The organism is Segatella salivae F0493 (genome assembly GCF_000477535.1).
Taxonomy (GTDB): domain Bacteria; phylum Bacteroidota; class Bacteroidia; order Bacteroidales; family Bacteroidaceae; genus Prevotella; species Prevotella salivae.
The window spans coordinates 115,344-230,686 of sequence record NZ_AWGW01000006.1 but is presented as its reverse complement, the minus strand read 5'-3'; the positions used below and the strand labels follow the sequence as shown (position 1 = coordinate 230,686).

The following is a 115,343-nucleotide window of genomic DNA, read 5'->3' as shown; positions in this document are numbered from 1 at the left end:
AAAGAATATGCCCAACGGAATGATTACTGCCGACAAAATATTAAGCCATTTACGCTCGAAAGGCCGGGTATGTGCCTTAACCGATAATACTGGATAGTTATTTAACTCATTCAAGAGATAAGCATCTCGTGTATTTGACAAATCAGTTATTACGCTTTCAAGTTCACTACTGATTCGTTCTATCTCGTGATCGGGTCTGTATTTGAAGAACACTTTCACCGGATCAGGCATTCGTTTTAAGTTATGTAGCGTTGAATAGGTCTCAATATCCTGACTAATCACAGCCAATTTCGCCACATCTTCCGCATAACATGGTTCATCAATTATCACTTCTTTACCCGTGATATTCCGCTTAATCTTAAGTCCCAACACTCTACGCATCATCTCCCGATATTGATCTAAGTTGAACACGGCAGAGTCGTTAGAAGCTTTATACGTTACAAAAATAGCCAAAGGTGTTAGTACACCCGGCGCAAGTCCTTTGCCAAACCACACCGTCCACATACCACTTCGAGCCATTCTATAGCCAGAATTGTCAAGGATATAATAGATAATAAACACTAATACAGAAACGATTACGGGGATACCCAAGCCTCCTTTGCGGATAATAGCTCCCAAAGGAGCACCAATAAAGAAGAAAATCAAACACGATAGCGCCACTGTAAACTTGCTCACGGCTTCGATTTCATGCTGTCGAATGATACGATCTCCATCATCGGTAAACATACTTTTGAAGTCCAAATCGCTCACCGCACCCTGCACTTTACTCATTGCTTCGCTTACGGCTTGTTGCTTTTGTGGCAATGACAGGCGATTAAAAATGGTGTCTATATTTAGTTTATTCCCAGCCTTTACAGCCAAAAGTGAATCTCTCTGATTCACATGTGGCATATAATAAAGTCCTCGTTGTGCATCGGCATAATACTGCCTGCCCACACTATCATAGCTTAACTTCAACGAATCTTCATCTCTAAATATCTGCGCTAAACTCTTTCCGCGTGCATTATTCGTTAAAACAGAGGCATCGGTCATATTGAATCCTGCATCAAAATCAAGGACAATACGCTTTGTTATGAATGATTCTCTACGATAAGGAACCGCTGCACTATTTCCAAAAGCATCGGTTTGCATGTTCTCAAACCATTCCCCACTCCACAAAGTCAACACCAAGTGTTTCTTCTCTGCAGTCGATTGCAACATTCCCGAGTCTGCAAGAATGATGGCTTGGTCCTCATAACTGCCCGTCATTCGATAGATCATGACGCCATAAAGCTTACCCGTCTTCAGGTCTTTATGCTGTACATAGAGATTACTATTAGGGATTCCATCATAGAAAACGCCTTCAGGAATCTCAAGTTCTGGGCTCTTTTGCTGCATTGATATCATCAATTGAGCAATCTTGTTATTGGCTTCTGGTCCAATGTTATTTTGGAAAACAAACGACAATCCACTAATAAATATCGTGATAACTATCAGCGAACGAAAAGATTGCATCAAAGAGATTCCAGCGGCCTTAATAGCTGTAAGCTCACTACTTTCACCCAAATTACCGAATGTAATCAATGAAGATAGCAAAATAGCCAACGGCAAAGCTTGTGGCACAAGCATTAACCCCATATACCAAAAGAACTTTGCCATGACTTCCATGGAAAGCCCTTTACCAATCAATTCATCGATATATCGCCATAAGAATTGCATCATCAGCACAAACTGGCAGATGAAAAACGTGCCCACAAAGAGCATCCCAAACTGTTTGGCAATAAATATATCGAGTTTCTTTATCCTTATCATCAGAGTCTTGTTTCATGTGTCTTGCACACACACTCCATATATTTGCAAAAGTAGTATAAATTTATCAGATTTCCTTTCTTTTTCCCGTTTTTTATCAACTTTCATCTGATTATTCCAGCTCCTCTGCCTTTCAACGACAGGCAGGCTGTCTACTTAGCTCTTCAAAACTTACACAAAATCGCACGCTTAAAACGATAACACAGCACAAAATAAATGCCTTACAGAGAAAATATCAGGGATTTTTTAAGCTAAAATTTTGCAGTTTAAAAACTTTATACTACCTTTGCACCCGCATTCCACAAACAAATGGTCTGTGATGGCGGGATAGCTCAGCTGGTTAGAGCGTCGGATTCATAATCCGGAGGTCGTGGGTTCGGGTCCCACCCCCGCTACAATCAAAGCCTCGTAAATCGTTGATTTGCGATGCTTTTTTATTGAATAATCAGCAAGCTTCTATTACATTATCCTTTCGAATATAGCAGAGTATACACATAAAGAAAGCTAAGAGCGATGTAACATCCCATGCTACGAAAAGTAAATACAAAATGGCTATTTCGTAAAATAGCAAGAATGGATTTGCAACATGTCCTATTTTACCGCATGAAATGATACAAATCATTGTATGAAATGATGCAAATTGTATGGTTATTCGACACATTTTGTAATGTATTTGTTGTTCAACGCTGTAGGCGTTGCGCTTTTGCTAGCCCAGAGTTGGCGTCAGCCTACCCTGGGTTATGTATATAGTTGGAAAATTAACGCCGTAGGTGTTGTGCTTTTTCTGCGTGGAATGCCGTGATAAAACACCAAAGAATAAAAGGTACAACGCCTACAGCGTTGTTAACACTAATGACAACTAACCCAGGGTAGACTACGCTTTCGCTTGTCAACCCTGGGCTATCAAAGGTACAACGCCTACAGCGTTGCCACTTCAATAAATAAAAGGTTTATGCCTATTACGTGGAAAGAACACATTCTATGTTATGTTTTTCCTCATAAATTACCATTAAATCACGCCATAGAATGAAGCAAATCATCATGTGATTGTAACATTTTCTTTTATAATCTTCCTTATTTTGCACACAAGTTTAAGGCAGATTACCGACTGAAATGCACGAAATCATTTTTACGTTTCTAATAGATTAAAAGCTCTCCTAAATCACTATTCTCATTCATCACATTTCATTTACTTTACCTAACGACCGACTCTTCACACACATCCTCTTTTCTTTATGCTACATTAGAAGATATTTCTCAAAACGAAATGAAATGCACAATACCCAAACAGCAAGAGAATGAGCTACTTATAACCCTCCATTCCTCTTAGGTTCACATGCATTTCATACTTAAAAACTACAAACAACAAGCGAATTATACGCCTCCATTGCAGTCTCCTAACTTGTTTTCTATATCGTAATTTCATTGTACAAAGAATATTTAAAGAGTGTTTTCTTACATCATCTTTTTTTCATTTATTTGGAAATCAGCCCAATTTAGAATAACGTTGTAGCCGAGAAAATAGAGAGAGGTTAATTGTTTCTCAACAAGAAGGATTATCAATACAAAAACTTTCTAAAACAAAAGTAGGACTTATTTATTACGTATTCAAGATAAAATCCCGTCAAACCGCTCAAACAAGTAAGGCAGAACATGTCTTAACTATTACTGAATAAGCATCATTTTTGAGTTAGGTTTCATGATAGATACATGGTAAAGAAACAAACAAAAGATTATGATTTACTCATCTATACGCCTGAGTCTGGTGCGTCAATGGCCGAGAACACCGATTACTTTGTAGTGCTTCCGGCAGTTAAAATCACTAAAGGGATAACGCTGGCCTTTATCTTAGACAATGGGAAAGCAGTTCAAGTGAAGTTCTCTAACACTATTGACATCAAGCGTGCACAATCATATTCTTTGGGAGATATTGCGATAAATCCTGCCAAAGCAAAATTAGACGTGATAACAGATAAAGGATTAATTGATGCCATTAAAAAAGTTAGCTCTGATGTAGAGCTTGAAAATGACAGCTCACTGAACATTTATCAAGGATATAACCTTGACAGAATACTTAAACTGAAAGGTGAACTTGATTTGAGTAATAATGATAAACTTACTTCGTTAAACGGCTTACAATACTTCCAAAATATTACAAGCATAAAATTATTCGGTAATCAAAATCTTACTGGTAATATCGATTTAACGAAGTGTACATACAGAGTTGTCCATCAGTGTAAAGCATAAATGTTACTGGACTTGATATAAAACAGCTTACAGCACGAAGCCTAAATGGCTTGGAACAAGTTACTATCAATGGGAATAACAAGCTTTCTTCTGTCACTTTAAATAATAATGGGGAATTAAAGTCAGTTGATGTAAGCAATTTACCAGTATTAGAAAAGCTGGAAACCTATTATAGTGGAAAAGTAACAACCATCAACACATCAAATTCTCAGAATCTAAAAGAAATCAATGCATCTTCAAATAATGGTTTCCTTGCTAACATAGAGGTGACTATGACGGCTGCACAAAAGACAACACTCAACCAGGTTAAGCCATTCAAAGAAGGCGAAAATGATAATAACGCCAATGTTGAAGATACCAATAGTTGGGTAAAAGCTATTGTTAGATAATTGAATTTAGAAATACAATAAAGTCTAAGTTCATAAATAAAAGACCCTAAGCATTTCTATTTTTGCTTAGGGTCTTTTCGCATTATGACAGCATACAATGCTATAAATCATAGACATTGTATTACACCCTATTATATATAGTGTGCTGAATAGGTCTATTTATTCGCATAATAATTGCGTTCAGACTTCACCACTCCACTCTTATGAAGCGTCAATGTAACTTGTTGGAGCGATTTATTTGCATGATCAAAGAGTACAGCTGGATTGAGACGGTGGCCTTGAAAGAATACTTCGAAGTGAAGATGTTCGGTTGTTGCGCGGCCCGTTCGTCCTGTTAGACCTATCACCTGCCCAGCTTTTACCCTATCTCCTACCTTCACAAGATTCTTTGATTGATGGCTATAAAGCGTCTCAAAACCATAGCGATGCTTGATACGTATACAGTTTCCATAACCTGCAAAAGGGCTACTTCTAACAACAACTCCATCAAATGCCGCAAGAATCTGGTCGTTAGGCTTCGTCTTTATGTCTACACCCGGATGATGACGTGCCCCACCAAATGGACTGATGACATGACTTCCGGGTAATGGATAGGCCCAACGTTCTTTCTCAAAATCAGCAAGATTCAGCTTAAAAGAATTGGTATTCTCAAACGGATTCTCGGGATCAACATCATCGTTCTTGCTCTTCTTTTTCTCGTTTACATCATTTCCACCTTTCAATGCCACATCAACATAACGACCATTCTTTGTGCAAAGCAAGGTCTTCTTACGCAGTTTGTGGCTCCGAAGCTCCACAATCATCTCAGGATTAAAACGTCCTCCGTTCACCATAATAGAGAACTTACAGAAGGTTCGACTTCCTTCACCACCTACAATGGCTATAGACTGGCCGGCATTCACCTTTTGTCCCACCTTAACTAAGTTCTGGGCGTTGTTCCCATAGACGGTTTCTAAGCCATTATCATGGCGAATTACTACAACGTTTCCAAAGCCGTTGACGTTGCGCGAAAGTCGAACTACACCGGCAAACATAGCCTTTATGACGTCACCTTCTTTAGTTTTAATCTCTAAAGCCTGACTATTGTCTGTGAGTTCTGCCTTTCCAACAGGCAAGGGAAAAACGTAATCACCTGCTTTCAAGGTGCTCAAATCAATACTAAATGTATTTGAACGCGAGAAAAGTCCAGGTGTTGTAATACTAATTTGCTGTTGTTCTGCAGCCGTAAATGTATCTTTTGCTGGAGTGAAAGCACTTATCACAAAAGTAAAAGTGATAATCGGCGCAATGTACTTAAAATTGAGTTTCTTTGTCATAATCTATGTGTTATTCATCGTTATTACTATATTTAAGCCTTAATCTCAGGCTCTTTTTTATTCTTTCAACATAATTCCAGAGAATATTCTACCAGAGTTAATGCCAAGACGACGCGCAGAAAAGAAGTCATTTACATGTGTAAAGGTGCACACATTAGACATTAATATATGTTCGCTTTGCAAGCCGACATGCAATAATTGCAGTCGATTACAAGCACTTAAGTCTATATGCCACTTCTCATCATGTCGTGAAATGGCCGACATATCGAAGCCTTCCTCACTGAAACGTGCATAGACTTCGTCGCCTACCTCAAAGGCATCAAGAGAGATTCCAGGGCCAATAACTGCACGAAGTTTATCTGAACACGAACCAAACACCTCTTGCATACGTTGCACTGTCTTTTCAGTTATACGCTGCACTGTACCCCGCCACCCCGCATGTACAGCCGCAATAGCTCGATGTTCAGGGTCATAAAGAAGTACAGGAATGCAGTCTGCCGTCGAAACGCCTATACAAACATTTGGTAATTTTGTAAGAATAGCATCATAACCCTCGGCAGCTTGTCGTCGTTTTTCAGCTGAACACTGAAACCAAGCCTCATCAACAAGCAAGCAACGAGTATCGTGCACTTGATGAACCATCACGATATTATCGGGTGTAATGCCTAATTCGGTAGCAAGAAGTCTTCGATTTTCAACAACATTATCGAAGTTATCACCGCAAAACTCATTGATATTAAAGGCACAAAAAGAACCTGTGCTTACTCCGCCACGACGCATAGAGCTGAATGCGCGAACGTCTTTCGCAAGATGATATTCATATAATTCAGGCACAATCATAATGTGGTGTCGCCGTCATATTCAAAATCTTCGAGGTCTTCTACATTGCCATCATCTATAAATTCTATGTCATCTTCGTCTGCACCTTCAGCCAAAAGTTCTTCTGCAAAGACGCGCATATCCTTATCACGATGTACAAGTGTGTCCTCGGCGGTTATCTCTTGGAGCTTATTACTCTCGCTATTCAGTTCCTTCCAAAGCACATCTTTCAACTCACTTAGTCCCATTCCTGTTACCGAAGAGATAAAAACAACGGGCAAATCTTGCGGTAAAGTATCCTTTAAAAGGTCTATAAGCTCATCGTCAAGCAAGTCACTTTTCGTTACAGCCAGCACGCGATGCTTATCTAACATCTCGGGATTGAACTGACGAAGTTCGTTGAGTAACACTTCATATTCCTTCTTAATATCATCTGTATCGCCAGGAACCATGAACAACAACAAAGAGTTGCGTTCAATATGACGTAGGAAACGTAGCCCAAGACCTTTGCCCTCACTGGCTCCTTCAATGATTCCCGGAATGTCAGCCATTACAAATGACTTATGATCACGATAGCCCACAATGCCTAATGAGGGTTCAAGCGTCGTGAAAGGATAGTTAGCTATCTTCGGACGTGCACTCGAAAGTGCAGACAACAACGTTGATTTTCCGGCATTAGGAAAGCCTACAAGGCCAACATCTGCAAGGAGTTTTAACTCCAAAATAACCGTCATCTCCTCCATAGGTTCACCTGGTTGAGCGTATCGAGGGGCCTGATTTGTGGCCGAACGGAACTGAAAGTTCCCCAAACCTCCACGTCCTCCTTTCAACAAAAGCACTTCCTGTCCATCATAAGTAACGTCACAAACATACTTTCCTGTATCGGCATTATAGACTACAGTGCCACAAGGCACGTCGATATAAGTATCTTTTCCGTTAGTACCATGACACTTATCACGCCCTCCATTGCCGCCATGTTCTGCATAGATATGACGCTGATACTTTAGATGAAGAAGTGTCCAGTAGTTGTGATTTCCCCTAAGATAGATGCTACCTCCATGTCCTCCATCACCTCCATCGGGTCCACCATTAGGCTGATATTTTACATGTCGCAAGTGCATAGAACCTCTTCCACCCTTTCCTGAGCGGCAATATATCTTTACGTAGTCAACGAAATTGGAATCCATAACTCTAATATGAAGTAATAAATAAGGACTGAAAAATAGCGCCTTAATAGGCTTCTCTACCATAAAATTAAAGTTTGAACCTTGATTTTAGAAGAAGAACATATTCTAAAATTAAAGTTCAAACCTTAACAAACAAAGCTTAAAGCGAATCGATAACCTCGCTAATACGAGCAAAGATGTCATCAACAGAGCCCAAACCCACTACATGATGGTGTGTGCCATCATTCTTATACCAGTCTATTAATGGTGCAGTCTGCGTGTGATAAACATTGAGACGCTTCTTAATAGTCTCTTCATTGTCATCACTTCTACCGCTTTCTTTTCCACGATTGATAAGGCGTGCCATGAGCTCCTCTTCGGGAACAGACAACTCTATCATTGCAGCTATCTTGTGACCACGCTCATTCAACATCTTCTTTAGCGCCTCAGCTTGCGGTGTAGTGCGTGGAAATCCATCGAAAATCACACCTTTATGGTCCTTACCAAAGCCATCATAAACGTGTGCAAGAATGTCAATCATCAGTGCATCAGGTATCAATTGACCATTATCAATGTAGCTCTTTGCGGTCTTACCAAGCTCGGTTCCATTCTTAATTTCATTACGTAACACGTCGCCGGTAGATATATGTCCGAAGCCATACTTAGCTATCATCTTGTCACTTTGCGTTCCCTTTCCTGCGCCGGGAGCACCGAAAATTACAATATTCTTCATTATTTCTTCTTTTATAAAATGATAAATTACTTTGTGATTTATTTCTCTTCTACTATCGTATAGATATCTCTTAGCTGACGACCTTGCTGATCATAGTCGAGACCATAACCCACTATGAAGTCATTCGGGATTTCCATTGCGACGTATTCTATATTTAATGGCACCTTAAGTTTATCGGGTTTAACCAGTAAAGAGCATATATGTATCGACTCAGGATTACGCGTTCCAAGACTCTCTATCATTTGTTTCATCGTCAAACCTGTATCGACAATATCCTCTACAATGACTACTGTTCGCCCCGCAAGGTCCTCGTTCAGTCCGATAACTTCTTTGATTTTACCTGTCGAAGTGGTGCCTTGATAAGAGGCAAGCTTTACAAATGAAATCTCACAAGGAATCGTTATGTTGCGCATTAAGTCGGCAGCAAAGATAAAAGAACCATTCAACACGGCCAAGAAAAGGGGATTTTTATCAGCCAAGTCCTTATTGATTTTCTCGGCTACAGCCTTTACACGCTGTTGAATTTCAGCCTCGGGGATAAACGTTTTGAACGTCAGATCCTTGATTTTAACAATACTCATAAGTGCGAAATAAAATAATTTGTAGCAAAATTACTAAAAATATGGGAAACAACATCCACCGATTAGCATTAATTTTGTATTTTTGCAACACTATACAATAAGTCATGAAGATATTCAACAGCGCTCAAATTCGAGAGTTAGATAAATATACTATAGAGCACGAACCTATTGCTTCACTTGATTTAATGGAGCGTGCTGCAAAGGCAATTGCCCAAACCATCATGCAGAGATGGACCAAATCATCTCCCTTTGTGGTCTTTGCGGGACCAGGAAATAATGGAGGTGACGCGCTGGCTGTAGCGAGATTATTGGCTGAAGACGGCTATACTGTCAGCGTTTATTTGTTCAACATTCACAACCACCTTTCTAATGATTGTGCGAAGAACAAACAACGGCTCATTGATTGCAAGCGCATTAAGGATTTTAATGAGGTGATTGTCAACTTCGAACCACCCCGTTTGGACAACAACACCGTTGTCATTGACGGACTTTTCGGTAGCGGTCTCAACAAACCGCTGGCAGGTGGTTTCGCTTCTTTGGTCAAATATATCAACCAATGCAAATGTAAAGTTGTGAGTATTGACTTGCCTTCTGGCCTAATGACCGAAGATAATACATACAACATCCGCCAAAACATTGTTCGAGCTGACCTCACTCTAACGATACAACAACTCAAACTTAGTATGCTGATGGCTGATTGTCAACAGTATTTAGGTGAAGTTCGCGTGCTCGACATACGCCTATCACCCGATTGTATCGCTGCTACTGAGACGCCATATACCATTCTCGAAGAGAATGATATACGCTGCCGACTACGCCACCGCAATGCTTTTGCACATAAAGGCAATATGGGTACGGCCTTAGTTATTGCCGGTTCGTATGGCATGGCAGGTGCTGCTGTTCTGACAACCAAGGCTTGTTTGCGCGCAGGTGTAGGCAAAGTCATCGTTCATACGCCTAAACGCAACTGCAATATCCTACAAACAAGCATCCCAGAGGCTGTGCTTCAGATTGACAAAGAGGAAACAATCTTCTCCGAACCTGTTGATACTGAGGACTACGAAGCTGTTGCAATGGGACCCGGTTTGGGGCAGAACGAAACCTCGGCCATAGCATTAATTGCCCAAATCCGACGCACACAATGTCCCATGGTGATTGATGCTGACGCACTAAATATATTAGGTGTGCACCGCGCTTGGATGCAACAACTGCCCGAAGGCATTGTCATGACACCCCATGTTGCGGAATTTGACAGACTCGATGGAGCGATGGCGAATGGTTGTTACGACCGATTGACCAAGGCAATTGCCCTTGCTGAGAGCCTTCATGGCTACATTTTACTCAAAGGACACTACTCTGTTTTATGCACGCCCGACGGCAAAGCATACTTCAATCCCACAGGAAATGCAGGCATGGCTACTGCCGGAAGTGGAGACGTATTGACTGGAATCATCACAGGACTATTGGCACAAGGCTACAACCAAAAAGACGCTTCACTCGTCGGAATGTATCTACATGGCCTCGCAGGTGACCTTGCTGCCCGTGACTTGGGACAGGAATGTCTCATTGCCAGCGACCTGATTAAATACCTTCCAAAGGCATTTGCACGAATCAAAGATTAGAAATCAACATCGAATATGAAAAAAATTATAACCCTGTTCTTAGGACTTTTCGCATTAACAGCACATGCACAGCAACCCACAGAAGGCTGTACTTATTTCCTACCGAAAACGATAATACAGTTTCATATCCTTGTTGAAAAGACGGTTTTCAAGCCAGGTGAGCTTGCAGCATATAGCGGAAAATACTTAAAAATGCCTGATGTGCCGACCGAACCGGCTACATCCTACCGCCTCATTAGCACCGAAATGAAGTCTGTTGGCATCCCCGACACGGCACAACAACATGTTGCTGTGATGGATAAAAAACATAGTATACTAAGCCTTAGCCGTGATGATAATGGCATTTTACTGGCTGTTAACGCAGAAGGTACTAAGGCTGAACCGGCACATCCGTTTGTAGCGGCGCCAAAAACTGCACCACTTAACCCACACGACTACATGAATGCCGACATTCTTGCAGCGGGTTCGCTTCCCAAAATGGCTGAACTTATTGCGTCAGAGATTTATGAAATACGCGACAGTCGTAATCAATTGACCCGCGGAGAGGCTGATAATATGCCAAAGGATGGTGAGCAATTGCGCATCATGATGGCTAATCTTGACAAGCAAGAACGTGCGCTCATGCAGATGTTTACAGGCACAACCGAACGTGACACGACTGAAACCACGCTCACTTTCATACCAACAAAGGAGGTAAATAAACAGGTGTTGTTCCGCTTTTCAAAGCGATTGGGCCTTGTTGACAACGATGATTTAGCAGGTCGCCCGTTCTACATCAGCGTGCAAGATCTACACTATGTGCCCACACTTAACCTCCCCGATGATGGTAAAAAGAGTAAGGATAAAAGTGGAATCTGCGTGAATCTGCCCGGAAAAATTAGGCTCTCACTTTATGACGGCTTACAACTCTGCGCCAAAACCGAATGTTATGCAACCCAGTTTGGACGCACAGAAGAGCTTAGTGGCGAGCTGTTTGGTAAGAAAATGACCACAAGAATCGTCCTCGATCCTGTCACAGGAAACGCTCGAAAACTTGAAGTTGTGCCGATTCAATAGGCACATGAGAGTATCATTTGGAAGAAATTATCACCGCATGCAAGTCGATTGTATGCGGTTTTTTATGCAAATCTCATCCCTAATCACATCAAATTGACCATGAATATAGAATAAGGTATTGGCTTAAACGACAACATTTATACAACAAAGGCTTTTCGCTTGCACAACGAATATGTGAAAACCAATGAATATGTTAAATCTAAGCAGAAAAATATACAATAGGGATAAAATACTGAGAGAAAACAAAATGGCGCTGCATTTGAGGCTAAAAATCACCTACTTTCACACGATTCACAAATCATTGAGCTTCAAATCATTACGAAATAAGTTTCAAATTGCGAACTGATTTTTCATCAAAAGATGTTGCAATCTAAGTCAAACGAGTGTGCGAAAAGCAGCAAATTATACGATGAATTGAGGCAAACAGCGATGTAATATGCGTCAAATCATGAAATAATTCACCATGTATAACAACACAAAAGAATAAAAAACAGAAAACATCCCCCATCTTTCTATACGTTTATTCACGAAAGATAGAAAAACAAAATGTTAAAAACAAGATAAAGATTTGACAAAAAGCATAACACCCTTTATAGGTAAAAGGGTTGGGAAAATACATCGTTCATCGTTTGCGTGAATGACGATTGGCTCGCTGTTCACGATATCTGGCCTTCTGACGCGCACTCCCTGAGTCGTGTGCTCCAGTGATATACTTTTTCTTTTTGGCTTTCGTTTTCACCTTATCTTCTTCCTTTTTCGGACCAGAAGAACCTTTGAAACTGATGCCATTCTCTAAGATGCTTTGGAAATCATCCATAGGTTATGGGGTTAAATGATTGAAATTTAAACGTGATTAACCTTGAAGTTTGAATATTGAACCTTGATTTTACAATCTCTTTTCATTAATTTCTGCCCACAAAGAACGTTCAACATTCAAACCTCAACGTTCAAAATATGATTTAATGGTGGAATAGTCTCACGCCAGTGAAAGCCATTGCAATACCATATTTGTCACAAGTTTCGATGACATTATCGTCACGTATTGAGCCGCCGGCTTGGGCAATGTATTGCACTCCGCTCTTATGTGCGCGCTCAATATTGTCTCCAAATGGGAAAAAAGCATCGCTTCCAAGAGCCACGTTGTTATTTTTTGCAATCCATTCTCTTTTCTCTTCTCTCGTCAGTACAGCCGGTCTTTCCGTAAAGAACTGCTGCCATACGCCCTCACATAATATGTCGTCATGCTCTTCACTGACATAAACATCTATGGTATTATCACGGTCGGCACGACGTATTCCGGGCTTAAACGGGAGATTCATCACCTTTGGGCACTGGCGCAACCACCATGTATCAGCTTTACTTCCGGCTAAACGTGTACAGTGAATGCGGCTTTGTTGTCCAGCACCTATACCGATAGCTTGGCCATCTTTGACATAGCAAACAGAATTACTCTGCGTATATTTCAACGTGATTAAAGCGATAATCAAGTCGCGTTTGGCCTCATCTGGGAATATTTTATTCTTTGTTGGGATGTTATCGAATAGCGAAGGATCGTCTAATTTTACCTCATTTCGACCTTGTTCAAACGTGATTCCAAACACTTGTTTGTGCTCAATGGGAGCAGGAGTATAGTCAGGATCTATCTGAATTACATTGTAAGTACCCTTTCGTTTGTCTTTCAAAATCTCAATAGCCTCGTCAGTATAGCCAGGCGCAATCACTCCATCACTGACCTCTCTCTTTAATAATGTGGCGGTAACTGCGTCACAAACGTCGCTAAGTGCAACGAAATCGCCATACGAGCACATACGATCAGCACCACGAGCACGGGCATAAGCACACGCAAGTGGAGACAAAGGAAGCTTTACATCATCAACAAAATAGATCTTCTTTAATGTGTCACTAAGGGGTAAACCGATAGCCGCGCCAGCAGGAGAAACGTGCTTAAAGCTCGCCGCTGCAGGCATTCTAGTGGCTGCCTTGAGTTCTTTGACGAGCTGCCAACTATTGAGTGCGTCAAGAAAATTAATGTAACCAGGGCGTCCGTTGATGACTTTTAGGGGGAGTTCTCCGTCTTCCATATAAATTCTGGAAGGCTTTTGGTTGGGATTACAACCATACTTTAAAGCTAAATCTTTCATCTTTGGGGGAATTTTATCTATTTGCAAAGATAATAAAAAAATAATGATTAACTTTGCAGCATAGGTATTTTATTTCTAAGTATGTTATGAAACAGAAATTGGTTGCCTTGCTAAAAGAGGCCGAAAAGAAGTTGATTAGGATGACGAAAACAGGAAACGATTTCGAAAAGTTATCCAAATTCTTTTCTCTTCACCATGTAAACCTGACACCAGACTCATTGAAGAAGCTCAAAAACTACTTCACTGGAGCTGAGAAACCCTCACGACAAACACTCGACCGGCTGGCACTTTTCGCTGGGTTTCAAGACTGGGAGAGTTTGAAAAAGACTTTCATGGAGGAAGGAAAACACGCAAATCGTGATGTTTGAAGCTTGACTTGCGGACATCAGACAATAGAAAGCGGTAGAACTTTTGATAAACTTTTGCTTTCAAAGTAGTTCTATGCAGTCCGTAAACTCTTCACCATCATGCCAAAGAAAAAGAGGTTATGCACCATAAGGAGCATAACCTCTTTTATTTCTTTACGAAGAAACGGCAGCTTATTCAGCTGTTGTTGTGTTGCTTCTCTTCTCTGCAATACGGGCTTTCTTACCTGTAAGAGCACGAAGATAGTACAATTTTGCACGACGAACTTTACCGCGTTTGTTCACTTCGATAGAGTCGATGTTCGGTGACTCAATAGGGAAGATACGCTCAACACCTACAGTTCCCGACATCTTTCGAACCGTAAAACGCTTCTTTTCACCGTGACCTGAGATCTTGATTACTACTCCACGATAGAGCTGAATACGCTCTTTTGTACCCTCAATAATCTTGTAAGCTACAGTAACTGTATCGCCTGCATTGAATGAAGGAAACTGTTTTCCGGTTGCAAATGCTTCTTCAGCAACTTTAATTAAATCCATTTTTTGTTTGAAATTAAATTTTGTTTGTGCCCAACGCAACATGACCAAGCAACTCTTCTGCTGCCAGCGGTTACGCCGAAAAGCTGTGCAAAGGTACAAAAAAAATGCAAATCACGACCTCATTAATATTGGTTTTCTTTGGTTTTTAACACAAATTCTTCTTTTTTCCATGTAAAACAACTACCTTTGTAACAACTAATTACAAATGTATGGATAAGAAAACCATCTCTTTTTGGGCTGCAACAGCCTTACTTTCTTTGGCTTCCTGCAAGTCGCATTATGAGCTTTCTTCTGTCAGTCGCAGTCGAATCTTGATTGATAATAAGTATGATGCTAACCCCGATAAAGACGCAGAAGCCTTCCTTTTGCCTTATAAGCATCAGGTAGATAGCTTGATGAGCCCCGTCGTTGGTGAGGTTTCTGAATACATGTCGGCTCGAAAGCCCGAGAGTACACTATCAAATCTGCTCGCAGATATTTTGCTTTGGGGAGGTAAGAACTATCAAGAGAGCCCCGACTTTGCCGTATATAACATGGGTGGAATACGTGCCGCCTTCGCCCAAGGAGACGTTACTTATGGTGATGTTTTAGACGTTGCACCCTTCGAAAACAAGATATGTTTCCTCACGCTTTCAGGCAAAAAGGTGCACGAACTCTTTGAACAAATAGCCTCAACTGGTGGAGAAGGTGTCAGCCATGGCGTCAACTTGGTTATCAGTAAGGACCATAAGTTGTTGGATTGTAAGTTGAATGGCAAAGAAATCGACGACAATAAGGCTTACAGAGTGGCTACACTCGACTACCTTGCACAAGGCAACGACAAACTCGAAGCATTCAAATCAGCAACTAATCTCGTATCACCTCAGACACCAGAGAATAATGTTCGCTTCATCATCATGGACTATTTCCGTGAACAAAAGGCTGAGAACAAACCCGTAAGTCGCAAGATTGAGGGGCGAATCATCATAAAATAATCTCCTATTAAACCCAAGAATATGAAAAGAAATCTATATCATCATCGCCAAAAGGCTTTGAAACGTGCACTCTGTTGCTTGCTGTTTGCATGTGCAACACTAACAACTTATGCGCAAAAACAACTCACTATACTCCACACAAGTGACACCCACAGCTGCATTCTTCCACTCAATAAGAATCTTGCCGACACGCTCTTTGCAGGACGTGCAGGCTTTATTCGCCGCATCAATATGCTGAAAGAAGAGCGCAAGAAGGACCCAAACTTGCTGTTATTTGATAGCGGTGACTTCTCACAAGGCTCACCTTATTATACATTATTTAAGGGAGATGTTGAGATTGGGCTTATGAACAGGATGCATTATGACGCAGGTACCATCGGAAACCATGAGTTTGACTTTGGTATTGACAATATGGTTCGCCTCTTCAAAAAGGCAAACTTCCCCATCATTTGCTCTAACTATGACTTCCGAGGCACTCCACTTGAGGGACTTGTAAAGCCTTATATTGTGCTGAAACGCAAGGGAATCCGCATCGGAGTCTTTGCTCTCGACCCTCAACTTGAAGGACTTGTTGCCACAGCCAACTATGGACCAATCAAATATCTCAATCCCGTTACCGTGGCAAATGATATGGTAAAGATTCTACGTGGAAAGGAAAAGTGCGACCTTGTCATTTGTATCTCTCACTTAGGATGGGAAGATAAAGGTATGGGAGACCAGATGATGATTGCTGGTTCGCGTGGAATCGACGTCGTACTTGGCGGTCATTCTCACAGCTTCTTTAAGGAATTGCGTTATGTAAAAGACTTAGACGGACGCGAAGTTCCTGTAGATCACGAGGGAAAGAATGCCATTTTCGTGGGTAAACTGATGCTCAATCTTACTCAAAATAAAAAGTAAGAACTACCATTTTAGAGCGAGTATCACGCACAGATCGGGCGTATGGAAGCATGATTTTATTCTCCATACGCTCGATATGCTTTTGATCGAGGCTGTTAACCAAGCTATACATGAACTTCAACTCAGGCCGAATCTTGAAAAACGGCAGGTAAAAGTCACAGCCAAGTCCTACTTCTGCAAACGTATCATAACGCTTAAGCTTTACATAATCGTTATCTTTTCCACTTAGATTCAAGGCTGGAGTCATGCCCACCATCATGTAAGGACGATGATTATTGAATCGAGGTGCAGCAAAAATCAAGTCTACTGGAAGGGCCATATACACCGATTTCATGTTCTGCCGATAGGATATTGGCTCATGATTTGGGCCTGCCACACTATGATTTAGCAACACAATATGGCGTGAACCGAAATACATTGTCGGCGCAACTCGTAGTTGTAAGTGCTCCGAAAGACGCATTTCACCAAGTACTCCCACGTTAAAACCCATGTCAAAACGATCCTGATCAGTGGATATTATCTGTTGTGTTGATGTACCATTTTCAGCCACAACAGTCTGTTCTCCGCTATTAACAAACTCCAAATCTTGTACATGTGAGCCGACGGAAATCCCGAAATGAAAGGGTCGAAGATCTGTATACGGGCGATTTTGAACTGTCCGTTGTTGCGCCATAGCAGCCATTCCAAAGGCTAAACCCATAGCAATCAAACTCCATTTTCTTATCTTCATGCTACTGATAAAACGCACTTCACGTGATGATATTGCATCATGTAGGAAAAGAAGTAGTATAAAAAAAACAAAAAAATAATACCTAAAAGTAGGTATTTTGAAATTTATTATATACCTTTGCATCGTGATTCATGAGCTGAAAGGCTTGGAATTGGTACAAAAACATTATGAAATTATAAATTAAAGTTTATGGCTTACGTAATTGGAAACGACTGCATTGCATGCGGTACATGTATTGATGAGTGCCCAGTTGGCGCTATTTCTGAAGGTGATATCTATGCTATCAACCCTGATGCTTGCACAGAATGCGGCACATGTGCTGATGTTTGTCCTAATGAAGCAATCAGTCTTCCTGAATAAGGAGAGAGAAATACAGCATAGAAAAACGGCATATTGCAACCTCGCAATATGCCGTTTTCTTTTGGTTTTAGGTTAAAAATCAGCATGATTTTAATGTAAACATAAGCAAAAGTATAAGCATTTTCATCATTCTTCCTGAGTATCCATACCTACAAACGAGTATTTTTTGTGGCAAAAGTCCCCTTTTTCATGTACCAACAACAATTCAACAACAAACAATTTCATCACAAACCACAAGACGTTTAATCTCTAACCATGACATTATCTTCATGCCCTAACCTCACAACATCATTTGTTCCGCCAGCTTATTCCCCCAAAACAAAAACTTCATTTGTTATTCAGCGGGAAATAGGTTAATGCAAACGAAATAATCTTACAACTGCTTTCAAAATACGATGAAATTCAAAACGCAACAACATTTCAGTCTAAATACGCGCGTTTTTCAATGCATTCATAATCCACTATGCACCAGACAGTTACGCATTCACACGCTTTTCCTTTCGCTAAACAAGGGCGAAAAAGCAATGCTTTCCTTCATTTTCTGACTCCATTTGCTTCAAATTGCAAGACAAACTCCCTCATCTCACCTCGCAAAATCATAGGGTTTGCACAACAAACTAACTGAAATTACACCAATAACTACTTCATTTGAATCCATAATTCCTATAAAATGCCTCTATGAAGAGAGGTTTTTGACGATTTATTTTCTATTTGAAGCCTCCATGAAGTGTTAAAATTCGCACAATAAACTTTACAGCATTACACGATAAATCCGCACAACAAACAAGCTATCATGCCAATAAATATGCCGCAAAACCTAAGGCTTTATTCCCTAAACTCGTAAACGTTTACGTAGAATTTCATTGAGGTTTATACCTATTCATATAGTATATATAAGAATAAACCAGTACATTTGTATACAAAAACTATCTATTTTACCTTACGAACAATGAAACATCAACATTCTCGTAGACTGATTTTACTCGGTCTCTTCATGATGATTGCGTTACAATCTCTTTTCGCTCAAGCCCCAGCTTTCCCTGGAGCAGAAGGTCATGGACGCTATGTCACGGGCGGAAGAGGCGGAGAAGTTATCCACGTTACCAATCTTGATGACAGCGGAACAGGTTCTTTTCGCGCAGCAGTACAAGGGAATCGGAAGAAGATGATTGTCTTTGATGTCGGTGGAGTCATAGCTTTGGCTTCTGAACTAACCATCGGTCAGAACACAACCATACTCGGACAAACAGCCCCCTACCCTGGAATCACCATTAGATATTACACGGTTAAGCCGTCATCTAATAACATTATACGCTTCATTCGCTTTCGACGTGGCCAGGAACGCGACGTCAATGATGGCGCAGATGCTATCTGGAATGCCCACCAAACGAGTATCATCATCGACCATTGCTCAATGAGTTGGAGTATTGATGAATTGGCCTCGTTTTATGATAACAATAATTTCACGATGCAATGGTGCATGCTTGGTGAGGCATTGACTAACGCAGGACATGATAAAGGAGCGCATGGTTATGGCGGAATATGGGGCGGAAAGTTAGCTTCTTTCCATCATAACTACGTGGGAAGTGTCGATAATCGAGCACCTCGTTTCAATGGTTCTCGCTACCAATGGGACGGATATCGCAACAATATTCAATTCAATTCGTATCATTGGAACAATACCGTTACGGCAGAAAATGTGGACTTTCGCAACTGTGTTCTCTACAATTGGGGAGATGGAAACGGCTGTTATGGTGGACCAGGTGGTGGACAAATCAACATCATTAATAACTATTATAAGGCTGGACCGGCAACAAGAAACACACAAAGGGTTACAGAAGTCAGTGTAGGAAATAGTGGAAACAGCACCCAAGGTGACATGATTGGCATGACAAGTCGATACTATATCCAAGGCAACTACGTTGCAGCCGCTGGGAAAAATGCAGCCAATTATGACTGGAAAGGGGTCACCTTTGATAATGGAGTGCAGCAAATCGACGCACAACCTTATACGCTTGATGGTGCAAACTACTATGAAAATGTGGCGCACAAAACGCTAAATGGCAAGTCTTATGCCCCTATCAAGCTCACCACTCCTGCGCCAACAGGAGACATTACGACACATTCGGCACAACAAGCCTATGAGAATGTGCTCGACTATGCAGGCGCTTCGCTCTTCCGTGACAATGTAGATGTGCGCTATGCACATGAAACTCGCACAGGAACGACTACGTATGAAGGAAGCAAAACGCATCGACCGGGCATTATAGATATCGTGAAAGATGTCGATGGTTACACGGAAAACAACTTCCCAAAAGGGCAGAGATCACAAGATTATGACAGTGACTTTGATGGATTACCTGACGCATGGGAGAAGGCAAACGGACTCAATCCAAACGATGCCAGCGATGCTTCTAAGTACTCACTCGATTCAAAAGGCTACTACACAAACCTCGAAGTGTTTGCTAATAGCTTGGTAGAACCCTTAGTAAAGAAACAGCAACAACAAGCTGAAACAGCTGTAAACGAATATTATCCTGAATGTAAGAATGCAACAGGATTAGACTATTATAGTGGTAAAACGGTTGAACTCGTTTCACCAATCACGCCAGAAAACCCGACAGTGGGTGTTGAAAAACCTCTTTATAGTACAAAGTTCACAGACTGGGAAGATGCGAAAGCTTCGGCAACAGCAGTCACAAAAGAGGCTCAAACGCTATATAGTCATGAGTCATTGCAGTTTTCTCTGACAGAGACGGAAGTGTGTTCGACAAACAAAAACAAGGCAAAATTTCCGCAATGGCAGGGAGGTTATCTCATGGCTTCAAAGACTTCGGCTGCCCAAGTGACTACTTCTGTATTAAAAAACATCACGAAAGTACACTTTAAACACGGTGCAACGGGGAGCAAACGAGGCTGGAAACTCGAGGCAAAAGGCACCGGAGATGCCGATTGGGTAACGTTAAGTAACAGTGTGGCGGACCCCACTTCGGGAGCTGATGTGGATGTAGAGGTGAACAAAACAAACTGCCGTTTGCGCTTCACAAACCTCACTTCAAATCAAAACGCCTATCTCTTTGAGCTGTCAATCTATGGCAAAGTAGACCAGAGTTCAAAGCCTTTACTAAGCTCATTCAAGGCAAATGGCAAGACCTATTCAGCCGAAACATGCTGTAAAGAGCAGGCAGACGGCACGTTGAAAGCAACGATTGAACTGCCGAAAAGCCAAGAAATGATTTCTAAAGACAATCCTTTGACCGACCTTATTGCCGAGAATGGCACGATAGAAGACGTCAAATATACGGCTACAAGCGAGGGTACTTGTGCCACGATTAAAGTCGCTTTGGCAGGAAAAAGCACAGACTACGTAATCTATTTTGTACGGAAAGCCGACCTCACCCTTACCTATTATAATACAGATGGGACGGTGATTGGAACGCAAAAGGTAGAAAAAGATGCGCCAATTACAGCCTTTGCCTTCAATGCTTCAAAGGTTATCGTGGGCGAAGGAAAGGTCTTTCGCGGATGGTTTGCAGCTGCTTCAGGTCCTCACAACCGCAAGTTTGTGACCTCAGATAACATCACTTCAAATCGCAATCTCTATGCAGTTGCAACCGAAAAAGAAATAAAGAGCGCCACGAAACGTTACACTTTTGAACTCACTGACAGTTGTTTCTACGACCAAGATCATGAAGCTTTCAACAGCAAAGGCCCTGCTCGGTTCCATGATCCACAACATGGCTGGCTGTTTGGCAAGTCAGATGACGTTGAACTTCTTGTCGGAGGAAATGCTTATCTGCTACTAAAAGGTTGCACATATTCGTCAGGAAACATCATCATTAAGGATAGTAAAGGTCGCCAATTGGCTTCGCTTCCGGCAAAAGCCAATACAGATGGTGCCATCATCAGCTATGAATATAAAGGTAATCCCGATGTTCTTCACCTCTGTTTTGACCAGAATGCCTATCTGCATGAAGTCATTATAGCGAATATGCAGGCTGATCCTATCGTGCAAAATGAGGCTGGATACTATGTTGTTAAGCCTGGAGATGCGACTCATTTACTAAATACTTTGCTCATTGCAAACGTCAAATCAGGAGACCAACTGACAAAGATCTTTATTCCAAATGGTGTATATGATTTGGGCGAAACAGTGCTTACACCCATCAATGGCAATAATATCTCACTCATTGGAGCCTCTGCTGAGCACACCATCATACGCAATCATCCGCATGAAAGCAATGAAGGCATTGCCACAACTGCAACACTTCTCATCACAGGAGATAACACTTATCTGCAAGATTTGACGTTAGAAAACGCGCTCGATTACTACAAATGTGGAGCTGCCGGACGTGCCGTTGCCTTGCAAGATAAAGGTAATCACACCATTTGTAAACGTGTAAACTTGCGCTCATTCCAAGATACTTACTACAGCAATGGACTGGGACAATACTACTTTGAGGATGGAAACATCCACGGAACTGTGGACTATCTCTGCGGAAGTGGAGACGTTTTCTTCCATAAAGTGAATTTCGTGAACGAACTACGAAGCTTGAACAATGGCGGAATGGATGTCATTGCAGCTCCTTATCCGACTGAAAACAACCGCTTTGGTTACGTGATGAAAGACTGTAAAATCACTAATCTTAACCCGGGAGGTTACTCACTTGGTCGCAGCTGGGGAGGCAAATCAAAGCTTGCTTGGATTGAAACAACGATGTCAGAGCCACCTGTTGAAGACGGAAAGAGCGTCAAACGATTCACTGTTGGAGGTATGAACGTCGCAGCATATCAGTTTAAGGAGTATGGCTCGAAAGACAAAGATGGCAACCTTTTGACGCCAACAACAAACATTGTTACGTTTACGCATGCCACAGGGAACTACACTTACAACACCACAATGCGTGAAGATTCAGTCAGTTTGTTCTCACTTGACAACGTATTTCCCAACTGGCGACCAGCTGAGTTGGCTGCACAAGCAACCTCACCAAACGTGAAACTCAATGGAAACATCCTCTCTTGGACTGACAATTCGCCTGTACAACCGGGACAATGTTATGCAGTTTTCAAAAATGATGAACTGATAACAATCACCCAAGCGCATCAAATCACACTGAACAATGTCGTAAGTAATGCTATATACAGCGTGCGTTCAGCCAATGTAAAGGGAGGATTCAGCGAACCATCTGCTACATCTTCTGTTGCAGGAATACACAAATTGCAAACTTCTGACAAAGCAATCATTCGCACAAAGTACTTTCGTCCCGACGGAACGGCATGCCAACAAGACACAAAAGGCCTTGTGCTCACCATGCAAACCTTTTCAGACGGCACAACAAAAACAATGAAAAGAATCGTCAAATAGTATAGATTTATTTTAGTTAACAAAGCACCTACGCTGCAGAAAAAGCCCAGATGAATTAGTCTCATCAAAGCATCTGCAGCGTAATTTTATATTCCTTATTTGATGACCATAAGGCTTTTTAACAATAAATGCTTATATTTATCGAACAAAAATTCTTAATTTTGCATCATAAGATGTTATTGATGACATCACAACTTTTAAGAGAATTCACTATTATTTCAAATAAAAAGAGTTATAAAAATGAAAAAACTAATTCTAAAAATGTTTGTAGTCGTGTTGGCACTTGCTGCTTTCAACACACTGATGAGTTGCAGTAGTAAAGACGACGAGGATTCAATTGCCGGCACATGGGGCATTAGTAGCGACGCCGTTATGAATGGTTCAAACTGGGGAAGAGCTCGAAGCTACGAAGGTTTTGAGCCAGAGTATTTCATTTATCAATTCAATGAGAACGGTACAGTGGACTATATCACCTTCACAGGAATAGAAAAAATCTCCGCTTTTAAAATGGGAAAGGATCTTCAAAAGATAGCAACGGGCCACTATCACCTATCAAAAGGCAAGCTATATATGCGTATAGGCAAGCAAGATTATGAAGGTCCTTACACCTTAAACAAAAAGGAGTTAGCACTTGAAATCAAAGGAAACGACGGAAACCTCCATCGTTATGTGTTCAAATTGCTTAACGATAGATACTAATTTTCCTATAATATCATAAGATAAAATCATGATAAAGAAACTATTATTCACCCTCATGTGCTTGATGACGAGTGTTGGAGCATTCGCTCAAGCAAAGACTTTTGAGCTTGGAATAAAGTTGAATTGTGCCACAGAAGACCCTCATTTGGGATTTGGTGCAGTCGCACGATATAACATTGACGGTCATTTCAGACCCGAATTTGAAGCCAACTACTATCCCGAAGGCGACAATAATATCAGAGCTTGGGATGTAAACATGAACTTACAATACTTGTTTCCTATCACTCATCGCTTCAAAGTATATCCTACTGGCGGTTTAACCATCGTGGGAGCTGACTTTGATGGTATAGGAATTAGCACCAGTGAAAGTCGTGTTGGCTTGAATCTTGGCGGCGGAGTTCAGTTTAACATCACACCAAAACTACATCTTCATGCCGAAACAGTCTATAAGATTGTCTCTGACATTGACCGAGGTGTACTGAGTGTTGGACTCTCTTATGCTTTCTAACCCCTGCTTTTTGAAAGTCAAAACAAAGTTATATGCAAGCCGCATAAACTCAAACGGCAAGCAAGGTTGACGCAAAACAAAGCATAATAACATAAAAGGAAGACCCGAAAATGGCCTTCCTTTTTTCATATCCTCAAATGAATGATAAAATGATATGACGCGAATCGTTGCGTAATTAGAGGCAAATTACACGATGAAATGAGGCAAATGATGCGGTAAAATGACGCAAATCACGGGCTGTGTTGTATGGTTTTATTTTATATTCTTTATCAAAATGAGAAAAGGAAAAGTAGTGATGGGCTGCAATAATCTTGCAAAACCAACGTTTAATTAAGTGATACTAACATACAATTTAAGGGGTGAGGTCGCCGAATATGTGCCTACAAGGAAGAGAAATAGGCGGAAAAGTGCGCATTTACCATGCCCGATGATAGTGCAAAGCCGCATAAGATATAGTATCTTGAAGGCTGAAATGGTAGAAGAAATCATTTGAAAACGATAATATTTATTAGCTAATGAGCGGCTGTGCAGATGCAAACAGCACAGCGAGTTCAGCAACATCATGAAAAGAAACAATCTTACAAACCGGCAGTTTTTAATGCCTTTTATCATCGTAACCTCACTCTTTTTCTTGTGGGGCTTTGCAAGAGCTATCCTCGATGTACTCAATAAGCATTTTCAAAACGCTTTAGATATCAGCATAACCCAGTCATCTTTGATTCAGGTGACTACCTATTTAGGTTATTTTTTGACGGCAATTCCTGCGGGATGGTTTATTAATCGTCATGGCTATCGACTTGGTGTAGTGCTTGGTTTGTTGCTTTTTGGCATAGGTTCTCTGTTATTTATCCCCTGTGCAGCAGTCGGAACGTTTTATGCTTTCCTTGGAGCGCTGTTTATTATAGGCTGTGGTTTAGTGTTTCTTGAAACCTCAGCAAATCCTTATGTGACCGAACTTGGCGAGAAAGAGACGGCAACAAGTCGGCTAAACTTTTCGCAATCGTTTAATGGTTTGGGTTGTCTCTTCGCAACATTTGTTGTTGGTCAGTTCTTTTTTAGCGGTCATTTTGAAGACAATCACGTGGCTGTTCCCTATACGATTTTAGGCATATTGGTGTTGGTTATCGCTTTAATCTTCTCACGAATTAACTTGCCTGAGATCAAACATGCAGAGACTGAAGAAGACAAAATCAAAGGAACTCGCATCATGAAACTATTCCGTCATCACCCGATGTTTGTCTTTGGACTCTTTGCTTTGTTAGCTTATGAGGTGGCAGAGATATCAATCAACAGCTACTTTATTAACTTTGTTACGGGTCAAGGATGGTTAGATGACAACACAGCAAGCATCGTTTTGACCGTCGCTTTGGGCTTCTTTATGGTGGGAAGATTTGTGGGTAGCTGGCTCATGCGACGCATTCGAGCAGAAATAATGCTGTTTGTTTGTGCAGTAGCGAGCGTCATAAGTATGGTTGTTGTGCTATTAAACATTGGGCGATTCTCTATGGTTGCCATCATCATAAACTATCTTTTTGAGGCTATTATGTTTCCAACCATCTTCTCATTGGGCCTTAATGGTCTGGGAAATCTAAAGAAAAGTGCAGCTTCTTTGCTAATGATGACACCGATTGGAGGCTGTGGTTTCTTGCTCATGGGCATCATTGCAGACAATGCAAACCTTGTAATTCCTTTCTTGATTCCTTTCTTTGGCTTCTTCGTTGTATTGCTCTATGCTTCTGAATTGATGCGAAAGAGATTGTAATCCAACAGAAGATAGGAGGTAACATTGCTATATCCATGTTGCAACTGACGCCTTATCGCTTAATTTAACGCAAAATTAAACTTTTTAACCTGCTTCGAATTGAAAAAAGAGAACCAACATTTTGCGTCATCAAAAGATTATGTTAAATTTGCAATCAGAAATAGATGAAGAGATAACATTCATTTAGTGATCTATTTATAAACATAATATTACAGATTATGGCAGTTAGTTTTAAAGAATTAGGTCTCGTTAATACACGCGAGATGTTTAAGAGAGCAGTGAATGGCGGCTATGCAATTCCTGCATTTAACTTCAACAATTTAGAGCAGCTTCAGGCTATTATTACGGCGTCATCTGAATTGAAATCACCGGTAATCTTACAGGTTTCAAAGGGTGCCCGCAATTATGCTAACCCGACATTACTACGTTATATGGCAGAAGGAGCAGTAGCTTTTGCAAAGGAACTTGGCTGTGCTCATCCTGAGATTGCACTTCACTTGGACCACGGAGACAGCTTCGAGCTCGTGAAAGATTGCGTAGATATGGGCTTCTCTTCAGTCATGATAGATGCTTCTTCAAAACCTTTTGAAGAGAATATTGAGTTGACTAAGAAGTGCGTTGATTACGCTCATCAGTTCGATGTGACTGTAGAAGCTGAGTTAGGTGTACTTGCTGGTGTAGAAGATGAAGTTGCTTCAGAGGAATCTCACTACACTCGACCAGAAGAAGTGATTGAGTTCTCACAGCGTTCAGGCTGCGATAGTCTCGCCATTTCAATCGGTACATCTCATGGTGCATATAAGTTTAAGCCAGAACAGTGTACTCGTGACCCGAAGACTGGCCGCTTAGTACCTCCTCCTTTGGCTTTCGATGTTCTCGCAGAGATAGAGAAGAAGCTTCCAGGATTCCCTATTGTACTTCATGGTTCGTCTTCAGTTCCACAGAAATATGTTGATATTATCAACCAGTATGGAGGCAAATTACCTGATGCAGTGGGTATACCTGAGGAACAATTACGTAGGGCTGCTAAGAGTGCTGTATGTAAGATTAACATCGATTCTGACTCTCGTTTGGCTTACACTGCAGGCGTAAGAGAGACTCTTGCAAACCATCCTGACTACTTTGATCCACGTCAATATGGTAAGGTTGCACGCAATTATATGATCGAAATGTATAAAGAGAAGATCACAGACGTGCTTGGTTCTGAGAACAAACTTGCTCAATTGTAAGCAAACTACGACTAAAAGGTCGAATAAAATAATAAAGGTGAGCACTTCATAGTGCCCACCTTTTTTCGTATATCAATATCTTTTGGGGTGTATATCAATACTTTTGAGGGTATATATCGATATATTTGAAGGTATATATCTATTTATTTGGCTGCGCAAACAGAAAGGGCTCTCTAATTCATTAGCCTACTATTGAGAGCCGATTTGCATCATTTTGCTGAACAACCATATTATAGTTGTTTGCCAAAATGCCACACAAGACCGAAATTAAAAATACCTTGCAGGCCGTAACCAATTTCAGAAGTGAATCTCAAATGATTCGAACCAATCTCTATTCCCACAGGAGAAAGCTGATAAGCCACCCTCATTTTATTTTCTTTAATGTTAGGGAAACTGCTGCTATTTGACGACAGATGATAAGCACTTAGCCCCAAACCTCCTCTTGAATAAAGTGCAAAGTGCCCGTTGTCTAACCAAGAATAGCGCACTGAAGGCATGAAAGTAAAGGCCTTACTCGATAATTTCAATTCATCATTTGGGATGATTGAATAGATGAGTCCAAGGTAAACGAAGCTAAAAGGGTCATTATTCACTTGCTTTTCTAATGGCACATGTGCTCCTTGTGCCACTGCTTCTGTATAACTAAGTCCTGCACCTACTGCCCATTTCTCATTCAAATGATAGAAATATTCCATATTTAATGAACAGTTAATGTTGCTGAGTGTCGAGAACAAAGAAGCGTCGTCTTCAAGCTTAAACAATCTAATATAGTCATTTCTCACGCTCTTTAAGTGCGGTTCATCACCGAATCCGATACTCCATCTCAATTCATGTTTGAAATGTTGTGCCTGTATTGTCAATGCAAAACAAGTCAGAAGTAAAGTTAGAAGTCCTTTTTTCATGTTATCGTTTCTATTTAATTAGTTTGCCCCAAAGATAAAGAAAAAATCCAGAATCAAGCATATTTTCTTATCTTTTTTTTCATTTTGTTGAATCAAGTCTGTCTCATGAGAAGTCATCAAGATAGTAAACGAAAGATGAGTTAAACGTCTTGAAAGTAATTTACAACTGAAACAACAAAACCTTACAATATGAAAGCATTTAGCACAACTATCCAACAGCATGCTATTTTCTTGCATTTTACAAACTCCTTACAATCAATCAATTACGAAAAAGGCCTTAAAATTTATGATGATATCACATAAAAACAACGTGTAATCTCTATGGAATCATGCCCTCATCTCTACCATTTCATCGCATGAAATGAAGCATTTGTGTGCGCCGTTTGTGCCGAATTAGAGAATCGAATGGCGCAAAACACCCCATCTTCTTATAGCCTTCGTTGATTAAACCCTATTTTTCTATGATTTACGCTCTATTTCATCACCCCACGAAGTGTTAAAAAACTATCATTAATCTTTACGATATAAGTCTCTACTTCTTGACTAAAATGAAGACAAGAACAAGAGTTTCAGCTAAAACTTTATATCATTTCGCTTTGTTTATTCCAGCATATTATCATCCCGAAGGCCAAATATTTTGTCGTTTTCCAACATTTGTTGAACTCAAAGAGAAAGGCACTTTGCTCATGAAAACAAAGTGCCTTAGTCTTGATATGTTATAAACAGCGTTTACTTTATAGGGAAAAGACCATAGAGTTCGGCATCAATCTGGTCGGTAATCCTTTGAAAATCCTGAGGATTATTCTCGAAATCAGTGTGATCTCCATCAACAATGATGAGATGACCTTTATAGTCTTTAATCCAGTTTTCATAGCGATCGTTCAGTCCAGAGAGGTAATCGATGCGGATACTCTTTTCAAATTCGCGCCCACGTTTACCGATATGGTTAACCAAAGTCGGTATACTTGAACGGATATATATCATGAGATCGGGTAACTTTACGAGTGAAATCATGAGCTCAAACAAGTCAGAATAGTTCGTAAAGTCACGATCACTCATCATGCCCATACTATGTAAATTCGGCGCAAAGATACACGCATCTTCAAATATAGTGCGGTCTTGTATGATGGTATCTGCACTCTTTGATATCTCAACTACCTCCTTAAAACGTTTATTTAAGAAATAGATTTGGAGATTAAATGACCATCTTGCCATGTCAGCATAAAAGTCATCGAGATACGGATTGTTATCAACGGGTTCGAAACGAGGCGTCCAATGAAATCTCTTGGCAAGCATTTTGGTGAGGGTAGTCTTGCCACTTCCGATGTTTCCTGCAATTGCTATATGCATAATCTGAATATAATTCTGGGGTTAGAAAAGTCCAAACAGGTTGGCATCTATCTTATCTATGATGCTCGAAAAGTCCTTTTTACTGTGTAAATAGTCGATATTATTCACATCAACAACAAGCACTTTACCTTTATATTTGTTATAGATGAAGTCGTCATATAGTTCATTCAAGCTCTCAAGATAAGCCAAAGGCATTTGCTGTTCGTAGTCACGCGCGCGGCTTTGGATATTCTTTACCAAGTGTGAAACGCCTGATTTTAAGTAGATCATCAAGTCAGGATAGTGCAGGATATGCGTCATTGAGTCAAAGAGTTCCATGTAAGTATGGAAGTCTCTTTCAGTCATATTGCCCATCTTGTAGTTGTTTTTTGTGAAGACATATACGCCTTCATAGATGGTGCGATCTTGCACTATGGTTTGTTGTTTGCTACAACGCGTGAGCTGAAGCAAGTCTTTGAAGCGTTCTTTTAAGAAGAAAACCTCCATGTTAAATGACCATCTTGGGATGTCTTTATAATAGTCTTCGAGATACGGATTGTAGTCTACTGCCTCGTATTTAGGCTCCCATCCATAGTGTTTGGCAAGCATTTCGGTGAGTGTAGTCTTTCCGCTTCCAATGTTTCCAGCGATAGCTATATGCACGATTATTATTGTTTTGGCTGCAAAATTACTGTTTTTTATCCGTTAAAACGAATAAAGCTGTATCAAAAGTAGGGTCATCCGGTTTTTGTTTGTACATTTGCATAGAAAGTAATTTGTTAAGTTTCACAATATGATATATACCCTATCAGGTCCTCAACATATTGATACGACGATTCAACTCCCACCAAGTAAGAGCATCAGTAATCGTGCCCTGATTATCCAAGCACTGGCAAATGGCAACCTTGTTCCACGCCATCTTAGTGACTGTGATGATACAAATGTCATTGTCGAAGCCCTCAAAACAAAGAGCGAAACCATAGATATCAAGGCAGCAGGAACGGCAATGCGCTTTCTGACGGCCTATCTTTCAGTGCGCGAAGGCGAGCATGTGCTCACGGGAACTGACCGCATGAAGCAGCGTCCGATAGGCGTTTTAGTAGATGCTTTGCGCTATCTTGGCGCCGACATTCAGTATGAAGGCGAGGCGGGTTACCCTCCTTTGCGTATTAAAGGACATCCACTGGCAGGAGGATTCATTGAGATTCCGGGTAATGTTAGCTCGCAGTTTATCTCGGCATTACTATTGATTGGTCCGATGCTTGAAAAGGGATTAGAACTCAAACTGACTGATGAAATTATCTCCCGGCCTTATATTGACCTCACGTTATGCATGATGAGAGACTTCGGAGCAATAGCCGATTGGACGGATGTTGACACTATCCGTGTCGCTGCCAAAGCCTATTCAGCACGCGATTATTATATTGAAAGCGATTGGACAGCCAGCAGTTATTGGTATGAAATCATGGCATTAGCGGATGATTCAGAGGCCGTTGTGAGATTGGAAGGCCTGATGGATGGTTCGAAACAGGGCGATTCAGTCGTTAAATACATCTTTTCGCTCTTGGGAATAAAGACAAGTTTTGAGACCACTGCACCCGGTGTGCCCAATATCGTGACGCTACATCGGCACAAATGTCTATTGCCTCGTTTAGAATATGACTTCACTGGGTCGCCTGATTTGGCACAAACTGTGGTGGTAACTTGTGTGAATATGAACATAAAGTTCCACTTTAAAGGCCTCTCTACCCTACGAATTAAGGAAACAGATCGCATAGAAGCCTTGAAAACGGAGTTGAGAAAGTTGGGCTTTGTGCTTCAAAGTGTGGGCGATGATGAACTACTTTGGGATGGCGAACGATGCCAACCATCCGATGAACCCATTGAAACCTATGAGGATCATCGCATGGCTTTGGCCTTCGCTCCAGTGGCTTTGAAACGCCAAGGCTTGCAGATTAACAACCCAGAAGTAGTGAGTAAGTCGTATCCCGATTACTGGAAAGATCTTCAAACAGCAGGTTTCACGTTATGATATATTTGGTTTTTGCACTTGTTTTCTTAGGCCTCATCACGGCATTAGGTTCATTTTTGGGTCGAAAGAAGGGCGAAGAAGATGCTCCTCTCATCTTAAACGACTCGTGTTCTACGTGTACAGGTGAGAACGATCAGTGCGAACAAGAGTGTATGATGGAGGCCGCCACCAAGGAAATTGAATATTATGACGATGAAGAACTTGACCGTTTCCGAGGTCGTTTGTCGGAAGATTACACTGACGAAGAGGTCGAAGCGTTTGCAGAAGTGATGCTAACGATGCGCCCAGATGAGGTAAAGGGCTGGAACAGAAGCCTCATTTTACGTGGCATAAACATGCCAAATCAGATTAAAGATGACTTTATTGCATTAGTAAATGATTGACATTTTACATTATAGTTTCTTTCAAAATGCGTTGCTTGGCGCCTTACTTGCCAGTGTTGTTTGTGGCATAGTAGGCACTTATATCGTAACCCGTCGCTTGGTATTCATTAGTGGTGGCATCACACATGCATCGTTTGGAGGCATTGGTTTGGGTGTACTGATGGGCATTAATCCCATCCTTTCGGCCATGATTTTTGCCGTATTGAGTGCCTTTGGGGTTGAATGGATGTCACGAAAAGGTGCTGTTCGCGAGGACTCCGCTATTGCAATGTTCTGGACTTTCGGTATGAGTGTGGGCATCATTTGTTGCTTTTTATCTCCTGGTTTCATGCCCGATTTGCCGTCGTTCCTGTTTGGAAGCATCCTGACAATAGGCACATTAGACCTTTATTTGCTTGGTGTGCTCTCGGTAATTGTTATCCTTTGCATGATCTTCTTCTACAGAGAAGTGCTCAGTGTGGCTTTCGATCGCACGTTTGCAGAGTCACAAGGGCTGCCCGTTCGATGGATAGAATACGGCATGATGGCATTAATTGCGTTGACGATAGTATCTACTTTGCGCATGGTGGGTATCGTCTTAGCCCTCAGTTTGCTTACAATTCCACAGATGACTGCCAATCTTTTCACGCTGAACTATAAGCGAATGATGTTCCTTTCGATTGTTATTGGGTGGGCAGATTGTTTATTTGGTCTTGCCATGAGCTATTGGTTGAATGTTCCTTCGGGTGCATCCATCATCTTTTTCAGTATCATTGTCTACGCCATTGCAAAGTTGTTGTTGAGAAAGTGAAGCATTTCGCACCATATTCCATTATCCTTTGTCTCGTTGTTACGATGCTTTGTTGTTGTTCAACGCCGCAAAACACGGCGCGAACCAGGTGGTGGCAGGCTTTCAATACACGCTATAATGTTTATTATAACGGTTCAATGGCTTACATAGATGGGGCATTAGAGCGTGAGAAAAGCAACAAAGATAACTTCACAGAGATGCTTCCTTTGTACACAATTGGCAACAAAACAAGTCGTGGTTTGGGGCAAGCTGGCTTTGAAAAAGCAATAGAAAAGTGTGAGAAAGCAATCAAACTGCACAGCATTAGACGTCATCCCGTGTGGGATAAAGACCGAAAGAAGACTGCCGAAGATATTGAATGGCTCAACCGAAAGGAGTATAATCCGTTCATGTGGAAGGTCTGGTTGCTCATGGGTAGAGCCCAATTCCATGAAGGAAAGTTTGAAGATGCAATATCAACCTTTGCATATATGAGCCGACTTTACGCCACTCAACCTGCTATTTACCAACGAGCGCAGGCATGGTTAGCTAAGAGTTACATCGAAGCGGGATGGCAATATGAAGCTGAAGACGTGCTACGTAACATGCAACGAGATTCTATTTATTGGACGGCTAAAAAGGAATGGGACTATACTTACGCTGATTATTTTATTCATATCGGGGACTATCATAAGGCAATTCCCTATCTTCAACGCGTCATTAGCCATGAGATGAGACGCATACAAAAGGCACGTGAGTGGTTTCTTTTAGGACAATTGTTCAACGAAACAGGTCAAAAGGCAGAAGCTTATAAGGCATTTCAGCATGTGGTTAGACTCAATCCACCTTATGATTTGGCTTTTAATGCACGCATAGCTATGACAGAAGTGGTCGACGGAAAGCCCAAACAATTGATTGCTAAGCTTCGACACATGGCGTCATCTGACAATAACAAGGAATATTTAGACCAGGTTTATTACGCCATTGGCAATCTCTTCTTGTCACAAAATGACACACTTCATGCCATTGGAGCCTATGAAAAAGGCAGTGAACTCAGTACACGTAACGGCATAGAAAAAGGTGTTTTACTGCTTAAACTCGGTGACCTCTACTGGCAACGGAATAAGTTTGGCGATGCAAAACGATGTTATGATGTGGCCATAGGACTATTGGATAAGGACCGGAAAGACTATCAACAATTGGCCGAAAGACAACAAGTGCTCGAACAACTTGTACCTTATACCGATGCCGTTGAACTGCAAGACTCTCTTCAACTGCTTGCCAAGATGTCGGAATATGACCGAAATGTAGCCATTGACCGCGTGATTTTAGCCCTTAAACACAAGGAGAAAAAGGCACAAAATGACGTTTCATCTATCGCTAATGCAGGTGAGATGACGGCACAAAATCCTACAAATGCAACTTTCAACACGCCGACTTCGGCAGATAACAACAATCAACAAGCCACGTGGTATTTCTATAATCCCATGACCGTTGCACGTGGAAAGGAGATGTTTCAAAGGCGTTGGGGCAAGCGAGATAACATTGATAATTGGCAAAGAATCAATAAAACGGTCGTCGCGTTACCAACAAATGATACTGCGGATAGCCTCGAACAGCGAAATGAAACGCCACAAAAAGTGAACGACCCAGCGTCAGATCCTCACCAAAGAGAATACTATCTGCGCCAGATTCCGTTGACTTCTGCTCAGTTAGCTGCCAGTAACAAGGTGCTCGCTGATGGGCTTTTTCACAGTGGAATCATCTTTAAGGATCAGTTAGATAACCTTAATCTCAGTGAGAAAGCATTGCTTCGACTCATCCAACACTATCCAAACTTTGCGCACATTGACGAGGCTTTCTATCATCTTTACTTGCTTTATGCAAGGCGAAATGACTTTACACATGCCGAAGAATACCTCACTCGCCTGCGCCGAGAATGTCCAAAAAGCCAATGGACAGCCTTGCTTAACGACCCCTATTATCAGGAAAATGCGCGTTTTGGAAAGCATATCGAAGACTCACTCTATGCAGCTTCCTACACCGCTTTTAACGAATCACGCTACCATGAGGTATTAGCCAACGCCCAATTGTCGGCAAAACGTTTCCCCAAGGGAGCCAATCGCGATAAATTTTTGTTCCTTTCGGCGCTGAGCAAGCTTAATGATGGCGATGCAAAAGGATGCTTGCAAGACCTCAATACGCTACTATCCACGCATCCAGAAAGCCGACTTGGCGAGATGGCGGGCATGATAATCAATGGTGTAAAGGCTGGAAAGACCTTGCATGGGGCTAAGTTTGACATGACAAATGTATGGAAACGACGCAGTGAAGTGCTCAACGATAGCGACTCGATTCAGTCGGTTAAGTTCAACACTGAACGCAATGTGGGCTTTGTTTACATGTTGGTTTACCATCCCGATTCCGTCAATGAACATCAACTTCTCTTTGCTTTGGCAAAGTATAACTTTACGAGTTACCTTGTCAGAAACTTCGATATACAGATTGAAGACGCACAGGGCATGCACAGAATAATGGTGAAAGGGTTCCAAAACTATGATGAAGCATTGCAATATGCACGTCAGTTACATCGCCAACAAAGCATCATGCAGCTCACGAAAAGGGCGCGACCATTTATCATTAGCGAACAAAACATGGAACTCTTGGGCCGACAATACAGCTACGATGACTATAGTTTGTTCTATCAAAAGCATTTCGCGCCACTGCGAATCAGTACGCTTCAGCTGCTAACGGAGCCTGTTCCATCGACAATAAAGGCGCCCGAAAAGCCGCAAACTGCCGAGGAAATAGACCGCGAACTCGATCGAATCATTCAGCAGGACAAGGATGTTTATCCCATTGACACGGTGATAACGCCTGCTGTAAAGGGGCAAAATGCTGGACAAGGTCAGCCTCAAAAGCAGCCCACCAAGCCCGAAAAGCCACATAAACCAACACCGGTGAAGAAGCCGGCGACACCAGTTAAGCCGGTTAAACCGCTTGACTTAGACGATGAATATTATGATTTAGATGGATTCTAACTATGAGTAATGGAAAATTATTGTGGGTAGATGACGAGATAGATCTATTGAAAGGTCACATCATCTTTCTCGAAAAGAAAGGTTATCACGTAGTAACGATGAGCAATGGTGTTGATGCTATTGAGCTTTGTCGTAAGGAATCGTTTGACCTTATCTTGCTCGATGAGATGATGCCAGGCCTTACTGGCATCGAAACGCTACAGAGAATAAAAGACATTCTGCCTGAAACGCCTGTGGTAATGGTAACAAAGAGCGAGGAAGAAGATATCATGAATCAAGCTATTGGGCGTAAGATTGCCGACTATTTAATAAAGCCTGTAAACCCTAATCAGATTCTAATTGCGCTGAAAAAGAATATTCATCATCGCGACATTATTAACGAAGTGACGCAAAGCGGCTATCAACAGGACTTTCAAAAGATTACACTTCAAATTGCAGATTGCAAGAATTGGAGCGATTGGATGGCCGTTTATCGGAGATTAGTGAAGTGGGAATTAGAGCTAAGTACAGCCGAAAACCACATGACAGAGGTGCTACAGACACAAAAGGCTGACGCTAACCATGGCTTTGCCAAGTACATTAAACAGCATTACTTAGCTTGGATGAGTGGAGAAGAAGACCGTCCTTTGATGAGCAAGGAGGTCTTTAAGCGTGTGGTTTTCCCGCTCTTGGATAAGCAAGAAAAGGTATTTTTGCTTGTGATTGATAACTTTCGGTATGACCAATGGCGTGTATTGGCTGCCGAACTTGCCGAGAGTTACAACATCGAAGAACAGCTTTACATGAGTATTTTGCCTACCGTTACCCAATATGCGCGCAACAGTTTATTCAGCGGCTTGATGCCCGACGAGATTCAACGGCTTTTCCCTGACCTTTGGGTAGATGAGGAAGAGGCCGATGGAAAGAATCTACATGAAGAGGCATTGATAGCGGGTTTGCTTGCGCGTTACCGCAGAAAACATCGCTTTAGCTATCATAAGATTAGCGAATCTCAGTCGATTGATCAGCTGTTGAGCCACTTTTCAGAACTTCAACACAATGATTTCAACGTGTTAGTCGTTAACTTTATTGACATGCTTTCACATGCGCGCACCGAGTCACGCATGGTGCGTGAGTTGGCAAACAATGAGTGCGCATACCGCAGTATCACACAAAGTTGGTTGCGATATTCGGGAATTGCCGAGCTGTTTCGCCTGCTCAGCCGCACCAATTGCCGTGTGATTGTCACCACAGACCATGGGAGTATTCGCGCCAATCGGCCGATAAAGATTGTTGGAGACCGCAATACGAACACGAATTTACGCTATAAGTTGGGCAAGAATCTTAACTATGAATCGCGTCAGGTGTTTGAAATCAGCAGACCACACGAGGCACATCTGCCTGCGCCCAACCTCTCAACATCGTATGTTTTCGCCCTTGGCGATACGTTCTTTGCCTATCCCAACAACTACAACTATTATGTGTCATACTATAAAGACACGTTCCAACATGGTGGCGTTTCAATGGAAGAGATGCTTATTCCGATAGGCGTGATGCGGGGAAAGGCAACAGAAAATATTTAGAAATCAAATTCATGAGAATCTTCTCTGCATGCCTTGGCATGACAAAAGGAGATTAAAAAGTAAACAATATGGAAATAAAAATCAAATCATTAGACAACATCCGTGAGGCCGCTAAAGCCTTTTTGGATGGTATGGGAACGGGTAAAGTCTTCGCGTTCTATGGCAAGATGGGCGCAGGAAAGACTACTTTCATCAAAGCAATCTGCGAAGAATTGGGAGTAACCGATGTGATTACATCGCCTACTTTCGCTCTTGTCAACGAGTATACTGCGGCAGATGGCAGTCCCATTTATCATTTCGACTTCTACCGAATCAAGAAACTTGACGAGGTGTATGACATGGGATATGAAGATTATTTCTATGGAGGTAGCCTCTGTTTCCTTGAATGGCCCGAGCTTATTGAAGAGATATTGCCCGAAGATGTGACTAAAGTCACGATTACAGAAGAGGCTGATGGCAGCCGAAAGGTAGTGTGGTGAGGCACTATTATCGCGTGTCAAACGCCATGATATGAGTGGACATGGGATGCAAATCTTTCTTGTTTGCATCCCGTGTCCTCTCGTCTTATAACACAAGCTACGGCATTTTTAACTTAGAAATACAGGCTATGGAATCCTGTTCTTGTAAAGTTTATTCGCCATTTTTTAACATTTCAGGATACGACCAAATAGAAATTTGAACGCCCTTTGAACGCTTGTTTTTCATGTTTTTAAGATGATTGTTGCATGAAAACCAAGAGATTGCAATGTAATCTCATGCAGATTACACGATAAAGTCAGGCTTTTCGTCTTATGAAATGAAGCATATTATGGCCTTATTTCATACAGATTACACGATATTTTTATGCTATTTCACAACATATTTCGGTACTAAGCGCGTAAGGTTTTGATAGTCAATGATTTTCAAACTGCCCAAAAACTGCGCATTATTGCTATCAGTTTGAACTTCGTTTCAAATAAGCTCGTTTTTAGAAAGCATTTGTAATGATAATTCGTTACATTCAAAGCATAAAAAGAAGTGTGATTCATCTTGAGCATTTAGGATGCAAAAAGTTAGACTTTTCCTTATTAAAACCATTTGCAAACACCTTATTTATGCATCTTTTCCACTAAGAAACATCTTCTGAAAGCAAAGGGGTTGTGCCACAAATACCATGCCTTAAGAAGTTGGATTCTTAAGGATGATAAGCCACTTTACTTTCATTAATAATGGCAAAGCTGTGTTGTTACGATAAAAATAATATCAGTTGCCCGGTATGTCTCACGGCTTTTGTCTGCCGAAAACATTGACATAGCAATGAAAGGCATGTCATGCGAAAGTGTCTTTTTAGGATAACGGAGCGTGCTGGGCAGCTGAATTGTGTGTGATGTTGCGCGAATTTATCACGCAACATCATTCGTTATTCAATGGTCCACGTGTCGTTTGTTTCGAGTAACTCCGTGAAATTATGATATTTCTTTCGGCCTTTTACCTCATCAATCTGGCTGTAAATGCACGACTCATAGGTAGGCGCTTCGACATCACGGATAACACCCAAGGCTACGGGAAAGCCGTGTTCATTGTCCATCATGGCAAGTTTCAGCTGCAAAGTATTGTCTTCACAATGGGCATCATGAATGAGAATATCTTCTTCTTTGACGCCATTTTCACCGATTTTCACTACTTTCAATCCGAAGCCTTCTTGCATAAGACCAAACTCTTTGTCTTTACCGAAGCGCATAGGTTTGCCATGTTCCAAATAGATGGCATGCTCACTACGACCTTCACGCGTATAGATGGGGGCGTAAGCGCCGTTGTTAAAGATCATACAATTCTGCAAAACTTCGCACACCGAGGCCCCTTTATGGCGCTGAGTTGCCTTGAGCATTTCGACAGTATGTGTGCCATCGTTGGCTACTGTGCGTGCAAAGAAGCGACCACGAGCACCAAAAGACAGTTCAGCTGGACGGAAAGGGTCTTCTACAGTGCCGTAGGGACTCGACTTAGAAACAAAGCCTCGCGGTGAGGTTGGAGAGTACTGACCTTTTGTTAAGCCATAGATTCGGTTGTTAAGTAATACGATATTGATGTCAATATTACGTCTTAGCGCGTGTATAAAGTGGTTACCGCCGATGGCAAGTCCGTCACCATCGCCCGAGATTTGCCACACTGTGAGTTGCGGATTGGCTACTTTCACGCCCGTAGCTATGGCAGCTGCCCGCCCATGTATTGTCTGCATAGCGTATGTATTGACGTAGTAAGAGAGACGACCACTACAACCTATGCCCGAGATAACAGCGGTTTCATGGGGTGGTATGCCCAATTCGACCATTGCTTTATGCATTGAAGCCAAGAAGAAATGGTCTCCGCAACCAGGACACCAACGTGGCTTTCCTTTCTTAAAATCATTTATTTTGTATTCCATGGGATTCATTTATTCGTCTATAATCTGTTGAAAAGCTTTGGAAAGTGTGTCAACCATGAAAGGTTGTCCTTTCACTTCATTGTATTGTCTTGGGCAGAAGTTGTCGATTTTCATGCGTAAATAGCCTGCAAACTGACCTGCATTTTGTTCTGCAACAACCACTTTTGGATAGGCTTTAAGTACAGTTGCCGTGTTCTTGGGTAGCGGATTGATGTATCGGAAGTGGGCAAGTGCGACCTTCTTTCCTTTCTTTCGCAGCTCCTCCATAGCCGTATAGAGATGTCCAAACGTACCCCCGAAGCCCACAATCAATAGGTCTGCATCGTCTTTATCACCCAAAACCTTGAGTTCAGGCACAGGGATGCGCGCCACTTTCTCGGCTCTTAACTTCGTCATGAGATGGTGGTTTTCGGCTTTATTCGATATAACTCCGGTGTCACTATCCTTTTCCAATCCGCCAATAACATGCTCATAGCCTTCCATTCCGGGTGTAGCCCAATAGCGAACAAGCGTTTTTGGGTCGCGCAAATAAGGGGTATAGGCCTCTGAAGTGTCTGGTTTGACAAGGTGAGGATGTATCTCTGGCAAGTCGTTTACATTCGGAAGACGCCACGCTCCCGAACCATTTGCGATGTAAGCATCACTTAACACGACGACAGGTGTCATGTGTTCGACAGCCATCTGACAGGCATTATAAGCTGATTGGAAGCAATCGGTGGGCGAAATTGGGGCTATCACGGGCATGGGACTATCCCCGTTGCGACCAAACAACACTTGAAGCAGGTCACTTTGTTCGGTCTTTGTCGGCAAGCCTGTAGACGGTCCACCGCGTGTAACATCAATAACAACGAGCGGAAGTTCGTCCATTACCGCCAAGTTCATAGCCTCTGATTTAAGACAAATGCCTGGACCTGAGGTGGAAGTAACGCTTAGTGAGCCTGCAAAAGAAGCTCCTATAGCCGTCGAGCAGGCTGCTAACTCATCCTCACACTGCATGGTTACGATGCCAAGTGACTTGTGTTTGGACAATTCAATAAGGATATCTGTGGCGGGAGTAATGGGATAACTGCCAAGAAAGAGTTGCATTTTAGCTTTCTCTGCGGCTGCAATGAGCCCATAAGCCATGGCTTTATTGCCCGTGATATCCATGTATCGGCCGGGCTTTTTGTGGATAGACTCAATGCGATATGTGGCAGGAACCGACGCATGTGTATTGTGTCCGTAGTCGTATCCAGCATGAAGTACACGGATGTTACACTCTGCAATATGTGGCTTATCTTTGAATTTATGCGCAATATACTCTACAACTTTCGTGCGACTTCGGTTGAATAACCAGCAAACGATGCCCAAAGCAAACATATTTCTGCATTTCAACACCGTCTTGGGATCAACATTTTCGCCCTTCAAACAAGCCTTTACCATCGATGTTATGGGGCAAGCTACGACGTGATCAGGGTTAATACCGAGTTCCTTTAGATAGTTATTCGTTTGGAATTCGGCTTTACGTAGGTCGTCTTCTCTAAACGAATCAATGTTCAAAATGATAGTAGCTGAGGGCGAAGCATACTGGATTTGCGTCTTCAAAGCAGCCGCATTCATAGCCACTAATACGTCACATTGGTCGCCAGGAGTAAGCACTTCATCGTCTCCAACCCTTACTTGATACCCACTAACTCCAGTCAAAGAGCCTTGTGGAGCGCGTATATCTGCAGGATAATCTTGAAGAGTTGAGATACTGTTTCCAGCCGTAGCTGACACTAAGGAGAATATGTTTCCGGCAAGTTGCATGCCATCTCCCGAGTCACCTGAAAAGCGAATGACTACTTGTTTGAGTTCTTTTATTTCGAGTCCTTTCATGGGTTAATAGATAATGTCGCATCAAATATATGGTAATTAAATTAGAAAAGCAAGAAAAAATGCAAGAAAATGGAAAATATTTTCTTTGCGTTCATCTTGCCTTTTATAGAAGTATTGCATCTTATAGGATGCAAAGTGCAGGATGGAATGCCTTTAATCGTCAAGTTATATGATTTCCATAGTCATGCTAATGTCGTTGATTGGTCGATCACTTCGATTAGTTTTAGCTTGTTGGATACGTTCAACAACGTCTAAACCCTCAACAACTTCTCCGAAAACGGTATATTGATTGTCGAGAAAAGGAGTGCCCCCTATTGTGGAATATGTTTTGATTTGTTGGGCCGAAAACGTCAAAGGGTGTTGTTTACAATAACTTTTTGCTTCGTTAATGAGCTGTTCATGCAGTTCAAGTAGACGCTCACGATCTCGGTTTCTGCGTAGTTCCATGGTCTCATCTCTATGAGATTTGAGCAACGATTGAAACACTTTCTGTTATAATTTGAAGTCTCTGGTCTCCACCTTATTTATATATGGTGTGCTGACGACTGACATTCCATGTTATGATTCGACTGAAATAGCCTCATGTTTGAATGCAAAATTATACCTTTTTCTCGTTTATCGGTGAGATGTATTGATATTTTTTGCATGATAAAATGAGGCATCTCTCGTTGTTTTAACAATCATTAATGTGTTCAAAGTAACAATTGTTACCAAGCCATTGCAAACAGTTGATATACCTTTGCGCCAGAATTTAGGATATAAACAAATACAAACATTATGACAGAAAACAAGATGTTTTGTTTCCAATGCCAGGAAACAGCAAAAGGAACTGGGTGTACTATTCAAGGTGTTTGCGGCAAAACAGCCGATACAAGCATGTGGCAGGATCTGCTGTTAAGCGTAGTTCGCGGTATAGGAACAGTCGATCATTGTCTCAAAAAGGCTGGAAAAGAGAGCTTACCTGCTGTAGAAGGCTTTATCACGGATGCTCTTTTCACGACCATTACGAATGCAAACTTCGACGATGATGCTATCCTTCGTAAGGTAACGGATGGCATTGTATTGAAGAAACAGCTAATAGATAAGGCCAAAGAAGACGGAGTTTCTCTCCCCAACTGGCCTGAAGTGACATGGGGAGGCAATGAAAATGATTATGAATCTGAAGGAAAACGTGAAGGCATTCTACGCATAGAGAACGCTGATGTGCGTTCTTTGAAAGAACTTACGATATTGGGTTTAAAGGGAATGGCAGCCTATTATGAGCATGCTTCACATCTTGGCGAGCATAGTTCTGCTATCATTGACTTCATGAGTGAAGCGCTTTATACGGTTACTGACCCTGATTCGAGCATGGAAACACTGCTCAATTGTGTGCTCGCAACAGGCAAATTCGGAGTTGATGTCATGGCATTGCTTGACAAAGCCAATACAAAAGTCTACGGAAACCCAGAGCTTACAAAGGTCAATATCGGTGTAGGCAAGAACCCAGGTATCTTGATTAGCGGTCACGATCTTAAGGATATAGAAGACCTTTTGAAGCAAACTGAGGGCACAGGTATTGATGTTTATACCCACGGTGAAATGCTTCCAGCTCACTACTACCCACAGTTGAAGAAGTATAAGCACTTGGTTGGTAACTATGGTAATGCCTGGTGGAAGCAAAAAGAGGAGTTCGATACCTTCAATGGACCAATTGTTTTCACTACGAACTGTATTGTTCCTCCCTCTCCAAAGGCTTCTTACAAGGATCGAGTATTTACTACTAACGCTGCAGGATACCCTGGATGGAAACATGTAGAGGCTGGACCTGACGGACACAAAGACTTTTCTGAGGTTATCGCTATGGCCAAAACGTGCCAAGCTCCAACTGAGATTGAACACGGAGAGATTATTGGTGGCTTTGCACATGCACAGGTTTTTGCACTTGCCGACAAAGTAGTTGAGGCAGTAAAGAGTGGAGCTATCCGCAAGTTTGTAGTCATGAGTGGCTGTGATGGGCGTATGAAGAGCCGCAATTATTATGAAGAATTCGCCATGAAGTTACCGAAAGACGTCGTTATTTTGACAAGCGGTTGCGCGAAATTCAAGTATAACAAGCTCTCTCTTGGCGACATAAATGGCATCCCTCGCGTATTAGATGCAGGACAATGTAACGACTCTTACTCATGGGCTGTAGTCGCTTTGAAGCTTAAAGAGATATTCGGAGCGAACGATATCAACGACCTTCCTATCGTGTTTAACATCGCATGGTATGAGCAGAAGGCTGTAATCGTGTTGCTTGCACTCTTGTCTTTGGGCGTAAAGAATATCCACATAGGTCCAACTCTGCCTGCTTTCGTTTCAGAAGGGGTATTAAAAGTACTTGTTGAGAACTTCGGTTTAGGTGGTATAACGACCGTAGATGAAGACATGAAGCGCATGATTGGCTAAGTTTTGTCACACATTATATAAGAAAAACCGCATCGAGTTAGCTGCCCGATGCGGTTTCTTTTTGTAGTAAAACAGAATCATTTATGTTCTTTTCTCTTTCACTTTCCGTTCTTTTATGCCTCTTTATGCACCATGAAACAAGTACTCTTTCTGCGTGTCTAACGTCATTTGAGTGAACAAATCGTTGAGTAATTGGTCGGCAACATCAAGTGCACGATGCAACAAATGGTCAGAGAATTGCTGCAACATTGTGTTTGCTCGTTGTGGATTATCTTTGTAAATAACGAGATATTGCGTTTCAAAGTCATGCTGCAATCGGTCATTTTCAATCTCCAACTGCGCGTAACGGTCTTTGATTATCGGTGCATACGCATTGTAATTCACCATACCCAACGTCATCACCTTACGGAATTTCCAGTATGCCGACTCATGATCTGCTGTGTTACGACCACGAGTATAGGCTTCAGGTACATGCTTAACACCTTGATAAAGCGGTAAGAATACACCGAGATCTGCCATGCCAAGAGCGACATAAGTGATATGACCTATCGCCTGAGGGAGGTTAGGTCGCACTTGAATTATATGCGTTTGAGTCGTTCGGAAGATAGAAACTGGGCGATAAGGTTCCTTGCCATTGTTGTGCAAATAAGGGTCATGTGCAGTACCATCATAATGGAATCTAAACGCATTTCGCAACGTTTGAAGACTTATTTCCTTGTCTGCTTTAGCGAAGACGGGGAAGGTATTACGGGCTACATCGTTTTTAATCGAGGGCGAAAGTAGCTTTTGTATGCCCCAAACACGTGGGTAGTTATAAGTAAAATCATCACGATCGGCATCCTTACAATCATGAGAATAGGCCTCATGGAAATCGAATTTACCTTGCTTTGGGTCGTAAAGTCCGTTCTTTTCTGCAAAAGAAATCAACCCTTCCGAAGCCAAATAGTTCTCTTTATCATTAGGATCATAGTCGCGAAGTCGGCTTTGATTGCCCGTAACAAAATACTTATCACGTGGCATTTTGCATGCTAACCAGTGATGACCACACGCGTTTTCAAGGTACCAAGTCTCTTTATCATCGATGAAACCGATACCGAAACCTTCGGCCGAACCATACTCTTCTATGAGTTTTCCCAGTCGTTCTACACCCTCACGTGCCGTGCGAACATAAGGCAATACGATATTATACGTGCAGTTTTCTGCCAGTCCATTCTTCACATAAGGGTCGAATTCAAGCGCTTTATTGCTACTAAATATAGTCTCAGTTGAACTCATTCCCACGCCAACGCTATTGAAACCAGCACTTCCCCACTCACCAGGAAACTGATAATCTGGCAGTGCTGTGTAGCCCAAAGCCGTCTTAGGAAGCGGACATCTAAATTCACTATCCTTGGCAACAAACTCAGATGGGCCATCGGTTGTATCTTCATGAAACTCATAATTGATAGCCATCATGGCATCAAAATCACTTGATCGGCAAAGAAAATGCGAGCTGTCATTGCTCATTTGGTCACCAACGATGATGGTTGTACACTCAGAAGGCAGTGTAGAAGCTCTCTTCATATTATTTTTTTTCATCTTTTCTATGTTATGTTTTTATTTATTTTGTCAGACACATTAACTGTTCTGGCAGTTGAAATTGCTCACAATTGAGGTGTTGCAACAGCTGTTTCCCTTCATCAGTGATATTGAATCGCATGCAACGCTTATCTTCTTTGCAGGTCTGCCGACGGATAAGATGCAGACTTTCCATTGAGGCAATAACCTTAGATGCATTAGAAGGTGTGAGATTTAGCTCGTCGGCAAGTTCTCCCGAGCTAATGTTCTCGTGCTCAGCTACGATACATAGCAGCACAGCTTCATTCATGTTCAAATGCAACTGCTTTTGAAGCGTAGCCTCAAAAGCAGTGATATTTCGGTAAATGTCTCTGATTTTACAAATACATTCCCTATTCATTGTCGTGTGATTATTGTTTAAGCAATGTTTTCTTGATAGCATCTTCCAACTGCTGTCGATTCATTGCACCTACTTGCATGCTTGGTTTTCCCTCCTGAGGAATAAAGAGTAAGGTTGGAATACTACGTATTCCGAAGAACGAAGCAAGTTCTTCTTGTGCATCAACATCAACCTTATAGAAGTCTACTTTGCCTGCATATGCCTCGGCAAGTGCCTCTACTACGGGCGCCGTTGCCTTGCAAGGACCACACCAAGTAGCGTAAAAATCAATCACAGCGGGACGCTTTCCTTCGAATAACCACTCGTTAGGATGCTTATCAAAATCCATCACTTCTTTCTTGAATGCGGCTGTAGTTAGCTCTGTTACTTTCATTTTTTTCTCCTTTACTTGTTTGTTATTGTTTTGCTTTGTCTCTGTAGTAGCCTTATTGTTCTTTTGAGAAGAACAAGCACTTAGCCCTACCAAAGCCGTTAAAGCCATTAAAAATATCGTTTTTTTCATACGCTTTTGTTATCGTTGAATATATCGTTTATGTCCAAATCTCAATGAATATGTTGCAAAGGTAGCATTTATTTTCCAAACAAACAAATTTCCATTGGAAAATAAATATTATTTAACGATTGATTGTTTTCACATTCCTTACAGCTTAAAATCATAGTTATCGCGCCGTATTTCCTTCGTCATTTTAACCTCGCAAAATAGCCGTTATCCTATGGAATAGCAAAAAAGAGCCAGTAAATGAAATGAAACTATAATCCTTTACGGCATCGTTTATTAAATAATAAAAGTCGACTCATTGCCCTAATATCGTTCCATTAAAAGCTGTTTCTGCTTTACACATAAAACATTGGCTATCAAAAGGTTATGCAAAATATTTTCTTTTGTTCGCTATTCTGTGTGGAAACCATTTGCAAGATGCGTCATTTTACCGCATGAAATGACGCTAATCATCGCATGAAATGACGCAGATTATAGCATAAAAAAAGTCATATTAGCGAGGTGAACCCATCAAATGGTATTGTTAGTTGCATCAATCTCTATCATACAATCAAGCGTATCACACCATAAACACATCACTTTATGGGATTACAACGACTGAGATTGAAAAATAAAAGGATAAAAAAAGAGATAGAAAAACATGAGAAAAACACGCTGCAAACATGAGAACTGCACTTTACTTTCTATTTAGTGCTTTCGCAACGTGTGGTAAACAGGCGATCGTTTCAAGCGAAACCACGCCTGCACTTTACACGTTTTTTTATCCCTTTTGAAACTTATTGCGATGCCGCAAGCAACAAATCGGCTTGCTTAGTATGACATTGTCATATCTTCTGGCACACAAATATAATAGTCGGCGATACCCTTATAGTCGTCTTCCAAATGCGAAATATCTTCTTGTCTGACAGCCCTCACAACAGCATAAGTTACCTTTGGCTTGTATTGTAATAAGTAAGGGATAATTCCATCGCGGCTATCGGTGTGGAAGTTTCCATTGAAATGAATAAACTTTCCTGGCAAATTCTGTGCAATTCGCCAAGCCATTGTGGCATCTTTAATTGCTTGTGCCTCAGCAATCTGTCGTGGGTTGGCATTCTTATTCTTACCCATGATGCCCATAAGTGCAAACCCCTGTTCCACGTTTTCATTTGTTTTGAACTGAATCGGCAATGGAGCCATGTAAGACTTTGCCTCTGTTGAAAGTGAATCCAAATAGGCAAGGCCATGCTCTTTCACGGCAGTGGCATAGCGACGTGGCACGTTTGTGGCTATCACTGGCATGTGATGTTCGCGTGCAAAGCTAATCAGTGGGGCATAATCTGTACTGTAATTGGGCCAAAGTCGAGCCTCATCTTCGAAGCGTTCGCCTGAAATCTGGCCTGAAAGATATTCATTTAGGATGAGTTGGTTGTCACTTTCAAACATCTCTAAGCCCATTTTTAAATGCTTTTCGTTAGCCTTGTACAAACTTTCCAATAGCTTTAACTCCAACCAATGCGTGATAACACAGTTATGAATCTCACCAACAAAGACTACATCTACCTTAGAAAGCGCGCTCACCAGCTGGTCATAAGTAATAGCTTTGCCTTTATTGTCATACAAACGATAGGCTTCGGGCTGCTTCTCAGCCCACATATAAGTTGCCATGCACAGCATAACTGCACAGCAAACTAAACGTAAATTCTTTAATATTCTCATTATTTTTGTGATTTATATACAACGATTCGGTGATTCCAATCAAACATTTCATTCACCATTTGCTGTATCATTTCTGGGGTAATGCCATGTAAACATTCCGTATAGTCATTGAAATCTTGCAATGACTCACCATTTTTCACCAACGAGATCAAAGCCGTTTTCCATTCAGCGGGTGACTTATCATTTAGCACTTTGTCTTTCGTGACTAAGAAAGAGCGCTTTAGTTTGTTAAGTTCTCCAGTGCTTACAGGTCGCTCTTTGAGGTCTTTGACAATCTCTTGCAACAGCATTTCAGCCTTCTTTCGATTCTCGTCTTTCAGAGAAAGATTAATAACGAAGTGATATTTCTGCTGTGGAATGCCGTTATATGATAGGTCTACATAGGGCGAATAAACAATATTTTCACTCTCGCGGAGCACTTTCAATACGCGGTCTTGCAACACATCGCGAATCAGTTTCATGCCCAATGTGGCGCGAAGTGACGGCACATAGTTACCCGAAAAGATATAGTTGACAACCGTTTGATGGTCATTTCCGCCCTCAAAACCTTTGGAATAAGGCCGCTTAATTGGTGTAAATGGGTCATTGTTCAAAGGCAATGGCGTTGCTGGTGCTTGGAGTTGAGCAAACGTTGCAACAGCTTTTGGCACCACATGCCCTACATTGAAGTTACCCGTTAGAATGACAGTGAGTCCTGTTGGATTACCAAACAACTGCTTGTAATAGTGGGTTAAGCTGTCTATATTCAGTGCTTTCAGCGTGGCTTTTGTAAGCAATCGTTCACTATTGGCAGTTCCATTCCCCACTAACGAGTCAATTGTGTTCGTCATTAATCGGTCAGAATCGTGTGCCAAGAGCTTATCTAAGAGCGTCTCTTTGCCTAAATTCTCCTGCTCAGAAGCTATTGTTTCGGCGAAATCTTCATGGTTAACACCAGGGAAACACATCTTTTCGTAAACAAGATTCAATAGTGCCGTCGCATGCTTTTCAGGCGAAGAAGCCAACAACTGATGCCAATACGCATCCTCACCCACGGTCATCGACAACTGCTGTTGTGTCATAACAGTCAGCAAAGTGTCGCTTGGCACCTTGGAAAGTCCACCCATATCAACATAACTTACAGCGTCATGGAGTTTCAATTGCTGTTGCGTAGTGAGGTCTGCCGTGCCCCCTCGTCCTATAACAGCAAGGTAAAGAGTGGAGTCTTCCTCTAAGGTTGGACGCACAATCAACTTCACTCCATTTGTCAGCTGTATCTCTTCAACACCAAGTTCCGGCCATTTCTTGCTGTATTTAATGCTTTCATTTGTCATCTTTGGTGTTTGCTTCAAACACAAAGGCAGGCTAATGGTGTCTTCTTTTACCTCTTTTTTCAGCTGAAAAGCATAAGGTTCTATGGAACGTTTCCAACCTTTTTTCCAAGCATTATCAGCCTGTTTGGCGTCAAGAAGACCAGTTTTTGTATCATCAGCAGCGTAAGTATAGGCATACAACCGACTGCGTTTCATGGCTGAAAGAATGCTTTCCAGACACGCTTGCAGCTGTGCACTCGTTGTCATTTTCACCTGATTGCGCACCCACTCCACATCTTTTGGATGCCAAAGTGGACGATCTCCTGCCATGATATAATCGACAAAATCATCACATAAATCAGAAGAAAGCTGCTGTGTTGTATCGGATTGTAGATGTGCAAGACGCATATCAATCAGCTGTTGCAGTTCATCTTTCCCCACGCCACGCTGTAATAGTCGGCGACATTCATAGGAAGTAGCAGCCAACTGCTGTGCCAACTGACTTGAAGATGCACCGCGTAACGAGAAAACAAAATGGTCTTTGTCTGCCAAATACCAATCGTTTGACACATTACACCTTACACTATCGGCTGCAAGACGCTCTGAAAGACATTGCACCAACATACGCATCTGTTGCTTTTTAACCACTTCTGGCAACACCCTTTCAACGATTGTAGCATGTGGAATGATGAGTTCCAGCTTGCTTTCACGCTGCATGCTGTCGGCCAACTGCATCCAAGCAACTCCCTTAGCATAGGTCATCGGCAGCGGTTTGAAAGGCTTTTGATCTACCTTTGCAGGGATTGTACCTAACGTTTTACGTAGCTTTTCAACCACTTCTGCCACCTTCACCTGTCCCACGACAAGCACTGTAGCGTGAGAAGGCGTGTACCAGCGCTGATAGAAAGCCTTTAAGCGGTTACTATCAATACTGTTAATGTCTTGTTCTGTGCCTAAAGGTATGCGGTCAGCATAGCGATTTTGGCCCATTTTTAGCTTGTAGAAGTCGTCATTTTGCTGGTAACTTCTAAGCTCTTCTACTATGACTCCGCGTTCCTTTTTCACGCGTTCATCATCAAAAGTGAGGTCACACAGCCAATCACGAAGGGCTAAGAAAGTCGTATCTAACACTGCTTTGTCCTGCGAATGATAAGGCAAAAAGAGCCAATAGATAGTGCGATCAAAGCCCGTAAAGGCATTAATGTCTCGTCCAAACTTCATACCTTGGCGCTCAAAATAGTCAATCAATGCCCGCTTTGGAAAGTGTTTACTTCCAATAAAGGCACTATGCTCAAGGAAATGTGCCCCACCTCGCTGGTCGTTTTCCTCTTGCAGAGAGCCCACATTCATGACCATTCTCACCTCAATATTATGTCTTGGCAACTCGTTGGGCAAGATAATATAACGCAGTCCGTTATCCAAGTATCCCTCAACAGTGCCATTGGGCAGAGTGATATAGGGATTAACGCGCAAACAAGGTATAGCAAAAGCTCTCCCAACAAATAGGAGTCCGAGTACAATAGCCCAGAAAAGAGTATGTCTAATCAGTTTTTTCTGCATGCTATTCCTTTGGTTTAGCGATGTAAAGTATAGACAACATGCACCTGTTCATAGCCATTTCCATCAGCAAAGTCCCATGGGAACGTGAACGAAAGCGTACCCCTCGTGAAATCAAGTTTTACTGAAGACGCTACCCAATCACTTGGATCGTTTCCAAACACATCACGACTGATATCACTAACTCCTAAGAATCGGCTTGGGTTTAAGGAGCCTCCCATAGACAAGAAGTCGTCATCAATGGTGTAACCCCTAGTCCTTCCCTCTTCTTCTATATTCACAACAGTTCCCTTTTCCTTTTCTTTCAGCAGACGATTCCAAGCCGAATAGTCGTAAGTGAATGGGATTCCTGTGACCATATCACCATAAATATTCTCTATTTGACCTGTAAACGTAACGTTATCATTAGTCGGATTGATACCGATACCATTCAAAGAAGCCGAGAAACTCTCCTTAGCCTCGTCATAGTTGATAGCCTTCACAGCAGCTTTTCCATAAGGAGTCTGCATAAAGAACTCGTTATCGTTTACTGTTTTGCGTTTCAACACATCATAAAGGAACGTTGTTAGTCCCATCGGATTCGTCACCATCTTGAGTGTTGGATGGTCAACAGTGGCATCATCTCCAAGCGTTATGATGCTATAGGCTTTGTAAACGCGTTGCGATTGACCTTGAAAGAACGTCTCTTTGTCGCTACTATTAAATGTAATTGTAGTCTCTACAGGCACCTTTCCTATCAAACGAGTAAGGTCTATGCCATATTTTGTCTTTACATCTGCAATCAATTGCAACTGCGTATCCGTCAGAACAGGAATGTCTGCATCAGGGTTTACCTTGATTTGAACGCCATTTCCAAAGCCCTTTATTAGCGGATTAGAAGACGATGCAACCTGAAGCCCGATGGTTTTACCAACAGAAAGAGAATGTTTTCCATTGGATTTAACACGGAAAACCACTTCTTTTTGCCCAGGTTCAAATACTATTTCATCACTGTCTACTTTCAAAACATGGTCGTCATTGCCTGTAAAAGCAAGCTTAACCGACTCCTTTTTTGAGGGTTCAAAAGCGATCATAGCGTGTACAAACACTGTAGTTGTGTCGTCTTCTGACAAGATTGCATTACCCGGAATGGTAAGTTCGACGCCATTAGTCATGGCTTCTTGCGGTGCATCTTGAGCCTGACAACCAACTAAGAAGAAGGTGGCAGCTATGAGAAAACTATTTAATAATTGTTTCATTCGTTTGTCGTTGAGTTTAATTAGATGGCCAACCAGCATTTTGTTCAACGCTGTTAAACCGATATTCAGACACTGGAATAGGGAAATTCCATCGATAATCAGTAGATGATATCGAGCTACTTGCACTCGTTCCCCATTGAGAATAACGTGGAAGCGATGCCAGATGAGTGCGCTTTAAGTCAAAGAAGTTAACCCCTTCACCTACAAATTCGCGTTGCTTATCTGTGAGAATAAGTTCTAAGAGCGCTTGATTCGTGATGCCAGCAGGTGCTTCTGAAACACCAATGCAATGCCAATAATGATTGATAAGCACTCGAGCAGCTTCGGTTTCTCCCTTTCGGCAGTAGGCTTCGGCTACGATATAATAAGCTCCTGCGTATCGCATTGTATTGATATATGCAGTTGTTTGATTAAGCTTATTGCATCGATTATACTTCCCAAGCAAGGTTCTGACCGTTCCATTCATTACAAATGGATAGGTAAAAGAAGTGTAACGGAGATCTGATGTACCGACATTTAACTTCGGATTTACACAGAAATAATCACCTTCTTGTATACTAAACTGAATATTAGAATAGTAAGTTGAGTTGGTGTTAAATGCGAAAATACGACCTGCATAACTATCCTTTGCCCAAAGATTACTGATTCCTTCGCTTGTAAAATAGGCATCATTAGCTTTTGCTATCACGGCATTTCCTGATGTAATTGCTGTCTCATAGTCTCCTGAATAAAGGGCAACATCTGCCTGAAGATACAGAACTGCCGTCTTTGAAAGCCAGCCATTGTGTCTTGAAGTGCCATCCATTTGCACGGCACCACTAAGCAAACTACGAATGGTTGAAACGCAATCACGAATTGAAGAGCGTTGTTTATCCTCTATACCAAGGTGAGTTTTCAAGATAACTCCAGGCGCATCAGGATTCAAATCATAAGCCGGTGCAAATACTTTCAACAACTGAAAATAACACAAAGCCTTTAATGTTTTAGCCTCAGCAGTTATCGTTTGTTTCTCGTTTTGTTCCTCAGTACTACTTGTTTTCACATTATCCATGCGCTCAAGCAAGACATCACATTGAGCAATTACATTATAATAACCCAGCCAAAGGCTTGGAGCGAGCTTGCTAATCTCGCGATCACTCCAGTTATATAAGTTCAAAGACGAAACATCTTTAATGGAAAGAGAAGTCGGAACGAAGTCATTTCCAAGCAAAGAGAACTCATATTCCGGGTGAGGATAAGCCGTATAAGCCGATGACAACAATGATCTTGCATTCGAAACATTATTGATTGCGTCGGGATCGGAGAACTGATCAAGCGGTGGAATGTTAAGATTGCATGAGGCAAGGGCTACAGAAAGCAACCCCATTACAATGCTTTTAACTGAAAATATATATCGTTTCATACGCTAATATCAGAATGTTAAGTTGAGATGGAAAGTGAAAACAGGTTGCATTGTACCTGCTAAGGTTCCGCTTTCTGGGTCAGATTCCTTATAGTTTGTCCATGTAAAGAGGTTTGATCCCTGTAAACCTACGTTGGCATATTGTACAAACGGCACCACCTTATGAAGCCAGTTAGACGGGATTCGATAGCGCATAGAGAAACTTGAGAGCTTTAAGTAGTCGCTATTTCCTATAGTTCGTGAGTTAGGATAAAGCGAAAGGTTCTCTTCTGCGATGCTTTGTGTGTAGAACGGAGTTGGAAACTCCTTGTATTCATCACCTCGTTTAAACCACATCTTAGACGTTTGACCGGCCACTGCGTTATAGTTTGCCTTATCTTGATCACGTACATATTGATAGTTAAAACGCTGTTTGCCTCCTAAAACATAATAGAATGAGATGTCAAAATCAAACTGTTTATAAGAGAAATTGGCATAGAAACTACCCGAATATGGTGGAGTTAAATGGCCAAGAGCAATGAAATCATTGCGTGTAAGCTTTTCCGTTCCCTGCTTTTCAACGCCATTCGGTGTTAAGAACACAGGGTAACCGGTCAATGGATTGATACCCAATGAATGCAAACCATATAGCATATCATAAGACTTTCCTACCTCGTAGTTCGGTATAAGGGTTTGTTCGTCCAAGTAAAGTTTATCAGTCCAGTATAAACTTACTACCTTATTATTATTATAAGCAATGTTTCCTCCCACTGCCAAACGACAGTCATAACCATCTAAAATCCTTGCATTGAGCCCGAGTTCTATACCCCGATTCTGCAAGACTCCAATGTTACGTTTCAATGAAGAGAATCCCGAACTTGTCGCAATAGGCACATCTAAGAGTGCCTGATCCGTGCGACGGTTATACCAATTCACGTCAAAGGTGATTCGTTTCAATAGTTCTATCGACACGCCTAAGTCCGTTGATTTGTTTTGTTCGGCCTTTAAGTCTTTGTTATATAAGGATAACAACGACAAGATTCGACTGTTTTCATAAGCTTGTTCGCCGAACATGAACGTCCCAACAGTACTGGCTACCGTCACACCATTAAGATTTGCCGTCACACCATAAGACGCTTTAAAGTTCAATTTCGATAGAATCTTATTGCCTTTTAACCAAGAATAGTTCGTTGGAGTCCATCCAATACCTGCTGCCCAGGCTGAATTCCAACGCTTATCTGAGGGTAATATTGACGAAGCATCAGCCTTATAAGTGAAATAAGCGTCGTAAATCGTGTTATAAGTATAGCCTGCAACCATACCAATTCCAAGCTGAGCATTCTTATCTCGAGGGTTTCTTACAGCGGGTTGTCTAAATCCTTTCAATGAGTTATTTATGGCAGAAGGAGCATCTACGTTACCAACGCCATAACCAGTAATACCTACTGCATCGTAGTTATAAAGGTAATAATCGAGGTTTGCGCCTAAGGTCACATCATGAACATCGGCAAAAACATGATTATAAGTGGCTCGGAAGTTGCTTGAAAGATTAGTCGTTGTTCCCTTGCTACGGGCATAAATACCCCTCGCTATACTTACAACACCAGTGTTTTGCTCTGAAAAAGCAGAAGCAGGAGTAAAGTGATGGTCATCGTTTTGCAAGAAATCAAGACCTGCAACATAAGCCAACGTGAGGTCTTTCCAAGGAGACAGCGTGAGATTCACATCCACTCCACCATTCTTATCAGTAGCATCGCTCTCGTATTGATGTATTAAATCGTAATAGGTTTGATTGGGATAAGAAAAGAGTTCGCCTGTCTTTTGCTCATAAGGATTAAGATTATACACCATCGAAGAAGGGTCGTTAGTCGTTCCATTGGGTGACTTACTCTTAGAATAACCACCAGAAACACCTATCATCAGATAGCCAATCTTCCCCAATTGCTGGTCTATTCCCATACGAACATTGAAGCGTTGCTTGTTGTTGCCTTCGATACGACCTCCTTGATACGCATAGTTTCCTGAGAGATAATAGGTTGTTGAGCCATTACCTCCTTTGATACTAAGGTTATGTTTCTGATAGAAATTGTTATGAATCAGTTCTTTAAACCAATCCGTATGAATGTTTCTCAGTGCTGAAAGGCGTTGTTCGCCCTCAGCAATCAACTGATCTTTGTTTGGATCTGAAGCGTAATTACGTTCTATATAATCACGACTGAAACGATAACCTGGTGCTGCCGGATTCTGCAACAGACGCTCCAACTCAAGCTTTTCGTCTGTATCCATGAGTCGAATACCGCGTCGTCCACGCAAGGTTAAGCCCAAATCCATACTATAATTGAGCGTCATCTTGCCTTGATAACCATGTTGTGAGCTAATCTCCAATACGCCGTTAGCCGCCTTTATGCCATATAAGGCACAGGCAGCAGCGTCTTTCAACACCTTAATACTGGCTATATCTTGTGGATTTAAGTTATAGAATGTCTCGGCAGAGATTATCTTTCCGTCTAACACATACAATGGTTCGTTGCTCGTGTTCCCATTCCGAAACGACGAGTTTCCACGTATTCTAATCTTTGGAGCACTACCCAAGTCACCCGTGTTGATAACATTTAAGCCCGGAATCAGCCCCTGAAGAGCCAGTCCCATGTCTATCATTGGCTTCTCAGTAAGCCGCTTTATATCCACGTTTTCAACGATTCCGGCTTTCGAACGCAAATCAATGGCGTTAATGTTACTCTTTGCTTTTACAACAATCTCACCGATTCCATTAGACGCTTCCTCCATCTTTACATCCATGCGCTCACGCCCGTTATCCTTCAATTGCTGGCGAGTATAACCAATATAGGTAAAAGATATCGACGTGCCTACAGGCCAATGACCATTCAATTGATAGCGACCTTTCACATCAGTTACCGTCGTTACAGACGTTCCCATCACTCGAACAGTAACGCCAACCAAAGGTTCATCACTGGCATCGGTTACGTAACCATAGAGTTTTCTCTCCTGAGCCATACTCTCTTGCGGAGCAAAAAAGAGGCCCAGAAGCATGAAAAGACTCAATAAAGTCAGGTTTTTCATGTGACGTTTGGTTTATCGTTTACTTTCAACCCATTGCTTTGTTTGGGCTACAATCCAGTCAACAACGCGAGAAGTAGAGGCTGGAAGGATGCCATCAGGGCTGTAAACAATCTCTACACCAGTCTTCTTTACCAAGTCTTTCTGCACATCTTGCATCTTATGTCGGTCCGCCATACGCTTCACATCAGATGTAAGATAGACGCCTTGAACAATGATTCGTTTCTTCTTTTGAGCCGCTTTAGTCAGCAAAGGCATTAATTCCTTGCCGAAATCATGGCCCATTTCGATAAGCGCATGGTCTACATACGTTATCTTTGTATGCTCTTTGGTAAACTTATCGACATTATTGAGCATCTCTTTCCAAAAGCCTATGCGCTCATCATCACCGTGAGCGAGGTATATTACAGCCTCGTTTGCGTCATCCTTCGATAGGCTTTTAATGCGATCGAGCATGCTATTCTCCAACACATAGCTATAATAGAAGGTCGGACCAAGGATGATTGGTGTCTTTGTATGAACCATTTCAGTATTCTCTTCGGCCAATTCCTCACGCACATAAGGATTATATTTGTGGCCAAGAATATTGGGAAGATCTTCTTCTGTGTGCCCCGATGGAGCAATAAAGATAGGTAATGCGAATATAGTATCAGCGCCTTCAGCCTCACATGCCTTTACCATTGAGGCAACAGATGGCTCAGTATACTCCATCAAAGCAACCTTAACGATATCGATTCCCTTTAGCTTTCCTGTTGCAACCTGCTGCTTAACAAGTGGCTCTAAGTCTAAAACGGGTTTGCGCCATGACTCCATTGGCGAGCCGTGGGCTACGATCATTAATGCTGTTTTTGCTTGAAGTGTTGGAAAAATGGTTAGCAACAACGCTAACAATAACATCATTTTCTTTTTCATTTTCATTCTTATGTATTATTAATTTTAATCTAATGGTCTTATCTGAATACTTGAAAACACTCTTAATCAGGTGCAAAATTATAACATTTTAGTTAGTATGACAATACCTAATTGTAGTGATAAAGACAGGTTTTTAGGTCCTTTTTCCCTTTGTGTTGCAAGAAAAGCCCATATTTAGGCATTCTGTTGGCTACCAAAAGTCATAAAAAAGGGAGTGGAACTACACGCATAACCTAAGGTAGGCTGACGCCAACCCTGGGCTATAAAAAGTACAACGCCTTCAGCGTTGAACTGCAATCGCATTACAAACTGCATCACTTTACCCGATAATCTGAGTCTAATTATGCGGTGATTTGCGTCAAAACATTGAGTGAAATGACGCATTTTGGTTTATCAACTATGATTTTCCATCAAAAGGAATCAGCCAAAACCTGTTAGCATTACATTTTGTTTTGCTTTCCAACAAAGCCTCTATGCCTTACTATGGCTATCGTTTTAACTCAAAAATGCTATTGAATTAACGCAAAAGCAGACATGGTTTTGCTCGCCAACAAACACAAAAAAAGGAGTACCGCCGTACTCCGACCTTGTTAACCTTAAATCTAATACTATGAAAAACACGCCACAAAGTTAGACAGATTGCATGGAATCTCCAAACAATCTGATTCATATAGTGTCACTTTTACAATTTATTAAAGTTTTGATTTGTGTCTTTTAACGATTTAAAAAATAAGGCATAAAAAAAGGAGTACCGCTGTACTCCAACCTTTGTTAACCTTAAATCTAATACCATGAAAAACACATTGCAAAGATAGAGGTAAATAACCATAGTTCCAAACAATTCACTTCATGATTTAACTCCACGTGTAATTTATTGATTTATATCAACCAATCCCTCTTGTTTTTGGCCGTCAATCATAATCCGAAAGGCTTTATCGAAGCGCACATGCCTTACATATTGTGTCTCTTCTACAGCCGGCATAGCGTCTAAAAGGTCTTTTCTGACAAAGCCACCACGCGCTGAAGTATCGCCAATCGTAAAGTATCCAACACCAAATGAGGTGAGGTTTTGAAAGAAATGTGTGCCTTGTGAGGGGTCAACATGATAGTTTTTAAGGGCCACTTCAACAATAATTCGAGCGGCAGAGATAGCTGGCCATTTCACAGGAACACCGAGATAATGGTCGCTACTGCCCCATCTTCCGGGCCCGATGAGTACATAATGGCGGCCCTCGGCAAGGAATTTGCGGTTTAATCTCTCTATATCATCGGCCACAAAGTAATTGTTCATGGGCGAGAATTCATCGTTATACTTCACGTAAACTACGTCAGTTATATCATCAGAAATGCCGTGTCCGAGTGCTTGATATGAACGTAACAGGCACGTCTCATCAGGCACTTTAGACAAATCTTTGTCTAACATCTGCCGAGCATCTGCTATTGGTCGAATCTGCAACAGATAGAGTTCACCCGACCCATTGTCGTTAAGATTGCATGCAAACTCTATCTCAACAGGTCGCTTCATGGCTTCACTTCCGTGCTTCATTGCCATCTGTAACAACTCAGGGAGAGGGAAAACATCATGTTGAAGTACGCCTACAAATGAGATAATCTTACGCCCTCCATCATAGAATCCGTCGTTAATCACCTGGTCATAAGGGTCAAAAGTTGAGCAGATATAACGCAATGAACCATCCTTTTCGGCCTCCTTGACCTTTAGTTTTCGGATATTAAAGCCGTCGTCTACCTTGAATTGTCGGCCAACGGGTGCCATATCAAGTGCATAGAACTGTGTTTGTGTGTCGCGAAGTGCAATATCCCATTCGCTCATTTGCAACACCTGATGAGGATGATAAGGCGAAACACGCAGCGTTTGACCGCCATCTACGATATATTTTCCTAAGCCTAAGGCCAACGAAGCAATGCCTTCTTCGGGCAATTCGTCGCCAATGGGATAATAATTCAACGAGCGAAGTACTCCACTAAACGTTGGATAGAAGTGGTCATCATATTGTTTTCCCACTACTTCTTGTAGGATAACAGCCATCTTTTCCTGGTCAATGACATTGCTGGTTGCCTTCATGTAGGCCTTGGAATCATGGAAATAAACCGATGCATAAACACTCTTGATAGCGCAAGCAAGCATTTCCAACATCGCATCTCGATTGTCCAAGCAAGGTATCATATAGGTGTTATAGATGCCAGCAAAGGGTTGATAGTGGCTGTCTTCAAGCAAACTTGACGATCGTATGGCTATAGGAGCCTTCACAGCATCAAAGAATGTGAGGAAGTCGGCTATCATTGTGTCGGGCAATTGCGCTTGAAGGAAGTGCTGAAGAATATCTTCATCGCTTGCATCGCTTAGGGCAATAGGATAAAGATTGTTGGTCTCCATGAATTGATCAAACACATCTGTGCACAACACGAGCGTCTTTGGAATCTGCACTTTGACGCCTTCGAAGCCATTAAACTCAGGATGTAACTTGATGATATTATCCAAAAAAGCCAGTCCTCTGCCTTTACCACCGAGCGAACCTTCGCCAATTCGTGCGAAGTGGGCATAGCGGTCATACTTCATTCTGTCAAAAACAGCGACGACACCAAGGTTCTTCATGTGGCGATATTGTACGATTGCATCGAAGGTTATCTGTCGATGTGCGTCAACATCTTGTAGCTTATGCCACGTGATTCCACGTAAGAACTGCGACACAGGGAATATTGCTCGTGCGCTCAACCAACGGCTCATGTGGTTCCGAGAGATATGATAGAGCATGGAATCATTAGGGATTTGGAAGATGTTATCTTGCAAATCTTTCAACGACTTGATACGAACAATCTCCTCATGTGTCTTTGGATTGCGGAAGATAAAGTCGCCAAAACCCATATGTTCCTCCATAATTCTACGCAAATCTAAGGACATTTGCTTAGAGTTTTTATCCACAAAGCGAAATCCTTCGGCTTCGGCCTTCTCGCGGTTTGCACTTTCCGAGCTCTCCATTATCAATGGAACATATTCATCTTTGGCTCGGATTGCACGCAAAAGTTTTAGTCCTGCCTCTGGGTCTTTATACACATCAGTGTCTCGAAGCGGCGAAGGTAGCTTATCATTTTCGTCAGTTGAGGTCTCTTTCATAGGGAAACGAGCATCACAAATGACGCCAAGGCAGTTGTCAGAAAACTGATTATAGATGGTCATTGCCTCCTCATAAGTGCGTGCCAAGACTACTTTTGGCCTGCCACGCATACGTAAAGTAGCCTGATGTTTGTTTAATGCTTCAGTGGAAAAGCGCTTACTTTGTGCGAGGATATAACTATAAAGGTTGGGAAGAATGGAAGAATAGAACCGAATACTATCCTCAACCAATAAGATCATTTGCACCCCACTCTCTCGTATATCATGTGCAATGTTCATCTTATCCTCAATCAATTTGATGATGGAAAGAATGAGATTGGTGTTTCCCAACCAGCAAAACACATAGTCAAACATACGTAAATCCTCGTTCTTCATACGTTTGGTTATGCCGTGAGAAAAGGGAGTTAACACCACACATGGAATGTTTTTAAAGGCTTGTTTGATAGACCTTGCCACACTAAAAGCATCGTTATCAGCCGTTCCTGGCATACAAATAACAAGGTCGATGTTTGTAGTTTGCAATGTCACCATAGCCTCTTCGGTTGTCGATACGCGTGTGAACATCGGCGGATAGCGTAGTCCCAGCTCCATATATTCATTGTAAACTTTCTCTTCTATGCGCCCATCGTCCTCCAACATAAAGGCATCATAGGGGTTGGCTACAATCAAAACATTGTAGATTCTGCGCATCATGAGGTTGGCAAAGGTCACATCTTGCAGATAAAACTGACTGAACTCGTGCGGTAGTTTCTCTTCCATGGTTCAACGTTTTCGTTACTTTGACACAAAAATAACACATTATTTTCAAAATCAAAGCAATTGAATCAATAAATCATGAAAAGCAAATTGCCCTTCAAAAGAATATCCGTAACTTTGCAAAAACCAACAAAGAATGATGTATGGAATTTAGAACAAAAGTCTATATTGAGCCATCTTCCTGGCAAATCAAACCTGCTCAACGCTTATTTTTCATTGGTTCTTGCTTTGCAGAAAGCATTGGAAGCAAGTTCAGAGATGAGCAATTCCCGACTATAATCAATCCTTATGGCGTGATGTATAACCCTGCAAGCATCCTTCATAGCATTGAACGACATTGCAAAACGGATGATTTCAAGCCCGATGTAGCCTTTATCACGCTCGGAACTAACCATGTTTATGTGCTGAAAGAGACGGGAGAGATTGTTGATAACTGCCAAAAGAGACCTCAATCACTATTTGATGAGCGTATGTTGAGCGTCGAAGCATGTACTGACTACCTACAACAAGCCGTGCAATGTCTGCTCCGTTGCAATCCAAACATGCACATTCTCGTCACCGTTAGCCCCATTCGATATGCCAAATACGGCTTTCATGGAAGCCAACTCAGCAAGGCTGTCCTATTGTTGGCAGCTGAATCATTGGCACAAAGGCCTCAAGTAGACTACTTCCCTGCCTATGAACTTGTGATGGATGAACTGAGAGACTATCGCTTTTACAAAGAAGACATGTTACATCCAAGCCCACAAGCCGTAGAATATATATGGGAACGATTTGCTGAAACCTATTTCCATAAAGATGTGTTCACTATGCTTAGCGAGTGGAAACCTATCAAAGAGGCGCTCCATCACACGCCTTTCAACCCTGACAGTGACGCATATAAAGCCTTCATGGCACTCACAAAAGAGAAACTTCAGGCCTTTATGAAGAAATGGAAAGGGATTAACAGCCCAACATAACAGGGCTAAGAAAACTGCTGAAGCTAAGGAAACTGCACCATATTTCCTTCACGAAAACAGGCCTTACGAATGGTTTTACAACATTCATAAGGCCTGTTTGCATAGCGCAGGCTACGTTATTCATTAACGTAAAGCCTGAAAACGCGACTAAGCTTGTGCTTTTTTATCTTCTTTTCTCTTGAAGTAAACGGCGAAAAGCACTACCAACAACAGCACGCCATAAGAGAGATAAGCTACCATTTCGGTTTGTTTCACACTCTTAGGATCAAAGGTCAACACCACCTTATGATGCCCTTTGTCAACATTAAGCGCCCGAAGCACATAGTCAACACGCCCAATCTCTACTGCCTTTCCATCGACTGTAGCCGTCCATTCAGGGTAGAAAATCTCCGAAAAGACCACGATTCCTCCCGTAGCACTACGCACATCATACGTGAGTTGATTGGGTTCATAGGCTGTAAGCTTAACAATCGACGTACTATCTTGGTTCTTTGACTCACCCAACTGGCTTTGGAAGCGTGCGTCGGCAACGGCTTCATGGCGCAGATTGAGTTTACCCAGCGTGTCAAGTTCTTCATTTGCATTCTTCACATACGTCACCTTATCTACAAACCAAGCATTCCCATAGACGTAAGGGTTCTCGATTGCCACCGTCTGATTAGCCTGAAGAGGCACTATAAAGTATTTAGCGTTCAGCATGTTCAATACAGGGAAGAGGCTATCTCCATTGACTTTAGTCATGTCTCCGCCTGCTTTTGCGATGGCAAGCATCATCTTTTGCATCTCCGGACTAATGTAAGCATCTATCAATTCCTGGTATCTTCTGAGCTTAGCTGCATGATATCCGCCTATACTTTTATGGTAATAAGAGGTTTCATTCTCGTTGAAAGTGTTGCTGGCAAGATTCAAAACGCGATAGTCTAAGCTTTTATCTTGCAGAATCTGGCGGTCGGTTTGTGTCATCGGTTGAGCCTGTTCGCGAACGCTCTTCTCTACAAACATTTCATCATTCAAATAGCGTTTGTTCACCTGCCACATGTCGATGAGACACAAAATGGCTATAGCGCCAACCATATATTCGGCTTTCAACTTCTTGAACTTATAGAGGAAGAGCAGCAAAGTGCCAATAACGATAATCCAGAATGAGCGCCAACAGTCGGCCGTAAAGATGCTTTCACGAATCGATCTCAAGTTAGATTCCAATGGAGAAAGATACTCCGCAGGGATTGATTTGAAGGCTTCCAGCTCCTGACTTGATATGAAATCCGAGAAGAACAGCGTGGGCATAAGGGCAAAAAGCAGGGCTATTCCACCCGTAAGTCCAAAGCTGATATAAACGAATTTAGTTTTCTTTGTTAGCAAATCTGGCTCATCTACAATCTTCTTTAACGCCATCATGGCCAATAAAGGAATTGTAAACTCGGCGATAACCAATATCGAAGCCACCGTTCTAAACTTGCTATACATCGGTATATAGTCAAGAAAGAAGTTGGTAAATGGCATAAAATTATGTCCCCATGAAAGCAAAATGCTTAATATCGTGGCTGCAAGTAAGGCCCATTTGATAGGACCTTTCACAATAAACAACCCAAGAATGAAAAGCATTAGCACAAAAGCACCAACATAAACTGGGCCACTTGTGCCTGGCTGGTCACCCCAATACTGTCCTAATTGCTGATAGATTTGCATGAAGTTTGGGTCTGCCTTTTTCATGGCTTCAGTGTTTGCAGCCAATGGAACCGAAGCCCCGCCCTTAGCATTTGGCACAAGCAACGTCCAAGTTTCATCCACTCCATAACTCCATTGCGTTATATAGTCGCGGTCAAGTCCGCTACTTGTTTGATTGGCAGCATCCTTTTTAACGAGTTCACTCTTGCCCCTCATGCTCTCTTGTGCGTATTGCCACGTATGATAGAGATTTGAAATATTCATCAATATGCCTATCAATGCCCCCGCAGCACACACAGCTGTGGCCTTAACGAATTGCGCCATACGCTTCTTTCGGATAGCATCGACAAGGTAGGCAATAATCATAAAGAGGATGATAAACAGATAATAATAGGTCATCTGCACGTGGTTGGCATCGACTTCAAAGGCAGCAAAGATTGCCGTTACAATGAAACCCCATAGATATTTGCCACGATAGGCCAGCACAATTCCTGCAATCATCGGTGGAAGATAAGCCAAAGCCATGACCTTCCAGATATGTCCGGCTGCAATAATAATAAAGAAATACGATGAGAACGCCCATACTATAGAACCTAATGCGGCAAGCGATTGTCGGAAATCAAAGGCTCGTAATAAGATGTAGAAGCCCAAAAGATAAGCAAAAACATACCAAACATTCTCGGGAAGCCATAGGTGATAAGCCTTCACTGCCTGGTTAAGTACGCTCACACTCTGGTAAGATGGTGCCGTCTGATAAGTCGGCATACCACTGAAAGTGGCATTAGACCAACGCGAAACCTTACCAGTTCGCTCGTGGTATTCAGCCGTTTCCTGACCTGCTCCACGTCCCGCCGACGAGTCATGTCGGTAGAGTATGCGGCCATCTAAGTCCGCAGGGAAGAAGTAAGCGAATGAGATTACTGCGAAAATAATGACTACCAACACATCAGGTAGATATTTCTTCAAAGCTGTCATGATGATTTTTATAAACGTTTATCACGTGCAAAGATAGATATTTTTCATGATAAAACGAGAAAAAATCAATAATATCATGTGACGATATCATTGCCTCCACAAGGTAACCCCTTGCTTTTCGACCACCATTGATATGGAAAACGATTGTAATTCGGTGCATTTCACTCGATAATTTGAGGCAAACGACCTTACAATCTGCGTCACTTCACGGCTCAATTTGACGCAAACCACAAACCTTTCTATCATGGAAGCACAGGGGCTTTCTCGACAATCGTTTTATGCTTGGAATGCATTCATGGCATGAGATGAAATCCACGACGATTAAACTATTTTAATAAGCTATCGCAAGACGATTCAAAAGAATTCGCTTAACTTTGCAGGCGATGAACAGACAAAGGTATAAAAGAAGGATAACTGCACGACTGCTATTGTTGGCATTCGCGCCAATGTTATTGCTAACTTCGGTTCATGTGCATCGTGCTATGCCACAAATCACAACCGAATGTACGGCATGTCTGCATCATATTCACCATAATGGGCACATCAATTCCATTGACAATCAGGTTGACAATTGCCTGCTTTGCCAGTTTCTTTCACTGCCATTTCTCGGTGCAAAGACAATTGGTGTGAGCCTCTTCAACATCGTAAAGGCCAAAGCGCTTATTCTTTTACAGCAAGCCTTAACGTCCTTTACGGGTCAAACTCATTCTACGCGCGCCCCACCCTTCATTCTTTTGTATCCATAAATGATTAAAAACGCGTCGCGACGTGCTTGTCGAGGCGTGATAAATAACCCTTAAATAGCATAAAAGAATGAAGAAATCAATACTATTAGCATTGCTCATGAGCCTGTGTCTTTGGGCAACTGCAGCGCCGTTGGGCACCAATGCATCACTCACTGGAAAGGTGATTGACGCGATAGACAATAGTCCGCTTGTCGGAGTTACCATTTATATTCCTGAACTTTCAGAGGGAACGACCACCGATATCAATGGAAATTATGCCCTGCATGACTTGCCATCAAAGACAATTACCGTGCAAGTGAGCTACTTAGGTCACCAAACAGAGATTCGCAAAATCAATCTAACAACAACATCAACTGCCGACTTTAAACTGCATGAATCGAATGCAATGATCAATGAAATTGTCGTGACAGGACTCACCGGAAAGACGCTAATGAAGGAGTCACCAACGCCAATTTCGGTCGTCACTCAACAGCAATTACATGCCACATCGGCTACAAACATCATTGATGCCGTTAGTCATGAGCCTGGAGTTTCGCAGATAACAACAGGTGGAGGCATATCAAAGCCGGTCATTCGTGGCTTGGGTTACAACCGATTGGCAGTCGTAAATGATGGTATTCGGCAAGAAGGCAACCAGTGGGGAGACGAACATGGCATTGAGATTGACCCTCAAAGTATCTCATCAGTAGAGATACTTAAAGGCCCAGCTTCACTCATGTATGGCTCTGATGCGCTTGCCGGCGTGATGATTTTCCATGGAGATCCTGTCATGGGTAGAAACAAGATGCAGGCTAATGTGTCGTCAGAATACCAAACAAACAATGGGCTTTTTGGCTATTCTGCCAATTTCAGTGGCAACAAAAATGGCTTTGTTTGGGATGGAAGATGGTCGCAGAAACTTGCTCACGACTATAAGAATAAGGTAGACAATTACGTGGTTGGCACGCAATTTCGCGAGAAAGCAGCCAATGCCATGCTTGGCTTGAACAAGCAATGGGGCTACAGCCATCTCATTCTTGACTACTATCATCTCACTCCCGGCATTGCAGAGGGCGAACGAAGCACATCATTCCGCTATGGAAGAGCATTGCCGTTCCAACAGATTCACCATTATAAGGCTGTGCTCGATAACTCATTTTATATTGGAGAAGGAACGCTTCATGCCCTCGTTGGCTATCAACAGAATCGCCGACAAGAGTTTGAAGACAGCGAAATCGAACCGGGATTAGACATGAAACTCCAAACCGTGAACTATGATTTTCATTATCTTTTCCCAGAGAAAGATGGTTGGAAACTCACTTTCGGAGCCAATGGTATGATACAAAACAATAAGAATCTTGGCGACGAATTCTTGATTCCAAACTATAATCTGTTTGATTTCGGTGCATTTGCCACAACGTCTTACAAGATTAATCAACTGACCTTGAGTGGTGGTTTGCGCTTCGATAACCGTCATCTCAACAGCAAAGAACTTAACACTCAATTCACTGCATTCAAGAGAGACTTTAGAAGTGTGTCGGGAAGTATTGGAGCTGTCTATGCCCTGACCGACAAAATGAACATGCGTTTGAATGTGGCACGCGGCTTCCGCGCACCAAACCTCGGCGAACTTGCATGCAATGGTGTGCACGAAGGTACGCAACAATATATGCTCGGAAACGCAGATTTGAAGCCAGAACATAGCTGGCAGCTTGATGCCGGGTGGGATATGACCTCACAACTTGTGTCTGCACAAGTCTCTGTTTTCGCCAGTTTCATCGATAATTATATCTTTAGTCAGAAACTCAATGGCGTCATTACACAAAATTGTCCCACCTATAAATACACACAAGGTAACGCCAGATTAGTAGGTGGAGAGGCTATGGTTGACTTGCATCCGATTAGTCGTCTGCACTTCCAAAACAGCTTTTCATACGTCAATAGCGTTCAGTTGAACCAACCACGTGAATCAAAGTATCTGCCTTGGACACCTGCTCCACGTTGGAATTCTGAACTCCGTTATGACCTCGTTCGCGATGGTCAGTTGCTGAACAACACGTATGTTTCTGCCTCAATGGAATGTAATCTGAGACAAAACCACTTCTATGCAGCCAATGATACAGAAACCGCAACCCCATCATACACCCTCGTAAACTTCAGTGCGGGCACGGACTTGCGTTTCAATGGACATCGAAGAGCATCGCTCTATCTGACTGCTAACAACATCTTTAATCGTGCTTATCAAAATCATCTCAGCCGATTGAAGTATATAGGTGCCGACCCAACGACAGGTCAAAAGGGTCTTTTCAACATGGGAAGAAACTTTGGTGTGAAACTCGTGCTTTACGTTTTATAATGACATTCAAGCCTCTCCTGCATCTACTTCGCCAGGAGAGGCTTTCTTTCTATAAAGAAAAAGCGCAATAACCACAATCCCACGATTTCCCTCATACATTCGTTTCTATGGCAGCCTTGCCACTATCTGCAAAAGCACAAAACTCTTCTTTAAAACTTTAGAAAGCTACTTTTCTACACATCTCCCCTCTCTCTTTGCGTTCAAAAAGCCACTTTTTTCTTCGTAATTCTTCTTTTTGGCCTTTCTGCGTCACGCAGAAGCGTGTTTTTCCCCTTTTTGGCCTTTCCGCGCTGTGCAGAAGCGTAATTTTTCTCTTTTTGGCCTTTCCGCGCCGTGCAGAAGCGTAATTTTTCTCTTTTTGGCCTTTCCGCGCCGTGCAGAAGCGTGTTTTTGTTCTTTTTAACCTTTCTGCACCATGCAGAAGCGTGTTTTTTCTCTTTTTGACCTTTCTGCATCGTGCAGAAGCGTATTTTTTCTCTTTTTAGCCTTTCTGCATCGTGCAGAAGCATGTTTTTTCTCTTTTTGACCTTTCTGCATCGTGCAGAAACATGTTTTTACTCTTTTTGACCTTTCTGCATCGTGCAGAAGCATGTTTTTTCTCTTTTTGGCCTTTCTGCACCGTGCAGAAGCGTGTTTTTCCTCTTTTTGACCTTTCTGCATCGTGCAGAAGCGTAATTTTTCTCTTTTTGGCCTTTCTGCATAGTGCAGAAGCGTGTTTTTTCTTTTTAGCCTTTCTGCATCGTGCAGAAGCGTAATTTTTCTCTTTTTGACCTTTCTGCGCCGTGCAGAAGCGTGTTTTTGCTCTTTTTAGCCTTTCTGCATCGTGCAGAAACAAGCAAAAGTGTAAGATTACTTGCAATGTAACGATATTATATCTATTTTTGCAAAATAAATAGTAATGCTGTAGAACAGCAACAAAAGCATGAACAAAAAAGAAGTCTAACAAAGAAAAGTAGTTTGTTTTATCAATGGTGAAATATTTGTTGTTTATTATCACAATGACGTGTTGCATGTGTTGTAACTCGTTCCGAAATAATCCCACTGTCAAGGTTCTACACTCTATGGAAAAGGATACCCTACTGAAATCCTTTGGTGTTTCATATATTGATTTAAAAGGAGACACGATAATCCATATCAATAAAAGAACAAGTTGTTTTTTACAGCCGCTTGTGAAATCGAATAAGGGAGAGACTAATTACTTTCGACTAAAATTAAACAAAGACAAAAATACTGTCTATATGATAGATAGTATTTTGTCTGTCGGAAAAATTTGGTATAATTCGAGAACTACAGGGATTATTATTCCCATTATTAAATATCAAAATGTAGATGATTTTTCGACAACAGGAGAAATTCAATATTTTAATACAGACAAGTTATTGTCAGATTGTATAGAGAAGAATCTCGAAAATTCAGAGGCTGTTTGTTTTAACAATAGTGGATTGTTCTGTTTGTACATGAGTGCAGACACTTTGTTCACATACAATATTGCCACAAAAGAAAAGAAATCTATTTTCACTTTTAATAATCCAATGATGTATTCTGTAGAACTAAAATTGAAGAATAACATACTTACATTGATATATTATTCTAACTTCGTTGAAGACTTCTCTGACCTTAATCCTGCAAAAGTTATAAACTTTGAGTATCAAGAGTAGTGGAACCTTTAATAAACAATGGCAAGACAAACTGGTAAACCTGCAATGTTGCTGGTAAGCATGTCGTCAAGAGCCTCGCAGAAGCGTGTTTTATTCTCTTTTTGACCTTAGAATCACACATTCCTAATTCTATTAAAAGGAGATTCAAAGGGAAAAGTAAGAAACTATATAGTAAAACAAGCAAAAGTGTAAGATCACTTGCAATATAACGATATTATATCTATTTTTGCAAAATAAAAACGATTATGAGATATTTAATTTTATCCTTCATCTTGTTTATAACTACCAATTGTTTTTCTGCTCAAAAGGATAGTGAATGTTGGCAAATACATAATACGAATAATTCTTCAATGGCGGCGCAATCATTATCTTTTAAACATTCGCAAAAGAAAAGAGTAAGTTATTATTTGATGGAGAATGACACATTAATGCAGATGATAAGAATTAACTATCTTAGTCAAAGTGAAATCCTTTACAAAATATATGTAAGAAATAAGAAGCGTGGGCTACAAGATAGCATATCAGGAATTGCAAAGGCTCATTTAGATTATGACCCAGAAATCGATGAAGATATAGATGGGACGGCCTATCCTGCAATTGAATTTAATGATAAACAGAAAGACTATATATATATTAGAATAGAGGCTATTAAAAGAAACAAAATCCAAATCAATGCAAATGATTGTTTGCTTTCAAAGTATCCTTTATATTGTCCTTTTAGTTCTCAGGGTATACTTTTAAAAGTAAATTAAAAAAGAAATGAATGTATTTACAAAGGTGCTCTATGGATATCAACAATTCATTTAATTATACGCTATGGAATATCTCATTACATATCATGAAAAGAAAAAGGGGTAACTCCCTCACGGAAGTCGCCCCTTACAACATTATGTACGAGAAAAAATTAATTATTTTCGGGTCTTAATGTGCGCACAGTAACACCGGCTTTCCACATTTCTTTATTACGCATTGCTTCAAGCTCAGCATTCAATTTCTCACGATAGTCAGGCTTAGAGTTACTATCTATAGCAATCTGAGCTTCATTTCCAGACTTCACACTAAGGTAAAGCCATTCCATTACAGGTTTAATTGCTTCGCGGAAACGTGGTGCCCAATCTAAAGCTCCGCGTTGAGCTGTTGTTGAACAATTGGCATACATCCAATCCATTCCTTTCTCTCCAAAGAGTGGCATGAGACTTTGTGTCATCTCTTCTACCGTTTCATTGAAGGCTTCTGAAGGTGAATGACCATGTTCACGAAGCACCTCATACTGCGCTTCAAAAAGTCCCTCCATCGCTCCCATGAGTGAACCACGCTCACCAGTAAGGTCTGATGTCGCCTCACGCTGGAAGGTTGTCTTGAACAAATAACCTGAACCTATGCCTATACCAATAGCCAATGTCTTCTCTTCAGCATGGCCAGAAACATCTTGATAGACTGCATACGAACAATTGATGCCACGTCCTTCACGGAACATTGTACGCAAAGATGTACCAGATCCCTTTGGAGCAACCATCACAACATCGATGTCTTTCGGAGGAACCACCCCTGTTCGGTCTTGCCAGTTGATAGCAAAGCCATGAGAATAATATAGTGTTTTACCAGGAGTCAAATATTGTTTAATCTTTGGCCACACAGCAATTTGCCCAGCATCAGAAAGCAACATACAAATAAATGTACCTTTTTGAACAGCCTCTTCAATAGAGAACAATGTCTCTCCTGGCACCCAACCATCAGCCTTTGCCTTTTCATAGGTCTTTCCTTCACGTTGACCCACAATGACATTAAAGCCATTGTCGCGTAAGTTACAAGCCTGTCCTGGTCCTTGAATACCATAGCCGATAACAGCAATTGTTTCGTTTTTCAATACTTCGCGAGCTTTCTCTACAGGAAACTCTTTACTTGTGACAACGGTTTCTATAACGCCACCGAAATTCATTTCTGCCATATCATCATAAAATGTGCATCCCGAAAAAGGGAAATGCGGTTCAAACTATTCGATATCTGCGTGCAAAGGTAACGCTTTATTAAGATATAAACAAATTTAATTTCAGTTTTTTATAAAAACAAGCTTACACCTTACAACCTCAATTTCTTTTGTCGTTAATTTATTACTTTTTGTGATACGTACTGCGTATGTATACTCTTTCTCTTCTTCAAGATAGAAATTCAGCACGTCTCCACAATGACTTTCTGCCACATAAGCAATGTCAAAACGCTTAATACGATATTGTTTATACCAGTCAAGCGACCACAAATCAAGAACGTGCTCTATGTATTTTACACTGTTGATATGCCCATTCATGTCAACATCACTATAGGTTGTAGCGATTGAACCCACGCATTTTGCATCGCCAGATATCTTCACTCTCGAACCTTTTTCAATAGGACAAGGGGTTAAAACATCAACATATTGCGAGATTAATCCATCGCGTATATTAAGGATATCAACAGGTTGTCGGGTGGCTGTATCTATCATTGCCCAAATGCTCTTGCCGTAACCTATTACTCGATTGTCTTTAGAAATTCGGAAATTTCGACTCGTAAAGAAACGCACTACGGCATCAACCCAAGTATCAACCCTAAAGCGTTCATAGGCGATTGGCATCTCATTCATCTCTATAGTAAGCCGCGACAACACCCAAGTGCGCTGAATGGTATTGAGATAATGCATACCATAACCGCGCTCGTTGGAATGGAAGTCAGCAGCATTCAATAGATGATTACCAAGGTTTCCCATGAAAAGATGGTGTGAGAAATCACAATGAAAAGGCTCGGCAAGCAGTTCATAACTGCCGATTTTACTCAGTTTCTCCATGATTGTTTTGTTCTTGATGATTTAGAAACACAGAAATCGGCTCATCGTAACTTCTTGTTACAGCAATGCGCCCACTACGAGTATATTGTAAGATGCAGTCAAAAGCATCAAGACTATCATAAAGACTGATGATATCTTCGGTCAGTCCATTCAACAACACAGTCGTATATGTAGGATTAACTTCCAGCATCCGCGCATTGTGTTTACGGATATTGCGCGACACTTCAGGAGTTTTCATGAGCACAGGAGTGGCAATCTTATAGAGCGCTACTTCGTGAATAAAGAGTTGTTCATCTGTATAGAAATCGGCTTTCACTACATCTATCTTCTTCTCTATAGCCTTTGTGATTTTTATTATCTGCTCTTCATCACTCCAAGCTGTTATCGTATACTTATGGACATTAGGGATTGTACTGGCCGAAGCATTGATACTTTCGATGTTAACTTGCCTTCGTGTGAACACGGCGGATATCTGAGAAAGCATTCCCGCGACATTTTCGGAATAGACAAGTAATGTATAAAGTTTCTTTTCTTGACTCATCTGATTACGCTTTATTACTATTAATAATGCAGTTCGAGTAGCATTTCATTGACACTTTTACCGGGAAGAGTCATAGGAACAATGTCTTCATCGGGCTTAATGGCACATTCAAGAAGATAAGGACCAGCTGTAGAAAGCATCTTGTTTACCTTTGCTTTGAGCTCTTTTCTATCAGTAACGAGATCATAGGTAATGCCATATCCGCGAGCAATATCGCCATAACGAGGATTCATCATCTCTGTAAATGAATGGCGATGGCCAAACATCAAGTCTTGCCACTGACGCACATTCCCTAAGAATGTGTTGTTTAAGAGAATCATCTTCACTGGGATTTGGTGTTCCATTATTGTACCAAACTCTTGTATGCTCATTTGAATGCCACCATCTCCCATAAAGCAACACACTGTGCGATGGGGCGAACCATAGCATGCACCGATAGCAGCAGGGAGGCCAAAGCCCATCGTTCCAAAGCCACCACTCGTCACAATAGAACGCTTTTGCTCAAACTTAAAGTAGCGACTCGATATCATTTGGTTCTGTCCTACATCGTTTACAAGAATCGCTTTACCATGGGTCGCTTCGGAAACAACGTGCGTAACCTCTCCCATCAGCAAAGGACCTTCGGTTGGATGAATATCTTTCTCAATAACACGCTGTTGTTCTTGTTCGGCATATTCATTGAAGGAAGTAATCCATTCCTTATGTTCCGCCTTATTCAGCAAAGCAGTTATAGCTGGAAGACTTTGCTTACAATCTCCCAAAACAGCGACATCTGTTTTGATATTCTTATCAAATTCAGATGCATCGATATCCAAATGAATGACCTTTGCCTGCTTTGCATAGGTCTCGGGGAGGCCTGTTACGCGGTCACTGAAACGCATTCCGATGGCTATTAACACATCACATTCCTGTGTCTTCATATTCGTTGCATAGCTACCATGCATACCCAACATACCCATGTTCAATGGGTGTTGTGAACTAAGCGCCGACAAACCAAGCAATGTTCTGCCAGCAGGAATATCTGCCTTTTCAAGGAATTGCAACAATTCTTCATGCGCGTTGCCCAGTTCAACACCTTGTCCTACGAGTGCAAATGGCCTTTTGGCTCCATTGATTAGGCGTGCTACATCTGTTATTGCCTGCATATTTAGCTCTGGATAAGGCTGATAAGAGCGCACCTTTGTAGTCTTTGTAGGCTGCCACTCGCATGTATGTGTCTGTGCATTCTTTGGTAAGTCGAGCACAACAGGACCTGGTCGACCTGATTTTGCAATATAAAACGCACGACTAACCGCCCATGAAATATCTTCTGGCTTACGTATTTGATAGGCCCACTTACATATTGGTTGTGCCACGCCTACTAAGTCAACTTCTTGAAAAGCATCTGAACCGAGGGCACCAATACTTACTTGTCCTGCAATCACAACTATCGGAGTGGAGTCCATCATAGCATCAGCAATGCCTGTTAATGTATTCGTTGCTCCAGGACCGCTTGTCACTAAACAAACTCCAACCCGTCCACTCACACGAGCATATCCTTCAGCTGCATGCGCGGCGGCTTGTTCATGACGCACCAAAATATGGTCAAACATCTTGTTTTCTCCTCTCGTATAGCCATAGAGTGCATCAAACACTGGCATGATTGCACCTCCGGGATACCCAAAAATGGTTTCAACACCTTCTTCACGCAAGGCACGCATCAGTGCTTCTGAACCCGTAATAACTTCTTTAGTCATACTCTTGTCTATATATATAATAAGGTGATGATGTGGCTTATTCTACCAAACGAATGCCTCCTTTGTCGGCCGAGGTGACACTTTGTGCATAAGCGCGCAACGCTTTGCTCACCACTCTGTGACGTTTCAACGGCTGTTGTGGGCGCGCATTAAGTTCTTCATCCGTCAGCTTTACATTGATACTGCGGTTTGGAATGTCAATTTCGATAATATCACCATCCTTAATCTTTCCGATATTTCCACCTGCAGCAGCCTCTGGAGAGATATGTCCTATACTCAAACCTGACGTGCCTCCTGAGAATCTGCCATCAGTAATGAGAGCACACTCTTTACCTAAATGCATGCTCTTAATATATGAAGTAGGATACAACATCTCTTGCATTCCAGGACCACCTTTAGGACCTTCATGGGTGATAACGACACAATCGCCCTTCTTTACCTTTCCACTAAGAATGCCATTGCAAGCATCTTCCTGACTATCGAACACCACTGCAGGTCCAGAGAACTTCCATAGCACAGGGTCTACACCAGCAGTTTTAACCACGCACCCATTCAAAGCAATGTTTCCAAAGAGCACAGCGAGTCCGCCATCTTTAGTATAAGCATGTGCAAGGTCACGAATACACCCTGCTGTTCTGTCAGTATCGAGCTTCTCCCAACGCGTATCTTGACTTCCCATCTCTGTCGAAAAGCGTCGTCCGGGAGCACTATGATAGATGCGATCAGCATTTGGAGTAATCGTCGTCTTTGTGATATCGTATTCTTTCATGGCTTCATCAAGTGTCAAACCATCTACGCGAAGCACATCGCTATGAATAAGATTACCCTTATTCAGCTCGTTCATGATACCAAGGATCCCCCCTGCTCGGTTGCATTCTTGTACACTATAACGTTGTGTATTCGGAGCCAACATACAAAGACAAGGTACTTTCCGACTCAAAAGATCGATATCGTTGAGAGTAAAATCAACTTCTCCCTCTTGCGCAATTGCCAACAAATGCAATATCGTATTCGTGCTTCCGCCCATGGCAATGTCTAAAGTCATGGCGTTAAGAAAAGCATCTCGCGTAGCAATATTACGTGGAAGCACACGCTCATCCCCATCTTCATAATAAGCTAAGGCATTCTTCACTATTAATCGAGCAGCATCTTTGAAAAGATGAATGCGGTTCTTATGCGTTGCAAGAACAGTCCCGTTACCCGGTAAACCAAGTCCAATTGCCTCGCAAAGTGAGTTCATTGAGTTGGCAGTAAACATCCCTGAACAACTTCCACAGCCTGGGCAAGCACTACTTTCGAGTTCTTTCATCTCCTCATCTGTGATAGAAGGGTCGGCGCCTTTAATCATAGCAGTGACCAAATCGGCATTCTCGCCACGCCATCTTCCTGCTTCCATGGGGCCACCTGAACAAAAAACAGTAGGAATATTTAACCTCATGGCAGCCATAAGCATGCCCGGTGTCACTTTATCACAATTAGAAATACAAATCATTGCATCGGCTTTGTGGGCATTAACCATATATTCCACTGAGTCGGCAATGATATCTCGTGAGGGTAAAGAATAGAGCATGCCATCGTGTCCCATAGCAATGCCATCATCAACAGCTATTGTATTAAACTCCGCTGCATAGCAACCAAGTTGCTCTATCTCTTGTTTCACTAACTGACCAACATCATGTAAGTGGGTATGTCCAGGCACAAACTGCGTGAAACTGTTTACAATAGCGATAATTGGTTTACCCATTTGCTCATGTTTCATACCTGCTGCCACCCAAAGTGCCCTTGCTCCAGCCATTCTTCTGCCTTCTGTACAGACAGCACTCCTAAGTTGATGCTTCATAGTTCAATTCTGTTTGTTCTTGTAGGTTATTCTTTTTGAATAACATTTTCTGCAAAGGTAGTGAGAAAAAGCATAACAGACAACAAATTGTTTCATTATCTTTTAATTATACAAGGCAATTATAAGGAAACCAAGCAAATTTTAATCAGTTTAAAACATGATTAGTTTTAGATTTTGCAGAATGCCACTTTTTCCTTACCTTTGTAATAATGCAGCGAGAAAGAACATACATAGCAATCGATTTAAAGTCTTTTTATGCATCGGTAGAATGCGTAGAACGTGGATTAGATCCACTCAATACCAATCTTGTTGTGGCTGATGTGACACGCACTGAAAAAACAATCTGTTTAGCAGTTTCTCCATCATTGAAAGCTTATGGCATAGCAGGAAGGGCGCGTCTCTTTGAGGTTGTCGAAAGGATTCATGAGTTAAACGACAATCGAAAATATAATTCAACAGACCATCAACTACATGGAAAGAGCATCTACCACAACGAATTAGAAGCTCACAAGAATTGGGCTATTGACTACATTGCGGCTCCTCCTCACATGGCTCGCTACATTGATTACAGTACAAAGATATATGGCATTTACTTAAAATACATCGCTCCCGAAGACATTCACATTTATTCAATTGATGAAGTGTTTATGGATGTGACGGATTATCTTAAGAGCTATCGCATGACAGCTCATCAGTTGGCTATTAAAATGATTCGAGATGTTCTGAAAAATACTGGGATCACAGCAACAGCTGGTATCGGAACAAATCTCTATCTCTGTAAGGTTGCAATGGATATTGTTGCGAAACATACCAACACCGATACAGATGGAGTACGCATTGCAGAACTGAACGAGATGACCTATCGACGCAAATTATGGAATCACCGGCCATTAACGGATTTCTGGCGTATAGGGAGAGGTACTGCAAGAAAACTGGAAACCTTTGGCATAGACACTATGGGCAAGTTGGCACGATTCTCACTTCATCACTCGCCCCTACTCTATAAGATATTTGGAGTGAATGCCGAATTCCTCATAGATCACGCTTGGGGCTATGAAAGTTGCCTGATGAAAGACATTAAAGCCTATCGACCAAGAAACCATTCGCTTTGTTCTGGCCAGGTTCTCCAACATCCTTATACCTTTAAACAAGGACTTGTCGTAGCGCAAGAGATGGCAGATATGCTTGCATTAAGCCTCGTTGAGAAACGCAAAATGACTGATTATATCACACTTGCTGTGGGATATGACCGAACATCACTTGACAATCCAATAGTTCAAAAGCGTTACATGGGACCGACAACTAAGGATCGTTTTGGAAGAATTGTACCCAAAACGGCACACGGAAGCTATCCCCTAACACAATATACTTCGTCAGGAAGACTCATCATGGAAGCTATTTCTAATTTATATGAGGATATTGTCAATCCCCTGTTAAAGGTTCGTCGCATAACGATTGTAGCCTCTCATGTGATTGATGAAACGCTTGCTCAACACCAGAATGAAACGCCTATACAACTTAATCTCTTTGAAAATAACGAAGAAAAAAGGCGAAATGCACTTCAAGAACGACATCAATTAGCCCGCGAACGCAAACTACAAGAGGCAACACTTGACATCAAAAGGCGATTCGGAAAGAATAGCCTTCTACGCGGATTAAACTTTGATGAAGGAGCAACAGGACGTGATCGAAATAATCAAATCGGTGGACATCATGCATAAACGTCGTGAGCATAGGGCATGATTGCATATTCAGCAATAGTTCGTATGGCTGTGTTTCAGTTTTTTATTACCTTTGCAAACAAACAAATAACAAGCATGAAGATAGGTATTATTGTTGCAATGGACAAAGAGTTCGAGCAACTTAAGAAAGTATTTCAAAATGATCAGGATATCATTTTGCAACAATGTGGTATCGGAAAGGTTAACTCTGCCGTCGGAACTACAATGATGATTGCCAAACATCATCCTGATTTGATTATATCAACTGGCTGTGCTGGAGGTGCAGATACACGTTTAAACGTTGGCGATGTTGTCGTAGCAAATGCTTGCGTTTACCATGATGCTTACTGTGGAGAGAACTGTAACTATGGGCAGATTCTTGGCATGCCAGCCCGCTATATGGCTCCAAAGAATTTAGTGGATAAGGCTATACACATGCAAGTTGAAGGTATCCAAGTCCGCGAAGGACTAACTGTGAGTGGCGAATGGTTTGTAGATTCACGCGAGAAGATGCAGGAAATTATGACTCATTTCCCCGAGGCTACCGCCGTAGACATGGAAAGTTGCAGCATCGCTCAAACCTGTTATATCTTCAAAACCCCTTTCATCAGCTTTAGAATTATCAGTGATGTACCACTGAAAGATAACAAAGCACAAATGTATTTCGATTTCTGGGACAAATTAGCAGAAGGGAGTTTTGAGGTTACCCGACATTTTATAGAACAAATTAAACAGCAAACAAACAATAAAAATGAATAAGATTCCAAGCTTTACAATTAATCATGAGCAACTGCTTCGTGGTATTTATGTAAGTAGAAAAGATAAAGTTGGGGGCGAGACTATTACCACTTTCGACATCAGAATGAAAGAGCCTAACCGCGAGCCTGTACTCCATAATGGTGCAATCCATACGATAGAACATCTTGCTGCGACCTTTCTTCGCAACGATGATGAATGGAAAGACCGCATCATCTATTGGGGACCAATGGGCTGCCTAACGGGTAATTATCTCATTCTTCGTGGCGACTTAGAAAGTAAAGACATTGTAGAACTCATGAAACGAACATTCCGTTTCGTGGCTGAATACCAAGGAGAAATCCCTGGAGCTGCCCCTATGGACTGTGGAAACTATCTGCTTCACGACCTCCCTATGGCTCGTTTTGAATCCGCAAAGTATTTACATGAGGTCTTAGAATGTATCAAAGAAGCAAACCTAACCTATCCCGAGAAGAAATAAAGACGCACCACGCGAATGATATTCAAAAGAAGTTTGTCGTGAGTATAACGGCTTTTCTATCATCGAATGATAAAGAATTGAGGTGCTAAGGGTATTTTTGTATAAATATAACAAGGTGGAAAGATTTGTGTAATCTTTCCACCTTATTATATATAGGAGCCTGAGAAAGTTCTTAATCCCAATCTACTGTATCAAAAGAGACAGCCCAAGCATCTTCTACTTTCACTTTGATTCCACGTGCAGTAGGCTGTCCTCCACTGCTAAAGGTTAGTCCACGAACATGATTAATGCCATTCTTCACAATCTTCAATGCCGTGAATGTATGTTCTGCCAGTATGGTTTCATTTGCACCCAAAGCCGTCATGGTGACCTTAAGCTTTCCTTCTTGTGCTTTAGGAAAGGTGTAAATGGAGAATGACGAGGCTGCTTGATGTGCAGCATTCTCAATGGTTCTCACTTCCGTCTGATGCGAATTAACACAACCCACCCCTTGAGTTGCATCTAAAGTACTGCTACCTCCTGTGTATGTAAAGCGCAAATGAGTAATCTTTTCGGGGATAGGGTCATCGACATGAAACTCTACTTTGGCCACACATCGCTCCAGAGTTATCGACGTTTCCATATTACTATTCACATGCAAACTCTCATGATAGAGGAAAGTATCTGTTAATCCCCCTTCAAATTTCACTTTATCTGCATGCGCCAAAGAGACATTTTTAGTTCCACTATGACCGATAACAACCAGCAGATAGTCACCCTCTGGAAGACTAAAGTTAAGTATTCCAAAGTTTTTATCACCCTTTTTTTGATTGATTACACTTTGTTTTACTCCGTCCTTATATACAGCTGCATTCAAACATGAACACACCTCATCAATATCTACAAGTGCCCTTGACTTAGCACCCGCAATGGCTTTCTCGCCAACTCCAACAGTTACACTCACTCGGAAGCCCTTTTTCTTGGTTTGCCCTCCGTCTAAAATAGGTTTTTCACAAGCCGATACAACCACCAAAAGGGCAAGAATAATGCCCCAAAACATTTCTTTTCTCATGGTAAATAAGGTTTTTATTTTAATAAATTCAATCTATATCCTACAGTAAAGGTAAAGCAACGATTTTTTGCATCCAAGGTCTTTTCTACTTTAGATAGGCTAAACAGGTAGCGCGCTTCCATCACAACATTGGCATATTCATACGAGATACCAACAGGAATCGCTACATCTGACGATGCGAAAAGGCCTTTAATAGTCTTACTTACATGCTTGGCGGGATCATAAACGGCACCGCCATCTGCACCAACAACAAAGTTCGTGACATCATATTTCGCCCTTGCCCCTAACAGAAATGAAGGTTGTACTCCAGCCTTTACAGCCAATCCATCTGCCAAATAGATACCAACCAACACAGGAATCTGAATGTAATGTAACCCCAAAGCAGTGTTAGAAAAGCCTGAATATGAGCCTGCCTGCCCATGCACTTCGTTACTAACATCTTTGTAATGGCAGCCTTGAAGGGAATAAAGAGCACCTAAAGAAAGACTACATTGTGACTGAAATTGATACTCAAACTCAGCCCCACCTGTGAATCCTGCCCTATAATTTGAAGGCACATCAAGGCTTGTTCCCGTTACACTAAAAAGCTTATTGCCATGAGAAATGTTGGCAAGCGAGAGACCAACCTTTGGCATAACTGTCAACGACCCGACTTTCTTTTGTGCAGAAACATTCAATACAAAGAAAGCCAATAAAGATAAAAAAAAGAGGCGTTTCATAATAATGAACTTTTATTATGTAACGCCCTAAGTTAGAATTTATTGTATAAAATTCTGTGATTTTTAGCCTTTATAATGATAAAAAGCCGCAGCTCTTAGATTGCATCATAACCTTTTGTACTGTTATGTGCCAAAAGGTCTTTTAGATTTTGCTCCTTGAAGCCATGCTCTTTCTGCTCATTATATAGCAGTTCTGCCTCTTCTCGCTCCTCTTCTGAATGCTCAAATGTGATGGAACGATTCTTTAATTCCGCAATTCCCCAACCGAGAAGAGCGACTACAATCAATGCAACAAAAATATATAATCCTGTCATAATGGTTATGATTTAATGGTTTAGTCCTTATTAGCACGCTTACGTTCGAGGTGATCGAGTAAGATTTTACGCATTCGCATGTTCTTCGGTGTCACCTCAACATATTCATCTTCCTTGATATATTCAAGACATTCTTCAAGCGACATGACTGTCTTCGGAATCACACGAGCCTTTTCATCAGAGCCACTGGCACGCACATTCGTCAACTGCTTGGCCTTCGTCACATTGATAACAAGGTCATTGTCATGCACGTGTTCACCCACAACCTGACCAGCATAGACTTCTTCGCCCGGATCAATAAAGAACTTTCCACGATCCTGAAGCTTGTCAATAGAGTATGCATAGGCTGTACCCGTCTCCATAACAATCATAGATCCGTTTGTACGACGCGTGATTTCACCCTTATAAGGCTGATATTCTTTATAACGATGAGCCATGATAGCCTCACCCTGTGACGCTGTAAGCACATTCGTTCTCAAGCCAATGATACCACGAGATGGAATCTCAAATGTGATGTTTACACGGTCGCCTTCGGTATCCATGCCTGTAAGTTCGCCCTTACGACGGGTTACCATGTCGACCATCTTACTTGAATAGTCTTGCGGAACATTAATGGTTAACTCCTCAATAGGTTCACATTTCACACCATCTATCTCTTTATAGATAACCTGTGGCTGTCCAACTTGCAGCTCATAACCCTCGCGACGCATTGTTTCTACAAGCACAGAGAGATGCAAAACGCCTCGACCGCTGACAATCCATTTATCAGTTGAGTCTTCAAAAGGACGCACACGAAGTGCCAAGTTCTTTTCCAACTCCTTGTTCAATCGGTCATTAATATGGCGAGAAGTACAGAATTTACCTTCCCGACCAAAGAAAGGTGAGTCGTTAATTGTAAAGAGCATGCTCATCGTTGGCTCGTCAACAGCAATTGGAGGAAGGGCTTCGGGGTTCTCATAATCAGCAATTGTGTCGCCAATTTCAAACTTTTCAAGTCCTACTACCGCACAAATATCACCACTTTCTACCGTCTCAGCAGGTTTGCTTCCCATGCCTTCAAACGTGCGAAGTTCCTTTATCTTTGTCTTCTCCTGACTGCCGTCACGATGACAAATCGTAATATTCTGACCATTCTTCAATGCACCGCGGTGAACACGACCTACCGCAATACGTCCTGTATAACTTGAATAATCAAGTGAAGTAATCAGCATCTGCGGCGTACCATCAAGGTGTTTAGGTGCAGGAATGATTTCAACAATCTTGTCAAGCAAGTAATCTATGTTGTCCGTTGGCTTCTGCCAATCTCCTGACATCCAACCATTCTTAGCCGAACCATACACTACTTGGAAGTCTAATTGGTCTTCAGTGGCGTTGAGATCACACATCAAGTCGAACACCATCTCATACACTTCTTCTGGGCGACAATTAGGTTTGTCGACCTTGTTAACTACAACTATCGGCTTCAATCCAAGTTGTAAGGCCTTCTGAAGCACAAAACGAGTTTGTGGCATAGGTCCTTCGAAGGCATCAACCAACAGCAAGCAGCCGTCAGCCATATTGAGAACACGTTCTACTTCGCCTCCAAAGTCAGAGTGACCCGGCGTATCCAATATATTAATCTTAGTTCCTTTCCAATTAATAGAAACGTTTTTTGAGAGAATCGTTATACCGCGTTCGCGCTCCAAATCATTGGAATCGAGCACTTCTCCGCTGTTATCCTGCCCGTCACGGAATAGCTTTCCGGCCAACATCATCTTGTCAACCAGCGTCGTCTTACCGTGGTCTACGTGTGCAATTACTGCAATGTTTCTAATGTCTTGCATTTGTTTTACCTTAAATTTCCTTATTTCTAATTCGCTGCAAAATTACAAAAAATAACTGATGTAGGCTTCTATATTGATTATGAATAGGTTATGTTACGTGTTAAAAAACGTTACATCACAAAAAAGTTAGCTTCACCTCATCTGTTATCTAAACTTTTATTACTACCTTTGCACAGCATTTTCAGAAAATCTGATGCATTCGATCGTGTCACTGTTGTGATTAAGGCAGTACGACACTTGAAGGATGTAATGATGCAAACTCATTTAATCATTTATTTAAAGCTATGTATTTAGACAAAGCAAAAAAGGAAGAAATCTTCGGCCAATACGGCAAGTCAAACACTGACACAGGTTCTGCTGAGAGCCAAATCGCATTGTTCACTTACCGCATTAAGCACTTAACAGAGCATGTTAAGACTAATCGTAAAGACAATGTAACTACTCGTTCACTGACACAACTTGTTGGTAAGCGCCGTGCATTGCTTGATTATCTTTACAAGCGCGACATTAATCGTTATCGTGCTATCGTTAAGGCACTCGGTCTACGTAAGTAAATCGAATCACGAAAAGAAAGAATAAGTAATCTCGTAGCTCGCAAGAGTTGCGGGATTTTCTGTTATCTTCCCCCACCCTTTCATTCTTTCCTAAAGACAACTCCCTCCTAACTGCATCCAAACAACAAGGAAGTTTCACCCACTTTCCTATCATTATCTCTCTTTCTTTACATGAAAACAAACCATACAACACTTGCCTATCATCAATGCTTACAATAGAAACAACATCCGTCTAATCACGAAAAACAACACAAAACAAGAGTATTTATACTACCCTATTATTGACTTCCATGCAACTTTCAATACAAACGATTAAACAAAATGATAGAAACGACCTTGTAAAATGACGGGAATAACGACGTAACATGACTGAAATCGTGTGGTAATCTCTATCTTTTCATTTTCCCTTTTGCCCTCTTTTTCATAACAATCTAATAACCAGCAAATTACAAAACGAATACCATCACAGCTAACAAAGAGAAAAAACAGATTACAATCAGCCTCAACCACCAAGTTCATCAACACTTTAATAGCGTTTCAATTGACGATAACGAATTTCCCAAATATGGTCAAACAGCGGTTGCCAAGCATTATATTCATTGTCATCGGCAGCCTTAATGCTCAGTCCATAGCACTTCGTTCCCGTATCACGATAGCGTTTTAGCTGCGTCAGATAATGGTTTTCAGGCATAGGAATGAGGAAATCGCTCACTACAATCACGTCTGCATTGACATAGTTTCCACGCTCATCATCGAGCAATCTAAATAGTTCGTCAAGTAGTTTTCGTGCACTTGTGCCGCCACCGATAAACGGAACATGTCCCTTTTCAACCTTCGGTTGCTCGCGATTAGTCAGACCTGGCACTGATAACTGACGCTGACGACGCAACTGCATCAAGTCAATTGGGCGAATAGAAACACTGAAATCAATGAGAAAACAGTCACGATTGAGTTGCTCGGCAGTGTCTTCTAACAGCGCAAGGAGCGACGAAGTGATGCGTTGGGGCAAACCATACATGCTGGCAGAGGTATCAATACATGCGATGATTGGACCGCGACGAGCCGCATGAGTGAAACTAAGTTTGCGTGAAGGATTAGCCATTTCGCTCTTATATCGAAACGTTTGGAGATGCTTTGTCACGTATTTATGCATGAACAAATCATTCATTTCATCGTCACTATACTGTGCAAGTTCGTGAGGAAGCAAGGCATTTAAGTCATTACCTACAGTGATTCCTTCGATATCACTGCCGTTAGAATGTTCCATTCTTAGCCTTACTCCAGAAGCTACTGCAAGCCGATCACGCCCATTGTTATCAGCAGTTCGGCCCATGCGTTCGGCGATTTCTTTGATTTGAGGATAGCGATCTTGCACACGAACAACATTCATTTGTCGTTCAAACTCCGTCTCGGTCCATTGTCCATCCATCATTTGCCAAGCCTGAACAGCCTGTTGTTCGACGATATCATGGGTGCGCATGTAACGGGTTACCTGGTCCATCACCAAACGAAGTCCCTTTTCGAAATCTTCTTTTCGACGCTCTATGTAATCTTGACACGTATGAACAAAACTGCGTTCAAGTGCTTTTCGCCAGTCGCTTACAAGCTTTTCCCAACATTTTTGCTGTTGTTTTTCATCAGACATCAGCCTTTCAAAATAGGTTTTATCAAAGCCAAAGTTAGCATATCGAGCCGAAATGTCGTCAAGAAGATTATGAACTGCTTTACTATCAGCCTTGCGGATAGCACTCCAATCGAGGACTTTCTCCATGCGGTTATATTCAGACCACGCGCGCTTTCGCTGGAAATCTTCATAATGAACACACTCCATTACAAACTTACCGACTGCTGAATAAAACACCTTAGCACGCAAACGGCTGTGCAACATCTGCTGTTGATAGTGGCGCTCACGCATGAGTGACAACAGAAAATCAAGCAGAGGATCATCCTTTTTCAGCCACGGCTTATCATCATCTATGCTCTTTGAAACCACAGGCTCTTGCCCGTTTTGACAGAAATCATAGAGGAGTTTCAGATAGAATGAATGTGAAGCCATTGCTTTTCCGTTTTTATCTACTTGCTTGTTCTAATGCGTAATAAATGCTTGAGTGGTTCTTTTCTTAATGAATCAACCCTCTATCTTCGCTAAATCCCGGCGTGTGAATGCAATTTCTTTATAGAAATCGGCAAGATAGTGCTTGATTTCGCGTCGATCATCCTCACTAATAAAAAGACTATCCGACAGAGAACGCTCAATAGCGGCAACGTGTTCGCCGAGGGTTTCAAGTGCGGTGGCATAGTCATCTTGTAACTCTTGCTCTTCCGTTAATGGTAGTTCAAACTCCTTTTCGACTTTACGGAGTTCGAGAGCATAGGCAACCCCATCAATAAACAAATGGTCATCATCGCGTGAAAGGCTTACAGGCCGACTGCCAAGTGGCACTCGGTTGCCATCATTACAACGGATAATAGTTACCTCTTCATTACGGGAGTCGGCATAAAGAACGCCAGATGCTGCGGTTGTTCCAATCTCTGGGAGTTGCTGAAAGTCGGAAAGCACAACGAAACTACGACCAGTTTCGTGTGTCGGAAGACGATAATAGAATTTGTTATACGCTTTTTTGTTTGCATCACGAGCACGCTGTGTTGTTGTAGAACGGCGGTGTTTGACAATCATTCTATGGTTGCGGATATCTTCATCAAGCCGTTGTTTGAGCGTAGCAAGTTTCAAAGCGTCTTGCATAAAGATTGTTTTCACGACAAGATGTCGCACGGAATCACGCTCATCCGGCTCTTGCCAAAGGCAGTGATAAACAGGGAGTAAGTCTGTAAGAGAAGCCTCTTTACGATCATGCATAAAGGCAGATGTACGCACAAGTCGGGCGATTTTCTTCCATCTTCTATCGCTGATATAGATGTCACGACGCTCATCTGTGCCCTCAACGGCTATGGCATGTAAGGCACGGCGGATATCAACGAGACATTGAAGTGCAGTGTCACAGATAGGAATTTCATTGATTTGGTGTGACCATTGTGCATATTCTTCGTTGCGAATAGCGATGCTTTCGTCAGAAAGATGAAAGTCGGTATCGGTTGAAGTGTTTCGAAGCAGGTCAAGGAAGTGAGCTTCTTGTTTGATAGGTTGACACTCCAAACGCAGGAGAAAGCGGTCCCATAACGCCTCAAGTCCCTCGCCGCGAGCCGGTAATTCATTGCTTGCCGCAACGAGAAGTTTAAGTGGAAGCGGCAGTTCTCGATTGCCATTACGAAAGAGTTTCTCATTGATGACCGTTAGAAGGGTGTTTTGTATGGCTGGTCCTGCTTTCCAAATCTCATCTAAAAAAACGACATCGGCAGTGGGAAGATAGCCAGTTGTGACGCGCTCATAGGTGTCGTTAGCCTTCAACTTGGCAATAGAGACGGGACCAAAGATTTCATCTGGTGTAGAAAAACGTGACATCAGATATTCAAAAGTATGTGCATGAAGGAAGGCAGAAGCCAATCTTCGTGCCACAAAACTCTTCGCTACACCCGGTGGACCAAGCAGAATAATACTCTCACCTGAAAGGGCTGCGAGAAGCGAAAGGCTCACTTCGGCCTCTCTTTCATAAAGCCCCGTGCTTATTTGTAAAATTAGTTGTCGAAAACGTTGATTCATTTTATACACCTATTTATATCTATGACACTGCAAAGGTAAACAATTTCGTCTTATTGTCCAAATCAGTCATTATCCGTAAAAAATGCAAATCTTGTGGCAATATAGGTAATTAAAAAGCCAAATATAAGTCGTATATTTGCCGATGAAAGGAAAGATATTAGTTTTTTTAGTGGTTAATTTAGTTTTAGTAAGTAATGAAATAAGGTCTGTCGTGATGACAGGTCTTATTTTTTTTGTATAACTTTGTGAACTGAAATATAAGAGTAAAATGAAAAAGATAATTTTCTTCATGATGCTTTTACTGCTCAGTAGCAGTATGAAGGCACAAAATGCAGTGAGTAGTACATGTATAAGGTATGAGAAACGCCATATCGTTTGCACGAATAATAAAGGCGAAATGAATATTGTAGACTTGGACTTTGAGTGGCCGGAACGATTGTGTTATGTAGCACAACCTGTGCTTTTGCAATATATCAACACGCTTATAGGTGACAGTTGCACACAACTTGACGAGAAAATTCCAGCCATACTATCACGCTATGGTAAACCTTTGACAACGAAACTTGATACGATTCCCGACGATAGTAAGTTCTGTTATGCATCATATTCCGTGCATAATGTAGGATTTGATGAAGGTCGTTATATCTCAATGCGTGTAGAAAAGAATATTCAACCGGGAAGAAATTCATCGCAATCCAAGGAACATCAGTTGGAGTTATTTGTCTATGACATTCCCAACCAGCGTATTTTGAAAGGACAAGAACTCATGAAACTAAACAGTATTCTGACTGATCCCACCGCATCTTATTATATGAGTAACGCGTTGACAGATGGCTTATTGAGCAATTATGCCATTTCTCTTGATGCACAAAAGCTCTATGGTCCTGTGCCCGTTAATAATGGAACGCTCCTCATGGAGGTAGGCGGTGACAATCAAACAACAGTGCAATCAATGATTGCTACAGCTCAATGGGTAAACTTTTTGACTTCGAAGATGAAGAAACTACTCAATAGTAAACCTGTCATTGGCACACCAATGATGACACAAGAAGATAATAACGAGGCTGAAGATAGTATGAAAGTATATCGTCAAACTGATGTGTCTGCATCGTTCTCTCTAAATGGTCAGTCACTCAGTCAATACATTTCATCTAATCTTCTGTTGCCACCTTATATAAATAAAGAGGTCACTTCGGGCCGTGCTTTGGTACAACTGATTATTGAAAAAGACGGAACTGTGAGTAACATTTCCATTGTAAAAGCAGTATCACCAAGCTTAGATAGAAACATTGTTGCTATGTTAAGACAAATGCCTAAATGGTCACCTGCAATGCAAAATGGCAAAGTTGTGAGAAGCTTCTATTTCATTCCTGTAAATGTAAGACTTCAATAAGTTTCATTATGTAACTTTATCTGCACTTTAATATCATAATTGATATAAATCAAGGCATTAACATTTACACTTTAATTAAATTGAATTTATATTACAAAATGCAAGATTTTAGATTATAATGAGTTGTGTTCGATAACACAATCTGATTCAAATCATTATATGAAGACATTTTCCTAAATCTCCCTTTTAATAGGCATTACAAAACAATCACTTTTTAAACTGAAAGTAAAATACTTGATTTTAATCAAGTTTTAAATTAAAATCACATCTTAAAGTTACGACTATTTCAGCACGAAAAAATATGTATAAAATAGTGTTAAAAGTTAGTTGATATCACAATTCTTTTCTATATATTTGCAGCAGAAACAGAATAAACAACCTAAAAATATACAAATATGAAACGAATCCTTTTGATATCAGTAGTAGCAATGATGACTATTACAAGCTATGCTCGCAAACATGTGGCTGAGAATGCAGTCGTTGTAGCAGATACTATCTACTATGCTGCAGACAAAACTACCGTGAACAATAATGATCAAGCAAGTTATTATAGACTATTGATGAAGCAGAATCATGGAGTGACTCAACGCGATGTATTCCAAGATTTCTATATGGATGGAACGTTGAAAGCCGAAGGTGAATACAGCTTTATAGACTTAGGAAACGATGCCAACACTGTTCTTAATGGTGAAGTAACAACATATTACCCTAATGGTAAAGAGAAATGGCATGGCAAATACATGCAAGGCAAGCGCGAAGGTTACTTTACTCTTCACATGCGTGAAGGCGGAATTGCTGTTGTTCAGTTCAAAAACGGAAAGTCTTTACATGACTATTTCACCATCACTCATGCGGATGGAACAATGGAAAAGCGTCCAATCACAGAACTAAAAGTTTTGATGTAATTCATAAGATTTCTTCTCTTAAATTGTAATTAGATATAAAACAAAAGTCTCTATTTAAACAATAAACATTTTATTAAAGGTCTGCTTCGTGAGAAGCAGACTCTTTTTTTGATACCATATAAAAGAAATAAGAAGATTGCGAGAAGGTAACTACAAGATGATGAGTTTACAATTAAAAGATAAAGTTTGCTAAACAAACCAACATATAGCTTTATAAAACATTAGGACGTGCCATCTTTAAAGACACGTTCTATAATCTTTTTATTCAAGAATCTGGCGTAAGGGAATCATCACGAAATCGCGTTCATGCATTAAAGGATGTGGAATAATAAGGTCGCCATCATTGATTTTCAAGTCATCATAAATCAAAATATCAATATCTATGATTCTATCCGCATACTCTCCAGCTTCAGATTTTGAGGTTCTTCCCATCTTCTTTTCTATCGATTGCGTTGCTTCCAACAACTGTCTCGGTGATAATGGCGTCTCCATACACACACACATGTTAATGAAAAGATTGGGAGAATCAAATCCCCAAGGTTCCGTTTCAAACAAATCTGACTGACGCACCAACGTTCCTACTATTGATTCAAGATATTGAATAGCGTCACGCATGTTGCGTTTCCGGTTACCTATGTTTGAGCCTAAGCCCAAATAAATGGTATGTAAGCCTGTATTTAGCTCCTGATCAATCATCAACTATCAATAAAGCATCACCATAACAGCCAAACATATAACCATTTTCAGATGCTAAATTATAACACTCCATAACAGCATCATAGCCTCCGAAGGCCGCTGTTGTCATCAAAAGAGTTGAATAAGGATGGTAGAAGTTCGCCACCATTGAGTCAGCTAAGTGGAAATCATAAGGCGGAAAGATGAACTTATTGGTCCATCCGTCATACTCTTTTAACATTCCATCTGTGCCAACGGCAGTCTCTGTAGCCTTCACAACGCTTACACCGACAGCCAAAACATGGTGTCCTTCGCGCTTAGCTTGATTCACTTTAGCGCAAGCTTCAGCATCAATCACCATCTGCTCTGAATCCATCTTATGCTTCGTTAAGTCTTCAACCTCTATCGAATTGAAGTTACCTAAGCCGCAATGTAACGTAAGATAAGCATCGTGAATGCCTCGAATCTCCATACGTTTCATTAGTTCTCGGCTGAAATGTAGACCCGTTGCAGGGGCTGTAACAGCACCTTCTTTCTTCGCAAATACGGTTTGAAAGTCGACCAAATCGTCTGGAGTGGCGTGAGGTTCTGTACGATTATCTATCACATAACGAGGCAAAGGAGCCTCTCCTAAAGCAAAGAGTTCACGCTTAAACTCTTCGTGATCACAGTCATAAAGGAAGCGAAGCGTACGGCCACGACTTGTAGTATTGTCGATCACTTCAGCCACCATAGAACCTGTTTCATCAAAGAACAGTTTATTACCAATACGAATTTTGCGTGCAGGTTCAACCAAAACATCCCAAAGTCGCATCTCCTGGTTAAGTTCTCTCAGTAAAAACACCTCTATCTTAGCATCCGTTTTCTCCTTCGTTCCATAGAGACGAGCCGGAAAAACCTTTGTATCATTGAAAATAAAAGTATCACCTTTATCGAAATAGTCAAGGATATTACGGAAATCAAGATATTCTCCTTCAATAGGATTTCCGTCAGCATCTTTCTTGAACATATCTATCTGACCCGACCGTTTGTGTAAAACCATCAGTCGACATTCGTCACGACGCGTTACTTGGAAACTTCCTTTGGTACCATCTTCGTTCTCAAATACACGCGTGAAACTATGAGGATAAAGGGCAACTTGCTCCTTAGCCAGATTAAATTTGAACTGTGATAACTTCATATATTATTTATCTAATGTTTTACTTTTATTCTATCCACTCCCTAATATGTTCGTAATCGAGACATCTATCAATTGTAAAGTCACCGACACGCGTGCGCCGTAATGCCGTAAGATAGGCCCCACTGTTAAGTGCCCGACCTAAATCACGCGCCAAAGCACGTATATATGTTCCTTTACCACACACTACTCGAAGGCTCAATTGCATCTTTTCTACGTCAAAATCAACAACTTCTATCTCGTCAATGTGGATGTGCTTCGGCTTTAACTTCACCTCTTCACCCGCACGACGCAACTCATAAGCCCGGTCACCATTCACCTTAACAGCACTATAAGTAGGTGGAATCTGCTCTATATCGCCAATGAATTGTGGCATAGTATCATTGATAAGCTCACGTGTTATATGTTCCGTTGGAAATGAAGCATTTACTTCATGCTCCATATCATAACTTGCTGTAGTCGCTCCAAGCTGTAGCGTTGCCGTATATTCTTTGGTTTGTCCCTGGAACTCCTCTATCCTCTTTGTTGCCTTTCCAGTACAAAGAATGAGTACACCCGTAGCCAATGGGTCCAAAGTTCCAGCGTGTCCTATCTTCACTTTATAGCCTAATGTGCGCGAAAGCACATAGCGAACATGAGCTAATGCACCGAAACTGGATATACGATAAGGCTTATCTATTGCAAAAATCTCTCCTGCTTTGAAATCCATTTAGTCAACCATTACGAGTGAATGTCCCGTGAAAAGAAGTATCAAAATCACTGTACCTACGATAATACGATACCATCCAAAGGCCTTAAATCCATACTTAGTAAGGAAACTTACAAACCATTTCATGGCAAAGATTGCCATAACAAAGGCCACAACACAGCCCAAAATGAGCATCTTTATGTTATCAGGAGTGGCCCAAGTTGTACCCTCCTTAAACATATCCAACAGGTCAAGTAGCGTGGCTCCTGCCATCGTTGGCACTGCAAGAAAGAACGAAAACTCAGCTGCACGCTTACGCGTTAGCTTCTGTTGCATACCTCCTACTATCGTAGACATACTGCGACTCATGCCTGGAATGACTGAAAGACATTGGAAACATCCTATTTTGAAAGCCCGCTTCCAATCCACCTTATTCTCTTCTTTGCCTTGATTGAAAATGCGATCACAAAATAACATGAACACACCTCCTATCACTAAGGTCACGGCAACGACCTCAACACTGTCTAAAAGTTTATCTAACAAACCGCTTTTCTTTGCCAACAAACCAATTACTACAGCTGGAATTACGCCAACAATCAATAGTCCATAGAATTTCATCTTACTGAGAAATTCCTCCATTGTACGCATTTGAAAGAAGTGTTTCCAATAAAGACACACCACCGAAAGAATGGCACCAAACTGTATAATGAATGTAAAGGCGTGTACAAAAGGGTCACCTTGTGGAACACCCAAAAGGTTTTGGGTGATAATCATGTGTCCCGTTGACGACACAGGAAGGAACTCTGTCAGTCCCTCCACAATCGAAATAATCAGTGTTTGAATGAAATCCATTATGCCTCTACGCTGTTGTTATCTTTTGGTTTGCGAATAATGGCATAGATGATTGACACAAAACCCACGAAACATGCCACAGGAGCCACCTTTATTCTCATTGTACTGAACACCTCTGGATTAAAGGTTTGCTCTGTAGAACCACCTCCACTCATGAGGATAAAGCCTAATATCACAACAGCCATTCCTACAGCCAACAAGATAAAGTTGACCTTGTCAAATGGTAAATTCTTTTTATCCATAGATTATTTCTTATTTATTATTTCTTCGCTTCAAAGCTATCTGCAAAAGCAAAACACGTTATGCAGACGTTAAACTCAAATATTATAGAGTTCGCTGGCCTTCATTTTCAAGAACTTATTGACTGAAAGACTCGAACAAATTGCCGTGATGATGATACCAAAAAAGAATACCGATGCAGCCGTAACAAGCATTACTTGTGGCGTAACTACAGTCAAAATTTCGGGTTCTTTCGTGTAAAGCATATATACAAAACAACTCAAAGTAATCACTGCAATCAATGCCGCAATCAAACCAATCCCTACAGCTCGCCACACAAACGGACGACGAATAAAGCCCCAGGATGCACCAACAAGCTTCATCGTGTGAATGGAGAAACGCCGTGCATAAATGCTCAAGCGCACCGTATTATTAATGAGAGAGAACGACACAAACGTCAGCAGACACGCTAAAACCAAAAGAACAATACTGATTTTCTGTAGGAAGGTATTGACATCTTCTATCAAACCTTTCTGATAAGTGATATTTCCCACCTTGGGATAACGCTTGAGTTCGGTGGTAATCCACTTCAAAGAATCATTGTTTGCATAGTCACCTTTGAGCCTAATCTCTATCGAACCTTGATATGGATTCATGCCGACAAACTCTGAAGGATCAGTGCCTAAAGCCTTCGTTTGCTCTTGTAATACACGCTCTTTACTAATGAAATCCACATGCTTTATATATGGATATTGCTTCAAACGACTACAAAGTTGCTGCGCTTCTGGATTCGTCATATCATCTTGAAGCGTCATCGTTACGAGAAGATTCTCCTTTACATAGGTTGAAGTATTCCTGGCAGTAAGCACAGAAAAGACTACAATTCCTAACAAAATCAACACCATAGCCGTGCTGATACACAGAGTAACAGCCTGCAATCCATGGCGAGGACGGGCCGATTTACGATTTCTTTTCATTCTACAACAGCGTATAATACACCAAATATCATGCAAAGATAATGTTTAATTTGCCCACATACAACAGTTTAACTCCCATTAACTATTAAATAAATCTAATCTTTACGGCTCATGATGGGTTAAGAGATATTTTACTATCTTTGCCATGTTTATGAGCACAATAATTTATCCTTCACCAATATTCGGTCCGGTTCACAGCCGACGATTGGGCATTTCGTTAGGCATAAACCTTATGCCTGCTGATGGAAAGATGTGTACTTTCGACTGCATCTATTGTGAATGTGGATTTAACAACCAACACATTCCGAGACAGAAACGGCCTACACGCGAGCAAGTAGCATTGCGTTTAGAAGAGAAACTAAGGGAGATGCACGACCAAAATGAACTTCCCGATGTTCTAACCTTTGCCGGAAATGGCGAACCAACAGGGCATCCCGACTTCAAAGGCATTATTGAAGACACCATCAACTTACGCAATCGGTATTGTCCAAAGGCTAAGATTAGCGTGTTAAGTAATAGCACTTATATCTTCAACGAACGTGTACGCGAGGCATTGATGATGGTGGATAACAACATCTTAAAGGTCGATACAGTCGATATGGACTATATCCGTCTTGTAGATCGCCCATTGAAAGCTTCGTATGATATAGCCAAAATCATTGATGGTTTGAAACTTTTCAATGGCCATGTCATTATTCAAACCATGTTCATGAAAGGGAAAACAGAAGACGGAATCGATGTAGACAACACCCACGAGCACTTTATTGGTCCTTGGCTTGAAGCCATTAAGCAAGTCAATCCCCAAGAAGTCATGATCTATACGATTGACCGCGAGACCCCAGACCACGAGCTATTAAAGGCTACTCCGGCTGAACTCGACGCCATTTGTGACCGCGTTCGCCAGATAGGAATACCCTGCACAGCGTCTTATTAAACAGAGAAAAGAGTGCACTCCTACCCTCTTCAAAAGATGGAATGTGAGTGCATACAAAAGAAAAAACACCAGTTTTCTTTATGCTTTGATTCTTATGGAAGCCTGATAAACAAAGGGAGCATCGTCCATAAGCTTCAAAGCTATTTTTAATATCGGGCAAATGACCTCACTATTTGCCTCACTTCACTGCATGATTTGACGCAAAACACACCATCATTTAATGCAAATTATCGCATGAAATGACGCGAATCATAATGCATTTGTAGTTCAATGCTAAAGTCGTTATACGTTTTATGGCCTAAGGTTGGTGTTAGCCTACCTTAGGTTATGTGTGTAGTGAGGAGGTCAACGCCATAGGTGTTATACGTTTTCTATGCGCAATGCCGTGATAAAAACCCAAAGAATAAAAGGCACTACGCCTACTACATTGTCCAAAGAAAAGTATCTTCGTAAAATAAAAAAGAGGAAATCGCCTTATGGCAACCTCCTCTTCACATATATAAAACATATAGGTATGTTTATATTTTGCTAATAATTCCGAGCTTTGATGCCTTGAGGAATTCAACAACAGCCTGTATTTCGGGGCTATCTGGCACCTGATCAATAATCTGATGTATGGCATCAAACAGACTGGTTTGACCATGAAACACGAGACGATATGCATTAGCTATGTGCCTCTGTACCTTCTCTTCAACGCCATTACTGCCCATAATCATCGTATTAGGTCCCGTGTAAGTAGCAGGCTTTCCGCCTACAATCACATAAGGAGGAACATCTTTTGAGAACGTTGTTCCAGCCTGAATCATGGCCATATTACCAACGCGTGTCTTTGCATTCTCTATGACACTGGAACTGAATATGACGTTATCTCCGATGTGACAATCACCAGCTATCTTCGTACCATAACCCAAAACACAATGGTTTCCCACAATAGTATCATGAGAGATATGGGCTCCTTCCATAAGGAAATTGCCGTTACCGATGACGGTTTTACAGCCAGAATGCGTTGCGCGGTTAATGACTACATTCTCTCGAATGATGTTATCGTCGCCAATGATGAGTTCACTTTGCTCCCCACGGAAGTTGAAATCCTGAGGTATAGCAGCAAGTACCGAGCCCTGATGCACCTTATTGTTATTGCCCATCTTTGTACCATTAAGCACACTTGTGAAGGGAAAGAGCACACAATTGTCGCCAATCACTACGTCGTCTTCAATGTAGACAAACGGAAATATCTTGCAGTTGTCACCAATCTTTGCCTTTGGAGACACTTCTGCTCTTGGACTTATATCACTTGACATAGCTATTAATGTTAAATGTTGAATATTGAATGTGAAATTGCTTTCATGCTGAAAGATTCGTGCAGGATGTGGAGTTGACGTTATGTTTGAATGATAAATCTTGAACAAGCCACTGACATCTGTGGTTGAAATGACAGAAAAATTTCTGCCTTTAACATCAGTCTGTGTAATATGAACTTTGTTCTTATGCCTTCATTCCGTTCATTTCCTCTTTCCACACGATTCATTTCACACTACTTACTGCCTCCTCCTAAAGCACTATAGAGGTTGACTACGGCCTGCATCTTACTGAAATCATCGGCCACTTTAGATAGTTCGGTGTTGAGCAGACTACTTTGTGCGGTGATAACTTCAAGGTAAGTACTACCCGCACTGGCCATCAACTCCTTAGTATCTTCAACGTTTTTCTTCAGTACTTCAATTTGTTTGGCTTGAATTTTTGACTTTTCTTCTGCACTATTATACTGCACAAGAGCGTTACTAACCTCGCTTCCTGCAGTGAGAACTGCGTTCTGCCATGTGTTGAAAGCCTGCTCATATTGTGCCTTAGCCACTTTAAGTCCGGCAACAAGTTTACCATTTTGGAAGATAGGTTGTGTCAAAGAACCTACTGCAGTGAGTAACCATTTACCGGGATTCACTATCCCCAAGCCCCCACTATTAGTGAAAGCGCCACTCGCATTGATATTCAACACTGGGTAAAAGCGGCTGCGTGCGGTCTCCACATTATAGAAACACTGCGCCAAAGCCATTTCAGCTGCGTGGACATCAGCACGATTTTGCAGTAATTGTAGCCCCACTCCGGTAGAGAAATTGGCTGGCAACTGCTGGTCGTCAAGGTTGCCTCGGCTGATAGTTTGTGCCTGCTGACCAACCAAAAGCGAAAGCGCATTCTCGGTTTCTCTTATCTGTCGTTTGATATCGGCTTTCTGTGTGAGCACCGAATAGTAATTAGCCTCAGCGCGTTGTACGGCAGTTGAGCGCACACCTACAATGGCATCCTTTTGCAAAGTCATGATATCCCAAGTGTCTTTTGTAAGCTTTTCCATGTCATTTACAAGTTCCATCTGCTTGTCAAGCATTAGTAATGTATAGTACATGTTAGCGATATTAGCAATCAACTTGGTTTGAACAGAGACCTGATAATCCTTGCTTTGCAACAAAGCGACTTGGGTTGCACGCTTCGAAGAGAGCAATGTTCCAAACAAATCTACGTTCCAACTGGCGTTAATGGGCAAGCTATAAATCTTATTTGCCTTATTCCCGTCCCACGAAGATATGGTTCCTTGTGGCGTGAAAGCAAACGAAGGAAGGAACGAAAGCTTAGCCGCCTGGAGCTGAGCCTCAGCTATTTTCACATTCAAAGCAGCGTTAAGAAGATTAGGATTGTGTGCCAATCCCTTCTCAATCAATGCTTGTAAGTGGCTATCGGTAAACACACTGCGCCATGGAATGTTTGCAAAGCTGGCCGTATCTGTTACTGCCAATGTATCGTTATCAGACGTTACGTCGCGGAAGATGCCGCTGGTCTTGACGTCTGGGCGTTCATATTTGCCGTAAAGGCTTTTGCAACCCGTCAATGAGACGGCTGCAAAGGCCATGAGCAATAAAGTTTTATTTATTTTCATCTTCATCTTGTTGATTAGAGTTTTGAACTGTAACAACGCTGTTAGAATGGGCATATTGCTCAAGTTCCGAAGCGGTTTCTTCGCTCAATTTGTCTTCAAACACTAATGGAGTAAGCTTCTCTTGCAACCATTGGAAAGCCACAAACAATGCCGGAACGACAAAGATCTGGCATAAAGTACCTATTAACATACCACCAACGGCAGCTGCACCGAGGGTCTGGTTGCCATTCTTTCCAACGCCACTTGCAAACATCAATGGCAGGAGTCCAATGACCATAGCCAACGAAGTCATCAAGATTGGACGCAAACGAGCGGCAGCTCCAAGGATGGCGCTATACTTAATGGCCATACCAGTGCGTCGTCTTTCGAGGGCAAATTGTACAATCAAGATTGCATTCTTAGCCAACAGACCGATCAACATGATAAGCGATATCTGCATATAGATATCATTGGAGTGTCCAAAGAGCATCGTAAAGAGGAATGCTCCGGCCAAACCGAACGGGATAGAAAGGATTACTGACAGTGGAAGGATATAGCTTTCATACTGTGCACTCAAGATTAAGTAGACGAAAACCAAGCAGAGTGCGAAGACGATTGCTGTGGTATTGCTACTCTCTGCCTCTGATCTTGTCAGACCAGAATACTCATATCCATAGCCCTGTGGCATCGTATTCTTAGACACTTCGGCTATAGCCTGCATGACTTGTCCTGAAGAATAGTTCGAGTTCGGCGTCACACTGACGTTGATTGCAGTATATAAGTTGAAGCGGGCAATATTAGATGGGCCGTAAACACGCTTCAAAGTACAATACTCTGACACTGGAGACATCTGTCCACTTGCAGTGCGTACATAGATGTTTGATAGCTGATCTGGGCGCAAACGGTCTGTAGGAGCAGCCTGAATCATTACGCGGAAGAGCTTACCATAAGCGTTAAAGTTAGACGCATACATACCACCGAGGTAACCTTGTAATGTAGATAACACCACAGCGGGAGAGATTCCAGCTTGCTTTGTCTTAGCAACGTCGACGTCAACCATATACTGAGGATAGTTCGGATTGTAGGTAGTCATAGCCTGCTTCACCTCAGGTCGTTGGTTCAACTCTTTGAGAAAGTCCTGTGTTACGTTGAAGAACTTGTTCAAATCTCCACCAGTTTTATCCTGAAGCGTTAGGGTAACACCGTTCTGAACGGAGAATCCTGGCACCATAGGTGGGCCAAAAGCCAAGATCTGTGCATCCTTAATAGTAGCTGTTTGCTTATAGATCATGCCCAGAACAGAGTTTGCTTCCAATGGATTTACTATCAAAGCCATCGGATCTCCGTGTGAGATTGCATTCTTGATTCGTGTAAAGAAACCGCCCGAACGCTCTTCAAAAGGTTTCAGTTTGATAATAAACGTAGCCTGATCTGATCCTTGTCCGGCAATAAAGTTATAGCCAGCAATTCCTTCTCTACGTTGAATGGCAGGATTACTTGCCAACATCTTGTCTACCTCTTCAAGGATTTCATGTGTTCGTTCCTGACTCGTTCCCGGATTAGCTGATATCATCACGAACAATGTTCCAGTGTCTTCATCAGGTACAAGACCTGTTTTTGTAACCTTCATTGAAATCACTAAGACGACAATTCCTATAATAACAGCAAGTGAAGTCCATAGCTTATGGTTGATAACTCGAGTGACTCCGTTCTTATATTTCTCTGTAGTCTTATCGAAAACTCGGTTGAAATTGCTATGGAAACGACTCACAAAGTTTTTATTTGTCTCATCTTTCTCCTCATCATGTGGCTTCAAGAAGATTGCACATAGTGCCGGAGAGAGCGTCAACGCATTAATAGCTGAGATGACAATTGATAGTGCCATCGTCACACCGAACTCTCTATAGAACGTTCCCGAGGTACCCCCGAGGAAGGAAACTGGTACGAACACGGCCGCCATTACAAGCGTAATAGAGATAATAGCGCCTGAAATCTCGTTCATAGCATCAATAGATGCCGTCATAGCGCTTTTGTAACCTTGGTCTAATTTGGCGTGAACGGCCTCAACAACCACAATGGCATCGTCCACAACAATAGCGATAGCAAGAAGTAAAGCCGATAAAACGAGCAGGTTAATTGAGAAGCCAAAGACCCAAAGGAAGAAGAAAGTACCTATCAAAGCCACAGGAACGGCAATCATAGGGATTAGTGTTGAGCGAATATCTTGTAGGAAAATATACACCACAATAAACACTAATGCCAACGTAATAAACAACGTCATAATAACTTCTTCGATAGAAGCGAAGAGGAATTCTGTAGTATCTTGCTCAATCGTATACTTCATTCCAGGAGGGAAACTCTTGCTGGCTTCCTCCAAAGCTGACTTCACTGCCTCCGCAATATCCGTAGCATTAGAACCTGCAATCTGGTTAACCATACCCATAACTGCGGGTTGTCCGTTGTTAATCAGCTTCACATTATACATCAATGCACCGAGTTCGACCTTGGCAACATCCTTTAATCGCAATGTCTCTCCAGTCAAAGAACTCTTCAACATGATGTTTTCAAACTCGGTCGTTGACTTCAAACGACCTCGATATCTCAAAGCATACTCATAGGCAACTGACCCATTTTCACCTAATGAACCAGGTGCTGCCTCGATATTTTGTTCGGCTAAAACATTTGTAATATCAGAGGGAACGAGACCATATTGCTTCATTTTGTCAGGCTGAAGCCATATTCTCATGGAATAAGTCTCCATTCCAGGAGTCTGCACATCACCTACACCTTTGATACGTTTCAGCAGAGGAACGATGTTGATATTATTGTAGTTTGTCAGAAACTGGCCATCATATCGACCATCATCTGTCGTCAACGAATACATGATTACATTCGAAGACTGACGCTTAGAGACCGTGACACCGACGCGAGTAACCTCGGCTGGCAACAACGCCTGAGCCTGTTGAACGCGGTTTTGCACATTAACAGCCGCCATATCTGCGTTTGTTCCCTGCTTGAAATATACTGTTATCATCGCCATTCCCGAGTTGGTTGCGATCGAAGACATATAAGTCATGTTCTCAACTCCATTGATACTCTCTTCCAAAGGCGTAACAACAGAGTTCAAAACTGTCTGTGCATCGGCACCAGTATAACTCGTCATCACCGATATTGTAGGGGGGGCGATGTCAGGATACTGCTCAATAGGCAGTGAAACCAGACCGATAGCACCCAACAATACGAGGAAGATTGAGATTACAGTAGATAGTACCGGACGTTTAATAAAACCTGTAAATGTCATACTTTCTATTATTATTTTCCTGTCATTACTTTGACAAAGCCACTCGCTGTGCCTTGTTTGGCACCTAATTTAGCGGCATCATCAATGCTCTTTTGATACTCAGCAAGTGTTACTGGCTTAATTTCCATCTTGTCTGAAAGCTTTGTTAAGCCCTTAACAACAATGCGATCGCCCACCGAAAGACCACTTGTCACGATATAAGTATTCCCATCATTCTGTGGGTTTACCTTGATTTCTGTGTAATAAACCTTATTATCCTTACCTACTTTATATACAAACAATTTGTCTTGTACTGACGAAGTAGCCTCTTGTGGGATAACAATTGCGTGGTTGTTTGTACGAGGAATGATAATCTGTCCTGCGCCACCACTCTTCAATATGCGTTCGGGATTAGCGAAATGTGCTATCAATGAATAAGCACCTGTAGACTGATTGATCACTCCACTCATCTTAACCACCTTACCAGGATGGTTATATAGCGTGCCGTTTACAAGCTGAAGCTTCACTGAAGGAAGTTCTTTTAGCGCGGCAGATACACTTCCTGAGGTCCTCGTCATATTGAGAATGTCGCCCTCAGACATAGAGAAGAACACCTCAACTGTACTGACATCAGAAACTGTTGTCAATGGATCGGGAGAGGAAGCACTAACTAAAGCGCCCGCTTTATAAGGCAAACTACCTACCACACCTGACGTTGGACTAACCACTCTACACCAGCTTAATGTCTCCTTGGCTGACGCTAAAGCTGCCTGCGCTTGAGCCAAAGCAGCTTGTGCTGTGGCATAACTGTTCTGCGCAGTAGATAGTTCATATTGGCCAATTACCTTTTTATCATACAACTTTTTGTTGTTTTCAAAGGTCAAACGCGCCGTATTCAATTGCGCACGTGCAGTGTTTACACTTGCTTGTGCCTGCCGAACGGCTGCCTGATAAGTTTCACTATCTATTGTAAAAAGCAACTGACCAGTCTTCACAGCCTGCCCTTCGTGCACATAAACTCTCGTGATAAAACCAGACACTTTGGGGCGAACCTCAACGTCTTGAATACCTTTTATCGTCGCCGGATAAGTGGACTGAAGCGATGCACTATTGCTTCCTATTGTCTCAACTGGGAATTCATTGTTCCCAAAGTTGGGCATTCCACCACCCCCACTACAGGCTATAAGCGAAACACTTACAGCTGCAACTAACAAAGATTTAATACTTTTCATACCTATATACATGTTTAATGTTTTCTTGATTTCTTCCACTTCTTGATGACTGACATTATCCTTTAATGAGTCGTTCACCCACAACAGCTTAACGAAAACTCAAATTTAACAAATAGTTTTGTAGCTACAAAGGTACAAATTAAAATCAGAAAGTGTCATGAATTGACTTTACTTTTTAACAAAGATTACAGCAAGAAGCACATAAGATACCCATAAAACAAAAGCCGAAAAAGCAAAGATAGCCCTTCATATGCATGTTACATGCGTACAAAAGGCTGTCATTCAACAGACGTCCAAGCCTTCCTTTCCTGCTGACTACGCTCAGCAAACGGATAACATAAACCTGTTTTAATGTTTCTCTGCACGCAGATTCTCTTCCACATACAGCTTGATTGCAGCTGCACAATCGGCATCATTGCCCGCACGTACAGCCCCTATCATCCAGTAAGCATACTTACCCATGCGCATGTTCTTCAGTGCTTCGATGTTTGAACCATATCGAAGTTCGATGTGATAAGTGTCAGCCGGTGTGTCGGGAAGCAACATAAAGTAAGTGAATTCGTCCCGATTGCCATCATCACTCTTATAGAATTCGGCACCGAAGGCCTTGTCTTTCCCAACCAAAGAATAGGTATGCGAGAACACACGTGAACCACTTGCATCGACTCCTGTAATCCTTCTGCCTTTGAAAATCAATTGATCAACACCGTGTTTGAAGCGACAATCAAACTGAAAAGTGCCACTGTAATCCTTGTTGTCATTGGCAAAAGCTCCGAATTTCCTTACAGCTTCACTCCCAATACAGGTGCCATTGCACTTATTTTTCATCTCAGCCACAGCCTCGGAAGCCTTTTCCTTGCCCACATACTTCGCAGCTTCAGCAAGCCAAAGTGAGTCCCATTTCGACGCATTTGCACCGTTATCAGAGAAAAACGCAACATAAGTTCCCTCCACTTTCGCCTGCCTTTGAGTTGGCTTCTTCACCATTTTAGCCTTACCGACAGGACTTCCTGTCATTGCCATAAGACCTGCCATGCACAGCAACACGACACTTAATAAAAAATTCTTTTTCATCTTTAATTGTGGTTTTAGATATGAATTAATCTGTTAAGACTTTACAAATATATGCCTTTTCTACAATCATAACAATACCTAAACCACATGAAATGCAAGCTACCTACAAATGAGTAGGAATGCAAGAAGAATGCAGTAAAGAATATTTGTAATTGTCGTTGTAAAACTCGCGTATTTGAAATGAAAAAGACTTTGACTCGAAATACGCGAGTTTTGCGCCTGTTTTACAACTTCTTATCTATCAAACAATTAGGCAATATGCAACAAAATTCAACACAAAAAAACATGATAAAAGCATGCAAAATGAATGAAATCAACGTATAAAATCAGTCACTTCAGCATGCAATATCAGTCATTCAGCAATGCTATCTGACGCTAATTACCATGCAACATGAGTCAAAATGCAACGTAAGACAACTGAAATTACACTACAACTCATCAGAAAATGATGAGAAAGAACCTTTTTTTTGATTTTCAATTTCTATTTTGCAGAAATGAAACTACATGTTTTTTGGTCAACAAAGTTTACAAAACGAAGAGAAAAGCACATGGAGAAATCAAATAAAATCGCAAAGCGAAAGAGGCTGATTACCCTCCAAGCACACTGAATTCTGCCTTGCAGTGGGACATCATCGAGGCTGAAACCAACTTGCTTTCTACTCTACCAATCCCATGCTTTTGGCTTTATCCATCAGCAGTTTCATCAGAGGTTCGCGCTCGTTTTCAACCTTGTTGTCAAGCACAGCGTCTTTAAGTGTCTGCTTTAACTGGCCTACTTCACGGCAAGGTCCAAGGTGAAACATCTCCATTATCTCGTTACCATCAATGCAAGGTTGCAGTAATCGTTTATAATCTCGCACCTTTAAATCGGCTATTTTCTCACGAACAATGCGGAAGTTATCTAAGAAACGCTGTTTTCGCACTTGGTTTTTGCTTGTAATATCGGCCTCACAAAGCATCATTAAAGCGTCAATATCGTCGCCCGCATCATTCATTAAACGACGCACAGCACTATCAGTCACCTCTTCATCTGCTATGGCAATAGGTCGCATGTGCAGGTCAACCATCTTCTGAACAAACCTCATTTTGTTGTCCATTGGTAGCTTCATACGTCGGAATATGGCTGGAACCATCTTCGCACCCACGTAATTATGGTTGTGAAAAGTCCATCCGTTGAGGTTATCCCAGCGTTTACAACGGGGCTTACCAATGTCATGAAACAATGCCGCCCAACGCAACCAAAGTGACATTTCGTCGTGTTTTCCGCTTTCATCTTGTGCTCGGCAGAGGTTATCGAGCACCTCTAAAGTGTGATAAAAGTTATTTTTGTGGGCACGACCATTGCGTGTTTCTACAACATCTAAGGTCACAAGTTCAGGTATAATGAGTTGAAGCAGTCCACAACGATAAAGATCTATGAAGCCTTTGCTTGGCGTTTTTGTCAACATTATCTTGTTCAACTCGTCGTCAATACGCTCTCCACTGATAATCTTTATGCGCTCGGCATTGCGTTGAAGCGCTTCAAACGTCTCGTCTTCTATAAAGAAATTCAACTGCGTTGCAAAGCGAATGCACCGCAACATGCGCAAAGGATCGTCAGAAAACGTAACATCTGGGTCGAGCGGTGTACGAATAATACCGTCTTCCATGTCGTAAACGCCTTCGAAAGGATCAACCAATTGGCCGAACTTTTCTTTGTTCAGACACACCGCTAAGGCATTAATCGTGAAGTCACGGCGGTTTTGATCGTCCTCAAGTGTACCATCTTCAACATGCGGTTTGCGCGAATCGTGGCTATAACTTTCCTTTCGTGCGCCCACAAACTCAATCTCCATGCCATGAAATTTCACTTGCGCCGTGCCGAAATTACGGAATACTGAGAGATGAGCTCGCTTGCCTAACCGGCTCTTTAGCTCGCTTGCAACTTGTATTCCGCTACCAACGACAACGACATCAATATCATTAGACGGGCGCTCCAGAAACAAATCACGCACGTATCCGCCTACAACATAACACTCAAGTGATAGTTTGTCGGCAGCCTCTGAAATCAAATGGAATATATCTTTATTGAGTAGACGCGCCAAATCAGCGTCAGTTAGATTTCTCATTGTTGCTTAATTTCTCTTAACTTGCTATAAATTGCGTGCAAAGTTACTAAAAATTAGTGCAGAATATGACGTTTTACATAGTTTTTTATAATTTTGCAAACATGAAGAAATATATCTGGTTACTGGCCGTTAGCGCCTCTTTTTGCAGCTGTGCAGAGACACAAGACGAGAAGGCTGCACCTTTAATGGCGCAGATAGAAGCATTATATGATGCAGGAAACTACCGCCAAACACTCGACTCTATCATGTCTTTGAGGAAGGATTTCCCTGAAGCTGTGGAGTCAAGAAAGGCCGCATTGAAGATCTGGCAGAATGCTTCCTTGAAGATGGCACAGGCAGATGTAGCCAAGACTGATTCCACTTTGCAAGCTACTTTACAGGCACTTCATGGCAAAGAAACAAACTTTCGATATAACAAACTGCGTGTAAAGTGCGACTCATTAAAAGCAAGATATGAGGCCATGTGTGGCGTTGTGCGCATGATTCGCTATCGTCAGCAACACCCATAAAGGTCAAGCGAGGCCTTAAAAATTTGGCTGTTTCATTATAAATAAGTACTTTTGCAATCGCAAGGTTTTTGAATTTATGAAACATTCTAACACAGAAGAACAGTTTAAAAACGTCCTAAAGGAGTGCCGAGAGCTATTCAGTAAGAAGCTGCATGACTACGGATCATCATGGCGTATACTACGTCCGTCTTCATTGACTGACCAACTTTTCATCAAAGCTAAACGCATAAGATCTCTTGAAATCAAAAAGAAATCGCTCGTAGGTGAAGGCATTCGTCCTGAGTTTATAGGGCTTATCAACTATGGAATCATTGGACTGATTCAATTAGACCATGGATATGCCGATGCCGTTGACATGACTCCCGAAGAAGCTTTGAGCCTATATGACAAATATGCTGAGGCAGCTTTATCACTGATGCTTAAGAAAAACCACGATTATGACGAGGTTTGGAGAGACATGCGGGTTAGTAGTTATACCGACTTTATCCTCACAAAGCTCGTGAGAATCAAAGAGATTGAAGACATAAAAGGCCAAACTTTAGTGTCAGAAGGCATTGATTCGAACTATATGGACATTATAAACTATGCCGTGTTTGGTGTTATCAAACTGACAAAAGAAGACTAAATACGTTATTATTGTGAGCCAACGATTACTGAAAATGATAGTCAACCTCTGCCGAATCATCGTGGCAGTGACGTTCATCTTCTCGGGTTTTGTGAAAGCAATAGACCCTATTGGTACGCAATATAAGTTGCAAGACTATCTCGGGGCTATCGGAATGGCTGGTATTCTGCCCAATTGGACATTGCTTGCCGTGGCAGTTTTCCTCGCAGCCATAGAGTTTTGTATCGGCATTTTCTTGCTCTTTGCAATTCAACGCCGACTCATTTCGAAGCTGACAGTGGCCTTTATGGCGTTCATGACGATGGTAACCGTGTGGATAGTAGTGGCAGATCCGGTGAAAGACTGCGGCTGTTTTGGCGATGCTTTGCATCTAACAAACACAGAAACACTGATAAAAAACATCGTGCTTTTTGTCTGTTCACTCGCCATTATGTATAGACCTCTGGCGATGTTTCGATTCGTTTCGAAAAGCAATCAGTGGATTGTCACAAACTATACCATTGTATTTATCTTGGTGAGTAGTGGCTTAAGTCTATACTATCTGCCTATCTTTGACTTCCGACCTTACCATATTGGTGTGAACATTCCGCGCGGAATGGAGATTCCTAAAGGTGCAAAGTTGCCGCAATTCAAAACAACTTTCATCATGGAGAAGAACGGACAGCGCAAAGAATTCACGCTCGACAACTATCCAGATGCCTCTTGGAAGTTCATTGATAGCAAGACTGTGCAAACAAGTGAGGGGTATATTCCGCCGATACATGACTTTTCTATCACTGACAATAAAACGGGATTAGACCTCACCAACAGTGTACTTAGCCACAAAGGCTATACATTTCTGCTGATCGCTCCACATTTAGAGACGGCCGATGACAGCAACTTTGGCGACATAGATAGACTCTATGAATATGCTCAAAGCTATGACATTCCGTTCTATTGCCTAACAGCAAGCACGACAAAAGCTATCAAACGATGGATTGATCTAACGGGAGCTGAGTATTCATTTTGCATCACAGATGAAGCTGTTTTGAAGACAATCATCCGCAGTAATCCTGGACTTTTGTTACTAAAAGACGGCACAATCATCAACAAATGGAGCCATAACAACCTCCCCAATGAAGCCAAACTATCGCGTCCTATCAGCCAATCAAGCTTGGGAAAGATGCCAAAAGACAGCGTGCCGGCTAAGATATTAGAAATCGTTTTGTGGTTCATTCTCCCCCTAACGCTACTCACTTTAGCCGATCGTTTGTGGGCATGGAGCAAGTGGGTGAGACTAAAAGAGCAGAAAGATAAACAGAAATTATATCATCTATTCAATAAAAAGAAAAGTAAAATGAGAAAGAAAATCGTAGCAGGTAACTGGAAAATGAACCTCAACCTGCAAGAAGGTGTTGCACTCGCAAAGGAGATTAACGAGGCAATGACAGCTGAAAAGCCAAACTGTGACGTAGTAATCTGCACCCCATTTATCCACTTAGCAAGTGTTGCTAAGGAGCTAAATGCAAGCTTAGTAGGCCTTGGTGCTGAGAACTGTGCAGACAAAGAGAAGGGTGCTTACACTGGAGAGGTGTCAGCAGAGATGGTTAAGAGCACTGGCGCTCAATACGTAATACTCGGTCATTCAGAGCGTCGTCAGTACTATGGAGAGACAGCTGAGATCCTAAAAGAAAAGGTTTTGTTGGCTTTAAAGAATGGTTTGAAGGTAATCTTCTGCTGTGGTGAGACCCTCGAAGAGCGCGAATCAAACCGTCAGAACGCTGTTGTTAAGGCAGAACTTGAAGGTAGTGTGTTCAATCTTTCAGCTGAAGAATGGAAGAATATCATACTTGCTTATGAGCCAATCTGGGCCATTGGAACAGGTAAAACCGCTACATCTGACCAGGCAGAAGAGATGCTTTGCTACATCCGTTCTATCGTTGCAGAGAAATATGGCAAGGAAGTTGCAGAAGAAACTTCTATTCTTTATGGTGGAAGCTGCAAGGCTTCAAACGCTCCTGAGCTATTCTCTAAACCAAACATTGATGGTGGTTTGATTGGCGGTGCATCTTTGAAGGCTGCTGATTTCAAAGGAATCATCGACGCTTGGAAAAAGTAATATCACATAATTAATATTGGGAAACAGGACAACGAGTTTCATCTTATTGTCCTGATTTCCCCATATTGTAATCAATTCAATAGGAAATGAAGAAGTTCGCTTGGCTTTTTAGTGTTATTATTTGCATGGCAATTCCATCTCATGCACAAACTTTCCTCGACCATTTGAAAAGGAATTCGGCCGGAAAAGGAGCCGTAACCATCACTCAAAGCAAAGAAATTGACGAACTCGTCAACGGCAGTAAACAGACAAAGCCACAAGTTACGAACGAACAAAAGAAAGAAGTTGTAAAGCCAACAGCTACAACGAACAAGACCGAACCTACCAAGAAAGAGACAAAAACGAATCAACGCGCCGTCACAGGTGACTCTGCCAAGCAGACAGAAAGCAAGAAAGAACAAACCATAAAGCCTGTAGAGCAACGGGAAAAAATAACGCATCAGCGGACAGAATCCAACAATCAACAGCAAGAAGAGGATGAGATTACGATTCCAACTGTTGACATGCGGAGGAAAGTTATGCGTGGAAGCCGCAAGGTAACTGGCTATCGTGTGCAAGCATTTTCAGGCGGAAACTCACGCATCGACAGGCAGAAAGCCGAACAAGCTTGCGCTGCTATCAAGATGAAATATCCCGATCAACCCATCTATGTGCATTTCTACTCACCGCGATGGGTATGCCGTGTGGGCAACTATCGAAGCTTTGAAGAAGCCAGCGACATGCTGCGCAAGGTGAAAGCCTTAGGCTATCGTCAAGCATGTATCGTCAAAGGGAAGATTACTGTGCAAGATTAAGTCTCACCAAGTGCTGTTTATCGCACGACACTTTGAGACAAACGAAATATCAATGACTATGAATCCAGAAACTGAATTCCGCGAAGGTCTCGACGATCTCGCCACACATTATAAAAGTATACTCACGCTTTTAGGAGAAGACGCCTATCGCGAAGGCTTGGAAAAGACCCCGATGCGCGTGGCGAAAGCTATGCAGATACTGACAAGAGGATACAGCCAAGACCCTCATAAGGTGTTGACCGATGCCCTTTTCAAGGAAGATTACAACCAAATGGTTATCGTTAAAGACATCGATGTGTTCTCTCTTTGCGAACACCACATGTTGCCTTTCTACGGCAAATGCCATGTAGCATACATCCCCAACGGCTACATCACGGGATTAAGTAAGGTTGCACGCGTCGTAGATATCTTCAGTCATCGTCTTCAAGTGCAAGAAAGACTGACCCAACAGATTAAAGACTGCATCCAAGAAACCCTCAATCCACAAGGTGTTATGGTGGTCATTGAAGCCAAACATATGTGTATGCAGATGAGAGGTGTAGAGAAACAAAACTCCATAACGACAACAAGCGACTTCAGTGGAGTATTCAATGACCTCAACACACGACAGGAATTTATGAGCCTATTGCGTGGAGAATCAAAACGAATTTAAGGGTATCACCCCACAATATACCTTTTTAAAAATAACCTTTCAATTTATTCAACATCAAAGAAAGAAACAGATTATATGAAAAACTTACGTAATTTCTTTGGCTATATGCTTTGTTTGGCTATAGCTTTAACGGCACTCTCATCATGTTTGAATGGCGATGATGAGAAAGAACTGACACTAACTGACGCAGATGTAAGAACAATCTTCGAGACGGGTCAAGGCACTTATGAAGGCAAAATCTATACGGTTACAGAGAATAATGCCGGTACTTTCCTTACCAAAGACTCTGTAAGAAATGTTCAACTAACCATCAATGCCGACTCAACCATACGCGTTAGCGGCATCCCCGACAGCCTTTATGCATCGCTGCTTGATTCATATCATGCACAAAGTAAAGCCGTAAGTGAGGAGTTGGCAAAACAAACCACCGTACAACCCGTTAGGAGTAGGATTGGAGCACTTAGCTATTATGACCGCGATAAGACTATATATTCCTATCAAACACTGATATATCAGACGACATTTACAGTCACTTTAAACGGTCAAGCGCAGCAAGTTGTCTTCAAGAATAGCATGTTTGCACTCTACAATACACGTAACCGCGCACTACAAGTAGCTATGAAACCCGCTGAGATTAAAGCCGAAAAAGAATATCTTAGACCATCAAGAAACTACTTCATCTTTGTCTCAACAGCTAAACATTAAATACAAAATGAAATTCATTTCATGGAATGTTAACGGCCTACGGGCCTGCGTTGGTAAGGACTTCTCACAATCATTTGAGTCCTTAAATGCCGATTTTTTCTGTCTGCAAGAAACCAAAATGCAAGCCGGACAGCTTGAACTTCAGTTCCCAGGATATACATCTTACTGGAACTATGCAGAGAAAAAAGGATATAGTGGCACTGCAATCTATACACGAAAAGAGCCACTCGCCGTTACCTATGGCATCGGAATAGACGAACACGACCATGAAGGCCGCGTCATAACTCTTGAATATGACAAGTTCTTTCTCGTCACTGTATATACTCCTAACTCCCAAGAAGAACTGCGACGACTTGATTATCGCATGACATGGGAAGACGCTTTTCAGGCTTATTTGCATCAACTCGATGCGAAAAAACCCGTGATTGTCTGCGGAGATATGAACGTTGCACACCAGGAAATAGACTTAAAGAATCCCAAAACCAACCGACGTAGTGCAGGCTTTACTGACGAAGAACGAAGCAAAATGACGCAACTGCTGAGCAATGGCTTTACAGATACGTTCAGAACGCTACACCCCGAACAGATCACTTACAGCTATTGGAGCTACCGATTCCGTGCACGTGAGAAGAACGCTGGCTGGAGAATCGACTACTTTTTGATTTCCGACAGACTCAAACCTCAATTAAAAGGCGCGTCTATTCACACCGAAATCTATGGCAGCGACCATTGTCCGGTAGAGTTAGATATAGACATTTAAAACAGAAATTGAATGATATCATCCCTTATCGCCTCAACAATCATTATATTGTTGGGGCGATTTTGTTATATGAATTACCTGTGAATCCGTTCCGAAAAACCTTAATGATGCGCCTCAATACCCTTGCAACAACAAATATGTTAAATCTAATCATTAAACTTTACAAGTCCAACTAAATTACGAACACTATTCAAAGGTTCTGTCAACAAGAACTAAAAATAGACGATTTTCAATGCTTTTATAAGACACTAACTATCAAAGGCTTGCAATATTCATAACAAAACAGAAGGTAAAATAACGATAATTTTACGTGCAAAACAAGGCAGATTGCAAGGCAATCTAAGCCATTTCAGGCGATAAAAAGCATCATTTGAGTGTGTCATTCCAGTCAAATAACAACACATATTGCCAAGAAACATGGTTAAAGAAGGATGAAACGATGATGAATTTCCATGATTTAGACCATATTCTTCCTATTTCATCCTCACTTGAAGTGTTAAAAAACGGATAATAAAACTTACAAAATAAACATTAAAAAGAAGCTTTGTTACGAAATAAAAAACGAGGCTTTAAGCCAAAGAATTATGCCAACGAAGCCATCACTGCTGAGTGATTTTACATATTATCCCAATCCATTCCACCATAAACTCCCCAACATTCCAACACAAACAAATATAGACTGTCGTGTTTTTCCTTGAGAAAAAAGAGATACAAAAATTGGGATTATCATTTCTTTTTCGTTACTTTGTAATCTAAACACATAAAAAAGAACAATGATGGGAAAAGGAAAAAAGGGCGGAAAGCGCATGTCCAAGAAGCAACTTAGTGAGCGTTTGCAAGACTTCTTCGCATCCCAGCCCGGCAAAACACTAAGCTTTAAGGAGATATTCCGAGCCCTGAAATTAGATACTCACCCTCTGAAGATGTTGGCCATCGACATCATGGAGGAGATGACTTGGGATGATTTTCTCACCCGAGTGACGGAAAGTTCATACAAACTCAACACGAAAGGTCAGGTGCAGGAGGGCACATTCATTCGCAAGTCGAATGGAAAGAACTCGTTCTTACCCGATGATGGCGGCACGCCTATCTTCGTTTCAGAGCGCAATTCGATGTGGGCAACCAATGGAGATCGCGTCAAAGTGAGCTTCATGGCACGTCGAAAGAAGCACATAAAAGAGGCACAAGTCATAGAGATTCTACAACGAAGTAAGGACCAATTTGTAGGGCGTTTGCGCGTGGATCGCAACATGGCATATCTCATTACGCCTGAAAACACGTTCGTACATGACATTATCATCCCGAAGAGAAAACTCAAAGGAGGGAAAGATAACGATAAAGCCATTGTCAAAATCATGCAGTGGCCCGACGCCGAACATAAGAATTTGATTGGCGAAGTGGTTGATGTGTTGGGACAAACTGGTGACAATGACGTTGAGATGAACACCATCTTGGCACAATATGGCCTACCTTATGTCTATCCAAAAGCCGTAGAAGAGGCTGCCGAGAAAATCTCTGGAGAAATCACAAAGCAGGATGAAGCAGAGCGAGAAGACTTTCGTGAGGTTTTCACTTGTACGATTGACCCCCGTGATGCAAAAGACTTTGACGACGCACTCTCTATCAAACAGCTTGACAACGGGCAGTGGCAAGTGGGTGTGCACATTGCAGATGTGAGCCATTATGTAACAGAAGGCAGTATCATTGACAAGGAAGCAGTAAAGAGAGCCACAAGTGTTTATCTCGTAGATCGAACCATTCCAATGCTTCCCGAGCGTCTATGTAACTATATATGTTCCCTCCGTCCCGATGAAGATAAGCTTGCTTATAGTGTTATTTTCAATTTAGATGATGAGGCAAATGTAAAAGATTACCGCATCGTTCATACGATTATCCGCAGTAACCGGCGTTATGCCTACGAGGAAGTGCAGGAGATTCTTGAAGCCAATGGCGTCATTGATGGAACTGGAGAGCCTGCACCAAAGGCACCGAAAGGTGGATATAAGGGTGAGAATGCCGACAAATTGGTCACCTTAGACCGTCTTGCCAAGCTGTTACGTGCCAAGCGTTTCAAGGCAGGAGCAGTGAAGTTTGACCGCGAGGAGTTGCATTTCGACATTGATGAGCATGGAAAACCCATACGATGTTACTTTAAACGTTCCCGCGATGCTAACAAACTTATTGAGGAATTCATGCTCTTGGCCAACCGAACTGTGGCAGAAAGCATCGGAAAAATAAAGAAAGGACGCAAAGCAAAGACGCTACCCTACCGCATACATGATAATCCTGACCCGCAAAAGATGGAGACTTTGCGCCAGTTTATCGTCAAGTTTGGTTATAAAGTGAAGACCGATGGCACGAAAGGAGCTATGGCTCGCAGCCTCAACAAACTCATGGATGACTGCGATGGAAGGCCCGAGGCAAAGATGATTCAGTCTGTTGCCTTGCGCGCTATGATGAAAGCGAAGTATAGTGTGCATAACATTGGCCACTTTGGACTGGCATTTGACTACTACACTCACTTCACAAGTCCAATCCGTCGCTATCCCGATACGATGGTACATCGCTTACTTACCCGCTATGCTAATGGCGGACGGAGTGCTAACGAAAAGCATTATGAGGAACTATGTGAGCATTGTTCGGAGATGGAACTCGTGGCTCAGAATGCCGAACGCGATTCAATCAAGTACAAGATGGTTGAATTTATGGCTGAGAAATTAGGCGAAACATACGATGCCCACATTAGCGGTATCACGAGTTATGGCATATATGCCGAGATAGATGAAAACCATTGTGAAGGTATGATCCCTATGCGCGACTTGGGAGATGACTATTATGACTTTGACGAACGAAACTTCTGTCTCATCGGAAGGCGTCATCATCATAAGTATCAACTTGGAGATGCCATCCGAATTCAAGTCGCAA

The 115,343-nt window shown here is 41.8% G+C and carries 93 protein-coding genes and 1 tRNA gene (2 of these 94 cut by a window edge); 41 read left to right on the top strand and 53 right to left on the bottom strand.

Annotated elements, in window-relative coordinates; all coding sequences use genetic code 11:
- A protein-coding gene (locus HMPREF9145_RS01845; RefSeq protein ID WP_021824507.1) for an LptF/LptG family permease crosses the window boundary here: on the bottom strand, positions 1-1,791 show its 5' portion. 108 nt of this gene lie to the left of the window's left edge; the window shows 1,791 of its 1,899 coding nt (coding positions 1-1,791); its start codon is at positions 1,789-1,791; its stop codon lies off the left edge, out of view.
- A gap of 318 nt (positions 1,792-2,109) precedes the next feature.
- On the opposite strand from HMPREF9145_RS01845, the gene HMPREF9145_RS01840 reads away from it, so the two are divergent.
- Positions 2,110-2,183, top strand: a tRNA-Met gene (locus tag HMPREF9145_RS01840).
- Between the two features lie 363 nt (positions 2,184-2,546).
- On the opposite strand, the gene HMPREF9145_RS12615 is transcribed toward HMPREF9145_RS01840, so the two are convergent.
- The gene (locus HMPREF9145_RS12615; RefSeq protein WP_231369737.1) at positions 2,547-2,726 is read right to left on the bottom strand and encodes a lipopolysaccharide modification acyltransferase; all 180 of its coding nucleotides are present in this window, start codon (positions 2,724-2,726) and stop codon (positions 2,547-2,549) included.
- 772 nt (positions 2,727-3,498) lie between these two features.
- On the opposite strand from HMPREF9145_RS12615, the gene HMPREF9145_RS12465 reads away from it, so the two are divergent.
- Complete coding sequence (locus HMPREF9145_RS12465) at positions 3,499-4,035, top strand: hypothetical protein (protein WP_021824655.1); 537 nt, start codon at positions 3,499-3,501, stop codon at positions 4,033-4,035.
- A 50-nt stretch (positions 4,036-4,085) separates the two neighbouring features.
- A complete protein-coding gene (locus HMPREF9145_RS12460; protein WP_021824703.1) occupies positions 4,086-4,424 on the top strand; it encodes a hypothetical protein in 339 nt (112 codons plus the stop codon).
- Positions 4,425-4,579: 155 nt separating this feature from the next.
- Here the strand turns inward: HMPREF9145_RS12460 and HMPREF9145_RS01830 are convergent, their stop codons facing one another.
- From HMPREF9145_RS01830 to hpt, 5 genes are all read right to left on the bottom strand, one after another.
- Complete coding sequence (locus HMPREF9145_RS01830) at positions 4,580-5,740, bottom strand: M23 family metallopeptidase (RefSeq protein WP_021824706.1); 1,161 nt, start codon at positions 5,738-5,740, stop codon at positions 4,580-4,582.
- A 57-nt stretch (positions 5,741-5,797) separates the two neighbouring features.
- Positions 5,798-6,580, bottom strand: coding sequence for a peptidoglycan editing factor PgeF (gene pgeF / locus HMPREF9145_RS01825; protein WP_021824768.1), 783 nt, complete (start codon positions 6,578-6,580; stop codon positions 5,798-5,800).
- A complete protein-coding gene (obgE, locus tag HMPREF9145_RS01820; protein ID WP_021824724.1) occupies positions 6,577-7,746 on the bottom strand; it encodes a GTPase ObgE in 1,170 nt (389 codons plus the stop codon). The genes pgeF and obgE overlap by 4 nt, the downstream gene beginning before the upstream one ends.
- Before the next feature lie 139 nt (positions 7,747-7,885).
- Positions 7,886-8,458, bottom strand: coding sequence for an adenylate kinase (locus tag HMPREF9145_RS01815; protein WP_021824509.1), 573 nt, complete (start codon positions 8,456-8,458; stop codon positions 7,886-7,888).
- 38 nt (positions 8,459-8,496) lie between these two features.
- Entirely contained in the window at positions 8,497-9,039 is a 543-nt protein-coding gene (hpt, locus tag HMPREF9145_RS01810; protein WP_007134429.1) for a hypoxanthine phosphoribosyltransferase, read from the bottom strand.
- A 104-nt stretch (positions 9,040-9,143) separates the two neighbouring features.
- On the opposite strand from hpt, the gene HMPREF9145_RS01805 reads away from it, so the two are divergent.
- Positions 9,144-10,661, top strand: coding sequence for a bifunctional ADP-dependent NAD(P)H-hydrate dehydratase/NAD(P)H-hydrate epimerase (locus HMPREF9145_RS01805; RefSeq protein ID WP_021824659.1), 1,518 nt, complete (start codon positions 9,144-9,146; stop codon positions 10,659-10,661).
- A 15-nt stretch (positions 10,662-10,676) separates the two neighbouring features.
- Positions 10,677-11,717, top strand: coding sequence for a DUF4831 family protein (locus tag HMPREF9145_RS01800; protein WP_021824648.1), 1,041 nt, complete (start codon positions 10,677-10,679; stop codon positions 11,715-11,717).
- Between the two features lie 622 nt (positions 11,718-12,339).
- On the opposite strand, the gene HMPREF9145_RS01795 is transcribed toward HMPREF9145_RS01800, so the two are convergent.
- Both HMPREF9145_RS01795 and HMPREF9145_RS01790 read right to left on the bottom strand, forming a co-directional pair.
- Positions 12,340-12,534 carry a hypothetical protein gene (locus tag HMPREF9145_RS01795; protein WP_021824709.1) on the bottom strand — a complete coding sequence of 65 codons (195 nt, stop codon included), beginning with the start codon at positions 12,532-12,534 and terminating at the stop codon, positions 12,340-12,342.
- A 142-nt stretch (positions 12,535-12,676) separates the two neighbouring features.
- Positions 12,677-13,858, bottom strand: a complete 1,182-nt coding sequence (locus tag HMPREF9145_RS01790; RefSeq protein ID WP_021824497.1) for a phosphoribosylaminoimidazolecarboxamide formyltransferase — start codon at positions 13,856-13,858, stop codon at positions 12,677-12,679.
- A gap of 86 nt (positions 13,859-13,944) precedes the next feature.
- On the opposite strand from HMPREF9145_RS01790, the gene HMPREF9145_RS01785 reads away from it, so the two are divergent.
- On the top strand, positions 13,945-14,226 hold the full coding sequence (locus HMPREF9145_RS01785; protein WP_007134435.1) for a hypothetical protein: 282 nt from the start codon (positions 13,945-13,947) through the stop codon (positions 14,224-14,226).
- A 171-nt stretch (positions 14,227-14,397) separates the two neighbouring features.
- Here HMPREF9145_RS01785 and rplS read toward each other — a convergent pair whose 3' ends face one another.
- Entirely contained in the window at positions 14,398-14,763 is a 366-nt protein-coding gene (gene rplS / locus HMPREF9145_RS01780) for a 50S ribosomal protein L19 (RefSeq protein ID WP_036906293.1), read from the bottom strand.
- A 209-nt stretch (positions 14,764-14,972) separates the two neighbouring features.
- Between rplS and HMPREF9145_RS01775 the strand changes: the two genes are divergently transcribed.
- A complete protein-coding gene (locus HMPREF9145_RS01775) occupies positions 14,973-15,737 on the top strand; it encodes a 5'-nucleotidase C-terminal domain-containing protein (protein ID WP_021824708.1) in 765 nt (254 codons plus the stop codon).
- A 21-nt stretch (positions 15,738-15,758) separates the two neighbouring features.
- Positions 15,759-16,637, top strand: a complete 879-nt coding sequence (locus tag HMPREF9145_RS01770; protein ID WP_021824516.1) for a bifunctional metallophosphatase/5'-nucleotidase — start codon at positions 15,759-15,761, stop codon at positions 16,635-16,637.
- Here HMPREF9145_RS01770 and porT read toward each other — a convergent pair.
- The gene (gene porT / locus HMPREF9145_RS01765; RefSeq protein WP_021824621.1) at positions 16,618-17,367 is read right to left on the bottom strand and encodes a type IX secretion/gliding motility protein PorT/SprT; all 750 of its coding nucleotides are present in this window, start codon (positions 17,365-17,367) and stop codon (positions 16,618-16,620) included. The two genes, HMPREF9145_RS01770 and porT, sit on opposite strands and share 20 nt — an antisense overlap.
- Before the next feature lie 189 nt (positions 17,368-17,556).
- Between porT and HMPREF9145_RS01760 the strand changes: the two genes are divergently transcribed.
- The 6 genes from HMPREF9145_RS01760 to HMPREF9145_RS01735 all read left to right on the top strand — a co-directional run bounded on the left by HMPREF9145_RS01760 (position 17,557) and on the right by HMPREF9145_RS01735 (position 27,290).
- Positions 17,557-17,727: a DUF362 domain-containing protein gene (locus HMPREF9145_RS01760; protein ID WP_021824739.1), complete on the top strand. Its 171-nt coding sequence runs from the start codon at positions 17,557-17,559 to the stop codon at positions 17,725-17,727.
- 949 nt (positions 17,728-18,676) lie between these two features.
- A complete protein-coding gene (locus HMPREF9145_RS01755; RefSeq protein ID WP_036906208.1) occupies positions 18,677-23,092 on the top strand; it encodes a pectinesterase family protein in 4,416 nt (1,471 codons plus the stop codon).
- Between the two features lie 240 nt (positions 23,093-23,332).
- Positions 23,333-23,791: a hypothetical protein gene (locus HMPREF9145_RS01750; protein WP_036906206.1), complete on the top strand. Its 459-nt coding sequence runs from the start codon at positions 23,333-23,335 to the stop codon at positions 23,789-23,791.
- A 28-nt stretch (positions 23,792-23,819) separates the two neighbouring features.
- Positions 23,820-24,299: a porin family protein gene (locus HMPREF9145_RS01745; protein ID WP_021824586.1), complete on the top strand. Its 480-nt coding sequence runs from the start codon at positions 23,820-23,822 to the stop codon at positions 24,297-24,299.
- Between the two features lie 562 nt (positions 24,300-24,861).
- The gene (locus HMPREF9145_RS01740; RefSeq protein ID WP_021824805.1) at positions 24,862-26,061 is read left to right on the top strand and encodes an MFS transporter; all 1,200 of its coding nucleotides are present in this window, start codon (positions 24,862-24,864) and stop codon (positions 26,059-26,061) included.
- Positions 26,062-26,279: 218 nt separating this feature from the next.
- Entirely contained in the window at positions 26,280-27,290 is a 1,011-nt protein-coding gene (locus HMPREF9145_RS01735) for a class II fructose-bisphosphate aldolase (RefSeq protein WP_021824649.1), read from the top strand.
- A 230-nt stretch (positions 27,291-27,520) separates the two neighbouring features.
- Here the strand turns inward: HMPREF9145_RS01735 and HMPREF9145_RS01730 are convergent, their stop codons facing one another.
- From HMPREF9145_RS01730 to HMPREF9145_RS01720, 3 genes are all read right to left on the bottom strand, one after another.
- On the bottom strand, positions 27,521-28,192 hold the full coding sequence (locus tag HMPREF9145_RS01730; protein WP_021824624.1) for a hypothetical protein: 672 nt from the start codon (positions 28,190-28,192) through the stop codon (positions 27,521-27,523).
- Between the two features lie 729 nt (positions 28,193-28,921).
- Positions 28,922-29,542 (bottom strand): deoxynucleoside kinase, encoded by a 621-nt coding sequence (locus HMPREF9145_RS01725; RefSeq protein WP_021824729.1) that lies wholly within the window; start codon positions 29,540-29,542, stop codon positions 28,922-28,924.
- A 21-nt stretch (positions 29,543-29,563) separates the two neighbouring features.
- Positions 29,564-30,184 (bottom strand): deoxynucleoside kinase, encoded by a 621-nt coding sequence (locus HMPREF9145_RS01720; RefSeq protein WP_021824513.1) that lies wholly within the window; start codon positions 30,182-30,184, stop codon positions 29,564-29,566.
- A gap of 130 nt (positions 30,185-30,314) precedes the next feature.
- Between HMPREF9145_RS01720 and HMPREF9145_RS01715 the strand changes: the two genes are divergently transcribed.
- The 6 genes from HMPREF9145_RS01715 (at position 30,315) to tsaE (ending at position 37,787) form a co-directional block, all read left to right on the top strand.
- The gene (locus HMPREF9145_RS01715) at positions 30,315-31,553 is read left to right on the top strand and encodes a 3-phosphoshikimate 1-carboxyvinyltransferase (RefSeq protein WP_021824577.1); all 1,239 of its coding nucleotides are present in this window, start codon (positions 30,315-30,317) and stop codon (positions 31,551-31,553) included.
- On the top strand, positions 31,550-31,936 hold the full coding sequence (locus HMPREF9145_RS01710; protein ID WP_021824804.1) for a hypothetical protein: 387 nt from the start codon (positions 31,550-31,552) through the stop codon (positions 31,934-31,936). The genes HMPREF9145_RS01715 and HMPREF9145_RS01710 overlap by 4 nt, the downstream gene beginning before the upstream one ends.
- Positions 31,929-32,726 (top strand): metal ABC transporter permease, encoded by a 798-nt coding sequence (locus HMPREF9145_RS01705; RefSeq protein WP_021824642.1) that lies wholly within the window; start codon positions 31,929-31,931, stop codon positions 32,724-32,726. Before HMPREF9145_RS01710 ends, HMPREF9145_RS01705 begins: the two co-directional genes overlap by 8 nt.
- On the top strand, positions 32,723-35,746 hold the full coding sequence (gene porW, locus HMPREF9145_RS01700) for a type IX secretion system periplasmic lipoprotein PorW/SprE (protein WP_021824732.1): 3,024 nt from the start codon (positions 32,723-32,725) through the stop codon (positions 35,744-35,746). Before HMPREF9145_RS01705 ends, porW begins: the two co-directional genes overlap by 4 nt.
- Positions 35,747-35,748: 2 nt before the next feature.
- Positions 35,749-37,308, top strand: coding sequence for a T9SS response regulator signal transducer PorX (gene porX, locus HMPREF9145_RS01695; protein ID WP_021824635.1), 1,560 nt, complete (start codon positions 35,749-35,751; stop codon positions 37,306-37,308).
- 68 nt (positions 37,309-37,376) lie between these two features.
- A complete protein-coding gene (gene tsaE, locus HMPREF9145_RS01690) occupies positions 37,377-37,787 on the top strand; it encodes a tRNA (adenosine(37)-N6)-threonylcarbamoyltransferase complex ATPase subunit type 1 TsaE (protein ID WP_007134456.1) in 411 nt (136 codons plus the stop codon).
- Between the two features lie 920 nt (positions 37,788-38,707).
- On the opposite strand, the gene HMPREF9145_RS01685 is transcribed toward tsaE, so the two are convergent.
- The 3 genes from HMPREF9145_RS01685 to HMPREF9145_RS01675 all read right to left on the bottom strand — a co-directional run bounded on the left by HMPREF9145_RS01685 (position 38,708) and on the right by HMPREF9145_RS01675 (position 42,016).
- Positions 38,708-39,712, bottom strand: coding sequence for a 2-oxoacid:ferredoxin oxidoreductase subunit beta (locus HMPREF9145_RS01685; protein ID WP_036906287.1), 1,005 nt, complete (start codon positions 39,710-39,712; stop codon positions 38,708-38,710).
- Between the two features lie 9 nt (positions 39,713-39,721).
- Complete coding sequence (locus HMPREF9145_RS01680; RefSeq protein WP_021824788.1) at positions 39,722-41,569, bottom strand: 2-oxoacid:acceptor oxidoreductase subunit alpha; 1,848 nt, start codon at positions 41,567-41,569, stop codon at positions 39,722-39,724.
- A 165-nt stretch (positions 41,570-41,734) separates the two neighbouring features.
- Positions 41,735-42,016: a peptidylprolyl isomerase gene (locus tag HMPREF9145_RS01675; protein WP_021824650.1), complete on the bottom strand. Its 282-nt coding sequence runs from the start codon at positions 42,014-42,016 to the stop codon at positions 41,735-41,737.
- Positions 42,017-42,346: 330 nt separating this feature from the next.
- Between HMPREF9145_RS01675 and hcp the strand changes: the two genes are divergently transcribed.
- A complete protein-coding gene (hcp, locus tag HMPREF9145_RS01670; protein ID WP_021824498.1) occupies positions 42,347-43,999 on the top strand; it encodes a hydroxylamine reductase in 1,653 nt (550 codons plus the stop codon).
- Between the two features lie 123 nt (positions 44,000-44,122).
- Here hcp and HMPREF9145_RS01665 read toward each other — a convergent pair whose 3' ends face one another.
- From HMPREF9145_RS01665 to HMPREF9145_RS01620, 11 genes are all read right to left on the bottom strand, one after another.
- Entirely contained in the window at positions 44,123-45,577 is a 1,455-nt protein-coding gene (locus tag HMPREF9145_RS01665; protein WP_036906203.1) for a C69 family dipeptidase, read from the bottom strand.
- 22 nt (positions 45,578-45,599) lie between these two features.
- On the bottom strand, positions 45,600-45,956 hold the full coding sequence (locus HMPREF9145_RS01660) for a MarR family transcriptional regulator (protein ID WP_036906201.1): 357 nt from the start codon (positions 45,954-45,956) through the stop codon (positions 45,600-45,602).
- A gap of 10 nt (positions 45,957-45,966) precedes the next feature.
- The gene (gene trxA, locus HMPREF9145_RS01655) at positions 45,967-46,458 is read right to left on the bottom strand and encodes a thioredoxin (protein ID WP_036906199.1); all 492 of its coding nucleotides are present in this window, start codon (positions 46,456-46,458) and stop codon (positions 45,967-45,969) included.
- An 807-nt stretch (positions 46,459-47,265) separates the two neighbouring features.
- Positions 47,266-48,153, bottom strand: a complete 888-nt coding sequence (locus HMPREF9145_RS01650; protein ID WP_036906197.1) for a ChaN family lipoprotein — start codon at positions 48,151-48,153, stop codon at positions 47,266-47,268.
- Entirely contained in the window at positions 48,153-51,005 is a 2,853-nt protein-coding gene (locus HMPREF9145_RS01645) for a M16 family metallopeptidase (protein WP_021824619.1), read from the bottom strand. Before HMPREF9145_RS01645 ends, HMPREF9145_RS01650 begins: the two co-directional genes overlap by 1 nt.
- A 14-nt stretch (positions 51,006-51,019) precedes the next feature.
- Positions 51,020-52,240 (bottom strand): DUF4929 family protein, encoded by a 1,221-nt coding sequence (locus HMPREF9145_RS01640; RefSeq protein WP_036906284.1) that lies wholly within the window; start codon positions 52,238-52,240, stop codon positions 51,020-51,022.
- A gap of 16 nt (positions 52,241-52,256) precedes the next feature.
- Positions 52,257-53,642: a RagB/SusD family nutrient uptake outer membrane protein gene (locus tag HMPREF9145_RS01635; protein ID WP_036906195.1), complete on the bottom strand. Its 1,386-nt coding sequence runs from the start codon at positions 53,640-53,642 to the stop codon at positions 52,257-52,259.
- 9 nt (positions 53,643-53,651) lie between these two features.
- On the bottom strand, positions 53,652-56,702 hold the full coding sequence (locus HMPREF9145_RS01630; RefSeq protein WP_021824601.1) for a SusC/RagA family TonB-linked outer membrane protein: 3,051 nt from the start codon (positions 56,700-56,702) through the stop codon (positions 53,652-53,654).
- A gap of 12 nt (positions 56,703-56,714) precedes the next feature.
- Complete coding sequence (locus HMPREF9145_RS01625) at positions 56,715-57,611, bottom strand: sirohydrochlorin chelatase (RefSeq protein WP_036906282.1); 897 nt, start codon at positions 57,609-57,611, stop codon at positions 56,715-56,717.
- A 174-nt stretch (positions 57,612-57,785) separates the two neighbouring features.
- The gene (locus HMPREF9145_RS12610) at positions 57,786-57,926 is read right to left on the bottom strand and encodes a hypothetical protein (protein WP_155945252.1); all 141 of its coding nucleotides are present in this window, start codon (positions 57,924-57,926) and stop codon (positions 57,786-57,788) included.
- A 556-nt stretch (positions 57,927-58,482) separates the two neighbouring features.
- Complete coding sequence (locus HMPREF9145_RS01620; RefSeq protein ID WP_021824699.1) at positions 58,483-61,503, bottom strand: PEP/pyruvate-binding domain-containing protein; 3,021 nt, start codon at positions 61,501-61,503, stop codon at positions 58,483-58,485.
- Between the two features lie 140 nt (positions 61,504-61,643).
- Between HMPREF9145_RS01620 and HMPREF9145_RS01615 the strand changes: the two genes are divergently transcribed.
- Positions 61,644-62,459 carry a GSCFA domain-containing protein gene (locus HMPREF9145_RS01615; RefSeq protein ID WP_021824645.1) on the top strand — a complete coding sequence of 272 codons (816 nt, stop codon included), beginning with the start codon at positions 61,644-61,646 and terminating at the stop codon, positions 62,457-62,459.
- 147 nt (positions 62,460-62,606) lie between these two features.
- On the opposite strand, the gene HMPREF9145_RS01610 is transcribed toward HMPREF9145_RS01615, so the two are convergent.
- A complete protein-coding gene (locus HMPREF9145_RS01610) occupies positions 62,607-65,102 on the bottom strand; it encodes a YfhO family protein (protein WP_021824740.1) in 2,496 nt (831 codons plus the stop codon).
- A gap of 383 nt (positions 65,103-65,485) precedes the next feature.
- On the opposite strand from HMPREF9145_RS01610, the gene HMPREF9145_RS01605 reads away from it, so the two are divergent.
- Both HMPREF9145_RS01605 and HMPREF9145_RS01600 read left to right on the top strand, forming a co-directional pair.
- The gene (locus tag HMPREF9145_RS01605) at positions 65,486-65,848 is read left to right on the top strand and encodes a hypothetical protein (RefSeq protein ID WP_036906193.1); all 363 of its coding nucleotides are present in this window, start codon (positions 65,486-65,488) and stop codon (positions 65,846-65,848) included.
- Positions 65,849-65,915: 67 nt separating this feature from the next.
- On the top strand, positions 65,916-68,183 hold the full coding sequence (locus HMPREF9145_RS01600; protein ID WP_021824717.1) for a TonB-dependent receptor: 2,268 nt from the start codon (positions 65,916-65,918) through the stop codon (positions 68,181-68,183).
- Positions 68,184-68,383: 200 nt separating this feature from the next.
- On the opposite strand, the gene HMPREF9145_RS01595 is transcribed toward HMPREF9145_RS01600, so the two are convergent.
- On the bottom strand, positions 68,384-68,692 hold the full coding sequence (locus HMPREF9145_RS01595) for a hypothetical protein (RefSeq protein WP_036906191.1): 309 nt from the start codon (positions 68,690-68,692) through the stop codon (positions 68,384-68,386).
- Between the two features lie 729 nt (positions 68,693-69,421).
- On the opposite strand from HMPREF9145_RS01595, the gene HMPREF9145_RS01585 reads away from it, so the two are divergent.
- Both HMPREF9145_RS01585 and HMPREF9145_RS01580 read left to right on the top strand, forming a co-directional pair.
- Positions 69,422-69,841, top strand: coding sequence for a hypothetical protein (locus HMPREF9145_RS01585; protein ID WP_231369736.1), 420 nt, complete (start codon positions 69,422-69,424; stop codon positions 69,839-69,841).
- A 245-nt stretch (positions 69,842-70,086) separates the two neighbouring features.
- Positions 70,087-70,593, top strand: coding sequence for a hypothetical protein (locus HMPREF9145_RS01580; RefSeq protein ID WP_231369735.1), 507 nt, complete (start codon positions 70,087-70,089; stop codon positions 70,591-70,593).
- 152 nt (positions 70,594-70,745) lie between these two features.
- On the opposite strand, the gene ilvC is transcribed toward HMPREF9145_RS01580, so the two are convergent.
- The 5 genes from ilvC to ilvD all read right to left on the bottom strand — a co-directional run bounded on the left by ilvC (position 70,746) and on the right by ilvD (position 76,776).
- Positions 70,746-71,789 carry a ketol-acid reductoisomerase gene (gene ilvC / locus HMPREF9145_RS01575; RefSeq protein WP_007134482.1) on the bottom strand — a complete coding sequence of 348 codons (1,044 nt, stop codon included), beginning with the start codon at positions 71,787-71,789 and terminating at the stop codon, positions 70,746-70,748.
- Positions 71,790-71,891: 102 nt separating this feature from the next.
- Positions 71,892-72,659, bottom strand: a complete 768-nt coding sequence (locus HMPREF9145_RS01570; RefSeq protein ID WP_021824664.1) for an acyl-[acyl-carrier-protein] thioesterase — start codon at positions 72,657-72,659, stop codon at positions 71,892-71,894.
- Positions 72,643-73,200 carry an acetolactate synthase small subunit gene (gene ilvN, locus HMPREF9145_RS01565; protein WP_021824691.1) on the bottom strand — a complete coding sequence of 186 codons (558 nt, stop codon included), beginning with the start codon at positions 73,198-73,200 and terminating at the stop codon, positions 72,643-72,645. The genes HMPREF9145_RS01570 and ilvN overlap by 17 nt, the downstream gene beginning before the upstream one ends.
- A 20-nt stretch (positions 73,201-73,220) precedes the next feature.
- Positions 73,221-74,936, bottom strand: coding sequence for a biosynthetic-type acetolactate synthase large subunit (ilvB, locus tag HMPREF9145_RS01560; protein ID WP_021824744.1), 1,716 nt, complete (start codon positions 74,934-74,936; stop codon positions 73,221-73,223).
- A 37-nt stretch (positions 74,937-74,973) separates the two neighbouring features.
- Positions 74,974-76,776, bottom strand: a complete 1,803-nt coding sequence (gene ilvD / locus HMPREF9145_RS01555) for a dihydroxy-acid dehydratase (RefSeq protein ID WP_021824663.1) — start codon at positions 76,774-76,776, stop codon at positions 74,974-74,976.
- Between the two features lie 209 nt (positions 76,777-76,985).
- Here ilvD and HMPREF9145_RS01550 point away from each other — a divergent pair, with 209 nt between their 5' ends.
- The 3 genes from HMPREF9145_RS01550 to HMPREF9145_RS01540 all read left to right on the top strand — a co-directional run bounded on the left by HMPREF9145_RS01550 (position 76,986) and on the right by HMPREF9145_RS01540 (position 79,734).
- Complete coding sequence (locus tag HMPREF9145_RS01550) at positions 76,986-78,497, top strand: Y-family DNA polymerase (RefSeq protein ID WP_021824528.1); 1,512 nt, start codon at positions 76,986-76,988, stop codon at positions 78,495-78,497.
- Positions 78,498-78,593: 96 nt separating this feature from the next.
- Entirely contained in the window at positions 78,594-79,256 is a 663-nt protein-coding gene (gene mtnN / locus HMPREF9145_RS01545) for a 5'-methylthioadenosine/S-adenosylhomocysteine nucleosidase (protein WP_036906276.1), read from the top strand.
- Positions 79,249-79,734: an S-ribosylhomocysteine lyase gene (locus HMPREF9145_RS01540; RefSeq protein ID WP_021824786.1), complete on the top strand. Its 486-nt coding sequence runs from the start codon at positions 79,249-79,251 to the stop codon at positions 79,732-79,734. Before mtnN ends, HMPREF9145_RS01540 begins: the two co-directional genes overlap by 8 nt.
- Positions 79,735-79,906: 172 nt before the next feature.
- Here the strand turns inward: HMPREF9145_RS01540 and HMPREF9145_RS01535 are convergent, their stop codons facing one another.
- The 4 genes from HMPREF9145_RS01535 to typA form a co-directional block, all read right to left on the bottom strand.
- A complete protein-coding gene (locus HMPREF9145_RS01535) occupies positions 79,907-80,785 on the bottom strand; it encodes a FimB/Mfa2 family fimbrial subunit (protein ID WP_021824678.1) in 879 nt (292 codons plus the stop codon).
- A gap of 14 nt (positions 80,786-80,799) precedes the next feature.
- Complete coding sequence (locus HMPREF9145_RS01530; protein ID WP_021824615.1) at positions 80,800-81,504, bottom strand: porin family protein; 705 nt, start codon at positions 81,502-81,504, stop codon at positions 80,800-80,802.
- A 95-nt stretch (positions 81,505-81,599) separates the two neighbouring features.
- Positions 81,600-81,818, bottom strand: a complete 219-nt coding sequence (locus HMPREF9145_RS01525; protein WP_007134492.1) for a hypothetical protein — start codon at positions 81,816-81,818, stop codon at positions 81,600-81,602.
- Between the two features lie 20 nt (positions 81,819-81,838).
- Positions 81,839-83,641: a translational GTPase TypA gene (typA, locus tag HMPREF9145_RS01520; protein ID WP_021824511.1), complete on the bottom strand. Its 1,803-nt coding sequence runs from the start codon at positions 83,639-83,641 to the stop codon at positions 81,839-81,841.
- 284 nt (positions 83,642-83,925) lie between these two features.
- Here typA and rpsO point away from each other — a divergent pair, with 284 nt between their 5' ends.
- Positions 83,926-84,195, top strand: coding sequence for a 30S ribosomal protein S15 (gene rpsO, locus HMPREF9145_RS01515; protein ID WP_007134494.1), 270 nt, complete (start codon positions 83,926-83,928; stop codon positions 84,193-84,195).
- Between the two features lie 526 nt (positions 84,196-84,721).
- On the opposite strand, the gene HMPREF9145_RS01510 is transcribed toward rpsO, so the two are convergent.
- Positions 84,722-86,251, bottom strand: coding sequence for a vWA domain-containing protein (locus HMPREF9145_RS01510; RefSeq protein WP_021824769.1), 1,530 nt, complete (start codon positions 86,249-86,251; stop codon positions 84,722-84,724).
- 72 nt (positions 86,252-86,323) lie between these two features.
- The gene (locus tag HMPREF9145_RS01505; RefSeq protein ID WP_036906186.1) at positions 86,324-87,853 is read right to left on the bottom strand and encodes an AAA family ATPase; all 1,530 of its coding nucleotides are present in this window, start codon (positions 87,851-87,853) and stop codon (positions 86,324-86,326) included.
- 268 nt (positions 87,854-88,121) lie between these two features.
- Between HMPREF9145_RS01505 and HMPREF9145_RS01500 the strand changes: the two genes are divergently transcribed.
- Both HMPREF9145_RS01500 and HMPREF9145_RS01495 read left to right on the top strand, forming a co-directional pair.
- Positions 88,122-89,246 (top strand): energy transducer TonB, encoded by a 1,125-nt coding sequence (locus tag HMPREF9145_RS01500; RefSeq protein WP_021824710.1) that lies wholly within the window; start codon positions 88,122-88,124, stop codon positions 89,244-89,246.
- 395 nt (positions 89,247-89,641) lie between these two features.
- Positions 89,642-90,151 (top strand): toxin-antitoxin system YwqK family antitoxin, encoded by a 510-nt coding sequence (locus tag HMPREF9145_RS01495; protein ID WP_021824622.1) that lies wholly within the window; start codon positions 89,642-89,644, stop codon positions 90,149-90,151.
- A gap of 261 nt (positions 90,152-90,412) precedes the next feature.
- Here the strand turns inward: HMPREF9145_RS01495 and folK are convergent, their stop codons facing one another.
- The 6 genes from folK to HMPREF9145_RS01465 form a co-directional block, all read right to left on the bottom strand.
- On the bottom strand, positions 90,413-90,847 hold the full coding sequence (folK, locus tag HMPREF9145_RS01490) for a 2-amino-4-hydroxy-6-hydroxymethyldihydropteridine diphosphokinase (RefSeq protein WP_036906184.1): 435 nt from the start codon (positions 90,845-90,847) through the stop codon (positions 90,413-90,415).
- Positions 90,840-92,006: a tRNA preQ1(34) S-adenosylmethionine ribosyltransferase-isomerase QueA gene (gene queA / locus HMPREF9145_RS01485; protein ID WP_007134502.1), complete on the bottom strand. Its 1,167-nt coding sequence runs from the start codon at positions 92,004-92,006 to the stop codon at positions 90,840-90,842. The genes folK and queA overlap by 8 nt, the downstream gene beginning before the upstream one ends.
- 25 nt (positions 92,007-92,031) lie before the next feature.
- Positions 92,032-92,712, bottom strand: a complete 681-nt coding sequence (gene truB / locus HMPREF9145_RS01480) for a tRNA pseudouridine(55) synthase TruB (RefSeq protein ID WP_021824574.1) — start codon at positions 92,710-92,712, stop codon at positions 92,032-92,034.
- Positions 92,713-93,543, bottom strand: a complete 831-nt coding sequence (locus HMPREF9145_RS01475; protein WP_021824790.1) for an undecaprenyl-diphosphate phosphatase — start codon at positions 93,541-93,543, stop codon at positions 92,713-92,715.
- Entirely contained in the window at positions 93,543-93,785 is a 243-nt protein-coding gene (locus HMPREF9145_RS01470) for a DUF3098 domain-containing protein (RefSeq protein WP_021824636.1), read from the bottom strand. The genes HMPREF9145_RS01475 and HMPREF9145_RS01470 overlap by 1 nt, the downstream gene beginning before the upstream one ends.
- Before the next feature lie 75 nt (positions 93,786-93,860).
- On the bottom strand, positions 93,861-94,739 hold the full coding sequence (locus tag HMPREF9145_RS01465) for a cell division protein FtsX (RefSeq protein WP_007134506.1): 879 nt from the start codon (positions 94,737-94,739) through the stop codon (positions 93,861-93,863).
- 151 nt (positions 94,740-94,890) lie between these two features.
- On the opposite strand from HMPREF9145_RS01465, the gene HMPREF9145_RS01460 reads away from it, so the two are divergent.
- The gene (locus HMPREF9145_RS01460) at positions 94,891-95,673 is read left to right on the top strand and encodes a radical SAM protein (RefSeq protein WP_036906274.1); all 783 of its coding nucleotides are present in this window, start codon (positions 94,891-94,893) and stop codon (positions 95,671-95,673) included.
- 518 nt (positions 95,674-96,191) lie between these two features.
- Here HMPREF9145_RS01460 and lpxA read toward each other — a convergent pair.
- The 6 genes from lpxA to HMPREF9145_RS01430 form a co-directional block, all read right to left on the bottom strand.
- Entirely contained in the window at positions 96,192-96,974 is a 783-nt protein-coding gene (gene lpxA / locus HMPREF9145_RS01455) for an acyl-ACP--UDP-N-acetylglucosamine O-acyltransferase (protein WP_021824742.1), read from the bottom strand.
- A 233-nt stretch (positions 96,975-97,207) separates the two neighbouring features.
- Positions 97,208-98,608, bottom strand: a complete 1,401-nt coding sequence (locus tag HMPREF9145_RS01450; protein WP_036906181.1) for an efflux transporter outer membrane subunit — start codon at positions 98,606-98,608, stop codon at positions 97,208-97,210.
- A complete protein-coding gene (locus HMPREF9145_RS01445) occupies positions 98,589-101,882 on the bottom strand; it encodes an efflux RND transporter permease subunit (RefSeq protein ID WP_021824637.1) in 3,294 nt (1,097 codons plus the stop codon). The genes HMPREF9145_RS01450 and HMPREF9145_RS01445 overlap by 20 nt, the downstream gene beginning before the upstream one ends.
- An 11-nt stretch (positions 101,883-101,893) precedes the next feature.
- Positions 101,894-103,093, bottom strand: coding sequence for an efflux RND transporter periplasmic adaptor subunit (locus HMPREF9145_RS01440; protein WP_036906272.1), 1,200 nt, complete (start codon positions 103,091-103,093; stop codon positions 101,894-101,896).
- Between the two features lie 348 nt (positions 103,094-103,441).
- Complete coding sequence (locus HMPREF9145_RS01435; protein WP_021824543.1) at positions 103,442-104,167, bottom strand: hypothetical protein; 726 nt, start codon at positions 104,165-104,167, stop codon at positions 103,442-103,444.
- 656 nt (positions 104,168-104,823) lie between these two features.
- On the bottom strand, positions 104,824-106,275 hold the full coding sequence (locus tag HMPREF9145_RS01430; protein WP_021824588.1) for a CCA tRNA nucleotidyltransferase: 1,452 nt from the start codon (positions 106,273-106,275) through the stop codon (positions 104,824-104,826).
- Between the two features lie 101 nt (positions 106,276-106,376).
- On the opposite strand from HMPREF9145_RS01430, the gene HMPREF9145_RS01425 reads away from it, so the two are divergent.
- The 8 genes from HMPREF9145_RS01425 to rnr all read left to right on the top strand — a co-directional run.
- The gene (locus HMPREF9145_RS01425) at positions 106,377-106,784 is read left to right on the top strand and encodes a hypothetical protein (protein ID WP_021824653.1); all 408 of its coding nucleotides are present in this window, start codon (positions 106,377-106,379) and stop codon (positions 106,782-106,784) included.
- 76 nt (positions 106,785-106,860) lie between these two features.
- Entirely contained in the window at positions 106,861-107,409 is a 549-nt protein-coding gene (locus HMPREF9145_RS01420; protein ID WP_007134517.1) for a DUF1599 domain-containing protein, read from the top strand.
- A 34-nt stretch (positions 107,410-107,443) separates the two neighbouring features.
- Positions 107,444-109,507 (top strand): BT_3928 family protein, encoded by a 2,064-nt coding sequence (locus HMPREF9145_RS01415; RefSeq protein WP_021824597.1) that lies wholly within the window; start codon positions 107,444-107,446, stop codon positions 109,505-109,507.
- A gap of 86 nt (positions 109,508-109,593) precedes the next feature.
- A complete protein-coding gene (locus HMPREF9145_RS01410; RefSeq protein WP_021824734.1) occupies positions 109,594-110,301 on the top strand; it encodes an SPOR domain-containing protein in 708 nt (235 codons plus the stop codon).
- Between the two features lie 58 nt (positions 110,302-110,359).
- Positions 110,360-110,953 carry a GTP cyclohydrolase I FolE gene (gene folE / locus HMPREF9145_RS01405; RefSeq protein ID WP_007134520.1) on the top strand — a complete coding sequence of 198 codons (594 nt, stop codon included), beginning with the start codon at positions 110,360-110,362 and terminating at the stop codon, positions 110,951-110,953.
- A 75-nt stretch (positions 110,954-111,028) separates the two neighbouring features.
- A complete protein-coding gene (locus HMPREF9145_RS01400; protein WP_021824564.1) occupies positions 111,029-111,658 on the top strand; it encodes a DUF4840 domain-containing protein in 630 nt (209 codons plus the stop codon).
- 7 nt (positions 111,659-111,665) lie between these two features.
- Entirely contained in the window at positions 111,666-112,418 is a 753-nt protein-coding gene (locus HMPREF9145_RS01395; protein ID WP_021824526.1) for an exodeoxyribonuclease III, read from the top strand.
- A 776-nt stretch (positions 112,419-113,194) separates the two neighbouring features.
- Positions 113,195-115,343: the 5' portion of a ribonuclease R gene (gene rnr, locus HMPREF9145_RS01390; protein ID WP_021824582.1), read on the top strand. The gene runs 47 nt beyond the window's last position; the window shows 2,149 of its 2,196 coding nt (coding positions 1-2,149); the start codon lies at positions 113,195-113,197; its stop codon lies off the right edge, out of view.

Bases quoted from the DNA above. Each gene is read 5' to 3' on its own strand.
- HMPREF9145_RS12465 (WP_021824655.1), top strand. From the start codon at position 3,499: ATGGTAAAGAAACAAACAAAAGATTATGATTTACTCATCTATACGCCT.
- HMPREF9145_RS01830 (WP_021824706.1), bottom strand. From the start codon at position 5,740: ATGACAAAGAAACTCAATTTTAAGTACATTGCGCCGATTATCACTTTT.
- pgeF (WP_021824768.1), bottom strand. From the start codon at position 6,580: ATGATTGTGCCTGAATTATATGAATATCATCTTGCGAAAGACGTTCGC.
- obgE (WP_021824724.1), bottom strand. From the start codon at position 7,746: ATGGATTCCAATTTCGTTGACTACGTAAAGATATATTGCCGCTCAGGA.
- HMPREF9145_RS01815 (WP_021824509.1), bottom strand. From the start codon at position 8,458: ATGAAGAATATTGTAATTTTCGGTGCTCCCGGCGCAGGAAAGGGAACG.
- hpt (WP_007134429.1), bottom strand. From the start codon at position 9,039: ATGAGTATTGTTAAAATCAAGGATCTGACGTTCAAAACGTTTATCCCC.
- HMPREF9145_RS01805 (WP_021824659.1), top strand. From the start codon at position 9,144: ATGAAGATATTCAACAGCGCTCAAATTCGAGAGTTAGATAAATATACT.
- HMPREF9145_RS01800 (WP_021824648.1), top strand. From the start codon at position 10,677: ATGAAAAAAATTATAACCCTGTTCTTAGGACTTTTCGCATTAACAGCA.
- HMPREF9145_RS01795 (WP_021824709.1), bottom strand. From the start codon at position 12,534: ATGGATGATTTCCAAAGCATCTTAGAGAATGGCATCAGTTTCAAAGGT.
- HMPREF9145_RS01790 (WP_021824497.1), bottom strand. From the start codon at position 13,858: ATGAAAGATTTAGCTTTAAAGTATGGTTGTAATCCCAACCAAAAGCCT.
- HMPREF9145_RS01785 (WP_007134435.1), top strand. From the start codon at position 13,945: ATGAAACAGAAATTGGTTGCCTTGCTAAAAGAGGCCGAAAAGAAGTTG.
- rplS (WP_036906293.1), bottom strand. From the start codon at position 14,763: ATGGATTTAATTAAAGTTGCTGAAGAAGCATTTGCAACCGGAAAACAG.
- HMPREF9145_RS01775 (WP_021824708.1), top strand. From the start codon at position 14,973: ATGGATAAGAAAACCATCTCTTTTTGGGCTGCAACAGCCTTACTTTCT.
- HMPREF9145_RS01770 (WP_021824516.1), top strand. From the start codon at position 15,759: ATGAAAAGAAATCTATATCATCATCGCCAAAAGGCTTTGAAACGTGCA.
- porT (WP_021824621.1), bottom strand. From the start codon at position 17,367: ATGAAGATAAGAAAATGGAGTTTGATTGCTATGGGTTTAGCCTTTGGA.
- HMPREF9145_RS01760 (WP_021824739.1), top strand. From the start codon at position 17,557: ATGGCTTACGTAATTGGAAACGACTGCATTGCATGCGGTACATGTATT.
- HMPREF9145_RS01755 (WP_036906208.1), top strand. From the start codon at position 18,677: ATGAAACATCAACATTCTCGTAGACTGATTTTACTCGGTCTCTTCATG.
- HMPREF9145_RS01750 (WP_036906206.1), top strand. From the start codon at position 23,333: ATGAAAAAACTAATTCTAAAAATGTTTGTAGTCGTGTTGGCACTTGCT.
- HMPREF9145_RS01745 (WP_021824586.1), top strand. From the start codon at position 23,820: ATGATAAAGAAACTATTATTCACCCTCATGTGCTTGATGACGAGTGTT.
- HMPREF9145_RS01740 (WP_021824805.1), top strand. From the start codon at position 24,862: ATGAAAAGAAACAATCTTACAAACCGGCAGTTTTTAATGCCTTTTATC.
- HMPREF9145_RS01735 (WP_021824649.1), top strand. From the start codon at position 26,280: ATGGCAGTTAGTTTTAAAGAATTAGGTCTCGTTAATACACGCGAGATG.
- HMPREF9145_RS01730 (WP_021824624.1), bottom strand. From the start codon at position 28,192: ATGAAAAAAGGACTTCTAACTTTACTTCTGACTTGTTTTGCATTGACA.
- HMPREF9145_RS01725 (WP_021824729.1), bottom strand. From the start codon at position 29,542: ATGCATATAGCAATTGCAGGAAACATCGGAAGTGGCAAGACTACCCTC.
- HMPREF9145_RS01715 (WP_021824577.1), top strand. From the start codon at position 30,315: ATGATATATACCCTATCAGGTCCTCAACATATTGATACGACGATTCAA.
- HMPREF9145_RS01710 (WP_021824804.1), top strand. From the start codon at position 31,550: ATGATATATTTGGTTTTTGCACTTGTTTTCTTAGGCCTCATCACGGCA.
- HMPREF9145_RS01705 (WP_021824642.1), top strand. From the start codon at position 31,929: ATGATTGACATTTTACATTATAGTTTCTTTCAAAATGCGTTGCTTGGC.
- porX (WP_021824635.1), top strand. From the start codon at position 35,749: ATGAGTAATGGAAAATTATTGTGGGTAGATGACGAGATAGATCTATTG.
- tsaE (WP_007134456.1), top strand. From the start codon at position 37,377: ATGGAAATAAAAATCAAATCATTAGACAACATCCGTGAGGCCGCTAAA.
- HMPREF9145_RS01685 (WP_036906287.1), bottom strand. From the start codon at position 39,712: ATGGAATACAAAATAAATGATTTTAAGAAAGGAAAGCCACGTTGGTGT.
- HMPREF9145_RS01680 (WP_021824788.1), bottom strand. From the start codon at position 41,569: ATGAAAGGACTCGAAATAAAAGAACTCAAACAAGTAGTCATTCGCTTT.
- HMPREF9145_RS01675 (WP_021824650.1), bottom strand. From the start codon at position 42,016: ATGGAACTACGCAGAAACCGAGATCGTGAGCGTCTACTTGAACTGCAT.
- hcp (WP_021824498.1), top strand. From the start codon at position 42,347: ATGACAGAAAACAAGATGTTTTGTTTCCAATGCCAGGAAACAGCAAAA.
- HMPREF9145_RS01665 (WP_036906203.1), bottom strand. From the start codon at position 45,577: ATGAAAAAAAATAATATGAAGAGAGCTTCTACACTGCCTTCTGAGTGT.
- HMPREF9145_RS01660 (WP_036906201.1), bottom strand. From the start codon at position 45,956: ATGAATAGGGAATGTATTTGTAAAATCAGAGACATTTACCGAAATATC.
- trxA (WP_036906199.1), bottom strand. From the start codon at position 46,458: ATGAAAAAAACGATATTTTTAATGGCTTTAACGGCTTTGGTAGGGCTA.
- HMPREF9145_RS01650 (WP_036906197.1), bottom strand. From the start codon at position 48,153: ATGAGAATATTAAAGAATTTACGTTTAGTTTGCTGTGCAGTTATGCTG.
- HMPREF9145_RS01645 (WP_021824619.1), bottom strand. From the start codon at position 51,005: ATGCAGAAAAAACTGATTAGACATACTCTTTTCTGGGCTATTGTACTC.
- HMPREF9145_RS01640 (WP_036906284.1), bottom strand. From the start codon at position 52,240: ATGAAACAATTATTAAATAGTTTTCTCATAGCTGCCACCTTCTTCTTA.
- HMPREF9145_RS01635 (WP_036906195.1), bottom strand. From the start codon at position 53,642: ATGAAACGATATATATTTTCAGTTAAAAGCATTGTAATGGGGTTGCTT.
- HMPREF9145_RS01630 (WP_021824601.1), bottom strand. From the start codon at position 56,702: ATGAAAAACCTGACTTTATTGAGTCTTTTCATGCTTCTGGGCCTCTTT.
- HMPREF9145_RS01625 (WP_036906282.1), bottom strand. From the start codon at position 57,611: ATGAAAAAGAAAATGATGTTATTGTTAGCGTTGTTGCTAACCATTTTT.
- HMPREF9145_RS12610 (WP_155945252.1), bottom strand. From the start codon at position 57,926: ATGCAGTTTGTAATGCGATTGCAGTTCAACGCTGAAGGCGTTGTACTT.
- HMPREF9145_RS01620 (WP_021824699.1), bottom strand. From the start codon at position 61,503: ATGGAAGAGAAACTACCGCACGAGTTCAGTCAGTTTTATCTGCAAGAT.
- HMPREF9145_RS01615 (WP_021824645.1), top strand. From the start codon at position 61,644: ATGGAATTTAGAACAAAAGTCTATATTGAGCCATCTTCCTGGCAAATC.
- HMPREF9145_RS01610 (WP_021824740.1), bottom strand. From the start codon at position 65,102: ATGACAGCTTTGAAGAAATATCTACCTGATGTGTTGGTAGTCATTATT.
- HMPREF9145_RS01605 (WP_036906193.1), top strand. From the start codon at position 65,486: ATGAACAGACAAAGGTATAAAAGAAGGATAACTGCACGACTGCTATTG.
- HMPREF9145_RS01600 (WP_021824717.1), top strand. From the start codon at position 65,916: ATGAAGAAATCAATACTATTAGCATTGCTCATGAGCCTGTGTCTTTGG.
- HMPREF9145_RS01595 (WP_036906191.1), bottom strand. From the start codon at position 68,692: ATGCTTCTGCACGATGCAGAAAGGCTAAAAAGAGAAAAAATACGCTTC.
- HMPREF9145_RS01585 (WP_231369736.1), top strand. From the start codon at position 69,422: ATGATAGATAGTATTTTGTCTGTCGGAAAAATTTGGTATAATTCGAGA.
- HMPREF9145_RS01580 (WP_231369735.1), top strand. From the start codon at position 70,087: ATGAGATATTTAATTTTATCCTTCATCTTGTTTATAACTACCAATTGT.
- ilvC (WP_007134482.1), bottom strand. From the start codon at position 71,789: ATGGCAGAAATGAATTTCGGTGGCGTTATAGAAACCGTTGTCACAAGT.
- HMPREF9145_RS01570 (WP_021824664.1), bottom strand. From the start codon at position 72,659: ATGGAGAAACTGAGTAAAATCGGCAGTTATGAACTGCTTGCCGAGCCT.
- ilvN (WP_021824691.1), bottom strand. From the start codon at position 73,200: ATGAGTCAAGAAAAGAAACTTTATACATTACTTGTCTATTCCGAAAAT.
- ilvB (WP_021824744.1), bottom strand. From the start codon at position 74,936: ATGACTAAAGAAGTTATTACGGGTTCAGAAGCACTGATGCGTGCCTTG.
- ilvD (WP_021824663.1), bottom strand. From the start codon at position 76,776: ATGAAGCATCAACTTAGGAGTGCTGTCTGTACAGAAGGCAGAAGAATG.
- HMPREF9145_RS01550 (WP_021824528.1), top strand. From the start codon at position 76,986: ATGCAGCGAGAAAGAACATACATAGCAATCGATTTAAAGTCTTTTTAT.
- mtnN (WP_036906276.1), top strand. From the start codon at position 78,594: ATGAAGATAGGTATTATTGTTGCAATGGACAAAGAGTTCGAGCAACTT.
- HMPREF9145_RS01540 (WP_021824786.1), top strand. From the start codon at position 79,249: ATGAATAAGATTCCAAGCTTTACAATTAATCATGAGCAACTGCTTCGT.
- HMPREF9145_RS01535 (WP_021824678.1), bottom strand. From the start codon at position 80,785: ATGAGAAAAGAAATGTTTTGGGGCATTATTCTTGCCCTTTTGGTGGTT.
- HMPREF9145_RS01530 (WP_021824615.1), bottom strand. From the start codon at position 81,504: ATGAAACGCCTCTTTTTTTTATCTTTATTGGCTTTCTTTGTATTGAAT.
- HMPREF9145_RS01525 (WP_007134492.1), bottom strand. From the start codon at position 81,818: ATGACAGGATTATATATTTTTGTTGCATTGATTGTAGTCGCTCTTCTC.
- typA (WP_021824511.1), bottom strand. From the start codon at position 83,641: ATGCAAGACATTAGAAACATTGCAGTAATTGCACACGTAGACCACGGT.
- rpsO (WP_007134494.1), top strand. From the start codon at position 83,926: ATGTATTTAGACAAAGCAAAAAAGGAAGAAATCTTCGGCCAATACGGC.
- HMPREF9145_RS01510 (WP_021824769.1), bottom strand. From the start codon at position 86,251: ATGGCTTCACATTCATTCTATCTGAAACTCCTCTATGATTTCTGTCAA.
- HMPREF9145_RS01505 (WP_036906186.1), bottom strand. From the start codon at position 87,853: ATGAATCAACGTTTTCGACAACTAATTTTACAAATAAGCACGGGGCTT.
- HMPREF9145_RS01500 (WP_021824710.1), top strand. From the start codon at position 88,122: ATGAAAAAGATAATTTTCTTCATGATGCTTTTACTGCTCAGTAGCAGT.
- HMPREF9145_RS01495 (WP_021824622.1), top strand. From the start codon at position 89,642: ATGAAACGAATCCTTTTGATATCAGTAGTAGCAATGATGACTATTACA.
- folK (WP_036906184.1), bottom strand. From the start codon at position 90,847: ATGATTGATCAGGAGCTAAATACAGGCTTACATACCATTTATTTGGGC.
- queA (WP_007134502.1), bottom strand. From the start codon at position 92,006: ATGAAGTTATCACAGTTCAAATTTAATCTGGCTAAGGAGCAAGTTGCC.
- truB (WP_021824574.1), bottom strand. From the start codon at position 92,712: ATGGATTTCAAAGCAGGAGAGATTTTTGCAATAGATAAGCCTTATCGT.
- HMPREF9145_RS01475 (WP_021824790.1), bottom strand. From the start codon at position 93,543: ATGGATTTCATTCAAACACTGATTATTTCGATTGTGGAGGGACTGACA.
- HMPREF9145_RS01470 (WP_021824636.1), bottom strand. From the start codon at position 93,785: ATGGATAAAAAGAATTTACCATTTGACAAGGTCAACTTTATCTTGTTG.
- HMPREF9145_RS01465 (WP_007134506.1), bottom strand. From the start codon at position 94,739: ATGAAAAGAAATCGTAAATCGGCCCGTCCTCGCCATGGATTGCAGGCT.
- HMPREF9145_RS01460 (WP_036906274.1), top strand. From the start codon at position 94,891: ATGAGCACAATAATTTATCCTTCACCAATATTCGGTCCGGTTCACAGC.
- lpxA (WP_021824742.1), bottom strand. From the start codon at position 96,974: ATGTCAAGTGATATAAGTCCAAGAGCAGAAGTGTCTCCAAAGGCAAAG.
- HMPREF9145_RS01450 (WP_036906181.1), bottom strand. From the start codon at position 98,608: ATGAAGATGAAAATAAATAAAACTTTATTGCTCATGGCCTTTGCAGCC.
- HMPREF9145_RS01445 (WP_021824637.1), bottom strand. From the start codon at position 101,882: ATGACATTTACAGGTTTTATTAAACGTCCGGTACTATCTACTGTAATC.
- HMPREF9145_RS01440 (WP_036906272.1), bottom strand. From the start codon at position 103,093: ATGAAAAGTATTAAATCTTTGTTAGTTGCAGCTGTAAGTGTTTCGCTT.
- HMPREF9145_RS01435 (WP_021824543.1), bottom strand. From the start codon at position 104,167: ATGAAAAAGAATTTTTTATTAAGTGTCGTGTTGCTGTGCATGGCAGGT.
- HMPREF9145_RS01430 (WP_021824588.1), bottom strand. From the start codon at position 106,275: ATGAGAAATCTAACTGACGCTGATTTGGCGCGTCTACTCAATAAAGAT.
- HMPREF9145_RS01425 (WP_021824653.1), top strand. From the start codon at position 106,377: ATGAAGAAATATATCTGGTTACTGGCCGTTAGCGCCTCTTTTTGCAGC.
- HMPREF9145_RS01420 (WP_007134517.1), top strand. From the start codon at position 106,861: ATGAAACATTCTAACACAGAAGAACAGTTTAAAAACGTCCTAAAGGAG.
- HMPREF9145_RS01415 (WP_021824597.1), top strand. From the start codon at position 107,444: ATGATAGTCAACCTCTGCCGAATCATCGTGGCAGTGACGTTCATCTTC.
- HMPREF9145_RS01410 (WP_021824734.1), top strand. From the start codon at position 109,594: ATGAAGAAGTTCGCTTGGCTTTTTAGTGTTATTATTTGCATGGCAATT.
- folE (WP_007134520.1), top strand. From the start codon at position 110,360: ATGAATCCAGAAACTGAATTCCGCGAAGGTCTCGACGATCTCGCCACA.
- HMPREF9145_RS01400 (WP_021824564.1), top strand. From the start codon at position 111,029: ATGAAAAACTTACGTAATTTCTTTGGCTATATGCTTTGTTTGGCTATA.
- HMPREF9145_RS01395 (WP_021824526.1), top strand. From the start codon at position 111,666: ATGAAATTCATTTCATGGAATGTTAACGGCCTACGGGCCTGCGTTGGT.